Below are 84813 nucleotides of genomic sequence, written 5' to 3' on the forward strand. Positions count from 1 at the left end.
ACCCCTCATCCGTCAGGCTTCGCCTGCCACCTTCTCCCACAAGGGGAGAAGGGCGATGCGTCGTCTCCTCATTCCATGGGACGCAGGCGGGCCCTGCGGCGCTGCGGTGTCAGAAGGCCGGGCGGTCGGCGAACTGGCCGCCGACGCGGTAGCGCCACAGATAGGCGGGGGCGATGGCTTCCAGTCCCGTCGGCTGGATCCCCAGGGCGGCCAGGCCCTCGGCGTCGGGGGCGACGACATTGTCGGCCTGCATCATCACCACCTGGTCGCGCGTCAGCATCGGCCGGATGCCGACCAGGGCCGGCAGCTGGGCCAGGGACCCCAGCATCCGGGCGGCGAAGAAGGGCAAGGGCGCCAGAAGCCGGCCGCGGCCGGTCTCGCGCAGGATCAGCTGCAGGATCTCGCGGAAGCTGTAGACCGCCGGGCCGCCCAGTTCGAAGGTCCGGCCCGCTGCGTCGGGGCGGACCACCGCCTGAGCGATGGCCTCGGCCACGTCGCCGACATAGACGGGCTGGAATTTCGTCTCGCCGCCGCCGATCAGCGGCAGGACCGGAGCCATCGTCGCCAGGCCGGCGAACCGGTTCAGGAAGCTGTCGCCCATGCCGAAGACGACCGAGGGGCGCAGGATCACCGCATCCTTGCGGATCGAGCGTGTCACGGCCTCGGCCTCGCCCTTGGTGCGGTTGTACAGCGACGGACTGTCGGGCGCGGCGCCGATGGCGGACACCTGGACCAGCCGGCCGACGCCGGCGGCCTTGGCCGCGCGGGCGATGGTCTCGGCGGCCTCGACGTGCATCTTGTGGAAGCCGCGGCCCGGCGTCTCGTGCAGAACCCCGACCAGGTTGACGCAGGCGTCGGCGCCCTTCAGCGCCCGGGCCACGTCCTCGGCCTTGGTCACGTCGCAGCGCATCAGCTGGATCTGGCCGACGTCGCCCAGGGGCTGCAGCTCATTGGCCGTGACCGGATTGCGCACGGCGACGCGCACGCGCCAGCCCTGTTTGGCCAGGGCGCGCACCGCCTGCGCTCCGATGAAGCCCGAACCGCCGAACACGGTCGCCAGACCCGAACCGAAAGCCATCATCTGCTCCAGAAAACCTGAGCCGGGGCTTAGAGCCCGATCCGTTGAGATGGAATCGCTTCGCGATTTCATCGATGCGGTGAATCGGGCTCCAGCATTAAGCGAGAGCCTGATTCACGCTTCAGCCGGAACCGCGACGCGGTTCCGTCTGAAGCGATCAGGCTCTAGACGAACCTAACGGCCGGCTCAATCCTCGCGGCGATAGACGATCTCGCCGTCCACCACGGTCAGGACCGCATGCCCCTTCGGAATCTCGGCCGCCGGAACGGTCATCAGGTCGATCGAGAAGGCGGTCAGGTCGGCGCGCTTGCCCACCTCTATGGTGCCCAGTTCGGCCTCGCGGAAGCTGGCGTAGGCGGGCCACAGGGTGAACATCTTCAGGGCCGTGGCGCGGTCCACCGCCTCGTTCGGGCGCCAGTCGGGGCCCTGGAAGCCGTTCAGGTCGCGCCGGGCCACGGCGGCGTAGAACTCGATCAGCGGGTCGCCCCGCTCGACCGGCGCGTCCGACCCGCCGACCACCGGCAGGCCCAGGTCGACCAGGCTGTGCCAGGCATAGGCGCCGTCCAGCCGCGCGTCGCCCAGACGGGCCGGGGCGAAATGCAGGTCGCCGATGGCGTGGCTGGGCTGCATCGAAGGGATCACGCCCAGGCCGGCGAACAGCATCTCGTCGCGCGGCCGCAGGATCTGGGCGTGTTCGATGCGCCAGCGCGGATCGCGCACCTTGCGCTCGTCCGGCTGGACCTCGCGCATGGCCTCCAGATACCAGTTCAGAACCTCGGAATTGCCTCGGTCGCCGATCGCGTGGGTGGCCACCTGGATGCCGCCGCGCAGCGCTTCGCGGTAGATCGGCAGGATCTCTTCCTCGGTGGTCTGCATCAGGCCGCGGGTGTGCGGCGCGTCGGCATAGGGTTCGTGCAGGGCCGCCCCGCGCGAGCCCAGGGCGCCGTCGGCATAGAGTTTGATCGCCCGGGTGATGATGCGGCCGTCGGCCACGCTGCGCGGTCCCTGGGCGATCAGGTCGCGGGCGCCGTCCGGCGTGATGGCGTTGTAGATGCGCAGCGGCGCCTCGTCGGCCTCGGCCATCGCCTCCAGCAGGGGAATGTCGCTCCAGGGCGCGCTCATGAAATGCAGACCGGTCCAGCCATAGGCCGCCTCGACCCGGAAGCCGGCGCGATAGGCCTCGCGCTTGGCGGCGGCGTCCTCCTGGGGCATCAGCCGGGCGACGGTCTCCATCGCCGCGTCGATCAGCAGGCCGGTCGGGGCGCCGTCTTCCTCGCGGTGGATCTCGCCGCCGAAAGGGGCTTGCGTTTCAGCCGTCACTCCGGCGGCCTGAAGGGCGGCGGTGGAGGCGACCAGGGCGTGGCCGTCCGCGCGGCTCAGCACCACCACACGGCCCGGCGCGGCGGCGTCCAGGTCGTGCCGGTTCAGGAAACGGCCCTCGGGCCAGTGGGTCTCGATCCAGCCGCGGCCCACGATCACCCCGTCGGGATGGCTGGCGGCCCAGTCCGACAGCCGGGCCATGGCCTCGGCCACCGAGGCCGAGCCTTCCAGGTTCAGGGTCAGTTCGCGCCAGCCGATCCCGTCCAGGTGGGCGTGGCCGTCGGTGAAGCCGGGGAACAGGGCCGCCCCCTTCAGGTCCACCACCGGGACGTCGTCGCCCACCTGCGGCAGGTCAGCCAGGGCGCCGACCCAGGCGATCCGTCCGTCGCGCACCAGCACCGCCTCGGCTGCGGCGGGGGCGCCATCGACGCCGGTGTAGATCGGCCCGCCCCGGATCAGCAGGTCCTGGGCCGCCGCCGGCCCGGCCAGCAGCAGGCCCAGGGCCGCGAGGGGCAGCAGACGGGCGGCGACGCGCGGCGAGGTCTTCATGACGGTGGCTCCTGGAACGACGGGCGACAGGGGTGCTTGCGGCAAGGCTTGCCGTCAACCCTCCCCGACCCATATCCCTCACATGCGACTGTTCACGATCGGCTACGAAGGCCAGACCCAGCCAGAGGTCATCGACCGGCTGAGGACGGCAGGGGTCCAGGTCCTGGCCGATGTTCGCGCCATCGCCGCCTCGCGCAAGGCCGGCTTTTCCAAGACCGTCCTGGGCGAAAGCCTGAAGGCCGCGGGCATCGACTATGTCCACCTGCGCGACCTGGGCACGCCCAAGGCCGGGCGCGACGCCGCGCACAAGGGGCGGATCGCCGAGATGCGCGCCATCTACGACGCCCACCTGGCCGAGCCCGCCGCCGTGGCGGCCCTGGCGCGGCTGGAGACCCTGGCGCGCGAGCGCCGCACCGCTCTGCTGTGCTTCGAGGCCGACGCCGCCGGCTGCCACCGCTCGATCCTCGCGGAACGGCTTCAGGCGTCCGACGAGTTCGAGGTGACGAACCTTTAGGCGGCCTATCGCGGCGGCCGGCCGACCACCGCGTCCACCGAGCCGACCGTGACCGGGTGATACAGGGGCCGCGCCTGGGCGTAGATGCGGGTGGCGACGGGCCGGCCCCAGTCGCCCTCGTTCCACAGGGTCTGGAACAGCGGCAGGACGAATTTGCGCCGTCCGATCGACATCAGGAACCGCTCGGCCGTCACCAGGGCGGGCTCGTAGCGGTTGGCCAGGGCAGCCTGCAGCCAGGCGAAGGCGATCTCGCTGTTGCCCTCCTGGGCCAGGCCCAGGGTGCGCTCCAGATCGGCCATCTGGCCCTGGCTCAGCCAGTCGGCGCCGGGCGCCAGCCCCTCGGGTCGCCAGTTCAGAAAGCGCAGCCGCTGCTGGGTGTTCCACCCGGCCCAGGGAATGGCCGAGGCCGCCCCGCCGTCAGCATAGAAGGCGCGCGCCGCCGCATCCACCGGAACGAAGGCGTCCGACACCGGCGGGACCCAGTTGGACGGCATGCCGGGCTGATAGATCCAGGCGTCCATCATCAGCCGGGCCTCCAGCGCCGCGTCCCCCCGGATCAGATGGTCGCGGATGTCCTTGAGGAACACTTCAGTGGTCATCGGCTGGAAGGCGTGGCGGTCGAAATAGCCGCGCAGCCAGGCGTCGAACCGGTCGCGGCCCACGGTGCGCTCTATGGTCCGCAGGAAGGCGGCGCCCTTCTCATAGGCGATGTCGGTCATGCCGTCGTCGGGGTCGCGCCCGGCCAGGTCCAGCTTCAGCCGGGTGTCGGCCGGCGGCAATTCGGCCAGGTTGCGCTGCAGGTCGCCCCAGCCCAGCACCTGCTCCTGCATGGCCCGGTCGCGGCCGTAGACCGACTCCATGATCCGGTTCTCGAAATAGACGGTGAAGCCCTCGTTCAGCCAGAAGTCGTCCCAGGTGGCGTTGGTCACCAGATTGCCGGACCAGCTGTGCGCCAGTTCGTGCGCCACCAGGCTGACCAGCGACCGGTCGCCGGCGATGATGGTCGGGGTGGCGAAGGTCAGGCGCGGGTTCTCCATCCCCCCGAACGGGAAGCTGGGCGGCAGGACCAGCAGGTCGTAGCGGCCCCAGCGATAGGGGCCGTACAGGGCCTCGGCCTTGTCCACCATGTCGGCGGTGGGGACCAGTTCGTCATGGGCGGCGGCCAGGCGCGACGGCTCGGTCCAGACCCCGGTGCGTTCGTCGATGGCCTGGAAGGCCAGGTCCCCGGCGCCCAGGGCGATCAGATAGGGCGGCACCGCGTGCGGCATGCGGAAGCGCCAGGCGGTGCGGCCCGCGCCGGCCGGCTCGCCCTGGGGCGTCAGCATCTCGGCCGACATGACGACCTTCAGATCCGAGGGGGCGGTGATGCGCGCGCTCCAGCTCTGGCGGATGCCGGGGCTGTCCTGGGTCGGAACCCAGGTGCGGGTCAGGATGGCCTGGCCCTGGCTGAACAGATAGGGCAGGCGGCCCCCCGCGGTCTGGCTGGGGCTCAGCCACTGCAGGGCCGCCGCGTCCGGCCGGGTGGCGTAGGTCACGACCAGCCGCCGCCGCTCGCCCGCCGTGAAGGCGGGGAACCGCACGGTAAGGGCCTGGCCCAGGATCGGGTCGTCGGCGCCCAGCGAGAACTCCAGCGGCCGGGCCTGGCCGTCGGCCACCGAACGGATGTCCAGGTTGCGCGCGTCCAGCACGATCTCGGTCGCCCCAGCCCGCGCCGTGATGTCCAGTGCGGCTGTCCCCGACAGGGTGTGGGCGTCGAAGTCGGCGGCCAGGTCCAGATCGACGTTCACAACCCGGGCGACATCGGGGCGGGCATGGGAATGGACGTCCTGGAAATAGACGGCGGCGGCGTCCGGGGCGGTCTGGGCGGTCTGGGCGGTCATCTCTCCTCCGGGGCCGGGACGGGCGCCGACGGCGGCGCAGGCGGTCAGGGCGGTGGACAGCAACAGGGCCGAGGCCAGGCCGACGGGATTGCGAAGCATGGGCGTTTCCTCTGGTCGTTCGGCCCGGACAACGCGCCGAAACGCCGCGAAGATCAAGCCGCGCGGGGCGCCGGCGCCGCGTTCCGCGCCTTGAACAGCCGCCCCCGCTCGGCCCACAGGGTGAAGCCGATGGCTATGACGCCGCAGACGGCGATGCCTCCCGCCATCGGGGTGGCGCTGCCCGCGAACTGCTGGCCGATGGCGAAGCCCAGAAGGGAGCCGAAGGTGGTCGAGACGAAGCCCTGGGCCGAACTGGCGGTGCCGGCGATATGGCCCATCGGCTCCATGGCCATCGACCCCATGTTCCCGGCGATGAAGCCGAAGCAGAACATGGTCAGGCCCTGGAACAGGGCGAAGGTGACCAGTGTCTCCAGCCCCGCCGCCGACCAGGCCGTGTGGGCGGCCGCGACCAGGGTGAAGGCGATCAGGGCGGTATGGGCGATCAGCCGGCTGCCCAGCCGCTCGACGAAGGTGGCGTTCAGCACCGTGCCGGCGGCGATCCCGCCCGCGATTCCGGCGAAGACCAGGGGGAACAGGTCGGCGGCATGGAAGACGTGTTCGAAGATCTGCTGGGACGAGTTGATGAAGCCGAACAGGGCCCCGGTGATCGCCGTCATGGCCAGGGTGTAGCCGATCGACTGGCGGTTGGTCAGGGCCTGGCGGAAGGCGCCGATGATCCGCGCCGGCTGGACCGGCAGCCGGTCCTGCGGATGCAGGGTCTCGGGCAGGCGCAGGCCCGCCCACACCATCACCGCCGACCCCGCCAGGGCCAGGACGCCGAAGATCCACGGCCAGGGCGCGACCGTCAGCACCGCCGCCCCCAGGCTGGGCGCCACGATGGGCACGCCCAGGAAGACCAGGAAGCTCAGCGACATGACCCGCGCCATCCGGCGGCCCTCATAGCGGTCGCGCACGATCGACACCGCCAGCACCCGCAGGGAGGCGGCGCCCAGGCCCGTGCCGATCCGCGCCAGGATCAGCAGGTCGAAGGTCGGGGCGAAGGCGGCCAGGACGCTGAACAGGACATAGAGGCCGACGCCCAGCATCAGGATCGGCTTGCGCCCGAACCGGTCGGCCAGGGGGCCATAGATCACCTGGGCCACGCCGAAGCCCAGCAGATAGGCGGTGACGATCCACTGCCGGTCGTTCTCGCGCACCACGCCCAGGGCGTCGCCGATCATCGGCAGGGCCGGCAGCATGGAATCGATCGCCAGGGCGTTCAGCGCCATCAGGCAGGCGATCAGGCAGACGAATTCCGGAAAGCCCGGACCGCGAACGTCGGATCGTGCGGGCGCGGCGTCGGAGGATTGGGTCATCCGGGGCCAGATGAGGCCGCGCGCCCCCGGGCGCAACCGCGCGGCGCGCTTTTTCGCCTCTAGCGGCGGTCGCCGCCCTTCCAGGGCGAGCCCTCGCCGTGGCCCCCGACGCTGGAGAAGGTGGCCTCGGCCGCCTTGTGCACATACTGCTCGGCGACCAGCCAGCCCTTCAGCGGCCGCAGCACCGCCAGACAGGCCAGGGCCAGCAGCGGCAGGGTCACCACCATATGCACCCAGACCGGGGGCCGGACCGTGAACTCGAAGATCATGAAGGCGATCATGCCCAGGACGCCCACCAGGCTCATGCCGAAGAAGGCCGGGCCGTCGGCGGGGTCGGCGAAGCCATAGTCCAGGCCGCAGTCCGGGCAGGAGTCGCGGATGGTCAGGAAGCCCTTCAGCAACGGCCCCTGGCCGCAACGCGGGCAGCGGCAGGCCAGGCCGGTCTTGAGCGAACTGATATGGGAGGGCTGGGGCTCGGACATGACCTCCATCTCCGCCTCCGAAGCCCGCTATGCAAGGGCTCGGGCCTGAACGCCGCTGCGTCGGAACGCCGCGCGGGACACAGGCGCTTCTGATCGAAGTCAGGGTTCGTTAACCGCGATGAAAGGCGCACGCGCGAGGGTGCGCGCGAATGTCCGGGGCTCGTCAGACCAAGCGTGTGCTGAAAGCGACCGCCGCCGCCGCCGCGGCCGGCGCCGTCGCCCTGTCGCCGCTGGCCCCCCTGGCCCAGGAGGCCGCGGCCGGGGGCGCGCCCATCGACATCCGCGTCGGCTCCAACCCCGGCTTCACCCGCGTGGAATTCGGCGGCGCCGTGGGGTCCCGCTCGCGCATCCGCCAGGACGGCCGCCAGGTCATCGTGCGCCTGGGATCGACGGCGGCGCCCGACGTCTCGCGCCTGCGGGTCGATCCGCCCCAGGGGGTGACGGCGGTCGAGACCCGCGCGATCAGCGGGGCGACGGAACTGGTCCTGACCCTGGCCGAGGGCGCCGCGGCCCGCAGCGGCGCCGCCGACGGCGTCGTCTGGCTGAACCTCTATTCGCCCGACCAGGCGCCGGCCGCGCCCCAGACCCTGTCCCCCGCCGCCCTGGCCCCGGTCCGCGCCACGGCCAGCGCCGACAAGGCGGTCCTGACCTTCGACTGGACCACCCCGGTGGGGGCGGCCGTGTTCCGGCGCGGCGCGGCGGTTTGGATCGTCTTCGACGCCGCCGCCCGGATGGATTTCAAGGGGGCGACCAACCTGGGTCCCGCCGGCGGGGCCCGCTGGGCCGCCGGGCCGGACTATACGGTCGTGCGCGTCGCCGCGCCCGAGAACCTGGCGGTGTCGGCCACGGCCGACGGCGGCCGCTGGACCGTGACCCTGGGCGGCGCGCCCCGGGCCGCTTCGGGCGTCGAGGTTATGCGCGATCCGGCCGGGACCGGCGCCCTGGTCGGCCGCATGGCCGGCGCCCGGCGGGCCATCTGGCTGACCGATCCCATGGTCGGCGACCGCTTCGCCGCCGTCACCGCCGTCGGCCCAGCCAAGGGCTTCCCCAACCGGCGCGAGACGGTCGATCTGACCCTGATGCCCACGGCCCAGGGACTGGCGGTCGAGAGCCGGGTCGGCGACCTGGCCGTCGCCGCCGATGGCGATCTGGTCACCCTGGCCCGGCCCGGCGGCCTGCGCCTGTCCGCCCCCTCGGCGGCGCTGGAGACGGCGGCGCCCGACCGGGGGCCGCGCAAGGCGGGCCATCCCGGACTGATCCTGGCCGAATGGAAGGACGCCGGCCCCGGCGGCTTCGGCGCCCGCTACCGCGACCTTCAGATGGCGGCGGCGGAAGAGACCATCCGCGCCGGCGACGATCCGCGCGCCCCGGTCGAGGCGCGCATGGCCCTGGCCCGGTTCCTGGTCGGCTCAGGCCTGGCCTATGAGGCGATCGGGGTGCTGAACGCCGTGGCCAAGACCGCGCCCGGCATGTTGGGCGAGCCGGAACTGCGCGGCCTGCGCGGCGCGGCCCGCGCCCAGATCGGGCGTCTGGACGAGGCCCAGGCCGACTTCTCGGCCGCCGCCGTGGCGGGCGATCCGGCGACCAAGGTCTGGCTGGGCTATATCGCCGCCGAACATGGCGACTGGGCCGGCGCGCGCCAGGCCTTCGCCGCCGGCGCCTCGGTGATCGACAGCTTCCCGGCCGAATGGCGCGCCCGCTTCGGCGCCGCCCACGCCCTGGCCGCGCTGGAGACCGGCGACCTGACGGCGGCGGAGACCCTGCTGGCCTACAGCTTCAGCCAGAACGCCCCGGCGGCGGACCAGCTGGCCGCCCGTCTGGTCCAGGCCCGGATGTTCGAGCTTCAGGGCCAGGGCGACCGGGCCGAGCGGGTCTATCAGGCCGTGGCCCGCGCGCCCCTGGACGCCGTGGCGACGCCCGCGCGCCTGGGCCTGGTGCGCATTGGCCTGGCCAAGGGAACGATGAAGCCCGACGCCGCGGCGGCCGAGCTGGAATCCCTGAAATGGCGCTGGCGCGGCGACGCGACCGAACTGGCGGTGATCCGCACCCTGGGCGAACTCTATCTGTCGCAGGGCCGTTACCGCGAGGCGCTGGACGCCCTGCGCGGCGCCGGCAAGCGGATGGCCCAGATGCCGGGCGCCGCCGACATTCAGCAGGACCTGAGCGAGGCGTTCAAGAGCCTGTTCCTGGACGGCGCCGCGGACGGCCTGCAGCCGATCCAGGCCCTGGCCCTCTTCTACGATTTCCGCGAACTGACGCCGGTCGGGGCCGACGGCGACGAGATGGTGCGTCGCCTGGCCCGGCGGCTGATCGACGTGGACCTGCTGAAACCGGCGGCCGAGCTGCTGAAATACCAGGCCGACAACCGGCTGGAGGGCGTGGCCAAGGCCCAGGTGGCGACCGACCTGGCCGCCGTCTATCTGATGGACCGCCAGCCCGAGGCGGCGCTTCAGGCGATCTGGGGCTCGCGCTCCACCCTTCTGCCCAACGCCATGAACGCCGAGCGGCGGGCGCTGGAGGCGCGGGCGCTGATGGAGCTGGGTCGCTACGACCACGCCCTGGAGCTGCTGGAGCGCGACAACGGTCCGGCCGCGCGCGAGGTGCGGGCCGACGTTTTCTGGAAGCAGGAGAAGTGGGGCCAGGCGGCGGCCCTGTACGAAGCGCGGCTGGGCGAACGCTACAAGGATGGGGCCACGCCCCTGACGCCGGACGAGGAGGCGCGCCTGCTGCGGGCGGGCGTCGGCTATTCCCTGGCGCGGGACGCGGGGGCGCTGGCGCGGCTGTCGCGGAACTGGCGGCCGTTCGTGGCGGGGGCGCGCAACGCCGACGGCCTGCGCATCGCCCTGGACGGTCTGGACGGGATGGGCGGGACCGCCGAGGCCCGCGACTTCGCCGCCCTGGCCTCGGGCGTCGACACCTTCAACGGCTGGGTCGCCGGGATGAAGGCCCAGATCAGACAGAAAACGGGCGGGAGCCGACCCGCGGCCCCCGCCCGTCCTGCATCGTCGGCGCCGACCCCTGCGAGGCCGGCGGCCTGATCCGTCTTACTTGTTGACGGCGTCCTTCAGCGGCTTCGACACGCGGAAGCGCACCGCCTTGGAGGCGGCGATCTTGATGGTCGCGCCGGTGGCCGGGTTGCGGCCTTCGCGGGCGGCGCGGGCGGCGGTGTCGAACACGCCCAGGTTCGAGATGCGGACGTCGCCGCCCGACTTCAGCGACTTGTGAATGTTCTCGACGATGGCGGTCAGAACCTTGCCGGCGTCGGCTTGCGAGACGCCCGCGTCCTTGGCGACGGCGGCGATGAGTTCGGCTTGAGTGGTCATGATGGCGTTTCCAGTTGGTCGCCCGAGTCAGGGCGAAGACGGTGGATCAACGCGCGTTTCGGGCGAGTTGGCAAGCGGCCATGCAGCGGAAAGCCTTTGAGGCTGGGGATTCAGCCTCCTCCGGCCGCCCTCTGGAAGCTCTCGACCAGGCTGCCGGCGACCAGTCTCCAGCCGTCCACCAGGACGAAGAAGATCAGCTTGAACGGCAGGGAAACCACCACCGGAGGCAGCATCATCATGCCCATGGACATCAGCACGCTGGCGACCACCAGATCGATTACAAGGAACGGAACGAAAAGAAGAAATCCGATCTGGAAGGCGGTCTTCAGTTCACTGATCATGAAGGCCGGGGTGACCACCCGCAGCGGCAGGTCGGCCGGGGCGGTCGCGGCCTCGACGCGGGACAGGCGGGTGAACAGGGCCAGGTCCGACCGATCCACCTGCGACAACATGAAGGTCTTCACCGGCTCGGACGCCGCGTCGAAGGCCTGGGGCAGCTCCATCTGCTGGTCCATCAGGGGCCTGATTCCCGAATCATAGGCGTCCTGCCAGGTCGGAGCCATGACGATGGCCGACAGGAACAGGGCCAGGGACACCAGCACGGCGTTGGGCGGCGACTGTTGCATCCCCAGGGCGGTCCGCAGCAGCGACAGCACGACCACGATCCGCACGAAACTGGTGGTCATGATGACGATCGACGGCGCCAGGGACAGGACCGTCATCAGTCCGACCAGCTGGATCACCCGCTCGGACAGGCCGGCGCCGGAGCCCAGGTCGATGTTGATGGCGCTGCCGGTCTGGGCCGCCTCCTGGGCCAGGGCGACCAGCGGGAAGGCCAGGCACAAGAGGGTGGTCAGCAGCGACAGGATCGCCGCCCGCTTCAGCTCGGCGCGGCTGGGGAGACAGAACAGGCCGCTCATCTGGGCGGTCCCGGCTGGCGCGGCTCGATCAGCTCACGGCCTTCGCCCAGCAGGATCAGCCGCTCCTCGTCGTCGACGCGGACCAGGACCAGGCGGCGCGCGGGATCCAGCACCAGGGTCTCGACCACCTGAAGCCGGCGCTCGCCGCGTTCGGCGTTCATCCGGGCCAGAAGCTGGGGCGCGTATCGCCGCGCGGCCCAGGCGCACAGGCCGATGATCCCCAGGGTGAAGGCCAGGCCGAAGACGGCGCGGGCGAGGTCGAGGAAATTCATGCGCGGACCCGGATTCGGCGCGCGGATCGCGGCGCCGGTCGCGCCCGACTGTTAAGCGACAGGGTTAACGGCCGGTTTAGGGAAACCTCTCCTTAACCATGCAGGCGGCATTTTTCGCCGGGTGTGATGGGCGCGCCTTGCGTCCGCTTGGGAGCCGGTCATGGGCGTCGCCGACCTGCCGCTGCTGCAACAGATCAAGGGCCGGCTGAGCTGGCTGGACGAACGCCAGCGCGTCATCGCCCAGAACGTCGCCAACTCCGAGACCCCCGGCTATGTCGCCCGCGACATCCGCCAGCCGACCGATTTCGCCGCCGCCCTGAACGGTCGTGGCGGCCCGCTGCAGATGACCCGCACGGCGGCGAACCACATCGCCCCCGCCAGTCCGGCGGTCCGCTATTCGACCAGCGACGCGCCGGATTCGGAAACCACCCTGGACGGCAATTCGGTGGTGGTCGAAGAGCAGATGCTGAAGATGGCCGAGAGCCGCATGGCCTATGACGCCGCCATCGGCTTCTACCAGAAATCCCTGCAGATGATCCGGATGGCGGCCCGTCCGCCCGGCCGCTGAAGAAGGGCTGATCCATGACCGACCCCGTCCCGCCCCGTAACCCGGCCATGGCCGCCGCCGCCTCGGCCCTGAAGGCCCAGCAGTCGCGCATGCGGATCATCGCCGAGAACATCGCCAACGCCGAATCGACGGCGGCCACGGCGGGCGGCCAGCCCTATCGCCGCCAGGTGCCGGTGTTCCAGGCCCGCGACATCGACGGCGCCACCGGCGTCGCCCTGGCCGAGGTGCGGCCGGACATGAGCGACTTCCGCAGCGAATACGACCCCAGCCACCCGGCCGCCAACGCCGAGGGCTATGTCACCCGGCCCAATGTCGACACCCTGGTGGAGGCCATGGACATGCGCGAGGCCCAGCGGGCCTACGAAGCCAATCTGAACGTCATCGAGACCGCGCGCGCCATGGAGACGCGCACCCTCGACCTGCTGAAGAAATAGGGGTTAGGCCATGAATCCGATGATGGCGGCGCGGGCCTATCAGGCGGTCCAGGGCGGCGGGGCGGCCCTGCCGGGCGCGGCGGGCGAGGCCGGGGCGGCCCAGGGGCCGGGCTTCGGCGAACTGCTGCAGAACGTCATGAACGGCGCCGTCGAACAGACCCGCGGCGCCGAGGCCCAGATGGCCCAGGCGGTCCAGGGTCAGGGCAGTCTGATCGACGTGGTCACCGCCGTCAGCTCGGCCGAGGCCTCTCTGGAAACCGTGATGGCCGTGCGCGACCAGGTGATCCAGGCCTATCAGGAGATCATGCGCATGCCGATCTGACGGCGGCGCGCGATCAGCCTTCCAGCGACACGACCGGCTGGGTCGGGGCGGCGACGGGCCGACGGCCGCGGCCCTTCAGCCAGAGCCGGATGCGATCCTGGATCGGGGCGTCGATCAGGTGGTGGAAGGCGAAGGCGAAACCCACCGCCGCCGCCACGCCCAGGCCCCACAGGGCCCACTGGACCGCCTCGGGCAGGGCCAGGCGGGCGACCGCCACATTGACCGCCCCGAACCAGGCGATGCGCACCACCTCGTTGGTGATGAACATGGCGAAGGAGACCACCGCGGCCTTTTCGACCCGTTTCGACGGCCGCGTCACCGGCACGGCGCCGGCCGCCAGCACGATCAGGGCGATGACCCCGACCGAGGCCAGGCCGAACTTGCCCGCGAACTGAAGCCCGAAGAAGCCGACCGAGGCCGCCAGCAGGGTCCAGCGGGCCAGGCGCGGATTCACCCACACCCCTTCGGCGAACCGGGCCAGGCACATGCCCAGGAAGAACAGCGGCAGGGCGCGGAAGAAGCCGTATTTCATCGGCATCTGCCACACCGGATGGTCCAGCAGCAGCCAGGTCGCCTGGTTGGCCAGCAGATAGGCCCCCACGCCCCAGGCCAAGGCCGTCCACGGATTGGCCGTGGCCAGGCGCCGCACCACCCAGGGGAAGGCCAGGTAGCAGCCGATCAGGGCCGAGATCGACCAGGTCGGGGCGTTCCAGCCCAGGCCGCCATGCAGGCCGAAGCTCTGGACCAGCAGCAGCTGGGCCGGCAGCTGGTCCCAGGCGAACCATTCCGGATTGCGCGGCGGCGCCCCCGCGGCCGTCGCCGCCAGCACCAGCCCGACCAGGCCGGCCAGGACGATCAGGTGCGCCGGCAGGACCCGCAGCACCCGTTTCAGCACGAAGTCGCCCGCCGACATCCGGCCGCTGCGCACCTGTTCGCCATAGACCCGCATCAGCACATAGCCGGAGTCCATCAGGAAGAAGTTGGTCAGGAGGAAACCCGAGACCTCGAACATCGGATGGACGGTCTCGGCCAGGGCGTGCGGACCCGCCGCCTGGAAGTGGTGCAGGATGATCAGGCTGGCCACAATGAAACGCAGGGCGTCCAGCCAACCGCCCCTGGCGATCGGCGGTGTGCCGTTTCGGGTCGAAATCAGGGTCGCGAACATGGCCGAAGCCTCCTTCACGTCCTTCGGCGCAAGGACCGGGCCGCAGCGCGTCTTCCTGTTCCCTCGTGTCGCGCAGCGAGGGGGAGGTAGATCGGGCGCGACAGCCGGCGAGACGGGGGGGGGGGGGTCTGTTCGTCGCGTGGTCCAAGAGCCTCTTCGTTGCGCCATCGTCCTTCTCCCCTCGGGGGAGAAGGTGGGCGGCGGAGCCGCTCGGATGAGGGGGCGGCCCGACCCATCCCCATCATCCGACGACCATCGCGCGGACCCAGCCCCCTCATCCGTCATGCGCTGCATGACACCTTCTCCCCCGAGGGGAGAAGGATGTTTGCGCCCTATGCTCGCGACGCGGTCGCTCGCGGCTTGAGGGCAATGGCCTGCCCTAGGCTCGCGACGCGGTCGCTCGCGGCTTGAGGGCAATGGCCTGCCCTAGGCTCGCGACGCGGTCGCTCGCGGCTTGAGGGCGGAATTGGCTCCACCTCCGCGCCGATGGGGCTGCGAAGTGATGGGAAGGCGGCGGAGCGTCGGGCCTTCGCCCGGCTGGGTTGGGCATTCGATGCCGTGTTCGGCGAGAGGTCTGACGCTCCGCGCGGAGGGTTTCCACGAGCTCGGGGCGGGCGCCGATCTTTTCGGCTACTCCCGGAGGCCCGCGGCGGGCGGGCCGGGCCAACGACCCGGTCCCGGAACGGCCAGAGTAACCCCCTCGGCCCTCCCTCGGTCGCCGGACCCGTCGCCAATGACTGTCCGATCCGACGACCGCAGGCCTGTGTGTGTGAACACACAGCCCCGCTTCCTCCGCTCCCGCCGCCGCGAAGTCGCTGGCCTCGCGGCCTCCCCATGCGACGGGACCTGGGGAGTATAGGGCCGTTCTCAGCCCAGGCGTGTGAGAGGGGGTTGGCGATGGGATTGATGAGCGGGGTCAGGGGGTTGGGTTTCCTGACGCGCGCAGTTGGCGTTCCTGACCCTCTCCCGATGGGAGAGGGCTTGAACGCCCAAGAGCCCGTAAGGGCGATTGGCTGCGTGAAAGGGTGAGGGTCGGATGGCGGGCCATGGGACACAGCCGACCCTCACCCTTTCGGCTGGCGCATCGCTGCGCTCTGCGAGCCTCAAGCCCTCTCCCAGCGGGAGAGGGTGGGGGCCGGAGGATGACGGAGGGAGAGGGCGCGCGTGGGGTGAGCCCCTCTACCGCCTGCGGCGATCCCCCTCTCCCGCGGGGAGAGGGAAGCGTGTGCATTTCGAGTGTCGGATCCTAGCCCCGGACCAGCCGCAGGAACTCCTCGCGCGTGCGGGCGTCGTCGCGCACCACCCCGATCAGATGGCTGGTGGTCAGGGTGGTTCCGGGGGCGTTGACGCCGCGCAACGTCATGCAGCTGTGCTCGGCCTCGATGACCACCCCCACGCCTTGGGGCTTCAGCACCTCGTCGATGGCCGTGGCGATCTCGGCGGTCATCTTCTCCTGGATCTGCAGACGGCGGGCGTAGCCCCGCACCACCCGCGCCAGCTTGGAGATGCCCACCACCCGGTCGGTCGGCAGATAGGCGACGTGCGCCCGGCCGACGACCGGGAGCATGTGGTGTTCACACACGCTGACGAAGCGGATGTTGTTCAGCACGATCAGCTCGTCGTAACCGCCGACCTCCTCGAAGGTCCGTTCCAGATATTCGCGCGGGTCGACGTCGTAGCCGGCGAACAGTTCGCGATAGCTGCGGGCGACGCGGTCGGGTGTGTCGCGCAGGCCCTCCCGTTCCGGATTGTCGCCAGTCCAGCGGATCAGGGTGCGAACGGCCGCGCGCACTTCGTCTTCGTCGGGCAGGTCGGTCTCGGGACGGCGGCCGCCGCGCCGGGGCAAAGGCGTGCCGGCCGCCCGCGCCAAGGCTTCGCGCTCGACCCAGCTGCCGTCACAGTCGGCGTCGTGTTCGGCGGGGCGGGTCTGGTCCATGGTCCGGGTCCTGATGGGGAAGGCGTGGCTCATAGCTGGGGCGCGCGGACTTGGCGAGCAAGGGGCCGTTCGTTATCGCCCCGTTAACCATGCGCCCGGCAATTTCGACCCAGTACCCGGGAGCGAGTGTTAATGAACGGCGCGGAAGTTCTGGACGTGGGGCGCGACGCCCTGTGGCTGACGATTCAGCTGTGCGCCCCCGTGCTGCTGGTCGGCCTGGTGGTCGGGGTGGTGATCGGCCTGTTCCAGGCCCTGACCCAGATCCAGGAACAGACCCTGGTCTATGCGCCCAAGATCATCGCCATCTTCGTCAGCCTGCTGCTGTTCCTGCCGCTGATGGGCGCCCTCTTGGGCGGCTTCATGCAGCAGATCGCCGCCCGCATCGCCGGAATGTAGGGGCGGGCCGGTGGAGCCCTGGGCGACGGCCGATCAGGTCTGGGCCGGCGGACTGATCTTCGCCCGCATCGGCGCGATCCTGATGCTGCTGCCCGGTTTCGGCGAATCCTATGTGCCGCCGCGCATCCGCCTGTCCCTGGCCCTGGTCGTCAGCCTGGCCCTGTGGCCGGTGGTGGCCGGAACCCTGCCGCCCCTGCCCGCCAGCCTGGGCGCCATGGTCGGATGGGTGCTGCGCGAGGTGATCGTCGGCCTGATGATCGGCGCCCTGTTGCGGTCCTTCATGACGGCCATGGCCACGGCGGGCGAGGTGGTCTCGCTGCAGACCACCCTGGGCTTTTCCCAGACCGCCAACCCGCTTCAGGCCCAGCCGGGCACGACCCTGTCGGCCTTCCTGACCCTGCTGGGGGTGACCCTGGTCTTCGCCACCGACACCCATCACCTGTTCCTGGCCGGTCTGGCGGGGTCGTACGAAATGGTCGCCCCGGCGCGGCCCCTGATGACCGGCGACTTCGCCGCCCTGGCCATCCGCACCCTGGGGGACGCCTTCCTGCTGGGGGTCCAGCTGGCCGGGCCGGTTCTGGTGTTCGCCCTGGTGTTCAACCTGGCCAGCGGCCTGGTCGGGCGGGTGATGCCGCAGTTCCAGGTCTTCTTCGCCGCCGCCCCGCTGAGCGTGATCCTGGGGCTGTCGGTCTTCGCCCTGAGCCTGGGGGTGGTGGGGACGGTCTTCATCGACCGCTACCGCCGCCTGGCCGAGGTCTTTGTCGCGGGAACGGGAGGCGCCGGTGGCTGAAGGCGCCGATCCCGAATCCAAGACAGAAGAGGCCACCCCGCGAAAACTCGAGGAGGCGCGAAAGAAGGGCGACGTCGCCAAGTCGGCCGACGTCGCCCCGGCCCTGGCCCTGGCCGGCGGCGTCGCCGTCATCCTGATCGGCGGCGGCTGGTTCACCAGCAACGCCGCGGAACAGCTGCTGCCCTTCGTGGCGCGGCCCCACGCCCTGGTCGGGGTGCTGGAGGCCGGGCGCGGGGTGGACCTGGGCGCGCGGGCCCTGTGGGCGGTGGCGCCCCTGTTCGGCGCCGTCATGCTGGCGGTGGCCGTCGGCGGCGCCAGCGGCAACCTGATGCAGTCGGGCCTGATCTTCAGCGCCGACAAGATGAAGCCCAAATGGGACAAGATCAGCCCCCTGGCCGGGTTCAAGCGCATCTTCGGCCTGGACGGCCTGGTCCAGTTCCTGAAGACCCTGATCAAGCTGATCGCCGTGGGGGTGGTGTGCTGGCTGGTGCTGCGGCCCCACGCGCGCGAGCTTGAGAGCCTGGCGGCGATGAGCCCGGCCACCCTTCTGCCGTTCGCGCGCGACCTGGTGGCGGCCCTGATGGCGGCGACGGTGGTGCTGCTGGGGCTCACCGCGGGGGCGGACTATCTGTATCAGCGGATGCGCTTCGCCAAGCGGATGCGGATGACCAAGGAAGAGCTGAAGGAGGACTTCAAGCAGTCCGAGGGCGATCCCCACGTCAAGGCGCGGCTGAAGCAGATCCGCATGCAGCGTAGCCGCAAGCGGATGATGCAGGCGGTGCCCACCGCCACCGTCATCGTCACCAACCCGACCCACTATTCCGTCGCCCTGCGCTACGAGCCGGACCAGGGCGACGCGGCGCCGGTCTGCGTGGCCAAGGGGGTCGACGTCCTGGCCATGAAGATCCGCGAGGTGGCGCGCGACCATTCGGTGCCGATCGTCGAGAACGTGCCCCTGGCCCGCGCCCTCTATGCGACGGTCGAGGTGGACGAGATCATTCCGCGCGAACATTTCGAGGCGGCGGCCAAGGTCATCGGCTTCGTCATGCAGAAACGGCGGCGGCGCTGAAACGCGGTATCATCCGGGGACTGATTCGCGCGCGAGGCCGCCATGGAAGCGCATAGCCGACGCCTGAGCTTCGACCTGCTGACCCCGGTGATGATCGCCGGCTTCGGGGTCGCCGTGGCCGCCGTGGCCTATCCGGCCTTCCGGTCCGACCCCTGGTCCGCGCCGGGGCTGATGCTGATCTTCACCGCCGGCGCCGTGGCCCTGATCGGCCTGTTCGCCTTCGGCCGCGCCGCCGCGCCCCGGCGCCTCAGCGGCGATGCGGCGGTCGAGGTTCTGGACGCCCTCAGCGAACCCGCCGCCCTGGTCTGGGCCTCGGGCCAGGTCCTGGCCTTCAACGCCGCCTGGAAAGAGGCGAACGGCGCCGCCACCGCCCTGCCGCGCGGCCGGTCGGCCCAGGCCCTCTACATGGCCTTCGCCCAGGCCCGCCAGGGTCACGAGGGCCGCGCCATCGTCGCCATCGGCGAGCGCGAGGTCGAGGTCAGCATCGGCCGCCTGGGGCCGGACCGCTTCCTGGTGCGCCAGACGCCGGACGACCACGCCGCCGCCCCCGCGCCTGCTCCGGCCGCGCCGTCGTCGGTCCAGACGGGCGACGCTCGGGCCATGGCGGCCGGCGCCCCCTTCGGCTCGGCGGTGATCGGGGGCGAGGACCTGTTCTCGGGCCGGGCGGAAGACGCCAACCCCGCCCTGTCGGCCCTGACCGGCCCGGCGGCGGCGCGCGACGCCGCCTTCGGCCATCTGTTCGAGCCCACCGGCGTGGCCGAGGCGCGGGCGCGGGTGGCGGCCGGATCGTCGGGCCCCATCGAGCTGGTGGCGCGGGCCTATCCGGACCGGATGCTGCACCTGTATGTCGCGCCCGAGGGCGACCGGCGGCGGGTCTGGCTGTTCGACGTCTCGGCCCAGAAGTCGATGGAGCTGCAACTGTCGCAGGCCCAGAAGATGCAGGCCGTGGGCCAGCTGGCTGGCGGGGTGGCGCACGATTTCAACAACCTGCTGACGGCGATCCAGCTTCAGCTGTCCGGCCTGCTGGAGCGGCACCCGGTCGGCGACCCGTCGTATGAGGGGCTGAACGAGATCCGCCAGACCGCCATCCGCGCCGCCGACCTGGTGCGCAAGCTGCTGGCCTTCTCGCGCAAGTCGACGGTGCGGCGCGAGCGGCTGGACCTGGGCGAACTGGTGGGCGAGTTCGCTGTCCTGCTGCGCCGGCTGCTGCGCGAGGATGTGCGGCTGGAGACCGACTATGGCCGCGATCTTCCGGCGGTGGTGGCCGACAAGAGCCAGCTGGAGACGGCGGTGATGAACTTGGCCGTCAACGCCCGCGACGCCATGCGCGGAGTGGTGGCGGCGGGCGACGCCGTGGTCACCATCCGCACCGCCCGCCTGAGCCGCGACCAGGCGCACGAGATGGGCTGGCTGGAGGCGCCGACCGAGGATGTGGCCCTGATCGAGGTGTCGGACACCGGGCCTGGCGTTCCGGCCGAACTGGTCGATAAGATCTTCGAACCCTTCTTCACCACCAAGGCGGTGAACGAGGGCACCGGCATGGGCCTGGCCACCGTCTATGGCATCGTCCAGCAGGCGGACGGCCATATCGCCGTGTCCAACATCGAGGGCGCGGGCGCCGCCTTCCGCATCTTCCTGCCCGCCGCGGGCGAGGCCGAACTGGCCGAAGCCGCCCCGGTCGAGGTCAAGGCCCCGCGCCAGCCGCGCGACCTGTCGGGCGCGGGCCGCATCCTGTTCGTGGAAGACGAGGCCGCCGTGCGCGGCATCGCCGCCCGCCTGCTGCGCCAGCGCGGCTATGAGGTGATCGAGGCGGCGGACGGGGAGGAGGCCCTGATCCTGGCCGAGGAGCATGCCGGCCAGATCGACATGCTGATCTCGGACGTCATCATGCCGGGCCTGGACGGGCCGTCGCTGCTGAAGAAGGCGCGGCGGTATCTGGGCGACGCGCCGGTGATGTTCATCTCGGGCTATGCCGAAAGCGACTTCTCGGACCTGCTGGCCGACGAGGTCGGGGTGTCCTTCCTGCCCAAGCCGCTGGACATCAAGACCCTGGCCGAACGGGTGAAGCAGGAACTGCACGCCGCCTGACGCCGGACGGCTTGCAATCCGCAGTCTCGCGCGCGACGGTCCGCGCCCTGTTTCCAGGGTGCGAGGGTCAGATGATGCGACGGATGAGTGCGGCGGCGGTTGCGGCCTTGATGGTTCTGGTCGCCGGGCCGGGTCTGGCCCAGTCCCGGAGCGCCGCCGCGGCGCCCGAGACGCCGGCCCCGGTCGAATACGAACTCCGTTTCGACAACGCCGTCCACCACGAGGCGCGGATCACCGTCACCCATCGCGGGCTGGAGCCGGGGCCGGTGCGGTTTCAGATGTCGCGGTCCTCGCCCGGCCGTTATGCGATCCACGAGTTCGCCAAGAACGTCTATTCGGTCGCCGCCGCCGACAGCGCGGGCCGGCCCCTGACCGTGCGGCGGACCGACCCCTACGGCTGGACGGTCGAGGGTCACGACGGGGTGGTGACGGTGTCCTACACCCTCTACGCCGACCGGGGCGACGGCACCTACGCCCAGATCGACGCCACCCACGCCCATCTGAACATGCCCGCGGTCCTGATGTGGGCCAGCGGCCACGACGACCGGCCGGCGCGGCTGCGCTTCCACCGGCTGACGCCCGATTGGCGCATCGCCACCCAGCTGGCGCCGACGCAGGACCCGGAGGTCTTCACCGCCCCGAACCTGCAGTATCTGATGGACAGCCCGGTCGAGATCAGCGCCCATGTCGTGCGCGAATGGCAGGTCGACGACGCCGGAACCCCGCGCACCATCCGCATCGCCCTGCACCACGCCGGAACGGACGCCGAGGCCGACGAATTCGCGGCGCGGGCCAGGCGGGTGATCGACGCCCAGATCGCCGTCTTCGGCGACGTGCCCGACTTCGACCATGGGACCTACACCTTCCTGGCCGACTATCTGCCGCATATCAGCGGCGACGGGATGGAGCATCGCAACTCGACCGTCATCAGCACTACGCGCGGCCTGGCCGAGGCCGACTATGGCCAGATCGGCACCCTCAGCCACGAGTTCTTCCACGCCTGGAACGTCGAGCGGATCCGCCCGGCCGAGCTGGAACCCTTCGACTACAGCCGCGCCAACGCCACCCCCTCGCTGTGGCTGGCCGAGGGTTTCACCAACTACTACGGCCCCCTGACCATCCGGCGCGCGGGCCTGTCCGACGTGGACCGCTTCCTGGCCGAGATGGGGGGGCAGCTGAATTTCGTGCTGAACAGCCCGGCCCGCGCCTATGGCTCGCCCCAGGAGATGAGCCTGCGCGCGCCCTTCGTCGACGCGGCCGCCTCGATCGATCCGACCAATCCCAACATCTTCGTGTCCTACTACACCTATGGCGCCGCCCTGGGCCTGACGCTGGACCTGACCCTGCGTCAGAAATTCCCCGGCGTGACCCTGGACGACTACATGCGCCAGCTGTGGCGGGTGCATGGGCTGACCGAGACGCCCTACACCCCGGACGACCTGCGTGCGGCCCTGGCGGCGGTGACGGGCGACGAGGCGTTCGCGGCCGACGTCTTCGCCCGCTCGATCAATGACAGCCAGCTGCCCGAATTCGGTCCCCTGCTGGCCCAGGCCGGACTGGTGCTGAAGCCGGCGCGTCCGGACCGCGCCTGGGCGGGGCCGGTGCGGCTGGAGGCCTCGGACCAGACCGCGCGCCTGGCGACGGCGACCCAGCCGGGCACGCCCCTCTATGAAGGCGGCGCCGATCGCGGGGACGAGATCGTCTCCCTGGGCGCCGTCCAGATCGACAGCCAGGCGGACTGGGACCGGGCGCTGGACTCGGCGCGGCCGGGCGACGAGATGGTGCTGCGCTTCATCCAGCGCGGGCGCGAGGTCACCACCCGCATCCGCATGGCCGCCGACCCCGCCATGACCCTGGCGCGGGTCGAGGCCGACGGTGGCGAGGTCACGCCGGACCAGCTGGCCTTCCGCAACGCCTGGCTGGGCGAAGAGGTCGCGGCGGCCGGAAACTGAGCCTGCCCAGAACCGCTGGAGGATCTGATGATCGACCGTCGCAGCCTGCTGATGACCGCCGCCGCCGGATAAAGGGTTTCCACGACGCCGGCCCGGACGGCGGGCGCGCGCCGGCGTCCCTCTCCCGGCGGGAGAGGTCTTGAGCGCCCGAGAGCGGGCAGGCGAGCGGTCTTGCGCGAAAGGGTGAGGGGCTACCGCCAGACGGGTATGAGCCGACCCTCACCCTTTCGGCTTGCGCATCGCTTCGCTCTGCGAGCCTCAAGCCCTCTCCCATCGGGAGAGGGATTCCTGAACGGTCCAGCCGTCCGCCTCCCGCAGGCGGTTGTGGATGGCGGTGGCGGCCACAGCCGCCTCGGCCGTGGCGACGGCGATCCGGTTCAGGTCGCGCACCACATCGCCCGCGGCGTAGAGACCCGGAACGCTGGTGGTCTGGCGCAGGAACCGCCCCAGATAGGCCGCCGCCGTCAGTCCGGCCGGGCCCGCCCCGACGACCAGGATTTCCGGGTCAGCGTTCACGGGTGCGCCATTGCGTCGGCCAGAGCTCGAAGGGGACGCCCCAGCATTCGCCCATCACCCGCTCCTGGCTCAGCACGAAGGCGCGGCCGGTCCAGGTCCAGGCCTGGAAGACGCCGCAGTCGCCAATCCCCCGGCCCTTGGCGAACTGGCGCAGGATGCGGGTCGCGGGGTCGTATTCGGCATTGGTCAGGACATCTTGCGGCTCACCCTGGGTCCCCTGCAGGGCGATGGCGCGCGGGTCGGCCCCATCCGGACCGGTGATCCAGTAACGCGTCATCAGATTGTAGGCGCCGGCGTCGCAGGGCACGCCCCACAGCTCGGTTCGGGCATCCAGCCTCTGGCGGGTGACGGCCTTGAACAGGTCGGGGTTCCAGTCGAGGTTCGACCGGCATTCCCGGACCGCCGGCAGGGCGGCGAAGGCGGCGGGCAGGGCGGCGTTCCGGTCGGCGGCCGGAAGCCCGGCCTGGTCGGCCGCCGGGGCGGGGGCCACGACTGGCAGGGCGGGGGCGCCGGGCGCGTCCGAAGCAGGCCGGTCGCCGCGCCGCCGCAGGGCCGTCACCGTGTCCAGCCGCCCCTGGCGCTCGTCGATCCACAGCAGGGCGGCCGCGGCGCCGTTCGGCGACAGGGCCGCCGATTCCGATCCCTTGACCAGGACCAGGCGGCGCGCATCGCCCAGGGCGCGGATGATGACATCCGCCTGAGGGCCGCTCGCGCGACCGACGCCCTGCTGGCCCAGGTCGGGATCGGGGTCGGGGCCGATCACCTCTTCGCGCCCGTCGATCTGAAGCCGCAGGGGCGCCGCCGCGTTCTGGGCCCCGCCGCCGTCCCACAGGCCCGCGTGGACCACGGGCGTCGCCATCGGTCCGGCGGGCATGGACACCCTCAGCCAGGCCGTCGCCCCGTCGGTCGGCCCGGCGAAGACGACGCAGTCGGCGCCGTTGTCGCAACTGGCCATCCAGTCGCGGAAGGCGCGCTGGACCGGCTGAACCCCGGCGGTCGTCGGAACTCTTGGATCAGCCCCGTCCGGCGCCCTTGCCGATACGGCCTCCGGCTCGGCCCCGCAGGCCGCCAGCAGGGCGGTCCCGGCGATGATGATCGTCCGCATGCTTGCCTCCGATGTCGCGCGTATCGTCCGCCCTGGTCCGCGGCGGCGCAACCCTTCGGGGCCTGATGGTTCCGCAGGCTTTGCGCCCGGCCCCGCCTCTCGCTATACCCCCGCCACGCAACCGACACCTCCCCCAAGACAGAGAGACACCATGGCCAAGATCAAGGTCGACAACCCCATCGTCGACATCGACGGCGACGAGATGACCCGCATCATCTGGCAGATGATCAAGGACAAGCTGGTCTTCCCGTTCCTGGACCTGGAGCTGGACTACTACGACCTGGGCATGGAGAACCGTGACGCCACCGACGACCAGGTGACGATCGACGCGGCCCACGCGATCCAGAAGCACGGCGTCGGCGTGAAATGCGCCACCATCACCCCCGACGAGGCGCGGGTGAAGGAGTTCAATCTCAAGAAGATGTGGAAGTCGCCCAACGGCACCATCCGCAACATCCTGGGCGGCGTCGTCTTCCGCGAGCCGATCATCTGCTCGAACGTGCCGCGCCTGGTGCCCGGCTGGACCCAGCCCATCGTGGTCGGCCGCCACGCCTTCGGCGACCAGTACAAGGCCACCGACTTCCTGATGCCCGGCAAGGGTACGCTGTCGATCAAATTCGTCGGCGAGGACGGCGCCGTGATCGAGCATGAAGTCTATCAGTCGCCCGGCGCCGGGGTGGCCATGGGGATGTACAACCTGGACGCCTCGATCACCGAGTTCGCCCGCGCCAGCTTCGCCTACGGCCTGAACCGCGGCTATCCGGTCTATCTGTCGACCAAGAACACCATCCTGAAAGCCTATGACGGCCGCTTCAAGGACATCTTCCAGGCGGTGTTCGACGCCGAGTTCGCCGACCAGTTCAAGGCCAAGGGCCTGACCTATGAGCACCGCCTGATCGACGACATGGTGGCGGCCGCCATCAAGTGGTCGGGCGGCTTCGTCTGGGCCTGCAAGAACTACGACGGCGACGTCCAGTCGGACGTGGTGGCGCAAGGGTTCGGCTCTCTGGGCCTGATGACCTCGGTGCTGATGACCCCGGACGGCAAGATCCTGGAGTCGGAAGCCGCCCACGGCACCGTGACCCGTCACTACCGCCAGCACCAGAAGGGCGAGGCGACCTCGACCAACTCCATCGCCTCGATCTACGCCTGGACCCGCGGCTTCAAGCACCGGGGCAAGCTGGACGGCAACCAGGCCCTGATCGACTTCGCCGAGACCCTGGAGAAGGTGGTCGTCGATACGGTCGAGTCCGGCTTCATGACCAAGGACCTGGCCCTTCTGGTCGGCGACCAGCAGTCGTGGCTGACCACCGAAGGCTTCATCGACAAGGTGGCCGAGAACCTGAAGGCTGCGACGGCCTGATCGCCGCCGCTAACGCTCGCGACGCGGTCGCTCGCTGCTTGAGCGGCGAAAATTCCAGCCCCGCCGGTTCGCGCCGGCGGGGCTTTCGTTTGAGCCTGGCAAGGGTTCGTGCATTGATGGCGGACGAGACGGAGGGGCGCTCATGGGCAGGCTGCTGTTCAACCTGGTTCTGACGGCGATCGTTGTCGCGGTCATCAGCTTCTTCGCCGCGCCGGGCGTGGCCTTCTTCGCCATCCGGTCGGCGGGCGACGCCAATGATGCGGCGGCCCTGTCGCGGCTGGTCGATTTCGGGGCGGTGCGCCAGTCGCTGCGGCCCCAGATGGGCGGCGATCCGCGCGCCTTCCAGCCGGCGCCCTCCTTCCTGGAAGACCCCATCGGGGCGGTGCGCCGCCAGCTGGAGCAGAACCCGGCCGTGCGCCCGCCGGACGTCGAGGCCTATCTGACCCCGCGCGCCCTGGCGGCCCTGACGCGCGGCGAGGGGCGTCTGGCGTCCCAGCGCAGCGCGCCGGGCGCCGAACCGGCCATGGGCGGCCCCCTGCCCAGCCCGGTCTATTGGGGCGTCAACGGCGCCCGGATGGCCGTGGCCGACGAGGGCGGATCGCGCACCGTCTTCACCTTCGCCCGCAAGGGGCCGTTCGAGTGGAAACTGGTCCATGTCGGCCTGCCCGAAGGCGTGGCCCCTCCGACGCCCGCGCCGCGCCCGGCGGCCGCCCCGGCCGGCTGATCTGCGCGAAAAGCCGCTGGCGGCGCGGCCGCCTTCGAGGCTAGGCTCGGCGCGGGTGGGCGCCTTCGGTCGCGCGGGAGTTCAGTATGAAGCGCAAGCTGTGGGGCGGTCTGGCCGTGGCGGCCGTCATCGCTTTCGTCGGGGCCTACGCCCTGTCGCCCGTGTTCGCCGCTCACGCCCTGATCCAGGCGGGCAAGACCGGAGACGAGGCGGCCCTGCGCCGGCTGGTCGACTTCCCCGCCTTCCGCGCCAGTCTGAAGGAAGAACTGAACCAGGCCCTGGCCGACGAGATGCGCGATCGCGCCGGCGAGGCGGGCGACGTCCTGGCCGGCCTGGGGATGATGCTGGCCCCCTCCATCGTCTCGGGCGCCGTCGACACCCTGGTGACGCCCGAGGCCATCGGCCAGATGGTCCGCTCCGGCGAGCCGCCGAACCCCGCCGACCGCGTCAGGCCCCGGCGCGACCCGGCCCAGCGGGACGAGGCCGGATCGGACCAGGACGACATCCACCAGGCCTGGGGCTATCGCAGCCTGGATTCCTTCACCGTGACCCTGACCCGGCGCGACAGGCCCGTTCGCAGCCTGGCCCTGATCCTGACCCGCCGCGGCCTGTTCGAGTGGAAACTGACCGGCCTGGATTTTCAGCGGGACAAACCCTGATCCTTCTCCTTCGACAGGAGAAGGTGAGCGAAGGTCTGTTTCCTGTCTCCTCACCGTCGCATAGCCTGGGGAGGTGGATCGGCGGCGCAGCCGTCGGGACGGAGGGGTTCTATATCTTCGTGTGGCGAAGCCCCCTCCACCGCCTCAGGCGGTCCCCCTCCCCATGGAATGGGGAGGAGACGGCAGCGTTTCCCTGGGCGGAGAGGGCTTAGCGCAGCGCCGCCCGCACCGCTTCCAGTCCAGCCTCGGCCTTCGACCCGTCCGGCGCGCCGCCCTGGGCGAAGTCGGGCTTGCCGCCCGCGCCCTGGCCGCCCATGGCCAGCACCGCCGCCCGCGCCAGATCGGCGGCGTTGACGCGCCCCGTCATGTCCGACGTGGCGGCCACGGTGACCGCCGCCTTGCCATCCGTCACGCCGATCAGGGCCACGACGCCCGAGCCGACCTGTTTGCGGAAGTCCTCGGCCACGCCGCGCAGGCCCTTGCCGTCCACCCCGTCCAGGACGCGGGCGATCAGCTTGACGCCATTGATCTCTTCCGGCGCCGCATCGGCGCCCGAGCCGCCGCCCAGAGCGAGCTGCTTCTTCAGCTCGGCGACCTGTTTCTCCAGCGTCTTGACCGAGGTCTGCAGACCCTCCACACGCGCGGGCACATCGGCGGGTTGAACCTTGAAGTCGCGAGCCAGGGTACGGGCGACGCGGGCCTGGCCTTCGACATACAGGCGCGCGGCCTCGCCGGTCAGGGCCTCGATCCGGCGCACGCCTGCGGCGACGCCGCCTTCGGACACGATCTTGAACAGGCCGATGTCGCCCGTGCGCGACACATGGGTGCCGCCGCACAGTTCGACTGAATAGGGCTTGTTGTCGGTGGTGAGGGAGCGGCCGAGCGTCAGCACCCGAACCTCGTCGCCGTATTTCTCGCCGAACAGGGCGATGGCGCCGGCCTCGATGGCCGCCTGGGGCGCCATCAGCCGGGTCTCGGCCGGGACATTCTGGCGGATCACGGCGTTGACCTCGGCCTCCATGGCCGCCAGTTCGTCCTCGGTCACCGGGGCGTTGTGGCTGAAGTCGAAGCGGGCGCGTTCGGCGTCGACCAGCTGGCCCTTCTGGGCCACGTGATCGCCCAGGACGTTCTTCAGCGCCGTGTGCAGCAGGTGGGCGGCCGAATGGTTGGCGCGCGTGGTCTGGCGCTTGGCCGGATCGACCCTCTGGGCCACGCGGGCGCCGGTCTTCAGTTCGCCCGCGATGATCTCGGCCGACAGGACGTGCAGGTCGCCCGCCTGTTTGCGCACATCGATGACATCGGCTGACCCGCCGGGCCATTCCAGCGTCCCGTGATCGCCCGCCTGGCCGCCGCTCTCGGCATAGAAGGGGGTGGTGTCGAACAGGATTTCGACGATGGCGCCAGTCTCGGCCGCCTCGACCGCCTGGCCGTCCTTCATCAGGGCCAGAACCTCGCCCGAGCCGTCGATGGCCTCATAGCCGGTGAAGACCGTGGGCCCCAGCCGGTCGCGCACCGCCAGCCATTCGCCGGCGTTGGCGGTCTGGCCCGAGCCCTTCCAGTGTTCGCGCGAACGGGCGCGCTGCTGGGCCATGGCGTCCTGGAAGCCGTCGACATTGACGCCGAAGCCGCGCCGGCGGGCCTCGTCCTGGGTCAGGTCCAGCGGGAAGCCGTAGGTGTCGTAAAGGGTGAAGGCCGTTTGACCGTCCAGCATCTCGCCGGGGCGGAAACCCTGAACCGCCGTGTCGAACAGGCTCATCCCCTTGGACAGGGTGGTGCGGAAGCGGATCTCCTCCTGCTTCAGCGTGTCTTCCACGAAGGCCTGGGCGCGCTTCAGCTCGGGGAAGGCGTCGCCCATTTCCGAGATCAGGGTCGGGACCAGACGGTGCATCAGGGGCTCGGTCGCGCCCAGCAGGTGGGCATGGCGCATGGCCCGGCGCATGATGCGGCGCAGGACGTATCCGCGTCCTTCGTTCGACGGGGTGACGCCATCCGCGATCAGGAAGGCGGAAGACCGCAGGTGGTCGGCGATGACGCGGTGGCTGGGCGCGCGGTCACCCTCGGCCTTGGTGTTCGTGGCGTCTTCCGAGGCGGCGATCAGGGTTTGGAACAGGTCGGTGTCGAAGACGGAATTCTTGCCCTGCAACACCGAGGCGATCCGCTCCAACCCCATGCCGGTGTCGACGCTGGGCTTGGGCAGGGAACGGACGATCTCGTCGTTCTCCTTCTCGAACTGCATGAAGACGTTGTTCCAGATCTCGACGAACCGGTCGCCGTCCTCGTCGGGCGAACCCGGAGGGCCGCCGGGGACGTGGTCGCCATAGTCCCAGAAGATCTCGGTGCAGGGGCCGCAGGGGCCGCTGTCGCCCATGGCCCAGAAATTGTCGGAGCCGGCGATGCGGATCACCTTGTCGTCGCCGAAACCCGTGACCTTCTTCCAGATGGCCGCCGCCTCGTCGTCATCGATATAGACGGTGACCAGAAGCCGCTTCGGGTCCAGGCCGAAATCCTGGGTGACCAGCTGCCAGGCCCGTTCGATGGCGTGGTCCTTGAAATAGTCGCCGAAGCTGAAATTCCCCAGCATTTCAAAGAAGGTCAGGTGCCGGGCGGTATAGCCGACATTGTCCAGGTCGTTGTGCTTGCCGCCGGCGCGCACGCATTTCTGCGAACTGGTCGCGCGCGGCCAGGGCGGGGTGGCGGCGCCGGTGAAATAGTCCTTGAACGGCACCATGCCGGCGTTGACGAACATCAGCGTCGGATCGTTCTGCGGCACCAGGGGGGCCGAGTGCACCCGCTCGTGCCCATCGGCCGCGAAGAAGTCGAGGAAGGTGGAGCGGATCTGTTTCAGGCTGGTCATGGGGCGCGGTCGGTCGGGGGGAAAAACGGGGAAGGGGCGTCATATAGGGTTTTCACGCCCCGCGCATCACCCGCCCGTGATCAGGCTGGAGGAAGACGGGCCCAAGAAAAAGGCCGCCCGACGCGAACGTCAGGCGGCCGCTCGGCCCAGACCGATCCCGGCGGGGTCGGATGGCGGGTCGCGGGGACCGGCCGGGCGAGTTTCGGGGAAGAAGACCTGATGGCCCGGATCAGCCCTCCAGGTCCTGACCCTCGTCGGGCTCGGGCGTGCCCAGCATGTCGTCGGCGATCTTGTTGGTCGAGGCCCGCACGGCCTTCTCGATCCCCTCGGCGATGTCGGGGTTGGCCTTCAGGAAGGCGCGCACATTCTCGCGCCCCTGACCGATCCGCTGGCTGTCATAGGAGAACCAGCTGCCCGATTTCTCGATGATCCCGGCCTTGACGCCCAGGTCGATGACCTCGCCCAGCTTGGAGATGCCCTCGCCGTACATGATGTCGAAGATGACCTCGCGGAACGGCGGGGCGACCTTGTTCTTGACCACCTTGACCCGGGTGGTGTTGCCCACCACCTCGTCGCGGTCCTTGATCGCGCCGGTGCGGCGGATGTCCAGGCGGACCGAGGCGTAGAATTTCAGCGCGTTTCCGCCCGTGGTCGTCTCGGGCGAACCATACATCACCCCGATCTTGTGCCGGATCTGGTTGATGAACAGGACGATGCATTTGGACTTGTTGATCGAGGCGGTCAGCTTGCGCAGCGCCTGGCTCATCAACCGCGCCTGAAGACCCGGCAGGCTGTCGCCCATCTCGCCCTCGATCTCGGCGCGGGGCGTCAGGGCGGCGACGGAATCGACCACCACAATGTCCACGGCGCCCGAGCGCACGAGGGTGTCGACGATCTCCAGCGCCTGTTCGCCATGGTCGGGCTGCGACACCAGCAGGTCGTCCAGATTGACCCCCAGCTTGCCGGCGTAGATCGGGTCCAGGGCGTGTTCGGCGTCGACGAAGGCGGCGACCCCGCCCTTCTTCTGCACCTCGGCCACGGTGTGCAGGGCCAGGGTGGTCTTGCCCGAGCTTTCCGGCCCGAACACTTCGATCACCCGCCCGACCGGCAGGCCGCCGATGCCCAGGGCCATGTCCAGGCCCAGCGATCCGGTCGAGACGCTCTCGATCTCGGCCACCTGCCCGGCCTTGCCCAGCTTCATCACCGAGCCCTTGCCGAAGGCGCGGTCGATCTGGGCGATCGCCGCCTCCAGCGCGCGCTGCTTGTCGCCGTCTTCCTTGCCCACCAGTTTCAAAGCCGCCTGTGACACCTGCTTACTCTCCCTTGCCATGATTCCCGTCTTGGTTTCGGGAGAGACCCGCCAATGGACCCGCTCCCTGTGAGCCGGACTATGTGCACGGTTTGTTCCGGTTGCCAATATGTTCTTTTTTGTGGTGTCTGGCGATGCAGCCGCATGCGTCCGTTTCTGACGCATGGTGACCTGGGTGAAGATCAGCTCAGCGAACGATCACCTGGACTTCGCCGACGTCAGAGGAGGCGCAGACGTTCTGGCTGACGCGGATGCGGTTGGAGGGCAGGCCCATGTTGTTGAGGCTGCGAACGACGGATTCGGCGTTACGGCGCATGTTGGTCGTGACCAGGGCTTGGGCGCCGGGCGTGGAAGCCTGGGGGCTGCACGCCACCACTTCGAACGACGCGTCCGGCCGCCGGTCCAGGACGCCTCTGACCAGAGCATAAAGGGCGCCTTCGTAGTTCACGTTCGGGCGATCGAAACGGATCGTCGTCAGCGGTGTGGCCAGGGCCGCGGTCGCGGCGCCCACGGCGATCAGCACGCAGGCCAGGAAAAGGGGACGGTTCGGCAGGGTCATTCTCTAGTCCTTGGATAGAAGGGAAAAGGTTCAGGCCGGGCCCGAGGCCCTTACGGCGATCAGCGACTTGGTCAGGGGCCCGACCTTTTCGTCGTGGTGGACGGCGTCGGGGTACAGAAAGCGGAACTGGGTCTTGTCCAGCAGGCGCGCATGCTGGACGTCGCGCATGGCCGCGCCGACGTCCGCCGCGCGTGGCGAAAAGCCGTGGGCGCGTCGCATCAGGGCTCGGGCGCGGCTCTGTTCGCTGCGCCAGTGGAAGAAGGGGGCCGAGAAATGCGGCTCGATCGGGAACCAGAAATAGGGCGTCTGAACATAGTAGCGCGGCGCCAGGCGGCGGCATTCGGCGGCGAAGGCTTCCATCCGCACCCAGTCGCCGACATGCTCGATGACCGAGTTGGAATGCATCAGGTCGAAACTGTTGTCGGCGTATTGCGGCAGGGCGCAGGCGTCGGCGTCGATCTCGTCGAACAGGTCCGCGTCCCAGACGTCGCCGGTCCCGCCGGGGTTGATCAGGGTGATATGGACCCGGTGCGACTTCAGCAGGTCCAGCTCGAACAGCCGCCAGTATTCAGCCTCGCCGCCCAGGTCGATGATGCGCACGGCGCCCCTTTCGGCGTGGACGGCCTGGATCAGTTCGACCACCCGGCGGCTGCGCGCGCGGCGGAAGCGCGAGACGAGGGAGTTGGGGTCGCTGTTGTCCTGAAGGGCGTGGATCAGCTTCATGGCCGACCCTTATCCGGGCGCCCGTTCCGATCCGGTTAAGCGGCGGGCGGGGCCGCCGCGACCGCCGCCGGCTCGGCCGCCCGGGCCCAGGCCGACAGGCCGCAACCGACCACCAGACAGGCCGCCGCCGCGATCAGGAAGGGCCGGGTCAGGCTGAGGCGCGGGGCCAGGGGCCGGGCCAGCATCAGGATCAGCAGGGCGATCAGGGCCAGGGCGCCAGGCAGGTCCATGCCCACCCCCAGCCACACCTGGTGCCCGACCGCCGCCAGCCAGCCGCCGCCCAAGGCCGTCGCCACGGCCGCCGGCGCCAGGGATCGGGTATGGATCAGGCCGGCGCTCAGGGTCGCCGCCAGCGAGGCCGCCAGAGCCGCCAGCAGCACCGGCCAGACCAGCAAAAGGGCCGCCTGGGGCGCCGCCGCCTGGGCCGCGCAGGCCAGGACGAAGACCAGGGCGATCAGCCCCAGCCAGCCGCCCCAGACCGATCCCGGCTCGCGCCGGATCATCCAGCTCAGCCCGATGGCCGCCGCCGCCGCCCCGATCACCACCGGGTCGAACCCGCCCAGCACGATGGACGCGAGGGTCAGGACCCCCAGGATCGCCGTGGTCACGCGCCGTCCGGCCCGGTCGCGCCCGGCCATCAGCACCAGGCAGACGGCCAGCAGGGCCAGCACCACCCCCGCCTCCATCCACGGCAGCCGCCTCAGCAGCAGCTGATAGGTCTCGACCGACTCGATCCGGCTGGTCATCGGCCCGCCCAGGGCCCGCACGCCGCGCGCCACCACCACGCCAGAAGCCGCCAGCCACAGCCCGTCCAGCAGGCCGCGCCCGACGTCGGGCAGCCTCAGCCCCGCGCGCCGATGCGCCACCCAGGCGGCGAATCCGCCCAGAACCGCCGCCAGGCCCAGCAGGATCCACCCGCCCGCCGGCGCATGGCGCACCAGGGCCAGGCCCAGGACGTCGGCATAGACCGCCTGGGCCGCGTCGCCGGTCAGGTCGGGGCCGCGCAGCCAGGCGTCGACCGCCTCCAGCCCCAGGCCGCCGATATGCTGCAGGCTGCCGGCCTCCAGGGCCGCGGGCGTCGAGGTCGGGGCGTGATACTGGTCGGGGCGGCCGATGAAGGCCAGGTTCAGCCCCGGAAGGCCCCGGTCGCGGGCGATGGTGAAGTCCGTGCCGTTGGGCATCAGCCCATAGACGAAGGCGGCCAGGGAGCTGGCCGACGGTCCGCCCGGCGCCTGGCGCGCGGCGTGGGCGAACCGCGCCACGCTGTCGGCGCCGCCCACGCCGGTTTCGAACAGGAAGGCCCGGCCGCCGCCGCCGCGCGCCTCCAGGTTGATGACCGCCCCGATCCGGTCCCTCAGCGGATGGCCGCCGAAAAAGACACGGGCCCCGTCCAGGTTCAGCTCCTCGCCATCGGTGAACAGGACCACCAGGTCCCGCTGGGCCGGCCCGCGCGCCCGAATGGCCCGGACGATCTCCAGGGCCGCCGCCACCCCGGCTGCATCGTCGGCCGCGCCGGGCGACCCGGGCACGCTGTCGTAATGGGCCATCAGCAGGGTGGGCCGCAGCGACGGGTCGCGTCCGGGCAGCACCCCGACCAGATTGTGCGCCTGATGGTCCGCCGCCGCCGGATCCAGCCCCCATCGGTCCAGTCGCCGGATCGCGGCGGGCGACAGGGGGCCCGCCTGGACTTCGGGCGACAGACCCAGCCGCGCCATCCGCGCTGTCAGATAGGCCTGGGTTCGCCCATGTTCGGCCGATCCGACCGGATGGGGCGCGCGGGCGATCTGGCGCACATCGGCCAGGGCCCGCACGGCCGAGAACTGCGTCGCCTCCGCGTCCAGGCCGCGCGGCATGGGGGTCTGCAGGGCCGTGGCCGCCAGAGCCAGGGCGACCACCAGCGATCCGATCAGCAACGCCAGGCGCGTCATCCATCCCCTCCAACCGACCAGGACAGTAGGGCCGATGACGCGCCGCCGATCAAGGGCGACGGCGTCAGGCCGCGTGGCGGGCCGCGGCGGGGGCCTTGACGAACAGGCCGCGACGGTCGGCGACGGCGCGGAAGGCCAGGGTGTCCGCCTCGATCCGCTCGTCCCGGCCCAGGAACAGGCAGCCGTCGTCCACCAGCCGGCGCTCGATCACGTCCAGGGCGCGGCCGCGCGCCGCCGGCGACATCTCGCCGATCAAGTTGCGGCAGAAGATGATGTCGAAGCGGCCGTCGTCGGCGGGCTCGTCCAGGATGTTGGCCGCGGCGAAGGCGATCCGTCCGCGCAGTTCGGGCCGGGCGCGCCAGACGTCCTCGACCTGTTCGAACCCGTGCAGCATGGCCCCCGCCGACAGGCCGCGCTGGATCTCGAAGGTGGTGTAGTCGCCGCTGCGCGCCTTTTCGATGGCGCGGGGGTTCAGGTCGGTGGCCGTGATCTCGCAGGCCACCCCGGCCTCGCCTGCCGCCATGGCGATGGAATAGGCTTCCTGCCCGGTCGAGCAGCCGGCGCACCAGATGCGGATGGTCCGTCCGCCCCGCGCCCGCGACAGGGCCGGCAGGATGTCGCGCGCCAGGGTCTCGAACGGCGCCCGGTCACGCCGGAACCATGTCTCGGGGTTCAGCAGGCTGTCGATCACCGCCCGGCCCAGGGCTCCGATCGGCCGCGCCCACAGGGCCGCCAGCATGGCCGGGACGCTGTCATAGCCCTCGCGCCGCGCCACCGGCCCCAGCCGATGCTCGACCAGGGACACCCGCTCGCGCGGCAGGCGGTATCCCGCCCGCGAGTCCAGCAGGGTCTGCAGCTTGTCGAAATCCTCGGGCGAGACCCCGCTCATGGCGCCCCGACCTCGGCGAATTTGGATTCCAGGATCTGGCCGTCGAACGGCTTCATCACATAGTCGTCGGCCCCCGCGCCCAGGGCCTCGGCGATGCGGTCGGCCCGCGTCTCGATGGTGCAGAACAGGACCTTGGGCCGGTCGCCGCCCGGCAGGGCCCGCAGCCGCCGCAGGAAACTGATTCCGTCCATCACCGGCATGTTCCAGTCCAGCAGCACGACCTGCGGCAGGGTGGCGGTGCAATAGGCCAGGGCCTCGGCCCCGTCGGCGGCCTCGTCGACCTCGAACCCCAGGCCCTCGACGATGCGGCGCGCGACCTTGCGGATGATCCGGCTGTCGTCGACGATGAGGCAGGTTCTAGCGGTCAAGGGCCGTATCCCGACGTCGGGCGAGCTTTCGTGGCGGATCGAGCGGCATGGCTCGAATTCATGATCGCAGACGGCGGGTTAACGAGCGGTTGGCGACCACCCTTAAAGCGGCAGGTCGGCGGTCAGGACGACCCGCCCCTCCTCGGTCGCGACCGACAGGGTCCCGCCCGCGTCCCGCGCCGTCAGCCACAGCCAGTAGGGCTGAATCCACTGGCCCTGCAGACCTTCGCTGAGAGGCCGTCCGGCCAGGCCCTCGGCCGCCTCGGGCTTCAGCCGCGCCCGCGCCCCCTCGGCGACGCCTTCCAGGATCAGCCGCCCCTCCTCGACCCGGCTGGCGATGACGGCGGTCCCGCCCGACGGCAGGGCGGCGGCGGTCAGATAGGCTAGGTTCACCAGGGTCCGCGCCTGGGGCTTGGCGAAGGCCCGCGCCTCGACCCGCCAGTCCAGGGCGGCGCGTCCGCCCTCGGTCATGCCGGCGACCAGGGCCTGCAGTTCCGGCCCGTCGAAGGTCTCGCTGGTGGTGGCGGCGCCGAAGGCCACGCGGGCGAAACCGACCAGGGCCACCATCTTGCGCGCGCTCTGGTCGATCAGGCCGATGGCGTCGTCGCGCATGTCCTGGGCCGACGGATCGTTCAGCAGGTCCAGGCCCGAGACGATCGCGCCCGCCGGGCTGATGAAGTCGTGGCACAGCTTGGCCGCCACCAGGGTGGCCAGTTCGGTGGGGGAGGCGGTCTCGGTCATGGGGCGCAGGCTGACGTGATTTGCCGGTTCTTCAAACTGGGCGGGGGGTCTATGTGGAGCGCGATGACGACCGAATTGATCCGCGACCTCGCCAGCGGCGCCCTGACCGAAGCCATAGCCGACATCGCCGAGGCGGCGGCGGCGGTCATCCTGCCCTACTGGCGCAACGGGGTGACGGCCGAGGCCAAGGCCGACGACAGCCCCGTGACCCGCGCCGACCGCGAGGCCGAGGCCCTGATCCTGGCGGCCCTGGCCGACCGCTGGCCCGGCGTCCAGGCGGTGGGCGAGGAACAGGTCGAGGCGGGCGGCAAGCCGGCGACGCTGGAGGAATTCTTCTGGCTGATCGACCCCCTGGACGGCACCCGAGGCTTCATCCAGGGGCGCGAGGCCTTCACCGTCAACATCGGCCTGATCCGGGGCGACGCGCCCGTGGCCGGGGCGGTCACGGCGCCCGCCACGGGCCAGACCTGGCGCTCGACCACCCCCGGCGGCGGGGCGATGATGCGCCGGTTCGGCGAGGCCTGGCGCCCGATCCGGGTGCGCGACCGCCCGGCCGAGGGTTTCGCCCTGCTAAGCCACAGCCTGTCGGACGAGGACGCCGCCCGCCTGGCCGCCCGCCACGGCTGCACCCGGTGGCAGGGGACGGATTCGTCGCTGAAATTCTGCCTGATCGCCGAAGGCCGTTTCGACGCCTATCCGCGCAGCGGCCCGACCTCGGAATGGGACACCGCCGCCGGTCAGGCGGTGCTGGAAGCCGCCGGCGGCCGCGTCCTCGCCGACGACGGCGCCCGCCTGCGCTACGGCAAGCCCGCCCTGCTGAACGGCCCCTTCGTGGCCATCGGGGGGTAGCCGGGGGTGCGATCGTCTCCTCCCCATTCCATGGGGAGGGGGACCGCCGTAGGCGGTGGAGGGGTTCTTCGTGACACGAAGACACGAAGACAGAACCCCTCCGTCTCGTCGGCTGCGCCGCCGATCCACCTCCCCATCGCTTCGCGACAGGGACGAGACAGGGGCGTTCAGGCGCGGACTTTTCTCAGGCCTTCCGCGCGCTGGGCCAGGGCCGGCACGCCGTGATCCCGCGCCACCTCGGCCGCCTGCTCCAGGGCCAGGGCGACCCCCGGCGGGGCATGGCCGCTCAGCCGTTCGATGGTCAGGCCGACGCGGGCCAGGCCGATCTGATCGGCGGCCCAGTCCAGGGGCGCGGCCCCCGCCTCCTCGACCTGCAGCCTCAGGCGCAGCCGGGCGGCGACGGCGGCCAGGGTCGTCAGGTCGCCCTGGTCCTCGGCCTCGGCCACGGCGCGGGCGGTGCGGGCCTCGCGCGCCAGGGCCCCCAGAACCAGTCCCGACCCCGCCGTCAGGGCTTCGGCCTGGGCCAGGGCGGCGGTCGGGAGGGTCGCATCGCCGGCGCGCAGGATCTGGATCGCGGCCCAGTCCAGCGGGCTGTGATCGGGGGTGAACTGGTCGGCGGCGGCGTCGAACATGGCCCGGCCCTGCAGCCGCGCCGCCTCGTTCTCGGCGATGGTCCCCAGGGCCGCCAGACCGGCGCCGCACAGGGCCAGGGCCCGCGCCCGCGTCAGGGGCCGATAGTCGGGCGAGGCCTCGCCGACCAGGGCCGACAGGTCGCGCCCGGCCTGGTCCAGCAGGCGCGGATCGCGCCGCGCCACCCCGGCCTCCAGCGCCAGGGACGCCCGGTCCATGCGCACGTCCTCGACCGCATCCGTCCCGCCCGGGGGCAGGTCGTGCAGGGCCGCGTCCAGCAGGGCCGCCGCGTCCAGCAGGGCGGCCGGATCGTCGGTCAGCCGCGCCCGCCGCGCGCTCAGCCGCGCATGCAGGGCGGCGGCGCAGGCCGCGGCGGCCGAACGGCGCGGGAACTGGATTTCGGCCAGGGTCTGGAACGCCCGATCCAGCCGCGCCGTGTCGCCGCACAGGTCGAACCCCAGCATGTCGACGCGCGCCGATTCCAGCGCCGTCTCGGCCAGCTGCCGTCCGGCGGCGCCTTTGCGGGCGTCGGCCACGGCGGCTTCGGCCCGCGCCAGGCTGGCGGGGGCGCCGCGTCGGCGGGCATGTTCGCGCCACAGGCCGGCGGCCCTTAGGGCGGCCTCGACCGGATGTTTGCACGACACCCGGCTCGCGTCGGTCGACTGGCGGCGCGCCTCGACCTCCAGCAGGTCGACGCCGATCAGCTCCAGCCAGCTCAGGTCGTCGCTCTCGCGCGCCTGGGCGAAGATTTTGCGCAGATCCTTGCCGAACTCGAACATCGAACGCCCAGACTCTTCGTCCCGGAACGGGACCGTTTGCCGCTTCTCCTCGCGTCTTCTGCAAGGGCAACGCCGAGGCAGGCGGACGGGTTCGATTTCGTCGTCGTCAGTCCAGGGCGGGGACGCGGCTGCGGCACTGGCGCAGGGCCGCCTGGGCCTCGGCGTCGCCGGCGCTCAGCAGCCGCACGGCCTGGACCCGCGCGCGCGTCTGGTCGGCCTCGGCCGCCTCGGCGGACCGGCCCGCGGCGGCGGCGGCCTGCATCGCCGTCAGAGACCAGTAGAGGGCCGCATCCATCAGGGCCCGCCCCTCGGCCCCTTCGCCCCCCGCCAGCTCCGACGCCGCCTGGGTCAGGCCGGCGCACCGCACCACCGCCTGATAAGAGGTCAGGGCCGGCGCCTGCTGTGTCAGCGCCAGGAGCAGAGCAAGCCCGACCGCCATTTCGTCCTCCACCGCGCCCACTCGCGCGACCGCATCATCACATCACGCTGACGCGTCGGTGGGAAGACGGCGCGCTATTGGCCGGGATTGAACTATGGCCTTTCGCACAGGGTTATATTATCTAATCTGGATAATATGGGATCGGGAAAGCCCCTTTATGCCAAAATCGGAAAATGAGCGGGCAGGACGGTATGTCCGCCAGCTGAGCGGCTACCGCGCCTTCATTCCCAATCCCCTGCCGCCAGAAGGGCTGGACCTGGATGGAGGCGTCAGGGCGGCGCTCAGCCGTGCGGACCTGGCCTTGGGACGGCTGGACGGGGCTGTGGAGACCTTGCCTCACCCCGAGCTCTTCACGGCGATGTATGTGCGTCGGGAGGCTGTCCTGTCGAGCCAGATCGAGGGCACTCAAGCGTCTCTGGATGATCTGGTCGCAGCCGAGGCGCGGCTGTCCGGGCAACGCCCCATGGGAGACGTCAACGAGGTGCTCAACTACACCTCGGCGCTGAATTTCGGCCTGGCGCGCCTGGCGGAATTGCCTTTGTCGGCCAGGCTGCTGCGGGAAATCCACGAAATCCTGATGCATGACGTCCGAGGCGGACACGCCACGCCGGGAGATTTCAGGACGACACAGAACTGGATCGGGTCGGCCGGCCGCGGTCTGAACGAGGCGGTCTTCGTGCCGCCGCCCCCGGATCAGGTCGCCCACCATATAGGGGATCTGGAGACCTTTCTTCATCAGCCGACGGACCTGCCCTTGCTGGTTCAGGTCGGGCTGGCCCACGCTCAATTCGAGACCATTCACCCCTTCGTCGATGGCAATGGGCGTTTGGGGCGGCTTCTGATCACCTTCCTGCTGTGCGAGCGGAAGGTGCTGACCAAGCCCGTTCTCTATGTCTCCCTGACGCTGAAGAAGCGAAGGCAGGAATACTACGAGCATCTTCAGGCCATTCGGGACGCCGGCCAGTGGGAGGCCTGGCTGATCTTCTTCCTCGACTGCGTCACCGACGCGGCTCTGGACGCGGCCGGCCTGGTGAAGCGTATTCTCACGCTCCGCGAGATGCATCGGGACCGGATCGTCAATGAAATGGGCGCGCGCGCCGGCAAGGCCATCCGCCTTCTGGAGAGACTCTACCGCGACCCGTACATCGAGGTGAACGAGGCCGTGCGTTTTCTGGGCGTCAGTTTCGCCAACGCCAACAATATCGTCCTCGACCTGCAAGGCATGGGGGTGTTGCGAGAGGCGACGGGGCAGCAGCGCAACCGCATCTTCGTCTATGAGGACTACATCGGGTTGTTCAGGGATCTCTGATCGGCCCGGCCGCCCCCAATGGCGACGTGAGAAGGCGCCGGGGGCGTCCTGGCGCCCTCGGCCTGAAGCCAGCGCAGGAAGGCGTTCAGGGCGCCGGAGTCCGCGCCCTGAACGCCTACCTGGGCTGGGCCTTGGCCCACCTGCTGATCTGCCTGCCCCTGACGGCCGCCTTCACGCCGGGGCGTCGCCTGCCGCATGCGGATGAGTCCCCCGCCGCGCCCGTCCGCATCCGCTGGGACCGCCGCATGGTCCAGCTGGCGGTGCTGTTCGCCGGCGCCTGGGCGGTATCGACGGCCATGAGCGCCCACCTGCCGCGCCTGCTGATGAAGATCGGCCTGTCGCCGGCTCAGGCCGCGGCCATCGCCGGGCTGACGGCGGCGGCGGCCATCGCCGTGCGCCTGCTGGACATGACCCTGCTGCACGGCGCGTCGCCGATCACCACGACGCGCCTGGCCGCCCTGATGCATCCCCTGGGCGCCCTGACGGTGGGCCTGGGCGGGGCCCGGTTCGCGGCGGCCCTGACCCTGTGCCAGGGCGCGGGCAACGGCCTGCTGTCGGTGGCTTCCGGCGTCCTGCCGCTGAAACTGTTCGGGCGCCGGAACTACGCCGCCCGCCACGCCCTGATGCTGACCCCCGCCCGCTTCATGCAGGCCGCCGGACCGGCGCTTTACGGCCTGGCCCTGGAGCGGTCGGCCGCCCTGGCCCTGGCGGCGTCCAGCGCCGTCTGCCTGATCATGTTCGCCGCCACCTTCGGGCTGGAGCGGCGCGATGGAAGCTAGGCCCGTTCCTTGGTCTTGGTGAAGGTCACCTTGGGGAACCGTTCGCCGACATAGCCGGTCTCCCAGCTCGACTTGGCCAGGAAGACCGGGGCCTGGTCGATGTCCACGGCCATCTGGGGCCGGTATTTGCCGGCGAAGTCCTCAAGGTCCGCACGTTCGCCGCCGATCCAGCGCGCCTCGGCGTAGGGGCTGGGTTCGAACACCACGTCCAGGCCGTATTCCTCGCCCAGCCGGTCGGCCATGACCTCGAACTGCAGCTGGCCCACCGCCCCGACGATGAAGTCCGACCCCAGTTCCGGCCGGAACAGCTGGGTCACCCCTTCTTCGGCCAGGCCTTCCAGCGCCTTCTTCAGGTGCTTGGCCTTCAGCGGATCCTTGACCCGCACCCGCTGCAGGATCTCGGGCGCGAAATTGGGCAGACCGGCGAACCGCACCATCCCGCTCTCCGACAGGCTGTCGCCGACCCGCAGCACGCCATGGTTCGGAATGCCGATGACGTCGCCGGCATAGGCGTCTTCCGCCAGTTCCCGGTCCGAGGCGAAGAACATGATGGGGGCGTTGACCGACAGCTGTTTGCCCGTGTTCTGGACCTTCAGCTTCATGCCGCGCTGGAACCGGCCCGAGGCCATGCGGAACATGGCGATGCGGTCGCGGTGGTTGGGGTCCATATTGGCCTGGACCTTGAAGACGAAGCCGGTCACCTCGGCCTGGCCCGGCTCGACCGTCACGGCCTCGGGCGCCGGGGCGTTGCGCGTTTCGGGCGGGGCTTCCTTCTTGGCGGCCATGGTCTTGGGCGGCGGGGCCCAGTCGCCGATGGCCTTCAGCAGGGCTTCGATGCCGAAATGGCGCAGGGCCGAGCCCCACAGCACCGGCGTCAGATGCCCCTCGCGGAACGACTGCAGGTCGAAGGCCGGGTATCCGCCCTGAACCAGTTCCAGCGCCTCGGCCATGTCCGCCTGTTCGTCGCCCTCGAAATACCGGCCGGCGTCGTCCAGCGGCAGGGCGGCCGGATGATCCGGGTCCTCGTCCGAGCCGGCGGCCTTGCGGGCATAGGGCTGGAAGGTTCCGGTCCCCACCTCGACCATGCCGCGCAGGCGGTTTCCGCTCTCGGCCGGCCACCAGATGGGGGCGGGGTCCAACTGCAGACGCGATGCGATCTCGTCCAGCAGGGCCATCGGGTCCTGGGCCTCTCGGTCCAGCTTGTTGATGAAGGTGATGATCGGGATGTCGCGCAGGCGGCACACCTCGAACAGCTTCAGCGTCTGCGGCTCGATGCCCTTGGCGGCGTCCAGCACCATGATGGCGCAGTCGGCGGCCGTCAGGGTGCGGTAGGTGTCTTCCGAGAAATCCTCGTGCCCCGGCGTGTCCAGCAGGTTGAACATCTTGCCGTCGTGCTCGAACGTCATGACCGAGGCGGTGACCGATATGCCCCGTTCCTTCTCGATCTTCATCCAGTCCGACCGCGCCCGCCGGTTCTCGCCCCGCGCCTTGACCGCCCCGGCCGCGCGAATGGCCCCGCCGGCCAGCAGGATATGCTCGGTCAGGGTCGTCTTGCCCGCGTCGGGGTGGGCGATGATGGCGAAGGTCCTGCGGCGCAGGGCCTCTTCGTTCAGGGTGAGTTTCGACATTCCGTATCCTTGGCGCGCGCGGACCTAGCGCGGCGCGGGCCGAATGTCACGGAATGGACGCCGGCGATCAGGCCGCCAGCCGGTTCCACACGGCCTTGTCGCAGGTCGTGGCGTCCAGGCGGCCGCGGCGGGCCTTGGTCGACAGCTGGCGGATCACCGCGTCGGGCAGGGCGCAGAAGCGCGGCTCGACCAGTTCCGGCGCGCAGCCGGCCGCGTCGGCGGCGAACAGGGCGGCGTTGATCTCGGGCGCCCGGTCGGCGATCAGCCAGGCCAGACGCCGCGCCCGGCCCGGATCGTTGAGGTGCAGCATGGGGTCCTCGGCGAACATCTCGCACCCCAGTTCCAGCACATAGTCGAAGCCCAGCTTCTCGAACCGGCGCGCGTCGCCGGGCGTGACCGGGCAGGCCTCGTCCAGATCGAACACGACGTCGTTCAGAAGAAACAGCATGGGGCGGCCCGCTTGCGCCGGACGTTTCTTCGTCCGTGATCCCACCCTAGGCCCAGCCCGCTTGCGGTCCCGTTCACGAACGCGGTTAAGCCTTTACGACCGGCTGGCGGGGGCGTTCACACGACGGAAGCCATGCTCTGGCGCCGGCCGGCGATGCGGTCCAGTCTGGCGGTTCGGAGGATGCGATGGCGGGCGACGACTGGCGCGGCTGGGTTCTGTATCAGGTCTATCCGCGCAGCTTTCAGGACACCACCGGCGACGGGATCGGCGATCTGAGGGGGATCACGGCGCGGCTGGATCATGTCGCGTCCCTGGGCGTGGACGGCGTCTGGCTGTCGCCCTTCTATCCGTCGCCCATGGCCGACTTCGGCTATGACGTGGCCGACTATCGCGGCGTCGATCCGATGTTCGGCACTCTGGCGGATTTCGACGCCCTGGCGGCCCGCGCCCACGCCCTGGGACTGAAGGTCGTCATCGACCAGGTCTGGTGCCACACCTCGGACCGGCACCCCTGGTTCCAGTCCAGCCGACTGGATCGCGCGGGCGACCGCGCCGACTGGTACGTCTGGGCCGACGCCAAGGCTGATGGGACGCCGCCCAGCAATTGGCAGTCCGTCTTCGGCGGCCCGGCCTGGACCTGGGACGCGCGGCGCGGCCAGTATTACATGCACAACTTCCTGAGCGCCCAGCCGCAGCTGAACCTGCATCACCGGCCGGTGCAGGACGCCCTGCTGGATGTGGCGCGGTTCTGGCTCGACCGGGGCGTGGACGGGTTCCGGCTGGACGCCCTCAACTTCGCCATGCACGACCCGGCCCTGACCGACAATCCGGCGGAGGCGCCGGGCAGGGGCGTGTGGCCGCGCACCCGGCCGTTCGACTTCCAGCAGCATCGGCACAACCAGTCCCAGCCGGGGATGATGGCCTTCGTCGAGCAGGTGCGCGCCCTGACCGACAGCGACGGCGGCCGCTTCACCGTGGCCGAGATTCCGGGCGCCGACTCCGGGGCCGAGCGGCGGGCCTATGTGGCGCCGGGGCGGCTGAACACCGCCTATGGCTTCGACTTCCTCTATGCGCCCGACCTGACGGCCGCGCGGGTGCATGCGGCGATGGCGCAATGGCCCGAAGACGCGGGCTGGCCCGCCTGGGCCTTCTGCAACCACGACGCGCCACGCGCGGTCTCGCGCTGGGCGCCCGAGGCGGATCGCGACGCCGCCGCCCGCATGGCCCTGATGCTGCTGCTTTGCCTGCGAGGGGTGGTCTTCCTGTATCAGGGCGAGGAGCTGGGCCTGCCCCAGGCGGCGGTGCCGTTCGAACGGCTGGCGGACCCCGAGGCGATCGCCAACTGGCCCCACACCCTGGGCCGCGACGGGGCCCGCACGCCGATGCCATGGACGACGGACACGCCCTGGGCCGGCTTCTCGACGGTCGAGCCCTGGCTGCCGGTCGATCCGCGCCATCCGCCGCTGTCGGTCGACGCCCAGGACGGTGATCCGGATTCGATCCTGAACCTGGCCCGCCGCCTGATCGCCCTGAGAAAGGGTCGCGAAGCCCTGCGGACCGGCGCCTACCGCCCGGTGGACGCGCCCGAACCCCTGATCGCTTTCGAGCGCGGCGACGCAGAGAGCCGGCTGCTCTGTGTCTTCAATCCGACGGCCGCGCCCGTTCCCTGGTCCCTGCCGGAAGGCTGGGGATTGGTCGCGGGCGGCGGCGGCGTCGCGCCCTCATTGGCCCCCTATGGCGCCTGGGTCGCGGAATGGATCGCCTGAACCCTTGCGGCCTGCGTCGCGCGGTGGTGTTCTGATCACGCAATGTTACAGGCGCGCCCTCCCCATGCCGCGCGCCGGGGAGACGCCATGACCTTTTCCGACCGCGCCGGCCTGTCGGTCGCCGCCCCGGTGATCGCCCTGATCGAGGACGAGGTCCTGCCCGGCCTGGACTTGGCGCCCGCCGCCTTTTGGGCCGGGGTCGCCGACATCCTGGCCCGGTTCGCGCCCGAGAACCGGCGCCTGCTGGCGGTGCGCAATGACCTGCAGGCCCGGATCGACGCCTGGCATGAAGGTCGGCGCGGCCAGCCGCATGATCCGGCGGCCGCCGAGGCCTTCCTGCGCCAGATCGGCTATCTGGTCGACGAGCCGGCGCCCTTCACCATCGGCACGACAGGGGTGGATGAAGAAGTCGCCCGCATGGCGGGGCCGCAGCTGGTGGTTCCGGCGCTGAACGCCCGGTTCGTGCTGAACGCCGCCAACGCCCGCTGGGGCAGTCTGTATGACGCGCTATACGGAACCGACGCCCTGGGCGATCTGCCGCCGTCCGGCCCCTATGACGCCGCGCGCGGGGCGCGGGTGGTGGCGCGGGCCAGGGCCTTCCTGGACCAGGCCCTGTCGCTGGAAACCGGGTCATGGGCCGATGTCGCCGATGTGGAAACGGCGCGCCTGCGCGACCCCGCCGCCCGGATCGGCCGCAGCGACCGCGGCTGGATGTTCCGCCACCACGGCCTGCATATCGAGGTGGTGATCGACCGCGCCCATCCGGTCGGGGCGACCGATCCGGCGGGGATCGCCGACGTGGTGCTGGAAGCGGCGCTGAGCACCATCGTCGATCTGGAGGACTCCGTCGCCGCGGTCGATGCGGCGGACAAGGCCGCCGCCTGGCGCAACTGGCTGGGCCTGATGCGCGGCGACCTGACCGAGACCTTCGACAAGGGCGGACGGGCGATGACCCGGTCGCTGGCCGAGGACCGCCGGGTCACGGCGCCGGACGGATCGCACATGGTGCTGAAGGGGCGCAGCCTGCTGTTCGTGCGCAACGTCGGCCATCTGATGACGACCCCGGCCGTGCTTCTGCCCGACGGATCGGAAGCGCCCGAGGGGGTGCTGGACGCCATCGTCACCAGCCTGATCGCCCTTTACGACCTGCGCGGCCTGGGCCGGCTCGGCAACAGCGCGGCGGGGTCGATCTACATCGTCAAACCCAAGATGCACGGGCCGGACGAATGCGCCTTCACCGACCGCCTGTTCGATGCGGTCGAGGACCTGCTGGCCCTGCCGCGCCACACCATCAAGGTCGGGGTGATGGACGAGGAGCGCCGCACCAGCGCCAATCTGGCCGCCTGCATCCATGCGGTGAAGGACCGGATCGTCTTCATCAACACCGGTTTCCTGGACCGCACCGGCGACGAGATCCACACGGCCATGCAGGCCGGGCCGGTGGTCCGCAAGGCCGAGATGAAATCCGCCGAATGGATCGCCGCCTATGAGGCGCGAAATGTCGCCATCGGCCTGAACTGCGGCCTGTCGGGCAAGGCCCAGATCGGCAAGGGCATGTGGGCCGCGCCGGACCGCATGGCCGAGATGCTGGACCAGAAGGCCGCCCATCCGATGACCGGCGCCAACACCGCCTGGGTGCCTTCGCCCACCGCCGCGACCCTGCATGCCCTGCATTATCACGCCGTCGATGTCTTCGCCCGCCAGGCCGAGGCGGCCCGGGCGTCGACGCCGGGTCTGGCCCCCCTTCTGACCCCGCCCCTGGCCCTCGGCCGCCACTGGAGCGAGGCCGAGATCGAGGCTGAGCTGGACAACAACGCCCAGGGGCTGCTCGGCTATGTCGTGCGCTGGATCGACCAGGGCGTGGGCTGTTCAAAAGTGCCCGACATCCACGACGTCGGCCTGATGGAGGACCGCGCAACGCTGAGGATCAGTTCCCAGCACATGGCCAACTGGCTGCTTCACGGCGTCTGCAGCGCCGATCAGGTCGAAGCGGCGCTGCGGCGGATGGCGGTCAGGGTCGACGCCCAGAACGCCGGCGATCCGGCCTATCGCTCCATGGCGCCCGGCTTCGACGGCCTGGCCTTCCAGGCGGCGCGGGCCCTGGTGTTCGAGGGCGCGGCCCAGCCGAACGGCTACACCGAGCCGCTGCTGCACGCCTTCCGGCGGCGGGCGAAAGGCGGGCTTACCTAAGCGTAACTTGATGCGGGGGCCCTGCGCCGTCACTGTGCGCCCCGCACGATGAAGGGGAGGCGCGCCATGCTGTCGATCAAGAACCTGGTTCACGTCTATCCGAACGGCACCCGCGCCCTGGACGACGTCAGCCTGGAGGTCCCCACCGGCATGTTCGGCCTGCTGGGCCCCAACGGCGCCGGCAAGTCGACCCTGATGCGCTCCATCGCCACCCTTCAGACCCCGACCTCGGGCGCCATCCAGTTCGGCGACATCGACGTGATCAGACAGCCGGAGCTGCTGCGCCGCACCCTGGGCTACCTGCCCCAGGATTTCGGCGTCTATCCCCGCGTCTCGGCCTACGACATGCTGGACCACATGGCGGTGCTGAAGGGCATCGCCGGCGGCAAGGAGCGCAAGGAGACGGTCGAGGGCCTGCTGCATCAGGTCAATCTGTGGCCGGTCAGGAAGAAGGCCCTGGCCGGCTTCTCGGGCGGCATGCGCCAGCGCTTCGGCATCGCCCAGGCCCTGATCGGCAATCCCCGGCTGATCATCGTCGACGAACCGACCGCCGGCCTCGATCCTCAGGAGCGCATCCGCTTCCTCAACCTGCTGGCCGAGATCGGCGAGAACGTGGTCGTCATCCTGTCGACCCACATCGTCGAGGACGTCGGCGACCTCTGCCCCCGGATGGCGGTCCTGGCCGACGGCAAGATCCGGCTGGAGGGCGCCCCCCTTGACCTGCTGCAGCAGATGAAGGGCCGGGTCTGGCAGAAGACCATCGCCAAGGAAGACCGCGCCGAATACGAGGCCCGCTATCAGGTGCTGACCACCCGGCTGTTCGCCGGCCGCACCGTGATCCACGTCCTGGCCGACCAGCGCCCCGACGGCTTCGAGCCGGCGCCCGGCGGGCTGGAAGATCTCTATTTCTCGACGCTGGCCGCGTCCAAGCAAGCCGCCTGAGGGGCGCCGCCATGTTCTGGAACGTCGCGGGCTTCGAGTTCCGCTATCAACTGCGCCAGCCGGCCTTCTGGGTCATCTCCCTGCTGTTCGGCCTGCTCAGCTTCGGCCTGATCGCGGCCAGCGACAACATCCGCATCGACGGCGGCGGCGCCGTCCATGTGAACTCGCCCTACGCGATCGTGGTGGCGCATTTCGTCTTCAACATCTTCTACATGCTGGCGACCACGGCCATCGTGGCCAATGTCGTGGTGCGCGACGCCCAGTCGGGCTTTGGCCCGATGATCCTCAGCACCCGGATCGGCAAGTTCGACTATCTGTACGGCCGCTTCCTGGGGGCCTTCGGCGCCGTGGCGCTCAGCTTCCTGTCCGTCAGCATCGGCATGATCCTGGGGACCGTCATGCCCTGGGTCGATCCCGAGACCCTGGGGGCCTTCCGCCCCCTGGACTACCTCTACGCCTACGCCGTCTTCGGCCTGGTCGGCCTGCTGGTCAGTTCGGCCCTCTTCTTCGCCCTGGCCACCGTGACCCGCTCGATGATGGGCACCTATATCGGCGTCGTGGCCATCTTCATGATCTATCTGGTCGCCACCTCGTCGCTCGGGAACAAGCCCGAGTTCGAGACCGCCCTGGCCTGGGCCGAGCCCTTCGGCTCCGGCGCCTTCGGCAAGGTCACCGAATACTGGACCACGGCCGAGCGCAACGCCCAGCTGCCGCCGCTGGAAGGGGTGCTGCTCTACAACCGCCTGCTTTGGCTGGGGATCAGCCTGGGCGTCCTGGCCCTGGCCTATGGGCTGCACCGCCCCGCCGCCCGCGGCGCCAAGCTGAAGAAGCAGGAGAAGCTGCGCGCCCTGACCGAGGCCGAGGCCGCCCCCGCCGGCCCCATCGGCCCCCTGCCGGCGCCCCGCCACGGCTGGGCCAGCGGCCTGACCCAGCTGGTCTCCCGCACCGGGTTCGAGATGGCCATGGTGTTCAAGAGCCCGGCCTATCTGGTCCTGCTGCTGCTGGGCTTCCTGTTCGCCATCGCCACCCTGTGGTTCACCGGCGAGATCTATCAGACGCCGATCCTGATCGTGACCCGGGTGGCCATCACCGGCCTCCTGGGCGGGTTCGGCCTGATCTTCATCATCATCGCCATCTACTATTCCGGCGAACTGGTCTGGCGCGACCGCGAGCGGCGGGTGCACGAGATCATCGACGCCTCCTCGACCCCCGACTGGACCTTCCTGGTTCCCAAGACCCTGGCCCTGGCCCTGGTGCTGATCTCGACCATGGCGGTCTCCATCCTGGCCGGCGTCCTGGTCCAGGCGCTCAAGGGGATCACCGACTTCGAACTGGGCAAATACCTGCTGTGGTATCTGGCGCCCCAGTCGATCAGCTTCGTCCTGCTGGCCGTCCTGGCCATCTTCATTCAGGCCCTGTCGCCCAACAAATTCGTCGGCTGGGCGATCATGGTCGTCTATCTGATCTCGACCCTGGTCCTGTCCAACCTGGGCTTCGACCATCTGATGTACCGCTACGGCGCCACGCCGGCGGTGCCCCTGTCCGACATGAACGGCCGCGGCGACTTCGCCGTCTTCGAGGCCTGGCTGACCGCCTACTGGTCGGCCTTCGCCGTGGTCCTGATGGTTATCGCCTACGCCCTGTGGCGGCGCGGGACCGAGACCCGGCTCATGCCCCGCCTGCGCCGCATGCCCCGGCGCCTGGCCGGGCCCGCCGGCCTGATCGGCCTGGCCGGTCTGGCGGCCTTCGTCGGCCTGGGGATCTTCGTCTATCTGAACACCAACGTCTGGAACGAATACCGCAGCCGCAAGGACCAGGAGGCGCTCCAGGCCCGCTACGAGAAGACCCTGCTGCGCTATGAATCCACGCCCCAGCCGTCGGCCGTCAGCCTGCGCCTGGCCCTGGACCTGCATCCGCACACCCCGCGCCTGGTCACCGAAGGCGAGATGGTGGTCGAGAACCGCACCGAGGCCCCGCTGAACGAAATCCACCTGCGCTGGAACCCGGATCTCAAGATCCAGGCCCTGAGCGTTCAGGGCGCCCGGATGGCGCGCGAATGGCGCGAGTTCGACTATCGCATCTACCGCTTCGACACCCCCATGGCGCCGGGCGAGCGGCGCACCGTCCGCTTCACCACCGTCCTGGAACAGCGCGGCTTCAAGAACAGCGGCAACACCACCCGTCTGGTCGACAACGGCACCTTCGTCAGCAATTCCGAGATCGCCCCCATCATCGGCATGGGCCGCGACGGCCTGCTGACCGACCGCACCAAGCGGCGCAAGGCCGGCCTGCCCGCCGAACTGCGGATGGCCAAGCTGGAGGACGAGTCCGCCCGCGGCAAGAACTACATCGGCGCCGACTGGGTCACCGCCGACATCACCGTCACCACCGACGCCGACCAGACCCCCGTGGCTCCCGGCGAACAGGTGTCGGACGTCACCCGCGACGGCCGCCGCACCGTCCGCTTCGTCACCGAAAGCCCGGTGCTGAACTTCTTCTCGGTCCAGTCGGCCCGCTACGTCGAGGCGCGGCGCATGCACGACGGGGTCCAGATGGTGGTCTATCACCACCCCGGCCACGAGCGGAACGTGCCGACCATGCTGGACGCCCTGGCGGCGACCCTGGACTACGCCAGCGCGAACTTCAGCCCCTATCAGTTCCGCCAGGCCCGGATCGTCGAGTTCCCGGACTACGCCAGCTACGCCCAGTCCATGCCCAACACCTTCGCCTGGTCCGAAGGCCTGGGCTTCATCACCGACCTGACCGGCGCCGACAAGATCGACTTCGTCACCTATGTCGCGGCCCATGAGTTCGCCCACCAGTGGTGGGCCCACCAGGTGGTCGGCTCGGACCAGCAGGGCTCGACCCTGCTGTCGGAATCCCTGGCCCAGTACACCGCCCTGATGGTGATGGAGCGCAAATACGGCCAGGACCAGATCCGCCGCTTCCTCAAGCAGGAGCTGGACCGCTACCTGCGCGCCCGCGGCTCGCAACGGCTCGAGGAACTGCCCCTGGCCCGGGTCGAGAACCAGCAGTACGTCCACTACCAGAAGGGCGGACTGATCCTCTATCTGCTGCGCGACCAGATCGGCGAAGACGCCGTCAACCGCGCCCTGCGCCGGGTCCTGGCCCAATACGCCTTCAAGTCGGCCCCCTATGCGCGCTCGACCGACCTGATCGCCGCCATCCGCGCCGAGGCGCCGGCCGACAAGCAGGACCTGATCACCGACCTGTTCGAGAAGATCACCCTGTATGACGTCAAGACCACCGGGGCGACCGCGCGGCGCCGCCCCGACGGCCGCTGGGACGTCACCGTCACGGTCAGCGCGCGCAAGCTCTACGCCGACGGCCAGGGCAAGGAGACCGAGGCGCCCCTGGACGAGACCTTCGACATCGGCCTGTTCAGCGCCAAGCCCGGCGACAAGGGTTTCGACCAGAAGAACGTCGTGCTGATGGAGCGCCGGTCCCTGCGCAGCGGGGTCCAGACCTTCCGCTTCGTCACGACCCGCAAGCCCGCCTTCGCCGGCGCCGACCCCTACAACCGCTGGATCGACCGCGACTCCGACGACAACATCACCGCGGTGGAATAGAGGCCCGCCCGCCAGATCCTCCCCCCTCGGGGGAGGGGGACCGCCGCAGGCGGTGGAGGGGGCCGACCGCAGGCTCCGACCTTCGACCTCACACACTCCTCCCTCTCCCATGGGGAGAGGGCTTGAACGCCCAAGAGCCCGTCAGGGCGATTGGACTTGCGTGAAAGGGTGAGGGGTTTCGCTCTCACCGGGCGGGCGCCGTAACCCCTCACCCTTTCGGCTATGCGCATCGCTACGCTCTGCGAGCCTCAAGCCCTCTCCCAACGGGAGAGGGGTCAGGAACGCCAACTGCGCGCGCCAGGGAACCTAACCCTCTGACTTCACTCATCAATCCCCGCCGCCAACCCCATCTCGCACGCCTGGGCTGGGAACGGCCCTATACTCCCCAGGTCCCGTCGCATGGGGAGGCCGCGAGGCCAGCGACTTCGCGGCGGCGGGAGCGGAGGAAGCGGGGCTGTGCGTGTCACTCACACGCACGGGCCTGCGGTCGTCGGATCGGACAGTCATTGGCGACGGGTCCGGCGACCGAGGGAGGGTCGAGGGGGTTACTCTGGCCGTTCCGGGACCGGGTCGTTGGCCCGGCCCGCCCGCCGCGGGCCTCCGGGAGTAGCCGAAAAGATCGGCGCCCGCCCCGAGCTCGTGGAAACCCTCCGTGCGGAGCGTCAGACCTCTCGCCGAACACGGCACTCATACATCCACGCCGGGCGAAGGCCCGACGCTCCGCCGCCTTCCCACAACTTCGCAGCCCCACCGGCGCGGAGGCGCCGCCAATTCCGCCCTCAAGCCGCGAGCCGCCGCGCGGCGAGCATAGGGCAGGCCATTGCCCTCAAGCCGCGAGCGACCGCGTCGCGAGCATAGGGCAACCAACAAGCCTTCTCCCCTTGTGGGAGAAGGTGGCCCGCGCAGCGGGTCGGATGAGGGGGAGGCCTGATCCAGGCTGATCATCAGACGCCCATCGCGCGGACCCAGCCCCCCTCATCCGTCAGGCTTCGCCTGCCACCTTCTCCCACAAGGGGAGAAGGACGATGGGGCGCTAAGGGGCTCTTCGGGACACGACGAACAGACCCCCTCCGTCTCGGCCGCTGCGCGTCCGATCCACCTCCCCATCGCTGCGCGACAGGGAGGAGACGGACGGGGCCAGCATCCGACGCCGTCTCACACGCCGGAGAGACCCCTCATCCGACCTCGCTGCGCTCGGCCACCCGTCGTCGGTCGCATGCGACCTTCCTCCACCCGCAAGGGGAGAAGGACAGATGGGGCGTCGTCTCCTCCATTGACCGAGGGGGAAGAGGCGGCGCTACCGCGCCCCCTAACGCAGCGCCACCCGGCCGTCGGCCAGGCCGGTCGCCAGGCGGCTGTAGGCGCGGTCGGCGTCCTGCCAGGTGCTGAAGCCCTGCACGTCGCGCAGGTCCTGGGTGAAATATTCGAACTGGCCGGTCCGGCGCTGGCCGTCCGCCGTCGTCACCTCGATGTCCACCGCGGCGCCGCCCAGGGCGATGCTGTGGATCTGAGACAGACCCGGCGCGCGGCTGACCTGGCGGAAGGTGGGGCGGTTGGGCTTCAGGTCGGTCAGGACCAGCCGCACCTGGGCGCCGTCCAGCCGGCCCGAGCGGTTCAGTTCCCCGGCCACCACCTGGGCCAGGCGGTCGGCCTGTCGGCGCACCTCCTCGCGGCCCAGGTCCAGCGACTGGGCCTGGAGGCGCGGCCCGATCTCGACCGAGACGCGCGGCTGGGACGGCTGGGCCTGGGTCGAGGCGGCGATGGCCAGGACGGCGGCGACCGGGGCGATGAAGGCGAGGCGGCGCATGGCGGACTCCTTACGAAACACACCTGACAAGATGTGGTCTGCGACCCGCCGGGGCCAGACCCGGCGCGAAAATGTGAACGCTCAGCCCGGCAGCCGCACCACGGCCTTCAGCCCGCCCATCTCGCTCTGGTCCAGGTCGATATCGCCGCCGTGGCCGCGCGCCACGTCGCGGGCGATGGCCAGGCCCAGCCCCACCCCCTTGCGGTTCTGATTGCGCGCCGGGTCCAGGCGGGAAAAGGGCCGGAACGCCTCCTCGCGCATCGCCTCGGGGATGCCGGGGCCGTCGTCCTCGACGACGATCTCGACCCCGCCGGACGGCAGGGCGCGGGCGCTCAGCCGCACATGCTCGCCATGGGCCGCCGCATTGCCGGCCAGGTTGGTCAGGGCGCGCTTGAAGGCGATGGGGCGCAGGGCGGCGGTCAGGCCGTCGGGCGCCGCCACCTCGACCTCGGCCCCGGCGCGGCGCACATCCTCGCCGGCGGCGCGCAGCAGGGGCGCCAGTTCGACCGGCTGCACCGCCTCCCCGGCCTCGCCGCGCGCGAAGGCCAGGTATTCGTCGATCATATGCTCCATCTCGTCCAGGTCGCCCTTCATCGCCGCCTGGCGCTTGAACGGCGGGGCCAGGGCCAGCTCCAGCCTCAGCCGCGTCAGGGGTGTCCGAAGGTCATGGCTGACCGAGGCCAGCAGCGCCGTGCGCTGTTCGATATGGCGCTGGATGCGGTCGCGCATGGCCAGGAAGGCGACGGCCGCGGCCCGCACCTCGCGCGCGCCGTGCGGCTTGAACCGCGGCGCGGTCTCGCCCCGGCCGAAGGCCTCGGCCGCCTCGGCCAGCCGCTCGATGGCCCGCACCTGGTTGCGGATGAACAGGATCGCCACCCCCAGCAGCAGCACCGTCGCCACCATCAGCCACAGGACGAAGATATGAGCCTGGGTCGCCACCGCCCGCTCACGCGGGGCGATGATCCGCAACACCCCCTGGGGCTGCTGCACCCGGATGTCGACATAGGCCGGATAGCGGGTGGTCGAGAACCAGAAGGGCGCGTCCAGCCGCGCCGCCAGGGCTCGCTCCATGGCCCGGTCGACAACGCCGATCGGGCCGCGTTGCTGCTCGCGCGGCAGTTCGGCCTCTTCCTGCAGGGCGATCGACAGGGACATGGACCGCTCGGCCCGGTCGGCGATGACGGCCAGGTTCTGGGCCGTCGGCTGGTCGGCATAGCTTTCGACCGCCCAGGCCACGTCCCCGGCCAATCCCTCGGACAGGCGGGCCGTCACCGTCTGCCAGTGGGCGTCGAAGAAGACCCAGGTCACCGCCGCCTGCATGATCAGCACGGGCAGGACGATGATCAGCAGCGACCGCCCCCACAGGCTCGTCGGCAGCCGCCGCTTCAGAAACCGCGGCCACAATGACGCGGGCAACAGGCGCATCAGTCCGGGGCCAGCATGTATCCGACGCCGCGCACCGTCTGGAGATAGCGCGGGTTCTTCGGGTCGGCCTCCAGCTTGCGGCGCAGCCGGGTCACCTGGACGTCCACCGCCCGGCCGGCGATGTCGGCCGTGTCGGGCGACAGGGTCATCCGCTCGACCGGCGAATGGGCGTGGATGGCCAGGGTCTTCAGCAACTGGGCCTCCGCCTCGGTCAGCCGCAGCGGCTTGCCGTCGCGCGACAGCTCCAGCCGCTCCATGTCGAAGGTCGCGGCGCCCAGGCGGATTTCGCGCGGGGTCATCGGCTTGCCCCCGGTCCGCCGCAGGATGGCGTCGATGCGCAGCGCCAGTTCCCGCGGCTCGAACGGCTTGGACATATAGTCGTCGGCGCCCCGCGACAGCCCCTCGATGCGGTCGTCCGGATCGCCCCGCGCGGTCAGCAGCAGCACCGGCGTCTTCGACAGTTCGGCCTTGTTGCGGACCCAGCTGGTGAACTCCAGCCCGCTTTCGCCCGGCATCATGACGTCCAGAACCACCAGGTCGAAGTCGATCAGCTCCATCAGCCGGCGCGCGGCGGCGGCGTGGGCCGCCCCGGTGACGCGATACCCTTCGCGCGTCAGGAACTCCTTCAGCAGTTCGCGGATGCGGTCGTCGTCGTCGACGACCAGCAGGTGGCGCCCGTCGCCCGGTCCGGCGACCGGCCCCGAACGGCCCGAACCCGGCGCGCTCATCGGCGCCCCCCGGCGCGGACGGCGTTGACGCAGGCGATCCGGGCGGCTCTAACCCTCAAGACGACGCGGGAGATGTTGTTCAATGGCCTTCGTTCCTATCGACGATCGTGACGGCTGGATCTGGATGGACGGTGAATTCGTGCCGTGGCGCGAAGCCCGCGTGCACGTTTTGACCCATGCGCTCCACTACGCCTCCTCGGTGTTCGAAGGCGAGCGGATGTATGAGGGCCAGATTTTCAAGCTGATGGAGCATACCAACCGTCTGTTCCGCTCGGCCGAGGTGCTCGACTTCCGGATTCCGTTCACGGTGGCGCAGATCAACGAGGCCTGCAAGGAAACCTGCGTCAGAAACGGCCTGACCAACGCCTATGTGCGCCCCATCGCCTGGCGCGGCTCGGAACAGGTCAGCGTCCCGGCCCAGAACACCACGGTCCACGTCGCCATCGCCGCCTGGGACTGGCCCAGCTATTTCGACCCCGAGACCAAGAAGAAGGGCGTCCGTCTGTGCTGGGCGCCCTACAAGCGGCCGTCGCCCGAAACCGCCCCGACCGAGGCCAAGGCGGCGGGCCTCTACATGATCGGCACCATCAACCGCCACTACGCCGATGCGCGCGGATACGCCGACGCGATGCTCCTGGACTGGCGCGGCTATGTGGCCGAGGCGACGGGGGCCAATGTCTTCTTCGTCCAGGGCGACCGCCTGATCACCCCGCCGGCGGACGGCGCCATCCTGAACGGCATCACCCGCCAGACGGTGCTGGAGATGCTGGCGGCGCGCGGGCTGGAGGTCGAGGTGCGCCACATCAAGCCCGAGGAGCTGTCCGGCTTCGACGAATGCTTCCTGTGCGGCACGGCGGCCGAGATCACTCCGGTCAGCGAGATCGGCGACTACCGCTTCACCCCCGGCGACATCAGCCTGGGCCTGCTGGCCGACTACGACCGGCTGGTGCGGGGGCAGGGCTGACGCCTCGGTTCAGACCTGCTGGCGCAGGCGGGCGATGGTGAAGACCACCGCTGCGGCCAGGCCGACCAGCAGGCTGACCGCGATCTCCTCCCAGGCCGTGACGCCGGGCACGAAATCGAAGGCCAGCAGCACCTGGACCACGCCGAGCGAAAAGATCACCCCCGTCTGTGTCGAATCGCGCGCGACGGCCGAAAGGATGCTGCGCCGGACGACCAGGGCGGTGGAATGATCGGCCGCCTGGCCCGGATAGCGCCCGACGCCCATGCGGCGCATGTCCAGATCCATGAACAGGGGCGGCAGGTCCGGCTCGATCATGCCGGCCTTCATTGACGCCCGGGCGCGGCTCCGGCTCAGGAAGCCGTGTTCCACGAACTGGCCGTAGTCATAGAGGTGCAGTCGGGCGTTCGGATAACGGGCGGGAAACAGCCGGGACAATTCTTCGCGTTCGGCCAGGAATTCGCTCGACGCAGGAAACAGGCTGGTGGTCCGGGCGCGGATGTCGAACCGCTGGACGAACCCTTCCGTGTCGGTCACGGCGAAGCTGCGTTCGACCGAGACCTTGTCGAAATCCTGGGCGCCCAGGGCTTGGCTGGCGTCGATCGGCGCCCGCACATAGCCTTTTTCGATATCCGGCACACTGGCGGACTTGCAGCGGAAGACGACGAATCGGATGCCGAACAGTCGCGCCGCCCCCAGACCCAGCCGGTTCCAAAAGGTCCGTCTGGCCGGCAGCAGAAAGACCGGCATCGACCCCAGGTCGCGGAAGATGCGCAGTGGTATGCCCAGGGCGTTGCGCAGGGTCTGATCGACTTCGATCACCGCCTCCTCGGCATCCAGCCGGGCGTCCTTCACCACCTGGCAGTGGACGGCGATATAGGGATTGCAGAAGTTCAGGCCGTCTCGAACCTCGGCCAGCGCCGGGTGTTCGAACGCCAACACGGCCCAGCGGCCTATGCCCATCTGCTTCGCCAGTCGCGGGCCGACCACCACCGAATACCCCTCGGGAAAACGGGAGCGGTCCCTGGTGCCGCGGATGGTCACCAGATTGGCGGGCCGGAAGCAGGCGGTGGGCGCGTCGATCATGCGGCGGGATTCGCGCGGACGAAATCTCGAAACGTGTCGATCAGCTCCGGGTCCGCCAGCGCCTGCGCGACATAGGCCCGGGGCGTCATGCCGGCCGCGAAACGCGCCAGCATGCGTCCCAGGACTTGGGCCTGACTGAAACCGCCTGCGCCAGCGCAAGAAAACTCGACGAGCGGCGCCGGATGACCATCCAGCATCAGGGGCGCGAACCGGCTCATGAAGACGTGGACCGGCACGTCGAGAAACAGACCCGCGCGGGCGGCTTCCTCTTCGGATAGCCGCCGAAGGTCATAGTTGCCGGTTCGGGTCTCGCTTTCGACGAAGGCGTCCAGATCATGCCGGTCAATCATCACCTGAAACGGCTCCGCATGCCCTAGTCCGGCAGCGAAGGTGGCGGGGATCGCGCCATAGTATGAAACGGTCGCCGCATAGACCGGGGTCCAGCCCGAACACCGAGTCCGCACCGCCAGCGCCCGCCCGACGGGAGCGCGCGCCAGCTTTCCCGCCAGCCGTCTCGGGCTGGCGTTGGAGCCGCAGGTCAGCAGGCAGACCGGATCGTCCAACTCCAGCACGGCCAGCGCCGGGTTGTTTTTCCGGACTTCGGGACCGGCGGAAACCGCGACAGGTCGCATCGCCCCTTCGGCCTCGACCACGAAACTCGCGCGCGGCGGCTCGAACGGATAGTCCAGGGCATCGGCGACCGTCAGGGTCTGCAGGGCGCGGTGGTCGGTTGAGGTCACGGGCCTCTCTTTCGCTTCCTGACCAGCTAACGCCTGGAGGCGACGGGTTCAACCGGCCGTCCCGCTGGATGCGCGATGCTTGCAGCCGGCCAAGAACGCGTTCAACAGATCGCGGGGAGAAGGGGAGTCGCCGGCGAATGTTCAGCATCCTGAACCTGCAGAGCCTGCTGGGCCTGTTCGTCGTTGTCGCGGCCTGCTGGGGTCTGTCCGAGAACAGGCGCGCCTTTCCCTGGCGTCTGGCCCTGGGCGCGGTGGCGGTGCAGGCGGCCCTGGTGCTGGCCCTGTTCGCCATTCCGGGATCTCAGGCGGTGCTGAACGCCGTCACCGGTGCGGTCGACGGCCTGGCGGCGGCGACCAATCGCGGGACCCAGTTCGTGTTCGGATACCTGGCCGGGGGCGACCAGCCCTATGCGGTGGCGAACCCGGGGGCCCTGTTCACCTTCGCCTTCCAGGTCCTGCCGCTGATCCTGGTGATCTCGGCCCTGTCGGCCCTGCTGTGGCACTGGAAGGTGCTGAAGTGGATCACCCACGGGTTCGGCATCCTGTTCCAGAAGACCATGGGGCTGGGCGGCGCCTCGGCCCTGGCGGTGGCGGCCAACATCTTCCTGGGCATGATCGAAAGCCCCATCGTCATCCGCGCCTATCTGGACAAGCTGACCCGGTCCGAGCTGTTCCTGCTGATGGTGGTCGGGCTGGCGACCGTGGCGGGTTCGACCATGGTGGCCTATGCAGCGATCCTGGCGCCGGTCCTGCCCAATGCGGCGGGCCATGTTCTGGTCGCCTCCATCGTCTCGGCGCCGGCCGGGGTCCTGCTGGCGCGGATCATGGTTCCCGAGACGCCGGGGGAGGGCGGGGCCCACGCCGATTATGACTCCGCCCTGAAATACGACAGCGCCATCGACGCCATCGTCAGGGGCACGGCCGACGGCCTGATGGTGGTGCTGAACATCTCGGCGGTGCTGATCGTCTTTGTGGCCCTGGTGGCGCTGGTCAACATCATGCTGGGCGGGTTCTGGCTGTTCGGCGATCCTGTGACGGTCGAGCGGCTGCTGGGCTGGGTCTTCATGCCGGTGGCCTGGCTGACGGGGGTGGAGTGGTCAGAGGCGGGCCGGGCCGGCTGGCTGCTGGGCGTCAAACTGACCCTGACCGAGTTCGTGGCCTTCATCGAACTGGGCAAGGTTCCGGCCGCCGAGATGAGCGAGCGGACGCGGATGCTGATGACCTATGCCCTGTGCGGCTTCGCCAACATCGGTTCGGTCGGCATCACGGTGACCGGCCTGTCGGTGCTGATGCCCGAACGGCGCGAGGAGGTGCTGGGCCTGGTGTGGAAGGCGCTGTTCGCCGGCTTCCTGGCCACCCTGATGGCCGCCTGCATCGTCGGCGTCTTGCCCCCGGCCGTCTTCGCCTGATAGCCGTTGCGATAAGCAACGGAGCCGACCCATGAAGCTGTACACCTCGCATCGCGCGCCCAATCCCCGCCGGGTCCGCTGGGTCATGGCCGAAAAGGGGATCGAGGGGGTCCAGATCGTCGAGGTCGACCTTCTGGCCGGCGAACACCGCACGGCCGACTATCGGGCGAAATTCGGCGTGCCCCACGTCCCGGCGCTGGAGCTGGACGACGGGACCTGCCTGACCGAGTCCCTGGCCATCTGCCGCTATCTGGAGGCCCTGTATCCCGAACCGAACCTGTTCGGCCGCGATCCGGCCGAACAGGCGATGATCGAGATGTGGACCCGCCGCTGCGAATTCTACCTGGCCAATCCGATCATGCTGAGCGTGCGCCACACCCATCCGGCCCTGGCCGCCCTGGAGGCGACCCAGATGCCGCAGCTGGCCGACTACAACCGTCTGGCGGCCGAGAAATACATGCGCTCGCTGGACCGGCGCCTGGCCGACCGCGAATGGATCGCGGCGGACCGGTTCACCATCGCCGACGTGGTGGCGGCCGTGGGCCTGGATTTCGCCCGCCTGATCAAATACCGGCCGCCGGAAGAACTGATGAACCTGAACCGATGGCTGGAAGCCGCCAGGGCGCGCCCCGCGGCCGGGGCGGGGCTGTGATGCGGCGATGAGGAGCCTGGCGCCGTCCGAGCGGGTGCTGGCGACCCTGCTGGCCGCCCTGGCCGGCTATGTCGACAGCCTGGGCTTCCTGCAGATGGGCGGGCTGTTCGTCTCCTTCATGAGCGGGAATTCCACGCGCCTGGCGGCCAGCCTGGCCCAGGCCGACTGGGTTCCGGCGGGGGTTGCGGCGGGACTGCTGGCCCTGTTCGTGCTCGGCGCCCTGTTGGGGGCCCTGGTCGCGGGATCGGGCGGACCTCGGTCGCGCAGCCGGGTGCTGATGGTCGAGACCGGCCTTTTGGCGGGGGCGGCCTGCGCGGGAGCGATGGGCGCGGCGCCGCTGGCGGTGGCCCTGATGGTCCTGGCCATGGCGGTCGAGAACTCGGTCTTCCTGCGCAATGGCGAGGTGGGGGTCAGCCTGACCTATATGACCGGCACCCTGGTCAAGATCGGCCAGGCCCTGGCGGCGGCTCTGCGCGGCGGCGACCCCTGGGCCTTCCGGCCCTATCTGGTCCTGTGGATCGGGCTGATCGGCGGCGCCGTGATCGGCGCCCTCAGCTATGGAGCGATGGGTCTGGCGGCGCTGTGGCCCGCGGTCCTGCTGTCCGCCGCCCTGGCCGCGGCGACGCGGCTCAGGCCCGCGGGGTGAATTTCCGGATCACGCCCGAGAAGGTCATCACCGTCCGCGCCTCAACCGTGATCTGGCCGCGCACGAAGATCAGCGATCCGCCCGCGCGCACCACCTCGCCCGTCGCCTCGACCAGTTCGCCCTCATAGACGCCGTCGACCAGGGTGGAATCCAGCTGGACGGTGACGCCGTTCTTGCCCTCCATCTCCTGATAGGCGGTCTGGAACAGGGCGATGTCGGCGAAGGTCATCAGGCAGCCGCCGTGCATTCGCCCGCCCATGTTCATGTGCTTGGCCTCGGCCCGGAAGGCGCAGCGCATCCGTCCGTCGGGATCGGGCCGGAAATAGAAGGGGCCCACCACCTGGTCGAAGGTGCCGTGGGTGTCATAGGTCTTCCAGCCGGCGAACTCGCCCTGCGTCACCGTGACCTTGCCGACCATTGGATGCCTCTTGCCTTCTTTCCGCTCTCGCAATGCAGCATATAGGCGCGATGAGCGACCCCATCGAATCCGCCATCTTCGAAAAATTGTCGGCCGTCGACCCCAGGGGCGACAACGGCAAGAGCATCGAGCCGTCCGACGTGGCCAAGGCCCTGCAGCCGGAACAATGGCGGCGCATGCTGCCGCGCGTGAAGGCGACGGCCCTGGGCCTGATGCGTGACGGCCGTCTGACCCTCACCAAGAAGGGCAAGCCCATCGACCCGGCCCAGATGAAGGGGGTCATCCGCCTCCGCCATCCCACGGCCGAAGAGGCGGCGGCGGCCAGGGCGGCGTTTCCGCCAGTGTCCGAAGAGGATGATGGCTGACCTTTCAGCCATCCTGGACGACATCCGCGCCTGCCGCGCCTGTGCGGGCGACCTGCCGCATACGCCGCGTCCGGTGGTCATGGTCTCGGCCGAGACCCGCCTGCTGATCTGCGGCCAGGCGCCGGGGCGGCGGGTGCATGAGAGCGGCCTGCCCTTCACCGATCCGTCCGGCGACCGGCTGCGCGACTGGATGGGCGTGGATTTCGAGACCTTCTACGCCGATCCGCGCATCGGGGTGGCGGCCCAGGCCTTCTGCTATCCCGGCACGGCGTCGAAGGGGGGCGACTATCCGCCGCCGCCGCGCTGCGCCGCCTTGTGGCGGCCGCGATTGCTGGCTGAACTGCCGCGTGTGGAACTGACCCTGCTGGTCGGCGGCTACGCCCAGGCCTGGGCGCTGAAGGAGCGGATGAAGGCGAACACGACCGAGACGGTGCGCGCCTGGCGCGACTATGGCCCGGCCATTCTGCCGCTGCCGCACCCGTCGTGGCGCAACACCGCCTGGCTGCGGAAGAACCCGTGGTTCGAGGCCGAGGTGGTTCCGCATCTGAGGGCGCGGGTGCGGGAGATGCTGGCGTGAAACGGATCGCGCTGCTGCTGGCGCTGCTGATGCTGTCCGCCTGCGCCGCGCCCATGGTGCAGGCGCCGCTGATCCCGCCGGCGGGGTTCGCCGGGCCGCGGATCGAGGAACAGGCCTTTGTCGTCAGGGACGGCGGGCGGCTGCCCTATCTGCGCTGGTCGCCGGAAGGGCCGCCGCGCGCGGTGGTGGTGGCCCTGCACGGCATGAACGACACCGCCGCCTCCTTCCGCCTGGCCGGACCCTGGTGGGCGGAACAGGGGATCGAGACCTGGGCCTATGACCAGCGCGGCTTCGGCCAGGCGCCGGGGCGCGGCGTCTGGGCCGGAGAAGCCGCCATGACCGACGACCTGCGCGACGTCGTGGCCCTGGTCCGCGCGGCGCGGCCGGGGGCTCCGGTCATCGTGACGGGGGAAAGCATGGGCGGGTCGGTGGCCATCGCCGCCTTCGCCTCGGACCATCCGCCCGACGCCGACAGGGTGCTGCTTCTGGCGCCCGGGGTCTGGGGCTGGTCCAGCCAGGGGCCGGTCAACCGGGCCGCCCTGTGGGTCGCCGCCCGCGCCATGGGCGACCGGCCGGTGGGCACGCCCCAGTTCGTGGCCCGGCGCATCATGGCCTCGGACAATCTGGTCGAGTTGATCCGCGTCGGCCGCGACCCGTCCAGCCTGATGCGAACCCGGTTCGACGCCGTGTCGGGCCTGGTCGACCTGATGGAGACCGCCTCGCTGAACCTGGGCGCGATGCGACGGCCGACCCTGCTGATGTATGGGGCCGGGGATCATGTGATCGCGCGCGGTCCCATGCGGCTGGCGCTGGAGCGGGCCGGGGACGCGCCGAACCTGACGACCGCCTGGTATCCCAAGGGCCGCCACCTGCTGAACCGCGACCTGGACGCCGAGACGGTCTATCGCGACGCCCTGGCCTTCTTCCTGGATCCCGCGGCGCCCCTGCCGTCGGGCGCGCAGAACGTTCAGGCCGCCCTGGCCCGGTAGGGCTCCGCTTGCCTCCGCCCCGCTCAGGCCCTATTTGGCGCGCAAGAAAAATAAAACCCCAGGAAAGGCCTGTCATGGGCAAGACGCTGTTCGATTCCCCGTCCTTCGCGAACCACGAAGGCGTCCACAGCTTTTTCGACGAAAAAACAGGCCTGAAGGCGATTGTTGCGGTGCACTCCACCGCGCGCGGTCCGGCGGTCGGCGGCTGCCGCATGTGGAACTACGCTTCGTCGGCCGAAGCCCTGGAGGACGTGCTGCGCCTGTCGAAGGGCATGAGCTACAAGAACGCCATCGCCGATCTGGAGATGGGCGGCGGCAAGTCGGTCATCATCGGCGACAGCCGGACCCAGAAGACGCCTGAACTGTTCCGCGCCTTCGGGCGGGCGATCGACACCCTGGGCGGCTGCTATTATTCGGCCGAGGACGTCGGCGTCTCGGTCGAGGACATCGCCGAGGCCCGCAAGGTCACCCCCTATGTCCTGGGCCTGAAGGACGGTCCCGAAGCCTCGGGCGACCCCAGCCCGGTGACGGCCGAGGGCGTGTTCCGTTCGACCCTGGTCGCCGCCCGGCGCCTGTGGAAGCAGGACGACCTGACCGGCCTGACCGTCGCGGTCCAGGGCGTCGGCCATGTCGGCGGCTATCTGGCGGACAAGCTGCACAAGGCGGGCGCCAAGCTGGTGATCACCGACGTGAACGTCCAGGCCCTGGAAGAGGTCGCGGCCCGCACGGGCGCCCAGGTCGTGGCGCCGGACGCCATCTATGACGCCAAGGCCGACATCTACGCCCCCTGCGCCCTGGGCGCGACGCTGAACCCCGAGACGCTGGATCGTCTGACGGTCAAGGCTGTGGTCGGCGCCGCCAACAACCAGCTGGCCACGGCGGACATCGGCCAGGCCCTGTTCGACCGGGGCGTCCTCTATGCGCCCGACTATGTCATCAACGGCGGCGGCATCATCAATGTGGCCTCGGAAATGACCGCGCGTCAGACCGGGGGCGCCTATGACCCGGCCTGGGTCGAGGCCAAGCTGGTCCGGCTGATGGAGACGCTGGAAGAGATCCTGGAACGCTCGGCCGCCGAGAAACGCCCGACCCACGAGATCGCCGACGCCATCGCCGAGGCCCGCATCAGCGCCGCCGCCGTCGAAAAGGCCCAGCTGCGCAAGGCGGCCTGAGGCCGCTCCGGCCTGCCAGGCGCGCATGAGGATCAGGCCCGGTCGTCCGGGTCCTGATCCGGCCAGGATTCGGGGTCGTCTTCGGCCTGGCCCGGTTCCGGCCCGTCTTCCGAAAGGACAGGATCCGACCAGGTCGGGCGGCGGGGCGGTCGTTCCACATGGGCCACGTCGCCGAACAGGATCGGCGGCGGCGTTTCGCCTTCGCGATATTCCCATTCCGACCGGGCCAGGTCCTCAAGCGAGGCGGGATGGACCCTGAACGGATAGTCGGGCGGGCCCAGGGTCGCGTCCGCCAGACTGAGCGCCGCGTCCGGGATGCGCAGGGCGCGGAAAACGGCGAACCAGACGATGATCGCCAGGCCGAAGATATACCCGCCAGCGACGATCAGCAGCTTCACCGCGATGGCCAGCCCGATCTCGCGCAAGGGGGCTGGCAGGAAGGCGGACAGATGGGGCCACAAACGGTCCAGCCAATGGACCGTGCCCCAGACGGTGGCGGCGCCAGCGATCAGCATCAACAGCGCCGCCGCCGTCGCCCTATACATCCAGCCCTCGCGCTTCATCATTCCCCTTTCGCTTAACCACCCATTTACCATGCGGGCGGCACTTTCTGCCTAGCGGGTTGAGCGGTGTCTCCCGCCAGTAGTTCGGGCGGGGCGCGTGGGCGGCTTTACAGCGGCGTTGCAGAGATTCGGGATCGGTCGGCTGACCGTGGTCCTGGGCGTGGCCGCCGGCGTGGCGGCGGTGCTGGTGGCCGTCATGCTGCGCATGGGCCAGGCGCCGGACGCCCTGCTGTATTCCGGATTGGACCTGACCGAGGCCGGAGAGATCAGCTCGGCCCTGAACCAGGCGGGCATCAAATACGCCAGCCGCGGCGACGGCTCGACCATCATGGTCAACCGGGACGAGGTGGGCACGGCGCGGATGCTGGTGGCGTCCAAGGGGCTCGTGACCTCCGGCTCGGTCGGCTACGAGATCTTCGACAACCAGTCGGTCCTGGGCCAGACCGAGTTCCAGCAGAACCTGAACGAAAAGCGCGCCCTGGAAGGCGAACTGGCGCGCACCATCCTGTCGTATCGGGGCATCAATTCCGCCCGCGTCCACATCGTCATGCCGCGCCGCGAGATGTTCCAGGCCCAGGCGGCGGACCCGTCGGCGGCGGTGGTCGTGGGGGTCGGCGGCCGGGCCCTGAACGGCGACCAGGTCCAGGCCATCCGCAATGTGGTGGCCTCGTCCGTGCCGGGGCTGAAGCCGGAGAAGGTGACCGTCACCGACACCGCCAACCGCACCCTGGCGGCAGGATCCGAGGGCGGCGCCTTCAACTCCGCCTCGGCCGAGGAGGCCAGGGCCACGACCGAGGCCCAGCTTCAGGCTCGGATCAAGGACATCGTCGAAGGCGTGGTCGGCGCCGGGGCCGCCCGCGTCCAGGTCACCGCCGAGATCGACCACAGCCGCTCGACCACCCAGGAGCAGAGGTTCGACCCGGACGGCCAGGTAGTGCGCTCCACCTCGACCAACGGCACGGAGAACCAGGACACCAGCGGCGTCTCGGACGGCGCGGTGACGGCGACCAACAACATTCCCGGCGGCGAGGCCCCGGCGACGACGCCCCTGGGCTCGCGCTCCAGCGCCAACACCGAGACCACCAACTACGAAATCTCCAACACCACCACGACCACGGTGCGCGAGCCGGGCGAGGTCAAGAAGCTGTCGGTGTCGGTGGCCGTCGATGGCAAATACACCCCCGGCGCCAATGGGGCCGAGCCGACCTACGCCCCGCGCACGGCCGAGGAGATCGAGCAGATCAAGGCCCTGGTCGCCGCCGCCGTCGGCATCGACGCCCAGCGCGGCGACAAGATCGAGGTCGTCGGGACCCGCTTCGCCCGCGATACGTCGGCCCTGGAGGGCGGGGCCGAGGCCAAGGGGTCGCTGTTCGACTTCAACAAGAACGACCTGATGCGCGGGATCGAGCTGCTGGTCCTGCTGGTGACCGGCCTGCTGCTGATCTTCTTCGTCCTGCGGCCGCTGCTGAAGACGGCGTCGGGTGGCGGCGTCGGCGTTCCGGCCCTGGCCGGCCCCGGCGGCCAGATCTCGGTGGCTCAGCTTGAAACCAGCCTGGTCGGAGGCGGTGGCGGCGGCATGGCCGCCGCGGGCCAGCTGGCCGGTCCGTCGGACATGGACCAGCGGCTGGACATCGCCCGGATCGAGGGTCAGGTGAAGGCGTCGTCGGTCAAGAAGGTCGCCGATTTCGTCGAGAAGAACCCCGATGAATCGACCGCCATCCTGCGGGCCTGGGTGCACGAAGGCTGATGGCCAGGCTGATCAACAAAAAGGCTGTCGTCGAGGATGTCCGCAAGCTGACCGGGCCTGAGAAGGCCGCGGTCATCCTGCTGTCCCTGGGCGAGGACCATACCCGGCTGTGGCAGAACCTGGACGAGGACGAGGTCAAGGAAATCTCCCAGGCCATGGCCAACCTGGGCACGGTGTCGTCCGTGGTGGTCGAGGAGCTGATGGTCGAGTTCGTCTCGGGCATGAGCGGCTCGGGCGGGGTGATGGGCAGCTACGACCAGACCCAGCGGCTGCTGCAGGCCTTCATGCCGTCCGATCGCGTCGAAGCGATGATGGAGGAGATCCGCGGCCCCGCCGGTCGGACCATGTGGGACAAGCTGGGCAATGTGAACGAAGCGGTCCTGGCCAACTATCTGAAGAACGAATACCCCCAGACGGTCGCGGTGGTCCTGTCCAAGATCAAGTCGGACCACGCCGCGCGGGTGCTGTCGGCCCTGCCCGAGGACTTCGCCCTGGAATGCGTCCAGCGGATGCTGAACATGGAGCCGGTCCAGCGCGAGATCCTGGACAAGATCGAACAGACCCTGCGCACCGAATTCATGTCCAACCTGGCCCGCACCTCCAAGCGGGACAGTCACGAGATGATGGCCGAGATCTTCAACAGCTTCGACCGCCAGACCGAGGCCCGCTTCATCGGCGCCCTGGAGGAACGCAACCGCGAGTCGGCCGAGCGCATCCGCGCCCTGATGTTCGTGTTCGAGGACCTGGCCAAGCTGGACCCCGGCGGCATCCAGACCCTGCTGCGCGCGGTCGAGAAGGACCAGCTGGGCCTGGCCTTGAAGGGTGCGTCCGAAAGCCTGCGCGAACTGTTCTTCTCCAACATGTCCGAGCGCGCCTCCAAGATCATGCGCGAGGACATGGAGGCCATGGGGCCGGTGCGGCTGAAGGACGTCGATTCCGCCCAGATCGCCATGGTCCAGGTGGCCAAGGACCTGGCCGCCAAGGGCGAGATCATGCTGGTCGGCCAGGGCGGCGATGACGAGCTGATTTACTGATGACCCAGTCCACGACCCGCCCCTACGCCTTCGACACCGAGTTCAGCGAGACCGGCGCGGTGGTCCGCGCCTCGGACTATCGCCCGATCAAGCGCGCCTATTCGCCGGCCGAGGTCGAGGCCCTGGTCGCCCAGGCCGGGCTGGAGGCGCGCCAGGCGGCGCTCCAGGAGGCCGAGGCGATGCGGGCCATGGCCCTGTCGACCATCGGCCAGTGCCTGGCCGAGGCCATGCCGGCCCTGAGCCAGGCCGTCCAGGCCCACCGCGAACAGTCCGCCGACCTGGCGCTGGCCGCGGCGCGGGGCGTCGCCGGGGCGGCGCTGGACCGTTTCCCCCTGGGGCCGCTGAAGTCGGCGCTGGAGACCCTGGCCCAGGAGGTCGAGGCCTCGCCCCGGCTGGTGGTCGCCGCCGCCGGCCTGGACGGCGAGACGCGCCATGCGATCGAGACCCTGTGCGCCGACGCCGGCTTCGCCGGGGCGGTGCAGTTCCGCGACGACCCGGCCCTGGCCGCCGCCGCCTTCCGCCTGGAATGGGCCGACGGGCGGGCCGACTTCGATCCGGCCGCCGTGGCCGGGCGCATGGCCGCCGCCCTTTCCGCCGCCCTGGCCGCCGAGGCCGGCCACGCCGAAACCTTCACCGACGGGAGCGTGATCTGATGTCCGCCGACGACCTGGCCCTTGAGGAGTTCCCGGACTCCAACGCCCTGACCCCAGCCGACGAGCAGGGCGAAAAGTCCGCCACCGACCTTTCGACCGTGTTCGACGTGCCGGTGAACATCTCGGCCGTCCTGGGCAAGGCCCATATCTCGGTGGCCCAGCTGCTGAAGCTGAACAGCGGCTCCGTGCTGGAGCTGGACCGCAAGGTGGGCGAGGCCATCGACATCTTCGTCAACAACCGCCTGGTCGCGCGCGGCGAGGTGGTGGTGGTCGAGGACCGGCTGGGCGTGACCATGACGGAAATCATCAAGACCGAGGATTCGGGCGCCTGATCGGTCGCCTCGCGTAGGATTTAGAGGAGCAAACACCCATGCGGCTTCTGGTGGTTGGCAGACTGAGCGGGCAACTGGCCCAGGCGGTGAAGATGGCCATGGCCCACGGCGCCAAGGTCCAGCACGTCGAGCGCGCCGACCAGGCGACCGAACAGCTGCGGCGCGGGCAGGGGGCCGACCTGCTGATGGTCGATTACCGCATCGACATCGCCGCCCTGATCGCCGCCAACGACGCCGAGCGCATCCATGTGCCGGTGGTGGCCTGCGGCGTCGACGCCGGCGCCTCGGACGCCGCCGCCGCCATCAAGGCCGGGGCCAAGGAGTTCATCCCCCTGCCGCCCGACGCGGACCTGATCGCCGCCGTCCTGGCCGCCGTGGCCGACGACGAGCGGCCGATGATCTCGGCCGATCCGTCGATGAAGGCGGTGATCCAGCTGGCCGACCAGGTGGCGCGGTCGGAAGCCTCCATCCTGATCACCGGCGAAAGCGGCGTCGGCAAGGAGGTGATGGCCCGCTATCTGCACACCCATTCGCGCCGCGCCGACCGCCCCTTCATCAGCGTCAACTGCGCCGCCATCCCGGACAACCTGCTGGAATCCGAACTGTTCGGCCACGAGAAGGGCGCCTTCACCGGCGCCGTCGCCCGCCGCATCGGCAAGTTCGAGGAGGCCGATGGCGGCACCCTGCTGCTGGACGAAATCAGCGAGATGGACGCCCGGCTGCAGGCCAAGCTGCTGCGCGCCATTCAGGAGCGGGTCATCGACCGCGTCGGCGGGACCAAGCCGGTCAAGGTCGACATCCGCATCATCGCCACCTCGAACCGCGATCTGGCCAAGGCCGTGGCCGAGGGGACCTTCCGCGAAGACCTGCTGTATCGTCTCAATGTCGTGAACCTGCGCCTGCCGGCCCTGCGCGAACGGCCGGGCGATATCGCCGTGCTGGCCGATCACTTCATCAAGAAATACGCCGCCGCCAACGGCGTGCCGCCGCGCCCCCTGTCGCCCGATGCGCGCCGCGCCCTGATCGCCCACCGCTGGGCCGGCAATGTGCGTGAACTGGAGAACGCCATGCACCGCGCCGTTCTGCTGGCGGTCGGGCCCGAGATCGATGTCGAGGCCATCCGCATGCCGGACGGCCAGCCTCTGATGGGCGCCGCCGCGCCCGCCACCTATGACGCCGGTCCGGCCGGGCGCGCGGCCCAGGCGGCCGACGCCCTGACCCGGTCGATGGTCGGCCAGACGGTGGCCCAGATGGAGAAGACCCTCATCCTGGACACCCTGGGCCACTGCCTGGGCAACCGCACCCATGCGGCCAACATCCTGGGCATTTCGATCCGCACCCTGCGCAACAAGCTGAACGAATACGCCGACGAGGGCACGCCCATCCCGGCGCCCCAGTCCGGTGTCGCCGCCGGCTACGCCATCGGCATGGGCTGACGGCGATGGCGGGCGCGGATCGCAGGGCGGTTCTGACGGGGCTGGGCGCCCTGGGCCTGGGGGGGTGCGGCCCTGCGCCGGCAGCCGAGGTCCAGGCGACGGCGTTCGACCAGGCGCTGGACCTGTCGGACCTGGAAGCCCGCCACGGCGGGCGGATCGGCCTGTGCGCCCTGAATGACGCGGGACGGGTGAAATGGCGGGCGGACGAGCGGTTCGTCTATTGCTCGACCTTCAAGATGTATCTGGCCGCCGCCACTCTGATCCGGGTGCAGAACGGGCAGGAACGGCTGGATCGCGCCGTGCCGATCACCCGCGCCGACATGATCAGCCACGCCCCGGTCACCGAGCCCGCCGTTGGTTCGACCCTGACGGTCGAACAGCTGATGAAGGGCGCGGTCGAGGTCAGCGACAACCCGGCCGCCAACATCCTGCTGAAGGCCATGGGCGGGCTGGAGGCCATGCAGGGCTTCTATCGCGCCATCGGCGACGACACGACGCGGGTGGACCGGTTCGAGCCCGAGATGAACCGGCTGGATGGCGAAAAGGACACCATCCGGCCCATGACCTCGGCGAACAACATCCACCGCCTGTTCCTGTCGGACAACACGCCCCTGAGTGTGGAGTCCCGCTCGCGGCTGCTTCAGTGGATGACCGACAGTCCCACCGGCGCGGGCCGCATCAAGGCGGGCGTTCCGACCGGCTGGCGCGTGGCGCACAAGACCGGGACCGGCGGCTATGGTCCGACCAACGACATCGGGGTGCTGTATCCGCCCCGCGGCGCGCCGATCACCATCGCCGTCTATTACCACGCCGCCACGGACGACCCGGCCAATGAAGGCGTCATCGCCGAGACGACGCGCCGCGTCCTGGAGGCCTTCGGCCATGGCTGAGCGGGCCGACTCGCCGTCTAAATCCTTCCCCCTCGGGGGAGGGGGACCATGCGCGGCATGGTGGAGGGGGCGGAGCTTCTCGTGACCGATACAGCCTTGATGAAGGACGGCCTGGCGCGCCCGACGGGGCGCGACGTCGTCGGCTGGCTGGCGCGCGGCGAGGTGGCCATGGCGGTCGGGGTGATCGGTGTCATCCTGCTGCTGATCCTGCCGATCCCGAAATTCCTGCTGGACCTGCTGCTGGCCATCTCCCTGGTGTCGTCGGTGCTGATCCTGATGACCGCCGTGATGATGAAGAAGCCGCTGGACTTCGCCATCTTCCCGACCGTGCTTCTGGTCTCGACCCTGTATCGGCTGGGGTTGAACCTGGCCTCGACGCGGCTGGTCCTGACCCATGGGCACGAGGGGCATGACGCCGCCGGCCAGGTGATCAAGGCCTTCGGCAGCCTGATGATGGGCGGCAGCTTCATCATCGGCATCATCATCTTCTGCATTCTGCTGGTGGTGAATTTCGTCGTCATCACCAAGGGCTCGACCCGCATCGCCGAGGTCAGCGCCCGCTTCACCCTGGATTCCATGCCGGGCAAGCAAATGGCCATCGACGCCGACCTGTCGTCCGGTCTGATCGACGAGGCCGAGGCCAAGCGCCGGCGCAAGGAGCTGGAGCAGGAATCGACCTTCTTCGGGGCCATGGATGGCGCCTCGAAATTCGTGCGCGGCGATGCGGTGGCCGGGCTGATCATCACCTTCATCAACGCCATCGGCGGGATGCTGATCGGGGTGATCCAGCACGGGATGGCGGCGGGGGACGCGGCCAATTCCTATGTGCTGCTGACGGTCGGCGATGGCCTGGTGACCCAGGTGCCGGCCCTGATCGTGTCCATCGCCGCGGGCTTCCTGGTGTCCAAGGCGGGGGTCGAGGGCACGGCGGACAAGGCCCTGGTCAGCCAGTTGGCCAGCAATCCGGTCAGCCTGGGCATGGTCTCGGGGGCGGCGGGCCTGATCGGCCTGATCCCCGGCATGCCGCTGATCCCCTTCGCCGCCCTGGCCATCGGGGCGGGGGTCATGGCCTGGCGTCTGGGCCGCAACCGTCTGAGACCCGCCGCGCCGACCGAGGCAGAGGCCGCCGCCGCCGCCGGCCCGCGCGAGGATGTCGAGGAGCCCATCGGCACGGCCCTGAGCATCGACGAGGTGAAGATCGAGCTGGGCTATTCCCTGCTGGCCCTGATCAACGACCTGGAGGGCCGCCGCCTGACCGACCAGGTGCGGGCCCTGCGCCGCTCCCTGGCCCAGGAGTACGGCTTCGTCATGCCCAGCGTCCGCATCCTGGACAATATGCGCCTGCCGACCCAGGGCTACGCCATCCGCATCAAGGAGATGGAGGCCGGCCAGGGCGAGGTTCGCCTGGGCCAGCTGATGGCCATGGATCCGGCCGGGCGCCAGGTCGAACTGCCCGGAGAGCACACCAAGGAGCCGGCCTTCGGCCTGCCCGCCACCTGGGTCGATGAATCCCTGCGCGAGGAGGCGACCTTCCGCGGCTACACCATCGTCGACCCCTCGACCGTCCTGACCACTCACCTGACCGAGATCCTCAAGGAGAACATGGCCGACCTGCTGTCCTACGCCGAGGTCTCCAAACTGCTGAAGGAGGTGGGGGAGGAGGAGAAGAAGCTAGTCGAGGAGCTGATCCCCACGGTCGTCACCACCACCACCCTGCAACGGGTGCTGCAGTCCCTGCTGCGCGAGAAGGTGTCGATCCGCGACCTGGGGGCCATCCTGGAAGGCCTGGCCGAGGCGGCGCCGCACACCACCAGCGTCACCGGCCTGGTCGAACATGTCCGCAGCCGCCTGGCCCGCCAGCTGTGCTGGCAGCACAAGGGCGACGACGGCGCTCTGCCCATCGTCACCCTGTCGCCGGAATGGGAAAGCGCCTTCGCCGAGAGCCTGGTCGGCCAGGGCGAGGACAAACAGCTGGCCATGGCGCCGTCGCGCCTGCAGGACTTCATCCGCTCGGTCCGCGACGTGTTCGAGCGCGCGGCCATGGCCGGCGAGACGGCGGTGCTGCTGACCGGACCGCAGATCCGGCCCTATGTCCGCTCGATCATCGAACGCTTCCGCGGCCAGACGGTGGTCATGAGCCAGAACGAGATTCACCCCAAGGCCCGCCTGCGCACCATCGGCAGCGTCTAGTAGGGAACTCATTTAGTCCACGCGGTCACGGCGCAGGATCTGGACTCATAAACTCCGTCCTCCTTGTCTGTTGACGGCCTTGTCGGATTGTCGAGGTTGATTGGCGGGCGGCGCACCGTGTCACCCTAGGTTTTGAAGACCGTGGCCGAGCCAGGTGGGCCGCCCGCCTTTCGTCATCCACCCCGAACAGTTGCCGGGGCCGGCGTTGGCGCGCCGAGTCCGCTTACCGCGACCTGGTTTGAGCAGATGGGCCGCCATCCGGTTCATTTGGCGCCGGCCAAGGTCGCCTGTTCTCGGCGCGGCGGACAAGTTGAGGGGCGCTCTGGCAATTCGATGGCCATCTGCCTCCATTCCGTTGGCGCCGCGTGATCGATTGACCCTCGACGGATGCCGCTCCGGATCCCGTCGGGAGGTGTCAGCCGGCCAAGACGGCCGGCAGGGTGAGGGTCAGGGAGGACTCTGTTTCGCCCAGGCGCAGAACGATGTCGCCGCCAAGTTGACGGGCGCGGCGACGCATGTTGTCGAGCCCACGACCCGCAACGGACGCCGGCCCGCGCGCCTTGTCCCTTCGGTCGTTCGTCACCGTCAGCACGGCCGCATCGTCCAAACCGCGCGTTCCTCTGACCTCGATCCGTCCGGCTGGCCCGTGTTTCAGGGCGTTGGTGATCGCCTCCTGAAGAATGCGCAGGATGGTTAGGGCATATGTGGGAGCAACACCGCCGACCTCCGGTAAGGCCTCCATCGACCACACAAGGCCGACGCCCAAACGGCGAAGCTGCGGCGTCAACCGTTCTCGGAACCCGGCCAGGGCGAGGCGCAGGTCTCCATCCTCCAGATCGAGAGAATCGATCACCAGGCGCAAGTCCTCCAACGCGGCGCGGGCGGCGGCTTCGATGTCTCCTGGATGAACCTCTCGGCGCTCGGACAGGGCGATGATGGAAACCAGGTGCCCGCTCACACCGTCGTGCAGGTCCCGCATCAGGCGACGGCGCTCCTCGTCCAGCGTGAACTGGGCCGTCCGTTCCTGCGCCTCGGCGTGGAGCCGCGTCAGTTCTGCTTCCTGTTCCAGCAAGCGTTGGCGCTGCGTTTCGTTGGCCACGTCCAGCTCGTTGAGACTGGCGGCCAGACGACGCATCAGCAAGGCCAGGATGGCGACGATGATGAGCGTGCGGACATGGGACGTCATCATGAAGGGGTCAGCCACCAGGCCGAACAATCCGGCAATATCCCGCAAGGCGAAACATCCGGTCAGCAGGAAAGGCGCGGCCAGCAGCAACTGGTCCCACGGCGTCGGCCGGCGTCCCAGCCCTAGCAGCAAGACACCGCCGGCCAGATTGCCCCCCATAGCGAAGAAAAAGGCGGTCAGCCTCCCGAGCGGCGCGGGGAGTCCCGCGACCGTTCCAAGAATCAGGATCAGCGGCAGTATGACAACGCCGTAGCGGAGCCAGCGCGGTCGTCTGACCTCGAGAATAGCCAGGGCAAGGCCCACGACCGCCAACCCCAGGGCGGATACCATCAAGGGCACGACCTTCTGGCTCCAGCCCAGCCACGCGGGCTCCAGGCTCGATCCGGACAGCACGTTCAGAAGGCTTCCCGCGCCCAGCAGGAATAGCCAGCCAAAGACCGGATCACGCCTGCGCGCGGTCCACACGACGGCGATGGCGAACACCGTCAGGAGATGGATGCATAGCGCCACCATCCGGGTCACGCCGTCACCCATCACCCATAGCCATCGCATCGGAGCGACGTTGGTCTCTGTGGCCAGATACACGGGCGACAGATGACCCGGAACGATTCCGCCGCTTCGCCGCAGGGTCAGTTCCAGCCGACCTCCGTGCGCCCCCGACGGCAGGCGGAACAGGGCCGTCGAACCGGCCTTGGCTCCGGTGATCTGGGGGGCTTCGCGCTCCAGCGGGTGGCCATCCAGACTGGCGCCGAGCAGGAGCCGCGTTGACGGCAAGAGCAGAACCATCGCCTCGCCCGGCGGCGACACGGGGAGCCGCAAGCTGTAGGTGGCTGTGGTCGGCCCCGGATCGATGTCCCGACGCCAGTCGTGCGGAAGGCGAACGCTCCGGGCCGGACCGCCATCGACCTGTAGCCGCGCGTCAACCAGGGCGGTCGCTTCTTTCGGCACTGGCAGCCGGAGGACAGCCGGCGCCAACCATAGCGACAATCCCACGGCGAAGAGCACCAGCAGGCGCGGCGCCCAGGCCTGGATCCAGGAAGGGACAACTCGGGTCACAAGCGGATCAATCCCAATCGTGAGGCCTCGAACACCGCCTCTGATCGGTTCCTTGCTTCCAGCTTGCGATAGATGTTGCGCACATGGACTGGCACTGTGTGGCGCGAAATGCCCAGGTGGTCCGCGATCTCGCCATAGGTGAAGCCCTTGGCCACGCCCCAAAGTATGTCCATTTCGCGGGTCGTCAGGGGGTTTTCGACCGGCGTCGGGTCCGCCTTGTCTGGGCCGCCCAGCCGGCGCACCAGGACGCGGGCGATGCGCGAGGAGATGGGTGAGCGACCGGCCATCAATTCCGTGATCGCTTCGACGAGATCTAGGGAACCCGCATCCTTGAGCAGATAGCCGGAAGCTCCGGCCTCGATGGCGTCGATCACCGTGCCCTCGTCCGCCAGGACGGAGATCACCATGGCCTCGGCCTCGGGTTGCGCAGTTCGCAGGGCGCGGATGGCCTCGACACCGTTTCCGTCAGGCAGCTTCAGGTCCGTGATCAGCAGATCGACGGGATGCGCCTGGAGCGCCGCCAATGTCTCGGCCAGGTCGCTGCAGACCGCCAGCAGTTCGCCGCCTTCCCATTCGCGCAGCAGGGCGGCCAGCCGTTCCCTGACCGGCCTATCGTCTTCGGCCAGCACGATGCGCCAGAGTCTATTTGTCCCGTCAACGGAAGATGAAGCCGTCATGGGTCCCTGCGCCCGCATTCTTTATCAGCCGTTGTAGGATCGGTCTCCGGCCCCGTGAATACCTGATTGGAAGTAGCGTCCGAAATCGCCCTGGCGCCGCGCCAGAACGCGGGCATACCTATTTCGCGGTATCCCCGGCCTTGCCAGTTCCACCTTAAGCCTGCGCCCCATCACGAAGCGCTTGGGGGGCGGATCATGGCTGGGTCACGACGGTGGAAGCCTGATCCTTTCCGGCGCGACCACCGAAATCTTCGGGCCGCGCGATGAATGTGACGATGGTCGATCTCGTCGTCGCGGGAATGGCGTTAGCCGCGAGCGGCGCCATGGTGTTGAGCGTCGCCTTGCGCCGCCCCTGGACCGCGCCCTTCGCCGCCATCGCGTACGGGAAGGTCTCGGGGACGCCTCTGTTCCTGACCATCAATCTGGCGATCTCCGCGTTGTGGAGCGTGTTGCTGTTCTGGCTCGCGCTCGCCTGTGTCGCTGACCTGCCGACCGTGGCGCGATGGGCGCCGCTGGCGGCCGGAGGCCTGGCGTCGGCGATATTGCCCCCCCTATGGATCCAGCTGGATCTGCAGCACAGGGCAGGCGGGGACAAGCGCAATCGCTGGCCCAGCCCTGACTTTTCCGGACGCGATCCCGACGCCTACGATGTCGCCGTCATCGGCTCCGGAATCGGTGGGCTGACGGCGGCCGCGCTGCTGGCCAATCGCGGGCTCAAGGTGGTGGTGTTCGAACAACACGACCGTCCCGGCGGTTTCTGCCATCACTGGGTGCGGCGCGGACGCGACGACCAGACGGGACAACGGCTGATGTTCCGTTTCGATTCCGGGGTGCATGATTTTTCCGGCTGGTGGCCCGACGGCACCCTGGACGTCCTGCTGCGACGCCTGGGGAAGGCTGCGGCCGTCAGCTGGCGCCGTCTGGACCACAGCTTCGTCCATAACGGCCCGCGCCTCGATGTGCCTCGCGACTGGCGCGCCCTGGTCGCCCTGCTGGGCGAACGTTTCCCGCATCAGGCCGCGGGGATCGCGGCCCTATTCGAGGAGATTCACCAAATCTACGAGGCCATGTATTCCACCACGGAATACCACCACGGCTTTCCCGGCGCGCCGCAGACGCCCAAGGACGCCATGGCATTCGCCAAGGCGCACCCGCTGGCCGCCGCCTGGGTTGATCGCCCTTGGCGCACATTTATCAACCGGCACGTGACCGATCCGGGCGCGCTCGATCTCATCGAGGGCATCGCCGCCTATCGGACCCATGACGTGACCCTTATCACCGTGGGCGCCATGGCGCCGCTCTATGCCTATTTTTTCATCGGCGGCGCCTACCCCGTTGGGGGTTCAGGACATTTCGCCCAGGTTCTGGCCGACGCCATAGAGGCGCGGGGCGGCGAGATTCGCCTGCGGACCGGCGTGGCGCGCATCCTTCAGGCCGACGGCGTGGTCCAAGGCGTCGTGGCGCGCGACCATCGCGGAGCCGAGACGAGCGTCCGGGCGACCGCCGTCGTCTGTAACGCGGACCCGGGCGTGCTGGTCCGCGACCTGCTGGAGGACAGTCCCCAGCGGCATCTGCTGCTGCGCCAGTTCGGGCGGATCACCCCTTCCTGCTCGGCGGTCGGCATGCATGTCGGCGTGCGGGGAACCATCGAGGCGCCGCCTATCGTCCACGTTCGGACCGGCGAAGTGGAGACGGAGGTGATCTTCACCGCCTCTGTCGATCCGACCTGCGCGCCCGAGGGGTATTCCACCATCGACCTGTTCCAGTTGACCCCGCCGGACCAGTCCGCGACCTGGTTCCCGGACGGGCAGGACGGCGACCTGAGGGGTCTGCGCCGATCACAGCCCTACAAGGACCGCAAGGATGACGCCTCCGAAAGCATGCTGGCGGCGGCGCGGCGGATCGTGCCCGATCTTGATTCCCGCATCGTCTATCAGAGCAACGCCAGTCCGGTGACCTTCCACCGCTACGGCTGGACGCGGCACGGCGCCATCTACGGCCTGCGCAATCCCGGAGGCGGCCTGCCGGTGCGGACGCCGGTGCGGAACCTCGTCCTGGCGGGAGCCATGACCCTGGGCGGCGGGATCGAGCCGGCGGCGCTGTCGGGAGCCTTCGCGGCTCAGGCCCTGGTTCCGGACGTGCTGGAGCCGCGCGAGGCGTCGCGAGCCGAAAACCGGGCCCGAAACGAAGGCGCCCCTGCACCGGAGGTTGCTCATGCCTTCTGATTTCGGCGCGCCGGACATCCTTTACGCCCTGACCGGCCTGGTCATCGTCATCTGCTGGGCGTTTCTGATCCTCCATCCGAACCGGTCATCGCGCTTCATCACCGTTCCGAAGTTCGGCGTGCCCTTAGCGTTCGGCCTGATCTACGCCGGCGTCATGATGGCGAAGTTCGCCGGTTCCGGTGGAGGCTACGGGTCGATCGCCGAGGTGCGCGCCCTGTTCGTCCATGACGACATCCTGCTGGCGGGCTGGCTGCATTACCTTGCTTATGACTTTTTCATCGGCGTCTGGATCGCCGAACAGGCGGACCGGATGGGGCTGTCGCGCCAGATCCAGGCGGTCATCCTCGTGGTCGCCTTCATGTTCCCTCCCATGGGCCTTGCGCTGTTCCTGATCACGCGCGGGGCGACCCACGGCCTGCGGAGGATCACGGCATGAGATCGGCGCTTCCCCTGGCGGACGATGAGACGACGCGCGCCTGGTTGACCGTCGCGAGCTTCATGATGGCGGTGGTCGTCGTCCTCACGCCCGGCGCCTTCTACGACCCGCGCCTCCTTTCCGGCGCCGATGTCTGGGCCAAGCCGCTGAAGTTCGCCCTCTCCCTGGCGTTACATTTCATCACCCTGGCGATCCTGGCCCAATTGCTGCGCCCCGAGGTCCGCACGGACCGGTCGATGTCGCGCCTGGTGCGCGTCTCGGTCGCCGCAGCGCTGTTCGAGATCGCCTACATCGCCTTTCAGGCAGCGAGGGGCCGGCCCTCGCACTTCAACTTCGATACGCCGTTCGAGACCGGCATGTACGCCCTGATGGGGATCGGCGCGACGTCGCTGGTCGTGATCCCCTTCCTTCTCGGCCTGCGGATTCATCGCCAGCGAGACGGCGACCGGTCGGCCTATCGCCTCGGCGCCATGGTCGGCCTGCTGCTCGCCCCGATCCTGACGCTGGTGGTCGCGGGATACATGTCCGGCGTCGCCTATGACCGTTGGGTGGGTGACGGCGTGGGCGCCAGCATTCCTTTGTTGGGCTGGTCGCGCGTGGCCGGTGATTTCAGGCCGGCGCACTTTATCGGTCTGCACGCGATGCAGGTCCTGCCGCTGGTGGGCTGGATCGCCGATCGGACGGCGCCCGCACAGGCCCGTCGGATCGTCTGGCTGTCGGCCGTGTTGATGGTCGTCACGACCATCGCCCTGTTCGCCCAGGCCTTGGCGGGGCAGCCGCTGTGGCCGCTATGAAGGCGCACGCCGCCTCCATACCCCCTTCTAGGTATTCCGCGCGCCTGGCGGGCCGGCCTAATCCCGTCCGCGTCGATGCCGTTCTTCCTGGGGCGCGACCGTGCCGCGACCCGTCGCGCACACCGATAGGCGACCGGCGGGGGCGGGCGCGATGACCGACATCATGGCTGGGATCAGGAACACGACGTGGGCCGCGCCCTTCATCTACATTGATCGCATCATCCACATGGACAGGCGGACCGCCGTCGCCCTGACGGTCTTCAACGGGGACAAGGAACGGTTCGGCTATGACGGCTTTGTCAGTCCGTCGCTGCTGATCGAATGCATGGCGCAGCTGTCGCTGGCGCTGATCCGGCATTCCGATCCCGAGGTCGAGATCGGCGTCATCCCTTCACTGCGGGACATCGTCATGACGCCTCCGGGGACCGGCGCCTTCCAGGCGGCGATCCGCGTGCTCTGGGAGGGTGGGGACTATCCCCGTTACGCCTTCGCGGGATCAGCCTTCGTCAGGGGCGAACAGGTCTGTGAAGCCCATCTCGACATCCTGGCGACTCGGGGCGCGGCATGAGGGCCGGCTTCGACATGGCGCGCCTGCGGACCGTATTCGGCAACGGGGTCTCCCACGCGGAGGACGGCCGGACGACGACCCTGACGCACCGATTCAGCGAGGAACCCTTTCTCAAGGGCCATTTCCCGGACTTCCCCGTCGTCCCGGGCGTGATCCTGCTGGACGGCATGATCCTGGCGATGCTGCACGCCTTCACGCATCGGACCGAGAGGAGCAGCGCCGAGGTCCGTTCGATCGCCGTCGAGACCGTGACCTTCCATAGGCCGGTTCTGCCGGGGATGCATCTGGCCTTCGTCACGCGCCTGGACCTAGGCGACGACCGTATTTCCGGCAAGGCATCGGTGATGGTCGGTGATGTCCGCCACGCCAGGGCCAGCCTGTTCCTGCTCACCCAAGGCGACGCCGCACCTCGGCCCGCCGACACACGGAGAGACCGCCATGACCATGACCGCCACAACCACGCCTGACATCTCCGCCATCGAATCCGTCATCATCGAGGACATCTTGCTGGATGGTCTCGATCTGACCGGCCTCGGTTATCACAAGGACCAAATCGGTGGCGCGACTCCGCTGTTCGAGGAAGAAGGCGGCCTGGGGCTGGATTCCCTGGCGGCGCTGGAGGTGGCGATCCTGGTCCAGCAGAAGTTCGGCTTCAAGGTCGAGACGCTGAACCGCGAGTTCTTCGAGGCCAACTGCACGACGGTCAACGTGCTGGCGCAATACATCAGAGGCCGACTGTCGTGACGCCGCACGCGACGGGCACGGCCAGGACCGGGGCCGACGAGGACGTCGTCTTCATCATCGGGCTTGGCTCCTATCTGCCGGGCGAGCCGGTGACCAACGAGGTCATCGCCGCCCGTCTGCCCAATGTGCCCGTGCGCGACCTGATGAATTACTTCGGTGTCGAGCAGCGGCATTTCGTGGTGTCGCCCGAAACGGGCGAACGCGCCGAACCCAACCTTGGCACAGCAGAGATGGCCTTTCGTGCGGCGCGGGCCGCCCTAGCTGACGCGGACATGTCGCCCGACGAGATCGATCTGATCATCACCACCACGGCGACACCCGACCTCATCATGCCGCCCGTCGCCCGCCAGCTTCAACGCCGGCTCGGCGTGGAGAAGGCGCAACTGTGTGATCTGCGCGGGGGATGCGCGGCCGCGATCCAAGGCCTGATCCTGGCGCAGACCCTGATCCGTTCTGGCCGCGCCCGGACCGCGTTGATCTGTGGCGCGGAATGCATGTCGCCCTACTATTATGGCGAACGGCTGCTGCGGAACGCCGCGCCGAACTCGTCGGACATGATAAATGGCCTGATCTTCGCCGATGGCGCCGCCGCCATGGTTGTCGGCGGCCGACGCGCGGCCCAGGCGCGCGGGCGCGCCCTGGAGATCGGTTACTGCAACGCCGTCTCGACCCATCCGGACGAACAGGAGGGGCTGCTGATCGGGCCGGACGAGAAGAAGCTGATCCCCGTCCAGACGACGCACAACCACAAGATCATCAGCCGGCTGCTGCCCAGGATCGTCGGGGCCGCCGTCACCGACCTGGTCGAGAACGGCGGACGTCGGGCCGAGGACTACGGCACGATCATCGTGCCCCAGGCCAACCGCTCGCTGATGAACATGATCGTGCCTGAACTGGTCATGGGGCTGGATGGGCTGATGTATTATATCGGCGACCGCACGGCGAACATTCCGGGCGCCGCCATGGTCATGGCCCTGGACTTCGCCGTACGGTCGGGCCGGGTATCGGCGGGCGGGCCGCCGGTCGGCGTGGTCGCCGCCGAAACGGCGTCGTGGACCTATGCCGTGGTCGATCTTGCGGCGATGGCGGCATGAGCGCCTCCGCCTCTACGAAGAGCGTCCTCATCGTCGATGCGGGCCATGGCGTCGGTCCGCTGCTGGCCGACCTCCTGGCGGCGCGCGGCCTGGAAGTCGTCGCCTGGACGCCGGATGGCGTCGGAGCCGGTGACGTTGCGAAGGTTCGATGGGTGTCGGGGCCCGACCTGGCGGCGGTCGGCGCGGCTCCGTTCGACGCCGTCGTCTTCAACGCCTCAACCCTGGATGAGGGCGCGCTGCTCGCCGCCGGAACCTTGGCCGACGCCGTCGCGGCGGACGGCGCCTTCTTTCTGGAGACCCTGCAGACAGCGGCGCGCGCCATGATGGAGGCCGGACGGGGGCAGATCTGGGTGCTCGGGTTCGACGACAGCTTCGCCTATTATCTGCCGATCCCGATCGCACCGGTCACCCACCACGTCCGGATCGGCGCCGTACGGGCGCTGGCCAAGGAACTGAGCCGCTTCGGCGTCGCGGCCAATGCGGCGGTCCTCCAGCCCGCGCCGGAAGCGACCGATCCGTCGATTTGGCCCGAAGCGCGCGCCGGCCTGGCCTCCTACGCCCAGAAGTTCAAGACGGTCTCCCTCGCCTCGATCGCCGACACCCTGGCCTTCTGGCTGAGATCCGAGGCGCCGCCCCTGAACGGCTCGGGGCGCTGTCAGTCCAACGCGAACTTGTCTCCACTGAACGCACCTTGGGCAAGGTGGTCGAACCTCAGCCGGCGAGCGACTGCCACTCAGCCAGGGCGACTGAGCGTCGGGTCTTGTAGTCGTCTCGGCTGATCAGATGGCGGTCCTGGTTGAAGTGGTTGTGGAAGGCGGCGTGGACGGAGCTGAACTTCTGGAGGGTCTTCATCCGGCGGAAGCGAAGCATCGCTCGCTCTCGTCGTCGAAAGGGCAGATGGGAGTTTTCCACCCTGTTGTTGGCCCAACGGCCGACCTCCTGACGATCGGCGTTTCCGAGGTCGTTGAGGGCGGCTTTGTACGAGCGCAACCCGTCCGTCACGATGGCCTTCGGTCGGCCGTGTCGCTTCATGGCTTTCTTGATGAACTTCAGCGCTGCGGCCTTGTCGCGGGTCTTGGTGACGAAGGATTCCAGAACCTCGCCTTCATGATCGACGGCTCTCCATAGGTACCGCATCTCACCGTTGATCCGGACGTAGACCTCGTCCAGATGCCAGCGCCATTGGGTGTAGGCGCGCATGTGATGCACGCGTTTGCGGCGGATCTCGGCGGCGAACATCGGGCCGAACCGGTTCCACCAGAGCCGCACCGTCTCGTGGCAGATGTCGATGCCGCGCTCGGCCAGCAGGTCCTCGACGTTTCGCAGGGACAGCGGATATCGGACGTACATCATGACCACGAGCCGGATCACCTCCGGCGAGCTGTCAAACCAGCGAAAGGGGTTGGTCGATTTGGCCATCCGGGGACGCTACGGCCGCCTCCCTTAGCCCGCAATCAGTTTGGGCTGACAACACCGGCCCAGCGGATCCCACACCAGGGTCGCGCCCCCCGGCCCCGTCACCAGCCGGTTCTCCACGTCATAGACATAGGTCCCCGACCCGTCCGAGGTCATGTTGCCGTTGGCGTCGTGGGTGAAGGCCGCACCCCCCACCGTCACATACTGGTTCAGCCCGTTGACCGCATAGGACCGGCTCAGGTTCGCATGGCCGGCGAAGTCGTAAAGGCCGTTGCTGCGCGACCGCCCCACCACCTGGCTGGCCGGATTGTAGGCGAAGGTGGTGGTGATGTCCTGGGTGGTTCCCGACAGGTCGTGGGCCAGGGAAGTCAGCCGCGAGCGGCCATCGTAGCCATAGGCCGTGGGCCAGGACCAGGCGGAGCCGGTCCTGCGGTTCAGCGCCGTGGCCCGGCCAAGTTCCCACCGCCGTCACCGTCAGGGGGTCGCCGTCCGGATCGCTGTCGTTGGCCCGGACCATGATGTTGACCGAGGCCGAGGTCGTCACGCTGGCGGTGTCGTTCACCGCCACCGGCGGCCGATTGACGCCGGAGACGACCAGCTGGGTCCGGTTTCCGACCGCGTCATAGCTGTACTGGACGACGACCCCGTTGTCGTAAGCGACCTGGATCAACCGGCCCAGTGCGTCGTACTGATAAAGGGTGTCTGCCGCAGCCAGACCCGGCAACCCGCTGGCCCACAACAGGGCGGCCAGGCCGGCGCCGGCCTTTCGCATCGAGGTTTTCATCCGGCGCGCCCTCCCAGACACAGAACGAAGACTCAGAATGGTAGAATATTCACGCTAAACTCGACGCTTCGTCTCGAATGAGGCGCTGCGTTCACAGTGTCCGACAGAGGCGCGTCCTTAAGCGCCTTTATATGTCCGGACATGCGGAGATGGATTATTTCCGAACATCTTATGATGGGTGCCGTCTTGGCTGTTTCGTCAACCGGCAGTTTTCCGAAACGGACATTTCGCGTGTGGATGTCTCGGGACGACGTTGAACGGCCTATGGTTTGGTTGGTAATTTGCGTCGCCATGAGGAGAGGCCAGACAGCGGCTAGGCTGGCCGCATCTCGAATTGCGGCGCGGCCTCAGATAGTGGGTAGGTCGGTCCTAGGCCCCCCGGGGGGGGGGGGGGGGGGGGGGGAGCGCCGGCGCGAGATGTCCCCGATAATTTCCCTCTTTTCAGGGAAACCC

The 84813-nt window shown here is 69.6% G+C and carries 79 protein-coding genes; 44 read left to right on the forward strand and 35 right to left on the reverse strand.

The genetic code is table 11. The annotated features are described in order from the left end of the window. Positions 1 to 109 precede the first annotated feature (109 nt). Together KF910_RS11615 and KF910_RS11620 are read right to left on the reverse strand one after the other, a co-directional pair. On the reverse strand, positions 110 to 1081 hold the full coding sequence (locus KF910_RS11615) for a complex I NDUFA9 subunit family protein (protein WP_416354708.1): 972 nt from the start codon (positions 1079 to 1081) through the stop codon (positions 110 to 112). Positions 1082 to 1264: 183 nt separating this feature from the next. Beyond that, positions 1265 to 2947 (reverse strand): amidohydrolase, encoded by a 1683-nt coding sequence (locus KF910_RS11620; RefSeq protein ID WP_292263038.1) that lies wholly within the window; start codon positions 2945 to 2947, stop codon positions 1265 to 1267. Between the two features lie 82 nt (positions 2948 to 3029). On the opposite strand from KF910_RS11620, the gene KF910_RS11625 reads away from it, so the two are divergent. Then, a complete protein-coding gene (locus tag KF910_RS11625) occupies positions 3030 to 3461 on the forward strand; it encodes a DUF488 family protein (protein WP_292263040.1) in 432 nt (143 codons plus the stop codon). A gap of 5 nt (positions 3462 to 3466) precedes the next feature. Here KF910_RS11625 and KF910_RS11630 read toward each other — a convergent pair whose 3' ends face one another. The 3 genes from KF910_RS11630 to KF910_RS11640 are packed head-to-tail and all read right to left on the reverse strand — an operon-like array spanning position 3467 to position 7238. Further along, entirely contained in the window at positions 3467 to 5440 is a 1974-nt protein-coding gene (locus KF910_RS11630) for a M1 family metallopeptidase (RefSeq protein ID WP_292263042.1), read from the reverse strand. Positions 5441 to 5493: 53 nt separating this feature from the next. Beyond that, positions 5494 to 6756 (reverse strand): multidrug effflux MFS transporter, encoded by a 1263-nt coding sequence (locus KF910_RS11635; RefSeq protein ID WP_292263044.1) that lies wholly within the window; start codon positions 6754 to 6756, stop codon positions 5494 to 5496. Between the two features lie 59 nt (positions 6757 to 6815). Further along, on the reverse strand, positions 6816 to 7238 hold the full coding sequence (locus KF910_RS11640) for a DUF983 domain-containing protein (RefSeq protein WP_292263046.1): 423 nt from the start codon (positions 7236 to 7238) through the stop codon (positions 6816 to 6818). Between the two features lie 149 nt (positions 7239 to 7387). On the opposite strand from KF910_RS11640, the gene KF910_RS11645 reads away from it, so the two are divergent. Continuing rightward, positions 7388 to 10276 carry a hypothetical protein gene (locus tag KF910_RS11645; RefSeq protein ID WP_292263048.1) on the forward strand — a complete coding sequence of 963 codons (2889 nt, stop codon included), beginning with the start codon at positions 7388 to 7390 and terminating at the stop codon, positions 10274 to 10276. A 6-nt stretch (positions 10277 to 10282) separates the two neighbouring features. Here the strand turns inward: KF910_RS11645 and KF910_RS11650 are convergent, their stop codons facing one another. The 3 genes from KF910_RS11650 to KF910_RS11660 all read right to left on the reverse strand — a co-directional run bounded on the left by KF910_RS11650 (position 10283) and on the right by KF910_RS11660 (position 11753). Further along, positions 10283 to 10561 (reverse strand): HU family DNA-binding protein, encoded by a 279-nt coding sequence (locus tag KF910_RS11650; protein ID WP_183254606.1) that lies wholly within the window; start codon positions 10559 to 10561, stop codon positions 10283 to 10285. A gap of 110 nt (positions 10562 to 10671) precedes the next feature. Continuing rightward, positions 10672 to 11481 carry a flagellar type III secretion system pore protein FliP gene (gene fliP, locus KF910_RS11655; RefSeq protein ID WP_292263052.1) on the reverse strand — a complete coding sequence of 270 codons (810 nt, stop codon included), beginning with the start codon at positions 11479 to 11481 and terminating at the stop codon, positions 10672 to 10674. Next, on the reverse strand, positions 11478 to 11753 hold the full coding sequence (locus tag KF910_RS11660) for a FliO/MopB family protein (protein ID WP_292263053.1): 276 nt from the start codon (positions 11751 to 11753) through the stop codon (positions 11478 to 11480). Before KF910_RS11660 ends, fliP begins: the two co-directional genes overlap by 4 nt. A 160-nt stretch (positions 11754 to 11913) precedes the next feature. Here KF910_RS11660 and KF910_RS11665 point away from each other — a divergent pair, with 160 nt between their 5' ends. The 3 genes from KF910_RS11665 to KF910_RS11675 are packed head-to-tail and all read left to right on the forward strand — an operon-like array spanning position 11914 to position 13077. Then, positions 11914 to 12321 (forward strand): flagellar biosynthesis protein FlgB, encoded by a 408-nt coding sequence (locus tag KF910_RS11665; RefSeq protein WP_292263055.1) that lies wholly within the window; start codon positions 11914 to 11916, stop codon positions 12319 to 12321. 47 nt (positions 12322 to 12368) lie between these two features. Beyond that, the gene (gene flgC, locus KF910_RS11670) at positions 12369 to 12755 is read left to right on the forward strand and encodes a flagellar basal body rod protein FlgC (protein WP_292263191.1); all 387 of its coding nucleotides are present in this window, start codon (positions 12369 to 12371) and stop codon (positions 12753 to 12755) included. Between the two features lie 10 nt (positions 12756 to 12765). Further along, positions 12766 to 13077 (forward strand): flagellar hook-basal body complex protein FliE, encoded by a 312-nt coding sequence (locus KF910_RS11675; RefSeq protein ID WP_292263057.1) that lies wholly within the window; start codon positions 12766 to 12768, stop codon positions 13075 to 13077. Between the two features lie 13 nt (positions 13078 to 13090). On the opposite strand, the gene KF910_RS11680 is transcribed toward KF910_RS11675, so the two are convergent. Further along, positions 13091 to 14242: an acyltransferase family protein gene (locus tag KF910_RS11680; protein ID WP_292263058.1), complete on the reverse strand. Its 1152-nt coding sequence runs from the start codon at positions 14240 to 14242 to the stop codon at positions 13091 to 13093. Positions 14243 to 15488: 1246 nt separating this feature from the next. Next, positions 15489 to 16178 carry a GTP cyclohydrolase I FolE gene (gene folE, locus KF910_RS11685; RefSeq protein WP_292263060.1) on the reverse strand — a complete coding sequence of 230 codons (690 nt, stop codon included), beginning with the start codon at positions 16176 to 16178 and terminating at the stop codon, positions 15489 to 15491. Between the two features lie 132 nt (positions 16179 to 16310). Between folE and fliQ the strand changes: the two genes are divergently transcribed. The 5 genes from fliQ (at position 16311) to KF910_RS11710 (ending at position 22473) form a co-directional block, all read left to right on the forward strand. After that, on the forward strand, positions 16311 to 16574 hold the full coding sequence (gene fliQ, locus KF910_RS11690; RefSeq protein ID WP_292263062.1) for a flagellar biosynthesis protein FliQ: 264 nt from the start codon (positions 16311 to 16313) through the stop codon (positions 16572 to 16574). Between the two features lie 10 nt (positions 16575 to 16584). Beyond that, positions 16585 to 17364, forward strand: a complete 780-nt coding sequence (gene fliR, locus KF910_RS11695; RefSeq protein WP_292263064.1) for a flagellar biosynthetic protein FliR — start codon at positions 16585 to 16587, stop codon at positions 17362 to 17364. Continuing rightward, positions 17357 to 18433, forward strand: coding sequence for a flagellar biosynthesis protein FlhB (gene flhB, locus KF910_RS11700; protein WP_292263066.1), 1077 nt, complete (start codon positions 17357 to 17359; stop codon positions 18431 to 18433). Before fliR ends, flhB begins: the two co-directional genes overlap by 8 nt. A gap of 42 nt (positions 18434 to 18475) precedes the next feature. Further along, positions 18476 to 20521, forward strand: coding sequence for a cell cycle histidine kinase CckA (gene cckA, locus KF910_RS11705; protein WP_292263068.1), 2046 nt, complete (start codon positions 18476 to 18478; stop codon positions 20519 to 20521). A gap of 71 nt (positions 20522 to 20592) precedes the next feature. Next, a complete protein-coding gene (locus tag KF910_RS11710) occupies positions 20593 to 22473 on the forward strand; it encodes a M61 family metallopeptidase (RefSeq protein WP_292263070.1) in 1881 nt (626 codons plus the stop codon). A gap of 258 nt (positions 22474 to 22731) precedes the next feature. Here the strand turns inward: KF910_RS11710 and KF910_RS11715 are convergent, their stop codons facing one another. Both KF910_RS11715 and KF910_RS11720 read right to left on the reverse strand, forming a co-directional pair. Continuing rightward, on the reverse strand, positions 22732 to 22989 hold the full coding sequence (locus tag KF910_RS11715; protein WP_292263072.1) for a hypothetical protein: 258 nt from the start codon (positions 22987 to 22989) through the stop codon (positions 22732 to 22734). After that, entirely contained in the window at positions 22979 to 24094 is a 1116-nt protein-coding gene (locus tag KF910_RS11720; RefSeq protein ID WP_292263073.1) for a DUF1176 domain-containing protein, read from the reverse strand. The genes KF910_RS11715 and KF910_RS11720 overlap by 11 nt, the downstream gene beginning before the upstream one ends. A gap of 151 nt (positions 24095 to 24245) precedes the next feature. Here KF910_RS11720 and KF910_RS11725 point away from each other — a divergent pair, with 151 nt between their 5' ends. The 3 genes from KF910_RS11725 to KF910_RS11735 all read left to right on the forward strand — a co-directional run bounded on the left by KF910_RS11725 (position 24246) and on the right by KF910_RS11735 (position 26840). Continuing rightward, entirely contained in the window at positions 24246 to 25457 is a 1212-nt protein-coding gene (locus KF910_RS11725) for an NADP-dependent isocitrate dehydrogenase (RefSeq protein WP_292263075.1), read from the forward strand. 142 nt (positions 25458 to 25599) lie between these two features. Continuing rightward, on the forward strand, positions 25600 to 26181 hold the full coding sequence (locus tag KF910_RS11730) for a DUF2939 domain-containing protein (RefSeq protein WP_292263077.1): 582 nt from the start codon (positions 25600 to 25602) through the stop codon (positions 26179 to 26181). An 86-nt stretch (positions 26182 to 26267) separates the two neighbouring features. Then, positions 26268 to 26840 carry a DUF2939 domain-containing protein gene (locus KF910_RS11735; RefSeq protein ID WP_292263079.1) on the forward strand — a complete coding sequence of 191 codons (573 nt, stop codon included), beginning with the start codon at positions 26268 to 26270 and terminating at the stop codon, positions 26838 to 26840. 208 nt (positions 26841 to 27048) lie between these two features. Here KF910_RS11735 and alaS read toward each other — a convergent pair whose 3' ends face one another. From alaS to chpT, 8 genes are all read right to left on the reverse strand, one after another. Next, positions 27049 to 29694: an alanine--tRNA ligase gene (alaS, locus tag KF910_RS11740; protein WP_292263080.1), complete on the reverse strand. Its 2646-nt coding sequence runs from the start codon at positions 29692 to 29694 to the stop codon at positions 27049 to 27051. A 229-nt stretch (positions 29695 to 29923) separates the two neighbouring features. Further along, positions 29924 to 31024, reverse strand: coding sequence for a recombinase RecA (recA, locus tag KF910_RS11745; RefSeq protein ID WP_292263082.1), 1101 nt, complete (start codon positions 31022 to 31024; stop codon positions 29924 to 29926). Between the two features lie 166 nt (positions 31025 to 31190). After that, entirely contained in the window at positions 31191 to 31562 is a 372-nt protein-coding gene (locus KF910_RS11750) for a hypothetical protein (RefSeq protein ID WP_292263084.1), read from the reverse strand. Positions 31563 to 31592: 30 nt separating this feature from the next. After that, positions 31593 to 32285 (reverse strand): methyltransferase domain-containing protein, encoded by a 693-nt coding sequence (locus tag KF910_RS11755; RefSeq protein WP_292263086.1) that lies wholly within the window; start codon positions 32283 to 32285, stop codon positions 31593 to 31595. Between the two features lie 35 nt (positions 32286 to 32320). Beyond that, positions 32321 to 34213, reverse strand: coding sequence for a M20/M25/M40 family metallo-hydrolase (locus KF910_RS11760; protein ID WP_292263088.1), 1893 nt, complete (start codon positions 34211 to 34213; stop codon positions 32321 to 32323). A 64-nt stretch (positions 34214 to 34277) separates the two neighbouring features. After that, entirely contained in the window at positions 34278 to 35102 is an 825-nt protein-coding gene (locus KF910_RS11765) for a CheR family methyltransferase (RefSeq protein WP_292263093.1), read from the reverse strand. Next, the gene (locus KF910_RS11770) at positions 35099 to 35470 is read right to left on the reverse strand and encodes a response regulator (RefSeq protein WP_292263099.1); all 372 of its coding nucleotides are present in this window, start codon (positions 35468 to 35470) and stop codon (positions 35099 to 35101) included. The genes KF910_RS11765 and KF910_RS11770 overlap by 4 nt, the downstream gene beginning before the upstream one ends. 102 nt (positions 35471 to 35572) lie before the next feature. Next, positions 35573 to 36211: a histidine phosphotransferase ChpT gene (gene chpT / locus KF910_RS11775; RefSeq protein ID WP_292263104.1), complete on the reverse strand. Its 639-nt coding sequence runs from the start codon at positions 36209 to 36211 to the stop codon at positions 35573 to 35575. Between the two features lie 63 nt (positions 36212 to 36274). Here chpT and cysQ point away from each other — a divergent pair, with 63 nt between their 5' ends. After that, positions 36275 to 37060 carry a 3'(2'),5'-bisphosphate nucleotidase CysQ gene (gene cysQ / locus KF910_RS11780; RefSeq protein WP_292263110.1) on the forward strand — a complete coding sequence of 262 codons (786 nt, stop codon included), beginning with the start codon at positions 36275 to 36277 and terminating at the stop codon, positions 37058 to 37060. Positions 37061 to 37227: 167 nt separating this feature from the next. Here the strand turns inward: cysQ and KF910_RS11785 are convergent, their stop codons facing one another. Together KF910_RS11785 and KF910_RS11790 are read right to left on the reverse strand one after the other, a co-directional pair. Then, on the reverse strand, positions 37228 to 38469 hold the full coding sequence (locus KF910_RS11785) for a hypothetical protein (RefSeq protein ID WP_292263112.1): 1242 nt from the start codon (positions 38467 to 38469) through the stop codon (positions 37228 to 37230). 106 nt (positions 38470 to 38575) lie between these two features. After that, entirely contained in the window at positions 38576 to 38908 is a 333-nt protein-coding gene (locus KF910_RS11790; RefSeq protein WP_292263114.1) for a hypothetical protein, read from the reverse strand. A 157-nt stretch (positions 38909 to 39065) separates the two neighbouring features. Here KF910_RS11790 and KF910_RS11795 point away from each other — a divergent pair, with 157 nt between their 5' ends. Both KF910_RS11795 and KF910_RS11800 read left to right on the forward strand, forming a co-directional pair. After that, positions 39066 to 40217, forward strand: a complete 1152-nt coding sequence (locus KF910_RS11795; RefSeq protein ID WP_292263115.1) for a Fic family protein — start codon at positions 39066 to 39068, stop codon at positions 40215 to 40217. 26 nt (positions 40218 to 40243) lie between these two features. Next, positions 40244 to 40996 carry a hypothetical protein gene (locus KF910_RS11800; RefSeq protein ID WP_292263117.1) on the forward strand — a complete coding sequence of 251 codons (753 nt, stop codon included), beginning with the start codon at positions 40244 to 40246 and terminating at the stop codon, positions 40994 to 40996. On the opposite strand, the gene KF910_RS11805 is transcribed toward KF910_RS11800, so the two are convergent. After that, the gene (locus KF910_RS11805) at positions 40993 to 42624 is read right to left on the reverse strand and encodes a peptide chain release factor 3 (protein WP_292263119.1); all 1632 of its coding nucleotides are present in this window, start codon (positions 42622 to 42624) and stop codon (positions 40993 to 40995) included. The genes KF910_RS11800 and KF910_RS11805 overlap by 4 nt on opposite strands. 67 nt (positions 42625 to 42691) lie before the next feature. Continuing rightward, a complete protein-coding gene (locus tag KF910_RS11810) occupies positions 42692 to 43072 on the reverse strand; it encodes a hypothetical protein (RefSeq protein WP_292263121.1) in 381 nt (126 codons plus the stop codon). A gap of 185 nt (positions 43073 to 43257) precedes the next feature. Here KF910_RS11810 and KF910_RS11815 point away from each other — a divergent pair, with 185 nt between their 5' ends. The 4 genes from KF910_RS11815 to KF910_RS11830 all read left to right on the forward strand — a co-directional run bounded on the left by KF910_RS11815 (position 43258) and on the right by KF910_RS11830 (position 51560). Beyond that, positions 43258 to 44838 carry an alpha-glucosidase gene (locus KF910_RS11815; RefSeq protein WP_292263123.1) on the forward strand — a complete coding sequence of 527 codons (1581 nt, stop codon included), beginning with the start codon at positions 43258 to 43260 and terminating at the stop codon, positions 44836 to 44838. 87 nt (positions 44839 to 44925) lie between these two features. Further along, the gene (locus KF910_RS11820) at positions 44926 to 47028 is read left to right on the forward strand and encodes a malate synthase G (protein ID WP_292263125.1); all 2103 of its coding nucleotides are present in this window, start codon (positions 44926 to 44928) and stop codon (positions 47026 to 47028) included. Positions 47029 to 47094: 66 nt separating this feature from the next. Next, positions 47095 to 47970 (forward strand): ABC transporter ATP-binding protein, encoded by an 876-nt coding sequence (locus KF910_RS11825; protein WP_292263127.1) that lies wholly within the window; start codon positions 47095 to 47097, stop codon positions 47968 to 47970. Positions 47971 to 47981: 11 nt separating this feature from the next. After that, positions 47982 to 51560 carry an ABC transporter permease/M1 family aminopeptidase gene (locus KF910_RS11830; protein WP_292263129.1) on the forward strand — a complete coding sequence of 1193 codons (3579 nt, stop codon included), beginning with the start codon at positions 47982 to 47984 and terminating at the stop codon, positions 51558 to 51560. A gap of 1309 nt (positions 51561 to 52869) precedes the next feature. Here the strand turns inward: KF910_RS11830 and KF910_RS11835 are convergent. The 3 genes from KF910_RS11835 to KF910_RS11845 form a co-directional block, all read right to left on the reverse strand. Next, the gene (locus tag KF910_RS11835; RefSeq protein WP_292263131.1) at positions 52870 to 53367 is read right to left on the reverse strand and encodes a hypothetical protein; all 498 of its coding nucleotides are present in this window, start codon (positions 53365 to 53367) and stop codon (positions 52870 to 52872) included. Between the two features lie 81 nt (positions 53368 to 53448). Next, entirely contained in the window at positions 53449 to 54792 is a 1344-nt protein-coding gene (locus KF910_RS11840; RefSeq protein WP_292263133.1) for an ATP-binding protein, read from the reverse strand. After that, positions 54792 to 55520, reverse strand: a complete 729-nt coding sequence (locus KF910_RS11845; RefSeq protein WP_292263135.1) for a response regulator — start codon at positions 55518 to 55520, stop codon at positions 54792 to 54794. The genes KF910_RS11840 and KF910_RS11845 overlap by 1 nt, the downstream gene beginning before the upstream one ends. 82 nt (positions 55521 to 55602) lie before the next feature. Between KF910_RS11845 and KF910_RS11850 the strand changes: the two genes are divergently transcribed. Next, positions 55603 to 56484 (forward strand): branched-chain amino acid aminotransferase, encoded by an 882-nt coding sequence (locus tag KF910_RS11850; RefSeq protein ID WP_292263137.1) that lies wholly within the window; start codon positions 55603 to 55605, stop codon positions 56482 to 56484. 9 nt (positions 56485 to 56493) lie between these two features. Here KF910_RS11850 and KF910_RS11855 read toward each other — a convergent pair whose 3' ends face one another. Further along, entirely contained in the window at positions 56494 to 57567 is a 1074-nt protein-coding gene (locus KF910_RS11855) for a hypothetical protein (RefSeq protein WP_292263138.1), read from the reverse strand. Next, positions 57564 to 58307 carry a hypothetical protein gene (locus tag KF910_RS11860; protein WP_292263139.1) on the reverse strand — a complete coding sequence of 248 codons (744 nt, stop codon included), beginning with the start codon at positions 58305 to 58307 and terminating at the stop codon, positions 57564 to 57566. Before KF910_RS11860 ends, KF910_RS11855 begins: the two co-directional genes overlap by 4 nt. A 137-nt stretch (positions 58308 to 58444) precedes the next feature. On the opposite strand from KF910_RS11860, the gene KF910_RS11865 reads away from it, so the two are divergent. From KF910_RS11865 to KF910_RS11875, 3 genes are read left to right on the forward strand one after another with little or no spacing between them, the layout of a single operon-like run. After that, entirely contained in the window at positions 58445 to 59716 is a 1272-nt protein-coding gene (locus KF910_RS11865) for a NupC/NupG family nucleoside CNT transporter (RefSeq protein WP_292263141.1), read from the forward strand. A gap of 31 nt (positions 59717 to 59747) precedes the next feature. Beyond that, the gene (locus KF910_RS11870; RefSeq protein WP_292263143.1) at positions 59748 to 60368 is read left to right on the forward strand and encodes a glutathione S-transferase family protein; all 621 of its coding nucleotides are present in this window, start codon (positions 59748 to 59750) and stop codon (positions 60366 to 60368) included. A gap of 7 nt (positions 60369 to 60375) precedes the next feature. Continuing rightward, positions 60376 to 61014: a YoaK family protein gene (locus KF910_RS11875; protein WP_292263144.1), complete on the forward strand. Its 639-nt coding sequence runs from the start codon at positions 60376 to 60378 to the stop codon at positions 61012 to 61014. On the opposite strand, the gene KF910_RS11880 is transcribed toward KF910_RS11875, so the two are convergent. After that, entirely contained in the window at positions 60998 to 61432 is a 435-nt protein-coding gene (locus tag KF910_RS11880; RefSeq protein ID WP_292263146.1) for a PaaI family thioesterase, read from the reverse strand. The genes KF910_RS11875 and KF910_RS11880 overlap by 17 nt on opposite strands. Before the next feature lie 50 nt (positions 61433 to 61482). On the opposite strand from KF910_RS11880, the gene KF910_RS11885 reads away from it, so the two are divergent. The 4 genes from KF910_RS11885 (at position 61483) to KF910_RS11900 (ending at position 64535) form a co-directional block, all read left to right on the forward strand. Further along, a complete protein-coding gene (locus KF910_RS11885; protein WP_292263148.1) occupies positions 61483 to 61797 on the forward strand; it encodes a DUF3253 domain-containing protein in 315 nt (104 codons plus the stop codon). Continuing rightward, positions 61787 to 62374 carry a uracil-DNA glycosylase family protein gene (locus KF910_RS11890; protein WP_292263150.1) on the forward strand — a complete coding sequence of 196 codons (588 nt, stop codon included), beginning with the start codon at positions 61787 to 61789 and terminating at the stop codon, positions 62372 to 62374. Before KF910_RS11885 ends, KF910_RS11890 begins: the two co-directional genes overlap by 11 nt. Continuing rightward, the gene (locus tag KF910_RS11895) at positions 62371 to 63363 is read left to right on the forward strand and encodes an alpha/beta fold hydrolase (protein ID WP_292263152.1); all 993 of its coding nucleotides are present in this window, start codon (positions 62371 to 62373) and stop codon (positions 63361 to 63363) included. Before KF910_RS11890 ends, KF910_RS11895 begins: the two co-directional genes overlap by 4 nt. A 74-nt stretch (positions 63364 to 63437) precedes the next feature. Then, positions 63438 to 64535, forward strand: a complete 1098-nt coding sequence (locus KF910_RS11900) for a Glu/Leu/Phe/Val family dehydrogenase (protein ID WP_292263154.1) — start codon at positions 63438 to 63440, stop codon at positions 64533 to 64535. A gap of 32 nt (positions 64536 to 64567) precedes the next feature. Here the strand turns inward: KF910_RS11900 and KF910_RS11905 are convergent, their stop codons facing one another. After that, on the reverse strand, positions 64568 to 65101 hold the full coding sequence (locus KF910_RS11905; RefSeq protein WP_292263155.1) for a hypothetical protein: 534 nt from the start codon (positions 65099 to 65101) through the stop codon (positions 64568 to 64570). Positions 65102 to 65195: 94 nt separating this feature from the next. On the opposite strand from KF910_RS11905, the gene fliF reads away from it, so the two are divergent. The 7 genes from fliF (at position 65196) to flhA (ending at position 73380) form a co-directional block, all read left to right on the forward strand. After that, positions 65196 to 66845: a flagellar basal-body MS-ring/collar protein FliF gene (gene fliF, locus KF910_RS11910; protein WP_292263157.1), complete on the forward strand. Its 1650-nt coding sequence runs from the start codon at positions 65196 to 65198 to the stop codon at positions 66843 to 66845. After that, positions 66845 to 67879: a flagellar motor switch protein FliG gene (gene fliG, locus KF910_RS11915; protein ID WP_292263159.1), complete on the forward strand. Its 1035-nt coding sequence runs from the start codon at positions 66845 to 66847 to the stop codon at positions 67877 to 67879. The genes fliF and fliG overlap by 1 nt, the downstream gene beginning before the upstream one ends. Continuing rightward, complete coding sequence (locus KF910_RS11920) at positions 67879 to 68532, forward strand: flagellar assembly protein FlbE (protein ID WP_292263161.1); 654 nt, start codon at positions 67879 to 67881, stop codon at positions 68530 to 68532. Before fliG ends, KF910_RS11920 begins: the two co-directional genes overlap by 1 nt. After that, positions 68532 to 68864, forward strand: a complete 333-nt coding sequence (fliN, locus tag KF910_RS11925; RefSeq protein ID WP_292263162.1) for a flagellar motor switch protein FliN — start codon at positions 68532 to 68534, stop codon at positions 68862 to 68864. Before KF910_RS11920 ends, fliN begins: the two co-directional genes overlap by 1 nt. A 38-nt stretch (positions 68865 to 68902) precedes the next feature. Then, a complete protein-coding gene (locus KF910_RS11930) occupies positions 68903 to 70300 on the forward strand; it encodes a sigma-54 interaction domain-containing protein (protein WP_292263163.1) in 1398 nt (465 codons plus the stop codon). 5 nt (positions 70301 to 70305) lie between these two features. Then, complete coding sequence (gene bla / locus KF910_RS11935) at positions 70306 to 71190, forward strand: class A beta-lactamase (protein WP_292263165.1); 885 nt, start codon at positions 70306 to 70308, stop codon at positions 71188 to 71190. Positions 71191 to 71289: 99 nt separating this feature from the next. Beyond that, positions 71290 to 73380, forward strand: a complete 2091-nt coding sequence (gene flhA / locus KF910_RS11940) for a flagellar biosynthesis protein FlhA (RefSeq protein WP_292263193.1) — start codon at positions 71290 to 71292, stop codon at positions 73378 to 73380. Positions 73381 to 73795: 415 nt separating this feature from the next. Here flhA and KF910_RS11945 read toward each other — a convergent pair whose 3' ends face one another. Together KF910_RS11945 and KF910_RS11950 are read right to left on the reverse strand one after the other, a co-directional pair. Next, positions 73796 to 75622, reverse strand: a complete 1827-nt coding sequence (locus tag KF910_RS11945) for an ATP-binding protein (protein ID WP_292263167.1) — start codon at positions 75620 to 75622, stop codon at positions 73796 to 73798. Continuing rightward, the gene (locus KF910_RS11950; RefSeq protein WP_292263169.1) at positions 75619 to 76251 is read right to left on the reverse strand and encodes a response regulator; all 633 of its coding nucleotides are present in this window, start codon (positions 76249 to 76251) and stop codon (positions 75619 to 75621) included. The genes KF910_RS11945 and KF910_RS11950 overlap by 4 nt, the downstream gene beginning before the upstream one ends. Before the next feature lie 323 nt (positions 76252 to 76574). Between KF910_RS11950 and KF910_RS11955 the strand changes: the two genes are divergently transcribed. The 8 genes from KF910_RS11955 (at position 76575) to KF910_RS11990 (ending at position 82939) form a co-directional block, all read left to right on the forward strand. Next, positions 76575 to 78524, forward strand: a complete 1950-nt coding sequence (locus tag KF910_RS11955; RefSeq protein WP_292263171.1) for a phytoene desaturase family protein — start codon at positions 76575 to 76577, stop codon at positions 78522 to 78524. Beyond that, positions 78514 to 78960: an abscisic acid-deficient protein Aba4 family protein gene (locus KF910_RS11960; protein WP_292263173.1), complete on the forward strand. Its 447-nt coding sequence runs from the start codon at positions 78514 to 78516 to the stop codon at positions 78958 to 78960. Before KF910_RS11955 ends, KF910_RS11960 begins: the two co-directional genes overlap by 11 nt. A 44-nt stretch (positions 78961 to 79004) precedes the next feature. Beyond that, positions 79005 to 79754, forward strand: coding sequence for a hypothetical protein (locus KF910_RS11965; protein WP_292263175.1), 750 nt, complete (start codon positions 79005 to 79007; stop codon positions 79752 to 79754). A 151-nt stretch (positions 79755 to 79905) separates the two neighbouring features. Then, positions 79906 to 80322, forward strand: coding sequence for a hypothetical protein (locus KF910_RS11970; RefSeq protein ID WP_292263177.1), 417 nt, complete (start codon positions 79906 to 79908; stop codon positions 80320 to 80322). Positions 80323 to 80336: 14 nt separating this feature from the next. Further along, entirely contained in the window at positions 80337 to 80789 is a 453-nt protein-coding gene (locus KF910_RS11975) for a 3-hydroxyacyl-ACP dehydratase FabZ family protein (protein WP_292263179.1), read from the forward strand. Beyond that, positions 80761 to 81066, forward strand: coding sequence for an acyl carrier protein (locus KF910_RS11980; RefSeq protein ID WP_292263181.1), 306 nt, complete (start codon positions 80761 to 80763; stop codon positions 81064 to 81066). The genes KF910_RS11975 and KF910_RS11980 overlap by 29 nt, the downstream gene beginning before the upstream one ends. Then, positions 81063 to 82160: a 3-oxoacyl-ACP synthase III family protein gene (locus tag KF910_RS11985; protein WP_292263183.1), complete on the forward strand. Its 1098-nt coding sequence runs from the start codon at positions 81063 to 81065 to the stop codon at positions 82158 to 82160. The genes KF910_RS11980 and KF910_RS11985 overlap by 4 nt, the downstream gene beginning before the upstream one ends. Next, positions 82157 to 82939 carry a hypothetical protein gene (locus KF910_RS11990; RefSeq protein WP_292263184.1) on the forward strand — a complete coding sequence of 261 codons (783 nt, stop codon included), beginning with the start codon at positions 82157 to 82159 and terminating at the stop codon, positions 82937 to 82939. The genes KF910_RS11985 and KF910_RS11990 overlap by 4 nt, the downstream gene beginning before the upstream one ends. Here KF910_RS11990 and KF910_RS11995 read toward each other — a convergent pair. Both KF910_RS11995 and KF910_RS14340 read right to left on the reverse strand, forming a co-directional pair. Further along, a complete protein-coding gene (locus KF910_RS11995) occupies positions 82872 to 83579 on the reverse strand; it encodes an IS6 family transposase (protein WP_292263186.1) in 708 nt (235 codons plus the stop codon). The genes KF910_RS11990 and KF910_RS11995 overlap by 68 nt on opposite strands. Before the next feature lie 118 nt (positions 83580 to 83697). Beyond that, on the reverse strand, positions 83698 to 84138 hold the full coding sequence (locus tag KF910_RS14340; RefSeq protein WP_416354709.1) for an Ig-like domain-containing protein: 441 nt from the start codon (positions 84136 to 84138) through the stop codon (positions 83698 to 83700). Here KF910_RS14340 and KF910_RS12005 point away from each other — a divergent pair. Continuing rightward, entirely contained in the window at positions 84080 to 84202 is a 123-nt protein-coding gene (locus KF910_RS12005) for a hypothetical protein (RefSeq protein WP_292263189.1), read from the forward strand. The two genes, KF910_RS14340 and KF910_RS12005, sit on opposite strands and share 59 nt — an antisense overlap. Positions 84203 to 84813: the final 611 nt, after the last annotated feature.

The sequence above is a fragment of the Brevundimonas sp. genome (assembly GCF_019636155.1).
Lineage (GTDB): Bacteria > Pseudomonadota > Alphaproteobacteria > Caulobacterales > Caulobacteraceae > Brevundimonas.

What these genes read in the sequence shown, in the direction of transcription:
- fliG (WP_292263159.1), top strand. Translation starts at nt 66,845, where the DNA reads ATGGCCAGGCTGATCAACAAAAAGGCTGTCGTCGAGGATGTCCGCAAG.
- KF910_RS11955 (WP_292263171.1), top strand. Translation starts at nt 76,575, where the DNA reads ATGGTCGATCTCGTCGTCGCGGGAATGGCGTTAGCCGCGAGCGGCGCC.
- folE (WP_292263060.1), bottom strand. Translation starts at nt 16,178, where the DNA reads ATGGACCAGACCCGCCCCGCCGAACACGACGCCGACTGTGACGGCAGC.
- chpT (WP_292263104.1), bottom strand. Translation starts at nt 36,211, where the DNA reads ATGACCGAGACCGCCTCCCCCACCGAACTGGCCACCCTGGTGGCGGCC.
- KF910_RS11785 (WP_292263112.1), bottom strand. Translation starts at nt 38,469, where the DNA reads ATGTTCGAGTTCGGCAAGGATCTGCGCAAAATCTTCGCCCAGGCGCGC.
- KF910_RS11975 (WP_292263179.1), top strand. Translation starts at nt 80,337, where the DNA reads ATGGCGCGCCTGCGGACCGTATTCGGCAACGGGGTCTCCCACGCGGAG.
- KF910_RS11790 (WP_292263114.1), bottom strand. Translation starts at nt 38,908, where the DNA reads ATGGCGGTCGGGCTTGCTCTGCTCCTGGCGCTGACACAGCAGGCGCCG.
- KF910_RS11660 (WP_292263053.1), bottom strand. Translation starts at nt 11,753, where the DNA reads ATGAATTTCCTCGACCTCGCCCGCGCCGTCTTCGGCCTGGCCTTCACC.
- KF910_RS11615 (WP_416354708.1), bottom strand. Translation starts at nt 1,081, where the DNA reads ATGATGGCTTTCGGTTCGGGTCTGGCGACCGTGTTCGGCGGTTCGGGC.
- KF910_RS11620 (WP_292263038.1), bottom strand. Translation starts at nt 2,947, where the DNA reads ATGAAGACCTCGCCGCGCGTCGCCGCCCGTCTGCTGCCCCTCGCGGCC.
- KF910_RS11930 (WP_292263163.1), top strand. Translation starts at nt 68,903, where the DNA reads ATGCGGCTTCTGGTGGTTGGCAGACTGAGCGGGCAACTGGCCCAGGCG.
- KF910_RS11640 (WP_292263046.1), bottom strand. Translation starts at nt 7,238, where the DNA reads ATGTCCGAGCCCCAGCCCTCCCATATCAGTTCGCTCAAGACCGGCCTG.
- KF910_RS11760 (WP_292263088.1), bottom strand. Translation starts at nt 34,213, where the DNA reads ATGACGCGCCTGGCGTTGCTGATCGGATCGCTGGTGGTCGCCCTGGCT.
- alaS (WP_292263080.1), bottom strand. Translation starts at nt 29,694, where the DNA reads ATGACCAGCCTGAAACAGATCCGCTCCACCTTCCTCGACTTCTTCGCG.
- KF910_RS11645 (WP_292263048.1), top strand. Translation starts at nt 7,388, where the DNA reads ATGTCCGGGGCTCGTCAGACCAAGCGTGTGCTGAAAGCGACCGCCGCC.
- KF910_RS11675 (WP_292263057.1), top strand. Translation starts at nt 12,766, where the DNA reads ATGAATCCGATGATGGCGGCGCGGGCCTATCAGGCGGTCCAGGGCGGC.
- KF910_RS11730 (WP_292263077.1), top strand. Translation starts at nt 25,600, where the DNA reads ATGGGCAGGCTGCTGTTCAACCTGGTTCTGACGGCGATCGTTGTCGCG.
- KF910_RS11845 (WP_292263135.1), bottom strand. Translation starts at nt 55,520, where the DNA reads ATGAGCGCGCCGGGTTCGGGCCGTTCGGGGCCGGTCGCCGGACCGGGC.
- KF910_RS11885 (WP_292263148.1), top strand. Translation starts at nt 61,483, where the DNA reads ATGAGCGACCCCATCGAATCCGCCATCTTCGAAAAATTGTCGGCCGTC.
- flgC (WP_292263191.1), top strand. Translation starts at nt 12,369, where the DNA reads ATGGCCGCCGCCGCCTCGGCCCTGAAGGCCCAGCAGTCGCGCATGCGG.
- KF910_RS11710 (WP_292263070.1), top strand. Translation starts at nt 20,593, where the DNA reads ATGATGCGACGGATGAGTGCGGCGGCGGTTGCGGCCTTGATGGTTCTG.
- KF910_RS11905 (WP_292263155.1), bottom strand. Translation starts at nt 65,101, where the DNA reads ATGATGAAGCGCGAGGGCTGGATGTATAGGGCGACGGCGGCGGCGCTG.
- KF910_RS11990 (WP_292263184.1), top strand. Translation starts at nt 82,157, where the DNA reads ATGAGCGCCTCCGCCTCTACGAAGAGCGTCCTCATCGTCGATGCGGGC.
- KF910_RS11960 (WP_292263173.1), top strand. Translation starts at nt 78,514, where the DNA reads ATGCCTTCTGATTTCGGCGCGCCGGACATCCTTTACGCCCTGACCGGC.
- KF910_RS11970 (WP_292263177.1), top strand. Translation starts at nt 79,906, where the DNA reads ATGACCGACATCATGGCTGGGATCAGGAACACGACGTGGGCCGCGCCC.
- recA (WP_292263082.1), bottom strand. Translation starts at nt 31,024, where the DNA reads ATGGCAAGGGAGAGTAAGCAGGTGTCACAGGCGGCTTTGAAACTGGTG.
- KF910_RS11725 (WP_292263075.1), top strand. Translation starts at nt 24,246, where the DNA reads ATGGCCAAGATCAAGGTCGACAACCCCATCGTCGACATCGACGGCGAC.
- KF910_RS11795 (WP_292263115.1), top strand. Translation starts at nt 39,066, where the DNA reads ATGCCAAAATCGGAAAATGAGCGGGCAGGACGGTATGTCCGCCAGCTG.
- KF910_RS11750 (WP_292263084.1), bottom strand. Translation starts at nt 31,562, where the DNA reads ATGACCCTGCCGAACCGTCCCCTTTTCCTGGCCTGCGTGCTGATCGCC.
- KF910_RS11765 (WP_292263093.1), bottom strand. Translation starts at nt 35,102, where the DNA reads ATGAGCGGGGTCTCGCCCGAGGATTTCGACAAGCTGCAGACCCTGCTG.
- KF910_RS11635 (WP_292263044.1), bottom strand. Translation starts at nt 6,756, where the DNA reads ATGACCCAATCCTCCGACGCCGCGCCCGCACGATCCGACGTTCGCGGT.
- KF910_RS11980 (WP_292263181.1), top strand. Translation starts at nt 80,761, where the DNA reads ATGACCATGACCGCCACAACCACGCCTGACATCTCCGCCATCGAATCC.
- KF910_RS11850 (WP_292263137.1), top strand. Translation starts at nt 55,603, where the DNA reads ATGGCCTTCGTTCCTATCGACGATCGTGACGGCTGGATCTGGATGGAC.
- KF910_RS11720 (WP_292263073.1), bottom strand. Translation starts at nt 24,094, where the DNA reads ATGCGGACGATCATCATCGCCGGGACCGCCCTGCTGGCGGCCTGCGGG.
- cysQ (WP_292263110.1), top strand. Translation starts at nt 36,275, where the DNA reads ATGACGACCGAATTGATCCGCGACCTCGCCAGCGGCGCCCTGACCGAA.
- KF910_RS11820 (WP_292263125.1), top strand. Translation starts at nt 44,926, where the DNA reads ATGACCTTTTCCGACCGCGCCGGCCTGTCGGTCGCCGCCCCGGTGATC.
- KF910_RS11665 (WP_292263055.1), top strand. Translation starts at nt 11,914, where the DNA reads ATGGGCGTCGCCGACCTGCCGCTGCTGCAACAGATCAAGGGCCGGCTG.
- KF910_RS11865 (WP_292263141.1), top strand. Translation starts at nt 58,445, where the DNA reads ATGTTCAGCATCCTGAACCTGCAGAGCCTGCTGGGCCTGTTCGTCGTT.
- KF910_RS11855 (WP_292263138.1), bottom strand. Translation starts at nt 57,567, where the DNA reads ATGATCGACGCGCCCACCGCCTGCTTCCGGCCCGCCAATCTGGTGACC.
- KF910_RS11900 (WP_292263154.1), top strand. Translation starts at nt 63,438, where the DNA reads ATGGGCAAGACGCTGTTCGATTCCCCGTCCTTCGCGAACCACGAAGGC.
- KF910_RS11625 (WP_292263040.1), top strand. Translation starts at nt 3,030, where the DNA reads ATGCGACTGTTCACGATCGGCTACGAAGGCCAGACCCAGCCAGAGGTC.
- KF910_RS11680 (WP_292263058.1), bottom strand. Translation starts at nt 14,242, where the DNA reads ATGTTCGCGACCCTGATTTCGACCCGAAACGGCACACCGCCGATCGCC.
- KF910_RS11835 (WP_292263131.1), bottom strand. Translation starts at nt 53,367, where the DNA reads ATGCGCCGCCTCGCCTTCATCGCCCCGGTCGCCGCCGTCCTGGCCATC.
- KF910_RS11995 (WP_292263186.1), bottom strand. Translation starts at nt 83,579, where the DNA reads ATGGCCAAATCGACCAACCCCTTTCGCTGGTTTGACAGCTCGCCGGAG.
- KF910_RS11815 (WP_292263123.1), top strand. Translation starts at nt 43,258, where the DNA reads ATGGCGGGCGACGACTGGCGCGGCTGGGTTCTGTATCAGGTCTATCCG.
- KF910_RS11810 (WP_292263121.1), bottom strand. Translation starts at nt 43,072, where the DNA reads ATGCTGTTTCTTCTGAACGACGTCGTGTTCGATCTGGACGAGGCCTGC.
- KF910_RS11830 (WP_292263129.1), top strand. Translation starts at nt 47,982, where the DNA reads ATGTTCTGGAACGTCGCGGGCTTCGAGTTCCGCTATCAACTGCGCCAG.
- KF910_RS11870 (WP_292263143.1), top strand. Translation starts at nt 59,748, where the DNA reads ATGAAGCTGTACACCTCGCATCGCGCGCCCAATCCCCGCCGGGTCCGC.
- bla (WP_292263165.1), top strand. Translation starts at nt 70,306, where the DNA reads ATGGCGGGCGCGGATCGCAGGGCGGTTCTGACGGGGCTGGGCGCCCTG.
- KF910_RS11650 (WP_183254606.1), bottom strand. Translation starts at nt 10,561, where the DNA reads ATGACCACTCAAGCCGAACTCATCGCCGCCGTCGCCAAGGACGCGGGC.
- KF910_RS11825 (WP_292263127.1), top strand. Translation starts at nt 47,095, where the DNA reads ATGCTGTCGATCAAGAACCTGGTTCACGTCTATCCGAACGGCACCCGC.
- KF910_RS11755 (WP_292263086.1), bottom strand. Translation starts at nt 32,285, where the DNA reads ATGAAGCTGATCCACGCCCTTCAGGACAACAGCGACCCCAACTCCCTC.
- fliP (WP_292263052.1), bottom strand. Translation starts at nt 11,481, where the DNA reads ATGAGCGGCCTGTTCTGTCTCCCCAGCCGCGCCGAGCTGAAGCGGGCG.
- KF910_RS11920 (WP_292263161.1), top strand. Translation starts at nt 67,879, where the DNA reads ATGACCCAGTCCACGACCCGCCCCTACGCCTTCGACACCGAGTTCAGC.
- flhA (WP_292263193.1), top strand. Translation starts at nt 71,290, where the DNA reads ATGAAGGACGGCCTGGCGCGCCCGACGGGGCGCGACGTCGTCGGCTGG.
- KF910_RS11840 (WP_292263133.1), bottom strand. Translation starts at nt 54,792, where the DNA reads ATGCGCCTGTTGCCCGCGTCATTGTGGCCGCGGTTTCTGAAGCGGCGG.
- KF910_RS11890 (WP_292263150.1), top strand. Translation starts at nt 61,787, where the DNA reads ATGATGGCTGACCTTTCAGCCATCCTGGACGACATCCGCGCCTGCCGC.
- fliQ (WP_292263062.1), top strand. Translation starts at nt 16,311, where the DNA reads ATGAACGGCGCGGAAGTTCTGGACGTGGGGCGCGACGCCCTGTGGCTG.
- KF910_RS11630 (WP_292263042.1), bottom strand. Translation starts at nt 5,440, where the DNA reads ATGCTTCGCAATCCCGTCGGCCTGGCCTCGGCCCTGTTGCTGTCCACC.
- KF910_RS11805 (WP_292263119.1), bottom strand. Translation starts at nt 42,624, where the DNA reads ATGTCGAAACTCACCCTGAACGAAGAGGCCCTGCGCCGCAGGACCTTC.
- KF910_RS11880 (WP_292263146.1), bottom strand. Translation starts at nt 61,432, where the DNA reads ATGGTCGGCAAGGTCACGGTGACGCAGGGCGAGTTCGCCGGCTGGAAG.
- KF910_RS11875 (WP_292263144.1), top strand. Translation starts at nt 60,376, where the DNA reads ATGAGGAGCCTGGCGCCGTCCGAGCGGGTGCTGGCGACCCTGCTGGCC.
- cckA (WP_292263068.1), top strand. Translation starts at nt 18,476, where the DNA reads ATGGAAGCGCATAGCCGACGCCTGAGCTTCGACCTGCTGACCCCGGTG.
- fliN (WP_292263162.1), top strand. Translation starts at nt 68,532, where the DNA reads ATGTCCGCCGACGACCTGGCCCTTGAGGAGTTCCCGGACTCCAACGCC.
- KF910_RS11735 (WP_292263079.1), top strand. Translation starts at nt 26,268, where the DNA reads ATGAAGCGCAAGCTGTGGGGCGGTCTGGCCGTGGCGGCCGTCATCGCT.